This is a genomic window from Kitasatospora sp. GAS204B (genome assembly GCF_029892155.1).
Lineage (GTDB): Bacteria > Actinomycetota > Actinomycetes > Streptomycetales > Streptomycetaceae > Kitasatospora.
The window spans coordinates 1-91,782 of record NZ_JARZAG010000030.1 but is presented as its reverse complement, the minus strand read 5'-3'; the positions used below and the strand labels follow the sequence as shown (position 1 = coordinate 91,782).

General features: G+C 71.9%; 81 protein-coding genes and 1 pseudogene. 46 read left to right on the top strand and 36 right to left on the bottom strand.

The annotated features are described in order from the left end of the window. Positions 1 to 92: 92 nt before the first annotated feature. From P3T41_RS31105 to P3T41_RS31095, 3 genes are all read right to left on the bottom strand, one after another. Positions 93 to 560 (bottom strand): hypothetical protein, encoded by a 468-nt coding sequence (locus P3T41_RS31105; protein ID WP_280693920.1) that lies wholly within the window; start codon positions 558 to 560, stop codon positions 93 to 95. Between the two features lie 246 nt (positions 561 to 806). Beyond that, positions 807 to 3,770, bottom strand: coding sequence for a CBM35 domain-containing protein (locus P3T41_RS31100; RefSeq protein ID WP_280693919.1), 2,964 nt, complete (start codon positions 3,768 to 3,770; stop codon positions 807 to 809). Positions 3,771 to 4,038: 268 nt separating this feature from the next. Next, a complete protein-coding gene (locus P3T41_RS31095; RefSeq protein WP_280693918.1) occupies positions 4,039 to 5,052 on the bottom strand; it encodes a LacI family DNA-binding transcriptional regulator in 1,014 nt (337 codons plus the stop codon). 292 nt (positions 5,053 to 5,344) lie between these two features. Here P3T41_RS31095 and P3T41_RS31090 point away from each other — a divergent pair, with 292 nt between their 5' ends. From P3T41_RS31090 to P3T41_RS31065, 6 genes are read left to right on the top strand one after another with little or no spacing between them, the layout of a single operon-like run. Continuing rightward, positions 5,345 to 6,727, top strand: a complete 1,383-nt coding sequence (locus P3T41_RS31090; protein ID WP_280693917.1) for an extracellular solute-binding protein — start codon at positions 5,345 to 5,347, stop codon at positions 6,725 to 6,727. A gap of 15 nt (positions 6,728 to 6,742) precedes the next feature. Continuing rightward, complete coding sequence (locus P3T41_RS31085; protein ID WP_280693916.1) at positions 6,743 to 7,693, top strand: sugar ABC transporter permease; 951 nt, start codon at positions 6,743 to 6,745, stop codon at positions 7,691 to 7,693. 5 nt (positions 7,694 to 7,698) lie between these two features. After that, a complete protein-coding gene (locus P3T41_RS31080; protein ID WP_280693915.1) occupies positions 7,699 to 8,592 on the top strand; it encodes a carbohydrate ABC transporter permease in 894 nt (297 codons plus the stop codon). A 21-nt stretch (positions 8,593 to 8,613) separates the two neighbouring features. Further along, positions 8,614 to 10,266, top strand: a complete 1,653-nt coding sequence (locus tag P3T41_RS31075; protein WP_280693914.1) for a glycoside hydrolase family 13 protein — start codon at positions 8,614 to 8,616, stop codon at positions 10,264 to 10,266. A gap of 29 nt (positions 10,267 to 10,295) precedes the next feature. Next, on the top strand, positions 10,296 to 12,950 hold the full coding sequence (locus tag P3T41_RS31070; RefSeq protein ID WP_280693913.1) for a discoidin domain-containing protein: 2,655 nt from the start codon (positions 10,296 to 10,298) through the stop codon (positions 12,948 to 12,950). A gap of 32 nt (positions 12,951 to 12,982) precedes the next feature. Further along, positions 12,983 to 14,599, top strand: a complete 1,617-nt coding sequence (locus P3T41_RS31065; protein ID WP_280693912.1) for a glycoside hydrolase family 13 protein — start codon at positions 12,983 to 12,985, stop codon at positions 14,597 to 14,599. A 79-nt stretch (positions 14,600 to 14,678) separates the two neighbouring features. Here P3T41_RS31065 and P3T41_RS31060 read toward each other — a convergent pair whose 3' ends face one another. Next, on the bottom strand, positions 14,679 to 15,092 hold the full coding sequence (locus tag P3T41_RS31060) for an organic hydroperoxide resistance protein (protein ID WP_280693911.1): 414 nt from the start codon (positions 15,090 to 15,092) through the stop codon (positions 14,679 to 14,681). Positions 15,093 to 15,218: 126 nt separating this feature from the next. Between P3T41_RS31060 and P3T41_RS31055 the strand changes: the two genes are divergently transcribed. Further along, entirely contained in the window at positions 15,219 to 15,722 is a 504-nt protein-coding gene (locus P3T41_RS31055) for a MarR family transcriptional regulator (protein WP_280693910.1), read from the top strand. Positions 15,723 to 15,751: 29 nt separating this feature from the next. On the opposite strand, the gene P3T41_RS31050 is transcribed toward P3T41_RS31055, so the two are convergent. The 3 genes from P3T41_RS31050 to P3T41_RS31040 all read right to left on the bottom strand — a co-directional run bounded on the left by P3T41_RS31050 (position 15,752) and on the right by P3T41_RS31040 (position 17,905). Next, complete coding sequence (locus P3T41_RS31050; protein WP_280693909.1) at positions 15,752 to 16,027, bottom strand: SHOCT domain-containing protein; 276 nt, start codon at positions 16,025 to 16,027, stop codon at positions 15,752 to 15,754. A 77-nt stretch (positions 16,028 to 16,104) separates the two neighbouring features. Continuing rightward, the gene (locus P3T41_RS31045) at positions 16,105 to 16,548 is read right to left on the bottom strand and encodes a DUF6325 family protein (protein WP_280693908.1); all 444 of its coding nucleotides are present in this window, start codon (positions 16,546 to 16,548) and stop codon (positions 16,105 to 16,107) included. Positions 16,549 to 16,654: 106 nt separating this feature from the next. After that, entirely contained in the window at positions 16,655 to 17,905 is a 1,251-nt protein-coding gene (locus P3T41_RS31040) for an aromatic acid exporter family protein (protein ID WP_280693907.1), read from the bottom strand. Positions 17,906 to 18,086: 181 nt separating this feature from the next. Here P3T41_RS31040 and P3T41_RS31035 point away from each other — a divergent pair, with 181 nt between their 5' ends. The 6 genes from P3T41_RS31035 to P3T41_RS31010 all read left to right on the top strand — a co-directional run bounded on the left by P3T41_RS31035 (position 18,087) and on the right by P3T41_RS31010 (position 23,463). Next, positions 18,087 to 18,386 carry a DUF4193 domain-containing protein gene (locus P3T41_RS31035; protein ID WP_280693906.1) on the top strand — a complete coding sequence of 100 codons (300 nt, stop codon included), beginning with the start codon at positions 18,087 to 18,089 and terminating at the stop codon, positions 18,384 to 18,386. Positions 18,387 to 18,451: 65 nt separating this feature from the next. Continuing rightward, on the top strand, positions 18,452 to 19,324 hold the full coding sequence (locus P3T41_RS31030) for a hypothetical protein (protein ID WP_280693905.1): 873 nt from the start codon (positions 18,452 to 18,454) through the stop codon (positions 19,322 to 19,324). After that, positions 19,303 to 20,712 (top strand): FAD-dependent oxidoreductase, encoded by a 1,410-nt coding sequence (locus P3T41_RS31025; protein WP_280693904.1) that lies wholly within the window; start codon positions 19,303 to 19,305, stop codon positions 20,710 to 20,712. Before P3T41_RS31030 ends, P3T41_RS31025 begins: the two co-directional genes overlap by 22 nt. Positions 20,713 to 20,767: 55 nt before the next feature. Beyond that, positions 20,768 to 21,268: a helix-turn-helix domain-containing protein gene (locus tag P3T41_RS31020; protein ID WP_280693903.1), complete on the top strand. Its 501-nt coding sequence runs from the start codon at positions 20,768 to 20,770 to the stop codon at positions 21,266 to 21,268. 11 nt (positions 21,269 to 21,279) lie between these two features. Beyond that, on the top strand, positions 21,280 to 22,539 hold the full coding sequence (locus tag P3T41_RS31015) for an MFS transporter (RefSeq protein ID WP_280693902.1): 1,260 nt from the start codon (positions 21,280 to 21,282) through the stop codon (positions 22,537 to 22,539). Between the two features lie 69 nt (positions 22,540 to 22,608). Next, entirely contained in the window at positions 22,609 to 23,463 is an 855-nt protein-coding gene (locus tag P3T41_RS31010; protein WP_280693901.1) for a formyltransferase family protein, read from the top strand. On the opposite strand, the gene P3T41_RS31005 is transcribed toward P3T41_RS31010, so the two are convergent. The 3 genes from P3T41_RS31005 to P3T41_RS30995 all read right to left on the bottom strand — a co-directional run bounded on the left by P3T41_RS31005 (position 23,460) and on the right by P3T41_RS30995 (position 26,756). Beyond that, a complete protein-coding gene (locus P3T41_RS31005; protein ID WP_280693900.1) occupies positions 23,460 to 25,733 on the bottom strand; it encodes a tetratricopeptide repeat protein in 2,274 nt (757 codons plus the stop codon). The two genes, P3T41_RS31010 and P3T41_RS31005, sit on opposite strands and share 4 nt — an antisense overlap. 146 nt (positions 25,734 to 25,879) lie before the next feature. After that, positions 25,880 to 26,494: a DUF6879 family protein gene (locus tag P3T41_RS31000; RefSeq protein WP_280693899.1), complete on the bottom strand. Its 615-nt coding sequence runs from the start codon at positions 26,492 to 26,494 to the stop codon at positions 25,880 to 25,882. Then, positions 26,487 to 26,756, bottom strand: coding sequence for a hypothetical protein (locus P3T41_RS30995; protein WP_280693898.1), 270 nt, complete (start codon positions 26,754 to 26,756; stop codon positions 26,487 to 26,489). Before P3T41_RS30995 ends, P3T41_RS31000 begins: the two co-directional genes overlap by 8 nt. Positions 26,757 to 27,019: 263 nt before the next feature. On the opposite strand from P3T41_RS30995, the gene P3T41_RS30990 reads away from it, so the two are divergent. The 3 genes from P3T41_RS30990 (at position 27,020) to P3T41_RS30980 (ending at position 29,933) form a co-directional block, all read left to right on the top strand. After that, positions 27,020 to 27,298, top strand: coding sequence for a hypothetical protein (locus P3T41_RS30990; protein WP_280693897.1), 279 nt, complete (start codon positions 27,020 to 27,022; stop codon positions 27,296 to 27,298). After that, complete coding sequence (locus P3T41_RS30985) at positions 27,295 to 27,765, top strand: hypothetical protein (RefSeq protein ID WP_280693896.1); 471 nt, start codon at positions 27,295 to 27,297, stop codon at positions 27,763 to 27,765. The genes P3T41_RS30990 and P3T41_RS30985 overlap by 4 nt, the downstream gene beginning before the upstream one ends. Before the next feature lie 524 nt (positions 27,766 to 28,289). Beyond that, the gene (locus tag P3T41_RS30980) at positions 28,290 to 29,933 is read left to right on the top strand and encodes an APC family permease (protein ID WP_280693895.1); all 1,644 of its coding nucleotides are present in this window, start codon (positions 28,290 to 28,292) and stop codon (positions 29,931 to 29,933) included. A 79-nt stretch (positions 29,934 to 30,012) separates the two neighbouring features. Here P3T41_RS30980 and P3T41_RS30975 read toward each other — a convergent pair whose 3' ends face one another. Further along, positions 30,013 to 31,173, bottom strand: coding sequence for a TIGR03364 family FAD-dependent oxidoreductase (locus P3T41_RS30975; RefSeq protein WP_280693894.1), 1,161 nt, complete (start codon positions 31,171 to 31,173; stop codon positions 30,013 to 30,015). A 266-nt stretch (positions 31,174 to 31,439) separates the two neighbouring features. Between P3T41_RS30975 and P3T41_RS30970 the strand changes: the two genes are divergently transcribed. Then, positions 31,440 to 32,198, top strand: coding sequence for an AIM24 family protein (locus P3T41_RS30970; protein WP_280693893.1), 759 nt, complete (start codon positions 31,440 to 31,442; stop codon positions 32,196 to 32,198). A gap of 108 nt (positions 32,199 to 32,306) precedes the next feature. On the opposite strand, the gene P3T41_RS30965 is transcribed toward P3T41_RS30970, so the two are convergent. From P3T41_RS30965 to P3T41_RS30930, 8 genes are all read right to left on the bottom strand, one after another. Beyond that, complete coding sequence (locus P3T41_RS30965) at positions 32,307 to 32,537, bottom strand: hypothetical protein (protein WP_280693892.1); 231 nt, start codon at positions 32,535 to 32,537, stop codon at positions 32,307 to 32,309. Positions 32,538 to 32,717: 180 nt separating this feature from the next. Next, a complete protein-coding gene (locus P3T41_RS30960; protein WP_280693891.1) occupies positions 32,718 to 33,989 on the bottom strand; it encodes an MBL fold metallo-hydrolase in 1,272 nt (423 codons plus the stop codon). 9 nt (positions 33,990 to 33,998) lie between these two features. Beyond that, positions 33,999 to 34,718, bottom strand: coding sequence for an HAD family hydrolase (locus tag P3T41_RS30955; RefSeq protein ID WP_280693890.1), 720 nt, complete (start codon positions 34,716 to 34,718; stop codon positions 33,999 to 34,001). Beyond that, on the bottom strand, positions 34,711 to 35,553 hold the full coding sequence (locus P3T41_RS30950; RefSeq protein ID WP_280693889.1) for a carbohydrate ABC transporter permease: 843 nt from the start codon (positions 35,551 to 35,553) through the stop codon (positions 34,711 to 34,713). The genes P3T41_RS30955 and P3T41_RS30950 overlap by 8 nt, the downstream gene beginning before the upstream one ends. Beyond that, positions 35,550 to 36,863 (bottom strand): extracellular solute-binding protein, encoded by a 1,314-nt coding sequence (locus tag P3T41_RS30945; RefSeq protein ID WP_280693888.1) that lies wholly within the window; start codon positions 36,861 to 36,863, stop codon positions 35,550 to 35,552. The genes P3T41_RS30950 and P3T41_RS30945 overlap by 4 nt, the downstream gene beginning before the upstream one ends. A gap of 86 nt (positions 36,864 to 36,949) precedes the next feature. Continuing rightward, positions 36,950 to 37,882: a sugar ABC transporter permease gene (locus P3T41_RS30940; RefSeq protein WP_280693887.1), complete on the bottom strand. Its 933-nt coding sequence runs from the start codon at positions 37,880 to 37,882 to the stop codon at positions 36,950 to 36,952. Positions 37,883 to 38,026: 144 nt separating this feature from the next. Next, entirely contained in the window at positions 38,027 to 39,358 is a 1,332-nt protein-coding gene (locus P3T41_RS30935) for an ABC transporter substrate-binding protein (protein WP_280693886.1), read from the bottom strand. A gap of 20 nt (positions 39,359 to 39,378) precedes the next feature. Beyond that, entirely contained in the window at positions 39,379 to 39,744 is a 366-nt protein-coding gene (locus P3T41_RS30930) for a hypothetical protein (RefSeq protein ID WP_280693885.1), read from the bottom strand. On the opposite strand from P3T41_RS30930, the gene P3T41_RS30925 reads away from it, so the two are divergent. The 6 genes from P3T41_RS30925 (at position 39,731) to P3T41_RS30905 (ending at position 46,356) form a co-directional block, all read left to right on the top strand. Next, positions 39,731 to 39,985 carry a hypothetical protein gene (locus tag P3T41_RS30925; protein ID WP_280693884.1) on the top strand — a complete coding sequence of 85 codons (255 nt, stop codon included), beginning with the start codon at positions 39,731 to 39,733 and terminating at the stop codon, positions 39,983 to 39,985. The two genes, P3T41_RS30930 and P3T41_RS30925, sit on opposite strands and share 14 nt — an antisense overlap. A 218-nt stretch (positions 39,986 to 40,203) precedes the next feature. Continuing rightward, positions 40,204 to 40,731: a hypothetical protein gene (locus tag P3T41_RS30920; protein ID WP_280693883.1), complete on the top strand. Its 528-nt coding sequence runs from the start codon at positions 40,204 to 40,206 to the stop codon at positions 40,729 to 40,731. Further along, on the top strand, positions 40,731 to 42,596 hold the full coding sequence (locus P3T41_RS30915; RefSeq protein ID WP_348533710.1) for an ABC transporter permease: 1,866 nt from the start codon (positions 40,731 to 40,733) through the stop codon (positions 42,594 to 42,596). The genes P3T41_RS30920 and P3T41_RS30915 overlap by 1 nt, the downstream gene beginning before the upstream one ends. After that, complete coding sequence (locus P3T41_RS36985; RefSeq protein ID WP_348533709.1) at positions 42,593 to 43,360, top strand: ATP-binding cassette domain-containing protein; 768 nt, start codon at positions 42,593 to 42,595, stop codon at positions 43,358 to 43,360. Before P3T41_RS30915 ends, P3T41_RS36985 begins: the two co-directional genes overlap by 4 nt. Continuing rightward, a complete protein-coding gene (locus P3T41_RS30910) occupies positions 43,357 to 44,022 on the top strand; it encodes an ATP-binding cassette domain-containing protein (protein WP_280693882.1) in 666 nt (221 codons plus the stop codon). The genes P3T41_RS36985 and P3T41_RS30910 overlap by 4 nt, the downstream gene beginning before the upstream one ends. Positions 44,023 to 44,130: 108 nt before the next feature. Next, positions 44,131 to 46,356 carry a HEAT repeat domain-containing protein gene (locus tag P3T41_RS30905; RefSeq protein WP_280693881.1) on the top strand — a complete coding sequence of 742 codons (2,226 nt, stop codon included), beginning with the start codon at positions 44,131 to 44,133 and terminating at the stop codon, positions 46,354 to 46,356. A gap of 139 nt (positions 46,357 to 46,495) precedes the next feature. Here P3T41_RS30905 and P3T41_RS30900 read toward each other — a convergent pair whose 3' ends face one another. Further along, complete coding sequence (locus P3T41_RS30900) at positions 46,496 to 46,771, bottom strand: helix-turn-helix transcriptional regulator (protein ID WP_280693880.1); 276 nt, start codon at positions 46,769 to 46,771, stop codon at positions 46,496 to 46,498. Between the two features lie 87 nt (positions 46,772 to 46,858). On the opposite strand from P3T41_RS30900, the gene map reads away from it, so the two are divergent. Then, positions 46,859 to 47,629: a type I methionyl aminopeptidase gene (map, locus tag P3T41_RS30895; RefSeq protein ID WP_280693879.1), complete on the top strand. Its 771-nt coding sequence runs from the start codon at positions 46,859 to 46,861 to the stop codon at positions 47,627 to 47,629. Here the strand turns inward: map and P3T41_RS30890 are convergent. Further along, a complete protein-coding gene (locus P3T41_RS30890) occupies positions 47,613 to 48,152 on the bottom strand; it encodes a DUF1990 domain-containing protein (protein ID WP_280693878.1) in 540 nt (179 codons plus the stop codon). The two genes, map and P3T41_RS30890, sit on opposite strands and share 17 nt — an antisense overlap. Before the next feature lie 122 nt (positions 48,153 to 48,274). On the opposite strand from P3T41_RS30890, the gene P3T41_RS30885 reads away from it, so the two are divergent. Then, positions 48,275 to 49,063, top strand: coding sequence for a methyltransferase domain-containing protein (locus tag P3T41_RS30885; protein ID WP_280693877.1), 789 nt, complete (start codon positions 48,275 to 48,277; stop codon positions 49,061 to 49,063). 15 nt (positions 49,064 to 49,078) lie between these two features. Here P3T41_RS30885 and ddaH read toward each other — a convergent pair whose 3' ends face one another. From ddaH to P3T41_RS30850, 7 genes and pseudogenes are all read right to left on the bottom strand, one after another. Continuing rightward, complete coding sequence (gene ddaH, locus P3T41_RS30880) at positions 49,079 to 49,897, bottom strand: dimethylargininase (protein ID WP_280693876.1); 819 nt, start codon at positions 49,895 to 49,897, stop codon at positions 49,079 to 49,081. An 83-nt stretch (positions 49,898 to 49,980) separates the two neighbouring features. Beyond that, complete coding sequence (locus P3T41_RS30875; protein WP_280693875.1) at positions 49,981 to 51,093, bottom strand: ParB/RepB/Spo0J family partition protein; 1,113 nt, start codon at positions 51,091 to 51,093, stop codon at positions 49,981 to 49,983. 237 nt (positions 51,094 to 51,330) lie between these two features. After that, complete coding sequence (locus tag P3T41_RS30870) at positions 51,331 to 52,653, bottom strand: MFS transporter (protein ID WP_280693874.1); 1,323 nt, start codon at positions 52,651 to 52,653, stop codon at positions 51,331 to 51,333. A gap of 47 nt (positions 52,654 to 52,700) precedes the next feature. After that, positions 52,701 to 53,954 carry an ATP-grasp domain-containing protein gene (locus tag P3T41_RS30865; RefSeq protein WP_280693873.1) on the bottom strand — a complete coding sequence of 418 codons (1,254 nt, stop codon included), beginning with the start codon at positions 53,952 to 53,954 and terminating at the stop codon, positions 52,701 to 52,703. Between the two features lie 426 nt (positions 53,955 to 54,380). Then, positions 54,381 to 55,637 carry an MFS transporter gene (locus P3T41_RS30860; protein ID WP_280693872.1) on the bottom strand — a complete coding sequence of 419 codons (1,257 nt, stop codon included), beginning with the start codon at positions 55,635 to 55,637 and terminating at the stop codon, positions 54,381 to 54,383. Between the two features lie 169 nt (positions 55,638 to 55,806). Next, a pseudogene (locus P3T41_RS30855) lies at positions 55,807 to 55,941 on the bottom strand (PLP-dependent aminotransferase family protein); the annotation flags it as partial. Between the two features lie 85 nt (positions 55,942 to 56,026). Next, positions 56,027 to 57,073: an NAD(P)-dependent alcohol dehydrogenase gene (locus P3T41_RS30850; RefSeq protein ID WP_280693871.1), complete on the bottom strand. Its 1,047-nt coding sequence runs from the start codon at positions 57,071 to 57,073 to the stop codon at positions 56,027 to 56,029. A gap of 120 nt (positions 57,074 to 57,193) precedes the next feature. Between P3T41_RS30850 and P3T41_RS30845 the strand changes: the two genes are divergently transcribed. Next, on the top strand, positions 57,194 to 58,060 hold the full coding sequence (locus P3T41_RS30845) for a helix-turn-helix transcriptional regulator (RefSeq protein ID WP_280693870.1): 867 nt from the start codon (positions 57,194 to 57,196) through the stop codon (positions 58,058 to 58,060). A 20-nt stretch (positions 58,061 to 58,080) separates the two neighbouring features. On the opposite strand, the gene P3T41_RS30840 is transcribed toward P3T41_RS30845, so the two are convergent. Next, positions 58,081 to 58,344, bottom strand: a complete 264-nt coding sequence (locus P3T41_RS30840) for a dsRBD fold-containing protein (protein WP_280693869.1) — start codon at positions 58,342 to 58,344, stop codon at positions 58,081 to 58,083. A gap of 176 nt (positions 58,345 to 58,520) precedes the next feature. Here P3T41_RS30840 and P3T41_RS30835 point away from each other — a divergent pair, with 176 nt between their 5' ends. Then, entirely contained in the window at positions 58,521 to 58,736 is a 216-nt protein-coding gene (locus P3T41_RS30835) for a hypothetical protein (protein WP_280693868.1), read from the top strand. Positions 58,737 to 58,760: 24 nt separating this feature from the next. On the opposite strand, the gene P3T41_RS30830 is transcribed toward P3T41_RS30835, so the two are convergent. From P3T41_RS30830 to P3T41_RS30815, 4 genes are all read right to left on the bottom strand, one after another. Next, positions 58,761 to 59,312, bottom strand: coding sequence for a DinB family protein (locus P3T41_RS30830; protein ID WP_280693867.1), 552 nt, complete (start codon positions 59,310 to 59,312; stop codon positions 58,761 to 58,763). A 21-nt stretch (positions 59,313 to 59,333) separates the two neighbouring features. Further along, the gene (locus P3T41_RS30825) at positions 59,334 to 60,632 is read right to left on the bottom strand and encodes an MAB_1171c family putative transporter (RefSeq protein ID WP_280693866.1); all 1,299 of its coding nucleotides are present in this window, start codon (positions 60,630 to 60,632) and stop codon (positions 59,334 to 59,336) included. Beyond that, a complete protein-coding gene (locus P3T41_RS30820; protein WP_280693865.1) occupies positions 60,632 to 61,093 on the bottom strand; it encodes a ParH-like protein in 462 nt (153 codons plus the stop codon). Before P3T41_RS30820 ends, P3T41_RS30825 begins: the two co-directional genes overlap by 1 nt. Positions 61,094 to 61,193: 100 nt before the next feature. Further along, complete coding sequence (locus P3T41_RS30815) at positions 61,194 to 61,745, bottom strand: helix-turn-helix domain-containing protein (protein WP_280693864.1); 552 nt, start codon at positions 61,743 to 61,745, stop codon at positions 61,194 to 61,196. Positions 61,746 to 62,010: 265 nt separating this feature from the next. Here P3T41_RS30815 and P3T41_RS30810 point away from each other — a divergent pair, with 265 nt between their 5' ends. Next, the gene (locus tag P3T41_RS30810; protein WP_280693863.1) at positions 62,011 to 62,265 is read left to right on the top strand and encodes a hypothetical protein; all 255 of its coding nucleotides are present in this window, start codon (positions 62,011 to 62,013) and stop codon (positions 62,263 to 62,265) included. 44 nt (positions 62,266 to 62,309) lie between these two features. Here the strand turns inward: P3T41_RS30810 and P3T41_RS30805 are convergent, their stop codons facing one another. Beyond that, a complete protein-coding gene (locus P3T41_RS30805; protein WP_280693862.1) occupies positions 62,310 to 63,383 on the bottom strand; it encodes a hypothetical protein in 1,074 nt (357 codons plus the stop codon). A 143-nt stretch (positions 63,384 to 63,526) separates the two neighbouring features. Here P3T41_RS30805 and P3T41_RS30800 point away from each other — a divergent pair, with 143 nt between their 5' ends. From P3T41_RS30800 to P3T41_RS30740, 13 genes are all read left to right on the top strand, one after another. After that, positions 63,527 to 66,598, top strand: coding sequence for a SpoIIE family protein phosphatase (locus P3T41_RS30800; RefSeq protein ID WP_280693861.1), 3,072 nt, complete (start codon positions 63,527 to 63,529; stop codon positions 66,596 to 66,598). Positions 66,599 to 66,928: 330 nt separating this feature from the next. Beyond that, positions 66,929 to 70,429, top strand: a complete 3,501-nt coding sequence (locus tag P3T41_RS30795) for a S8 family serine peptidase (RefSeq protein WP_280693860.1) — start codon at positions 66,929 to 66,931, stop codon at positions 70,427 to 70,429. A gap of 99 nt (positions 70,430 to 70,528) precedes the next feature. Further along, entirely contained in the window at positions 70,529 to 71,440 is a 912-nt protein-coding gene (locus P3T41_RS30790; protein ID WP_280693859.1) for a deoxyribonuclease IV, read from the top strand. Between the two features lie 107 nt (positions 71,441 to 71,547). Further along, positions 71,548 to 72,270, top strand: a complete 723-nt coding sequence (locus P3T41_RS30785) for a WXG100 family type VII secretion target (protein ID WP_280693858.1) — start codon at positions 71,548 to 71,550, stop codon at positions 72,268 to 72,270. Further along, complete coding sequence (locus tag P3T41_RS30780) at positions 72,267 to 73,172, top strand: nucleic acid/nucleotide deaminase domain-containing protein (protein ID WP_280693857.1); 906 nt, start codon at positions 72,267 to 72,269, stop codon at positions 73,170 to 73,172. The genes P3T41_RS30785 and P3T41_RS30780 overlap by 4 nt, the downstream gene beginning before the upstream one ends. A 68-nt stretch (positions 73,173 to 73,240) precedes the next feature. Next, positions 73,241 to 73,846, top strand: coding sequence for an SUKH-4 family immunity protein (locus tag P3T41_RS30775; protein ID WP_280693856.1), 606 nt, complete (start codon positions 73,241 to 73,243; stop codon positions 73,844 to 73,846). Positions 73,847 to 73,881: 35 nt separating this feature from the next. Continuing rightward, positions 73,882 to 74,463 (top strand): SUKH-4 family immunity protein, encoded by a 582-nt coding sequence (locus P3T41_RS30770; RefSeq protein ID WP_280693855.1) that lies wholly within the window; start codon positions 73,882 to 73,884, stop codon positions 74,461 to 74,463. Positions 74,464 to 74,519: 56 nt separating this feature from the next. Next, entirely contained in the window at positions 74,520 to 75,392 is an 873-nt protein-coding gene (locus P3T41_RS30765) for a nucleic acid/nucleotide deaminase domain-containing protein (RefSeq protein WP_280693854.1), read from the top strand. 3 nt (positions 75,393 to 75,395) lie between these two features. Then, positions 75,396 to 77,159, top strand: coding sequence for a hypothetical protein (locus P3T41_RS30760; protein ID WP_280693853.1), 1,764 nt, complete (start codon positions 75,396 to 75,398; stop codon positions 77,157 to 77,159). A gap of 141 nt (positions 77,160 to 77,300) precedes the next feature. Next, positions 77,301 to 78,620, top strand: a complete 1,320-nt coding sequence (locus tag P3T41_RS30755) for an ATP-binding protein (protein ID WP_280693852.1) — start codon at positions 77,301 to 77,303, stop codon at positions 78,618 to 78,620. A gap of 3 nt (positions 78,621 to 78,623) precedes the next feature. Further along, positions 78,624 to 79,247 (top strand): RloB family protein, encoded by a 624-nt coding sequence (locus P3T41_RS30750; RefSeq protein WP_280693851.1) that lies wholly within the window; start codon positions 78,624 to 78,626, stop codon positions 79,245 to 79,247. Positions 79,248 to 79,465: 218 nt separating this feature from the next. After that, positions 79,466 to 79,945: a VOC family protein gene (locus P3T41_RS30745; RefSeq protein WP_280693850.1), complete on the top strand. Its 480-nt coding sequence runs from the start codon at positions 79,466 to 79,468 to the stop codon at positions 79,943 to 79,945. Positions 79,946 to 80,170: 225 nt separating this feature from the next. After that, positions 80,171 to 82,450, top strand: a complete 2,280-nt coding sequence (locus tag P3T41_RS30740; RefSeq protein WP_280693849.1) for an AAA family ATPase — start codon at positions 80,171 to 80,173, stop codon at positions 82,448 to 82,450. A gap of 80 nt (positions 82,451 to 82,530) precedes the next feature. On the opposite strand, the gene P3T41_RS30735 is transcribed toward P3T41_RS30740, so the two are convergent. Further along, the gene (locus tag P3T41_RS30735) at positions 82,531 to 83,838 is read right to left on the bottom strand and encodes a nucleobase:cation symporter-2 family protein (protein ID WP_280693921.1); all 1,308 of its coding nucleotides are present in this window, start codon (positions 83,836 to 83,838) and stop codon (positions 82,531 to 82,533) included. Between the two features lie 449 nt (positions 83,839 to 84,287). Further along, entirely contained in the window at positions 84,288 to 85,286 is a 999-nt protein-coding gene (gene trpS, locus P3T41_RS30730; protein WP_280693848.1) for a tryptophan--tRNA ligase, read from the bottom strand. Positions 85,287 to 85,581: 295 nt separating this feature from the next. On the opposite strand from trpS, the gene P3T41_RS30725 reads away from it, so the two are divergent. The 5 genes from P3T41_RS30725 to P3T41_RS30705 all read left to right on the top strand — a co-directional run bounded on the left by P3T41_RS30725 (position 85,582) and on the right by P3T41_RS30705 (position 91,702). Then, entirely contained in the window at positions 85,582 to 87,228 is a 1,647-nt protein-coding gene (locus tag P3T41_RS30725) for a metallophosphoesterase family protein (protein ID WP_280693847.1), read from the top strand. Between the two features lie 127 nt (positions 87,229 to 87,355). Then, entirely contained in the window at positions 87,356 to 88,354 is a 999-nt protein-coding gene (locus P3T41_RS30720; RefSeq protein ID WP_280693846.1) for a phosphotransferase family protein, read from the top strand. Positions 88,355 to 88,359: 5 nt separating this feature from the next. Beyond that, positions 88,360 to 89,538, top strand: a complete 1,179-nt coding sequence (locus P3T41_RS30715) for an acyl-CoA dehydrogenase family protein (protein ID WP_280693845.1) — start codon at positions 88,360 to 88,362, stop codon at positions 89,536 to 89,538. Further along, complete coding sequence (locus P3T41_RS30710; RefSeq protein ID WP_280693844.1) at positions 89,535 to 90,713, top strand: acyl-CoA dehydrogenase family protein; 1,179 nt, start codon at positions 89,535 to 89,537, stop codon at positions 90,711 to 90,713. The genes P3T41_RS30715 and P3T41_RS30710 overlap by 4 nt, the downstream gene beginning before the upstream one ends. Next, positions 90,710 to 91,702 carry an acyl-CoA dehydrogenase family protein gene (locus tag P3T41_RS30705; RefSeq protein ID WP_280693843.1) on the top strand — a complete coding sequence of 331 codons (993 nt, stop codon included), beginning with the start codon at positions 90,710 to 90,712 and terminating at the stop codon, positions 91,700 to 91,702. Before P3T41_RS30710 ends, P3T41_RS30705 begins: the two co-directional genes overlap by 4 nt. Positions 91,703 to 91,782 lie beyond the last annotated feature (80 nt).

Genomic DNA, 91,782 nt, shown 5'->3' with positions numbered 1-91,782 from the left:
TGCTCATGTTGCTCTTGCCACTCACTACCTGGACTGCTTCCTCCGGGACCCAACCGTCCCAGTATCAAGCTGTCCAGATCAACGGGGGAACTTCACTGGTGCTGTGCATGCCCGATACCCGCGTACGCGAGATCGCGGGCACCGAACTGGTTGGCCACGTAGGCGGCGAGGCGGTAGGCGTCCGCCAGGATGCCGGCCGCCGCGCCCCGCTGGTCGGGCGGTGCGGACCGCAGTGCGGCGGCAGCTTCGCGCAGCGCCGGGGCGATACGGACACCGGAGCCCACGAAGTCGCCGGCGCGGTACGTCTCCCAAGCGGCCGTGAGGACGCCGGCGAGTTCGCTCGGGGTGGGTGGCACGGTGTCGACGCCGACCCCGGCGGCGGTGTCGTGGACGGCCCGGGAAAGCTCACGCATCATCGCCCGGTCCGCTCCGCGCATCGCCCGGCGCGGCGCCTGCTGCCCGAGGATCACCGACACGTCGGTGTTCAGCGCGGCCGAGACCTTGAGCAGGGTCTGAAGGCTTCCGCCGAGGTCGCGTTCGGCCTTGCGGATCGTCGGCACGGAAAGAAGTTTGATCCGCTCGCCTGTTGTGTAGTCACTCCACTGCGTCATGCTGGTCCCTTTCCGGGCGCGTGGCCGTACTCGGAAGGTACCCCGCCTCCGTGGGCGGGTGGACACGATCCGGCTCACCTCGGTCCAGGTCGCGCTCAAGCAGCGTCAATCCAAGGGAAGCGACGGGGCCCGTAGCAGCGCGCACGGCAGCTACGGGCCCTGACTCATGACTGACGGATCGTCAACATCCCGTGCCTAGAACCCGCTGTCCCCCGGTCCGCGGTTGATGGTGTAGTTGCCCGCATTGTTGAGGCCACCCGAGCCGGTGCCGGAGACCGTGACGTCGGTGGCGGTCATGCTGCCGGTCACGTCGGAGATGTCGATGCCGTAGGTGCCGGCTCCGTTGATCGCCAGCTGATCGAGCGTCAGATTGCTGATCTGCTTGGCGTAGCTGAGCAGCACACCCTGGTAACTGGCCTTGCTGATGGTGTTGTTCAGCACGGTGACCGGCTGCGTGATGTCGTCCTGGTTGGCGTAGATCCACAGCGCGCCGAGCGAGGAGCCCCAGTTGGTGTTGTAGGAGCCCGCGCGGATCATGGCGTTGCCGCTGACGGTGGTGGGCCCGGAGAAGCCGGCGCCGAAGGCGGTGCTGATGGTGATGCCGGAGCCGAAGGCGACCGTGTCGGAGACCCGGTTGTTCTCGACCGTGTTGTTCGCGCCGCCGTAGACGCCGATGCCGTTGGCCTGGATCGGGCTGCTCACCGTGTTGTTGGCGAGCACGCAGCCGGTGACGTTGCCGTTCTGGGTGGTCAGCGCCAGCTCGTCGTCCCCGGTGTTGCGCACCACCGACTGGTCGGCGCGGGAGTTGAAGGTGCCGCCGTTGAAATGCAGGCCGTCGGCGAAGACGTCGCGGATCCGGGCCCCGACCACGTACAGGCCGTTGCCGGAGTCGGTCCAGACGCCGACCTTGGTGTGCTCGATCCACACGTCGTAGATCAGTGATCCGGCGCCGAAGTTGCCCTCGATGCCGGCCGCGCCCGCGTCGTTGTTGCGGAAGGTCTGGTCGCCGGCCATGGTCAGGTCGGCGACCTGGTTGGTGCCGCCGGTGGCCATCAGTCCGCCTGAGCCGTTGGGCGCGGTGGACTGGATCGTGGTGTACCACTCCCCCGCGCCGCGCATCGAGACGTTGTTCAGGCTCAGCTGACCGGAGATCAGGTAGGTGCCCGACGGGAACCAGAGGCCCTGGCCGGTGCCGGAGACGGCGGCGAGCGCGCTGTTGATCGCCGAGGTCTGGTCGGCGCCGCTGTTCGGGGTGACGCCGTAGTTGGTGACCGGGACGTAGCCGCTGGGCATGCCGAACGCCGGGTCGACCTGCTCGGTGTCGACCACGTCGATCGTGTAGGAGGCGGCGGTGTCGGCCGCGTCCTTCTGCAGCTTCAGCACGGTGCCGGCCGGCCAGTTGCCGATCAGCGCCCGGGTCTCGTCGAAGAAGTGGTGGGCCGGGCCGCTGCTGGGCGTGTGGGTGTCGTAGTAGCCGCCGCCGTAGAGCCAGGAGTACTGGGTGGTCAGGCTCAGGTCCTGGATCTTGCTGCCACCCGCGTAGAGCGCCAGCGGGGCGGTGGCGGTGGACCCGTCGGAGTTGTCCGGGATCGAGTAGCGCAACACGATCGAGTTGGTCGGCTGGGTGAGGGTGAACTGCACGTACTGGCCGGTGGCGGTGAGTTGGACGGCCTGCCGGCCGGTCGACTCGGCCTGCAGGCTCGGGTAGCTGATGCTGTAGGGCAGCACGGTCCCGTTGGTCTGCGCGGACGCGGCCGCGTACTCGGTGTACGGCACGGTCGCGCCCTGCGCGGCGAGCGCGCTGCCGCCGTTGACGGCGACGTTGTCGATGGCGAGGTTGCCGCTGTCCCCGGGGTCGGTCCGGTAGCCGATCAGGTTGACCCCCGAGCGCAACGTGAGGTTCTGCACGGCGGTCAGCCAGCCGCTGCCGGCCGGCAGGCTGAGCTGCCCGTTCCGGACGCCGTTCAGGTGGAGCGAGATGGTCTGGGTGGTGCCGGTGGTGTTGGCGTAGGCCAGGGTGACGGGGTAGCTGCCTGCTGACGGCACGTCGACGGTGAGGTCGACCAGCGCGCCCTGGGTGGTGAAGCCGGTCAGGTAGCCGCTGCCGGTGTAGCCGGGGATCGAGGTGGCCACGGACGGGCCGCCGGTGTAGAAGGCGGTGGCCGCCTGGTACTGCTGGCCTCCGGAGCCGCCGCCCCCGGAGGAGGAGCTGCCCGAGGAGGTGACGGTGATGTTGTCGAGGTTGACGTTGCCGCTGTCGGTGCTGTCGAACTTGTAGCCGATGGTGTTGCCGCCGGCGTTCAGGGTGAGGTTGTCGGTGACGGTGGTCCAGGTGTTCCAGTCGGCGGTGGCCGGGAGTTGGTCCTGCTGGATCTTCGCGCCGTTGACGTAGACGGAGAGCGTCATGGTCGCGGTGGTGCCGTTCGCGTAGCGCAGCGCCACCGGGGTCGGGCCGGCGTTCGCGACGGTGACGGTGAAGACGGTGTCGGCGGCACCCTTGTTCGCGTCGGTGTACCCGCCGACGAAACCGCTTCCGGTGTAGCCGGTGTGGTCGCTCGCGACCACCGCGCCGCCGGACAGCGCGGCGTTCTCGGCCTCGTACTGGCCCGGCGGGGGCGGCGGGACCGGGGCCAGGGTGAGGTTGTCGAGGTTGACGTTGCCGCTGTCGGTGGTGTCGAACTTGTAGCCGATGGTGTTGCCGCCGGCGTTCAGCTGGACGGTGGCGGGCAGCGTGGTCCAGGTGTTCCAGTCGGCCGTGGCGGGCAGCGAGAGCTGGGTGGTCTTGTTGCCGTTGACGTAGAGCGAGAGCGTCATGGTGGCGGTGGTGCCGTTGGCGTAGCGCAGCGAGGCGGTGTAGGCCCCGGCGCCGGCGGCGCTGACGGTGAAGACCGTGTCGGCGGTGCCCTTGTTCGCGTCGGTGTACCCGCCGACGAAACCGCTTCCGGTGTAGCCGGTGTGGTCGCTCGCGACCACCGCGCCGCCGGACAGCGCGGCGTTCTCGGCCTCGTAGACGGTACTGGAGGCCGAGGCCGAGGTGACCGACCAGGTGGCGAGCGCGAGCAGCAGGGCGAGCAGGGTGAGCAGGACTGCGGGGACCGGCGTGAGGCGCGATCGGCCGGCCCTCGCGGCGGGCGTGGGGGTGGCGGGGGAGGTGGACATGACGCTCCTGGGGGTGGGAGAAGCGCAGCGAAGTCACCGGAACAGTAGACCTGCCGATTAATGTCCGCAATATTCCGCGTAAAAGAAGAAAAGAAAGAACTGGCCTGGCGCCTGACGGTCCATCACCTTTCGCCGACCGCGATCGCGTGCGCTGCGGTCGCGACTTTCGTCCCGCCGACACGCCGCCGGCCTGGGCACCTGCGGTCCGCGGGCGCCCAGCGCGCGGCCCCGGCTGCCCGCCCGTCGGTTTCCCGAGCGAAAAGAGCCGCTATTCGCGGTTCGGTTCTTGCGCGATCTGAACACGCGCCGGGGCGGTGGACCCCCGGACCACGAGCTCTGGCGCGTGCAGCAGTTCCTTGGGGGTCGGAGCACCGCCCTGGACCTGGTTGACGAGCAGCGCGACGGCGGCCCTGGCCATCGCGTCGATCGGCTGGCGCAGGGTGGTCAGCGGCGGGTCGGTGTAGTTCATGAAGGCCGAGTCGTCGTAGCCGACCACCGAGATGTCACCGGGGACGTCGAGTCCGGCCCGCCGGGCCGCGCGGATCGCGCCGAGCGCCAGGATGTCGCTGCCGCAGATCAGCGCGCCGGCGCCGGCCCGGATCAACTCCCCCGCGGTGGCCTGGCCGCCCTCGAAGGAGAAGAGCGCGTGACCGATGCGTCCGGTGATGTCCAGTCCCGCACGGGCGGCCAGCGCGGTGAAAGCGGCGATCTTGCGCTGTGAGGGGATGTGCTCCTCGGAGCCGACCATCAGGGCGATCCTGCGGTGGCCGAGCGCGCGCAGATGCCCGAAGGCCTGCTCGACGGCCGAGCCGTCGTCGGTGGAGACCTGCGGGAACCCCAGGTGGTCGACGGCCGCGTTGAGCAGCACCACCGGCACGCCCCGGTCCAGCAGTTGCCGGTGCTCGTCGACGCTCAGCCCGCCGCAGAACACCACGCCGGAGACCTGCTGGTCCAGCAGCATGGTCACGTACTCGGCCTCGGTCAGCCCGCCGGCCGAGCGGGTGCAGAGCACCGGGGTGTAGCCGAGCTGGACCAGGGCCCCGCCGACCACCTCGGCCAGCGCCGGGAAGATCGGGTTCTGCAGCTCGGGCAGCACCAGGCCGACCAACCGCGCCCGCACGCCGCGCAGTTGGCTGGGCCGCTCGTACCCGAGCACGTCCAGCGCGGTCAGCACGGCCTGCCGGGTCGCGTCCGAGACACCCGGCCTGCCGTTCAGCACACGGCTCACCGTGGCCTCGCTCACTCCGACCCTGCTGGCGACTTCCGCGAGTCTACGAGTCACAGACATGACTATGTCACGAATCTGCACTGGTTTGCGTAGGTGCGTGCAGCAAGATCGCTGAACTGTCTCGTTCTTGCGTCAATGCGTCGGCCTATTGCAGCCATGTTTCCGAGGCCGTACCTTGGCAGCACGCCGGACCGACCCGCCGCCCGTACCACGGCTGCGAGGGAGCCCGGGGGTCGAAGCCGCCGGCCCCGAGGCGTCGCCGTGCGATCCGTCCTGTCGTCAGCTGACGGGCACCGCACGGCAGTTGGCGGCCACCGCAGCGAACCTCAGCACCAGGGGACCTCAGATGACCGGTAAGTCGACGGGCGGCAGAGCCCGGATCACCCTCGCCATCGCCTTCGCAGCGGGCCTTGCGCTGACCACCGGCGCGTGCAGCAGCTCGGGCAGCAGCTCCGCCGCCGGCAACGACAGCGGCAAGGTCACCATCAGCGTCGGCTGCGAGCCGCCCACCTCGCAGGCCCAGCCGCGGGCCAACTGGCTGGCCGACGTCACCGCCTTCGAGAAGCTCAACCCGAACATCACGGTCAACGGCGACGACACCAACCCGTGCGACGACCCGGCGACCTTCAACGCCAAGCTGGCCAGCGGCAAGACCGACAACGTCTTCTACACCTACTTCACCGACGGTGCCAACGTGGTGAGTTCGGGGCAGGCCGCCGACATCCAGAAGTACGCCGGCCAGATCGCCGGACTGTCCGACATCCAGTCCTCGCTCCTGAACATCTACCGCAAGGACGGCTCCGGCGACCTCTACGGCATCCCCAAGGGCAACTACAGCCTCGGTCTGGTCTACAACAAGACGCTCTTCCAGCAGGCCGGGCTCGACCCCAACTCACCGCCCACCAGCTGGGACCAGGTCGAGGCCGACGCCGTCGCGATCGCCAAGCTGGGCGGCGGCACCGTCGGCTACGCCGACTACAGCGCCGCCAACACCGGCGGCTGGCACTTCGCCGCCGAGCTCTACTCGCGCGGCGGCACCATGGTCACCCCCGACGGCAAGTCCGCCGCCTTCGACGACGCGAACGGCCTGGCCGTGCTCCAGTTCCTGCACAAGCTGCGCTTCACCGACAACGCGATGGGCACCAAGCAGGGCCTGCAGTACAACGACCTGCTGCAGATGATGGCCGGCGGCAAGCTGGGCATGTACGTCGGCGACCCGGTCACCCTGACCACCATGCACGACCAGTACGGCACCGCCTACGACGGCCTGGGGGTGGGCCCGATGCCCGGCAGGACGGCGACCCTGGTCGGCGGCGACGGCTACATGTTCAACAAGAAGGACACGCCCGCCCAGATCCAGGCCGGCATCAAGTTCCTCAACTACGAGTTCCTGACCTCGGGAACCGGCCAGTTCGACTACGCGCGCAAGGCCGGCGAGAAGGAGCCGGTCGGCCTGCCCGAGCCGGACCTGTGGAGCGGCGCCACGGCCACCGCCGACGCGGCCAACGTGGCCAAGTACGCCAACCTGCCCACCCAGAACTTCGCCACCTACGTGGCCGCGCTGCCCTCGATGAAGCTGCTGGTCGAGCCGCCGCAGGCGCAGGCCATCTACGCGCAGGGCGACAAGGCGATGAACACCGCGCTGACCGACCCGAACGCCAACCTCCAGCAGCTGCTGGACACCTTCAAGGCACAGACCAACTCGATCCTGAGCAACGCCCAGCAGTAGGGACCGGACTCCACCATGGCGACGCTCAACCTGACCCGCGCCCTGGCCGCGGACGCCGCGCGGGCCGCCCGTTCAGGGCGGCCGCGCGGCTCCCTGGGTCGCGAACTGCGCCGCAACACCACGGCCTACCTGTTCCTGGCCGGAGCGATCATCTGCTTCGCGCTCTTCTCCTGGTACCCGATGATCCGCGAAGTGATCATGAGCTTCCAGAAGAGCAACTTCGCGGGCGAGACCTCCTGGGTGGGGCTGCGCAACTACCGGCACATCCTGGCCGACCCCGACTTCTGGAGCGCCTGGCGGACCACCGGGCTGTTCACGCTCTTCGCCCTCGTCCTCGGCTATGCGGTGCCCTTCTTCACCGCGATCGTCATCAACGAACTGCGGCACGCGCGCTCCTACTTCCGGCTGCTGGTCTACCTGCCGGTGATGATGCCGCCGGTCGCGGCGGCCTTCCTCTGGCGCTGGTTCTACACCCCGGACAGCAGCGGCCTGTTCAACGCGCTGCTGCACGTGCTGCACCTGCCCGGTGTGCAGTGGCTGCAGTCCTCGCACGCCCTGGCGGTGCTCTGCCTGGTGATGTTCTCCACCTGGATCAACATGGGCGGCACGGTGCTGATCTACCTCGCCGCGCTGCAGGGCATCCCCGGCGAGCTGTACGAGGCGGCCGAGATCGACGGCGCCGGCCTGCTGCGCCGGATCTGGCACGTGACGGTGCCGCAGACCCGCCTGGTGCTGTCGCTGATGCTGCTGCTGCAGATCATCGGCACCGCGCAGGTCTTCATGGAGCCCTACGTGATCACCGGCGCCGCGAACAACACCACCTCGGTGGTCTACCTGATCTACCAGTACGCCTTCGCCTACAACAACTACGGCAGCGCCAGCGCGCTGGGCGTGCTGCTCCTGCTGGTCCTGTCCGGATTCGCCGGCGGCTACCTCTGGCTCAGCCGCCGCACGGGTGAGGAGTGAGAGCCGTGGCACGAACGCCGGACACCGTGACCCGCACCCTGGTCTCGCCCGCACAACTGGCCCGCCCGCTCGGGCGCACCGCGTACTGGAGCGTCTTCTGGATCCTGGCCGTGCTCTTCGCGCTGGTCTTCCTCTTCCCGCTCTACTGGATGATCAGCGGCGGGCTGAAGTCCCCGCAGGAGATCATCCGCACCCCACCGACGCTGGTGCCGGCGGCGCCCGCCGCGCACAACTACCTGACCGCCTGGCAGGACGGCGACCTGGGCCGGCTGATCGGCAACACGGCCCTCTACGCGCTCGGCGCCCTCGGGTTCCAGCTGGTGTTCGACGTCGCCGCGGCGTACGCCTTCTCCAAGCTGCGCCCGGTCTTCGGCAACCTGGTGCTCTTCGCGATGCTGGCGACGCTGATGATCCCCACCACCGTGATCGCGCTGCCCGAGTACCTGACCGCGAACAACCTCCCCTTCCTGCACATCAGTCTGCTCAACACCCCGTGGGCGATCTGGCTGCCGTCGGTCACCAACGCCTTCAACATCTTCCTGTTGAAGCGGTTCTTCGACTCGATCCCCACCGACCTGCTGGCCGCCGCCGCCATCGACGGCGCGGGGCCGCTGCGCACGCTCTGGTCGGTGGTGCTGCCGATCTCCCGGCCGATCCTCGGGGTGGTCTCGATCTTCGCCGTGGTCGGGGTCTGGAAGGACTTCCTGTGGCCGCTGCTGGTGCTCACCGACACCTCCGCGCAGACGGTCAACATCGGCCTGCGCCAGCTCAGTTCGGGGCTTCCGCAGAACGTGCTGATCGCCGCCCTGGCGATCGCCTCGGTCCCGACGATCGTCTTCTTCCTGATCTTCCAGCGCAACATCATGTCCGGACTGACCGCCGGCGCCACCAAGGGCTGAGCAGATTCGAGGAGATCCACGATGCACCGCACCGACTCGGCCGGCCTGCCGGCGGCCGCGCCCGCAGCGCCCGCGTGGTGGCGCGGTGCCGCGATCTACCAGGTGTACGTCCGCAGCTTCGCCGACGGCAACGGCGACGGCATCGGCGACCTGGCGGGGGTCCGCGCCCACCTGCCCTATCTCGCCGAACTGGGCGTGGACGCGCTGTGGTTCAACCCCTGGTACGCCTCGCCGATGGCCGACGGAGGTTACGACGTGGCCGACTACCGGCGGATCGACCCCGCCTTCGGCACCCTGGCGGAGGCCGAGAAGCTCATCGCCGAGGCGCTGGACCTGGGCATCCGCACCATCGTCGACATCGTGCCCAACCACGTCTCGCAGGCCCACGCCTGGTTCGTCCAGGCGCTGGCCGCCGGCCCGGGCTCGGCGGCGCGGGCCCGGTTCTGGTTCCGCGACGGCCGCGGCGAGCACGGTGAACTGCCGCCCAACGCCTGGCCGTCCCAGTTCGGCGGCGCCGCCTGGACCCGGGTGACCGAGCCGGACGGCACGCCCGGCCAGTGGTACCTGCACCGCTTCGCCCCCGAGCAGCCCGACCTGAACTGGGAGAACCCCCAGGTGCGGCAGGAGCACGAGGAGGTGCTGCGGTTCTGGTTCGACCGCGGCGCGGCCGGCGTGCGGATCGACTCGGCGGCCGAAGTGGTCAAGGACCCGGCGCTGCCCGACTTCACCCCGGACCGCGACCCGCACCCCTACCTGGACCGGGACGGGGTGCACGACATCTACCGCTCCTGGCGCCGGCTCGCCGACTCCTACCCGCAGCCGCGCGCGCTGATCGGCGAGGTCTGGCTGCCCGACCCCGCCCGCTTCGCCCGCTACCTGCGCCCGGACGAACTGCACACCGCGTTCAACTTCGGCTTCCTGGCCTGCCCGTGGGACGCCGAGCGACTGCGGGAGGCGATCGGCACCACGCTGGCGGCGCACGCCCCGGTCGGCGCGCCGGCCACCTGGGTGCTGGCCAACCACGACATCACCCGCACCGTCACCCGCTACGGTCGCGCCGACACCGCCTTCGACTTCGCGACCAAGCGCTTCGGGATCGCCACCGACCTGGCGCTCGGCACCCGCCGCGCCCGCGCCGCCGCGCTGCTGACCCTCGCCCTGCCCGGATCCGTCTACCTCTACCAGGGCGAGGAGTTGGGGCTTCCCGAGGTCGAGGACATCCCGGCCGACCGGATCGAGGATCCGATGCACCACCGCACCGGCGGCCGCGACCCCGGGCGCGACGGCTGCCGGGTGCCGCTGCCGTGGCACGGCAGCACCGCCCCGTACGGCTTCAGCCCCACCGAGATCGAACCCTGGCTGCCCCAACCCGCCGACTGGGCACAGTACTCCGTCGCCACCCAGGACCAGGCCCCCGACTCGATGCTCACCCTCTACCGCACCGCCCTACACCTGCGCCGCACCCAACCGGCCCTCGGCGACGGGCCGATGAACTGGCTGAAGAGCGACCCCCAGGTGCTGGCCTTCACCCGCGGCACCGAATTCAGCTGCCTCGTCAACCTCTCGGACACGCCCGCACCACTGCCCGCCGACAGCGCCGTACTACTCACCAGCGCACCCCTCGACGAGGACCTGCTGCCGCCGGACACAGCGGTCTGGCTCCGGACCGTCTGACCCCTCGAACCTCCCCAAGGAGCCGCCTCGTGCCTCTCCCCGCCTCTCCACGCGGGCGCCGCAGACGGGTTCGCGCGGTCGCCGCCGTGGCGGCGTTCCTGCTGCCCGCCGCGCTCGCCCTGGCCCTCCCGTCCGGCGCGTCCGCCGCCTCGGCCTCGCCCGCGCCCTCGGCCGCCCTCGCCGCCGAGGGCCTGGCCGGCGCGCCCGTGCCGTTCACCGAGCAGAATGCGGCGACCAGCCCGTCCGCGCACACCAACGGCACGGTGCTCGGCCCCGACTACCACTACGGCAGCCTCGCCGCCGAGGCCACCGGGCGGCAGGCCGTCCAACTCGCCGGCCAGGGACAGTACGTCTCCTTCCGGCTGACCCGGGCCGCCAACGCCGTCGACTTCCACTACGCGCTGCCCGACTCGCTGCACGGCGGCGGCATCGCCGCCCCGCTCAGCCTCTACGTCGACGACCGGCCCACCGCCGCCCTCTCGCTGACCTCGCAGTTCAGCTGGCTCTACGGCCAGTACCCGTTCCGCAACACCCCGATGGTCGGCCAGCCCAACGGCGAGGTGCCGCACGACTTCTACAACGACGTCAGATACCACTTCGCGAGCACGCTGCCGGCCGGCACCGTGGTCAAACTCCAGGTCGACGCGGGCGACGACGCGCCCTGGTACGTCATCAACACCGCCGACTTCGAGCAGGTGGCCGCCCCGAAGGCCGCGCCGGCCGGCTACGCCGACGTCACCCAGGCGCCGTACCACGTCGACAACACCGGAGCGAGCGACGTCACCGCCGCCCTGCAGGGCGCCATCGACACCGCCTCGGCGGCCGGGCAAGGGCTGTACCTGCCGCCCGGCACCTACACCGTCAGCAGCCCGCTGAACGTCGACCACATCGCCATCGCCGGCGCCGGCCAGTGGCACACCGTGCTGACCGGCAAGAACGTCGAGTTCAACGGCAAGCAGAACCCGGCCAGCAGTCATGTCGAGATCTCCGATCTCGCGCTGTACGGCAACGTCGACGTCCGCGACGACAGCAACAGCGAGGACACCGGCTTCAACGGCGGGTTCAGCGACTCCACCATCGCCGACGTGTGGATCCAGAACGAGAAGGTCGGCGCCTGGATCGTCGGCCCCAGCAGCAATCTGACGATCCGTCAGCTACGGATCCAGGACACCACCGCCGACGGCATCAACCTGGACGCCGCCGACGGTCCGGTCACCGGCGCCCGGATCACCGGCAACTTCCTGCGCAACAGCCAGGACGACGGCCTGGCCCTCTGGTCGCAGAACTACGGTGACACCGGCGACACCCTGACCCACAACACCGTCGACTCGCCCGGACTCGCCAACAACATCGGCGTCTACGGCGCCGGGGCGGGCGACGTGATCAGCGGCAACCTGCTGCAGGACACCGTCACCCGGGGCGGCGGCATCGGCCTCGGGCAGCGGTTCGGCTCGGTCCCGATGTCCGGCCCGCTCGACATCAGCGGCAACCTGCTGGTGCGCACCGGCCAGTGGGACCCGGGCTGGGACTACGGCGTCGGCGCGATCTGGTTCGACCCGCAGCAGGGCGACATGACCGCACCGGTGCGGATCACCGGCAACGCGATCCTGGACAGCCCCTACGAGGCGTTCATGTTCCAGAACTCGAACGCCTACGTCGGCTCGGCCGTGACCACCCCGCCCAGCGCCGGCTACCGGGTGACGAACGTGGCGATCCGCGACAACCTGGTGGCCGGCGTGGGAAGTTACGTCTTCCAGGACCAGGCACCGGGCGCCGTCAGCGTCGCCGGGACCATCGCCACCGGCGTCGGCGGGGTCGGCGTGTTCAGCTGCGGCTCCGGCTTCAGCATCAACCGCGGCCCCGGCGACTTCGGTTGGGACAGCACCGGCTGTGGCATGCCGGCCGGCAGCCCGCTCTGGGCCTACCCGTCCACCACCACCTTCGAGGCCGCCGCCGTCGGCCAGGCCACCCCGGTGCAGCGGGTCGCGATCATGAACACCGGCACCGCCCCGACCGCCCTCGGCCCGATCACCGCCAGCGGCGGCTTCACCGTCGCCCCCGACCCGACCCACCCTTGTCCCGGCAGCCTGACCGCCACCTCACCGACCGACAACGCCAACTGGTGCCTGGTCGACGTCTCCTACACCGCGGCGGCCACCGGCATCGCCCAGGCCACCCTGACCATCCCCGGCGGTCAGGGCCGCACCCCCACCACCGTGCGGCTGGTCGGGGACACCGACGGCATCGGCGGCAGCGGCGGGGTCGCGCCCACCAACCTGGCGCTGGGCGCGACCATGACGGCAAGCAGCGCGCTGCCCGGCTTCCCGGCCGCCAACGCCAACGACGACAACAGCGGCTCCTACTGGGAGAGCCAGGACGGCCAGGGCTTCCCGCAGACCCTCACCGCCGACCTCGGCACGGCGCAGCCGGAGAGCAGCGTCGTGCTGACCCTGCCGTCGAACTGGGGCTCCCGGGTGCAGACCCTCTCGGTGCTCGGCTCCCCGGACGGGACGGCCTTCACCACCCTGGTCCCGCCGGCCGCCTACACCTTCGACCCGGCGACCCAGAACACCGTGACGATCCCGCTCCCGGCCGGGACCAGCGAGCGGGCGCTGCGGCTGGTCGTCACCGGCAACACCGGCTGGCCGGCCGCGCAGCTCTCCGAGTTCGAGATCTTCGACTAGCCCGCCCCAGCCCAGCAGAAGGAGTTCTCCGCATGGCCGCTCCGTGGTGGCGCGACGCCGTCATCTACCAGGTCTACGTACGGTCGTTCGCCGACGCGAACGGGGACGGGATCGGCGACCTGGCCGGCGTCCGCGCCAAGCTGCCGTACCTGGCCGAACTCGGCGTCGACGCGCTGTGGTTCACCCCCTGGTACGCCTCGCCGCTGGCCGACGGCGGGTACGACGTGGCGGACTACCGCCGGATCGACCCCGCCTTCGGCACCCTCGCGGAGGCCGAGGCGCTGATCGCCGAGGCACATCGGACAGGCCTGCGGATCATCGTCGACATCGTCCCCAACCACGTCTCCGACCAGCACGTCTGGTTCCAGGAGGCGCTCGCCGCCGCGCCCGGTTCGGAGGCCCGCAACCTCTTCTGGTTCCGCCCCGGGCGCGGCAGTGGCGGCGAACTGCCGCCCAACGACTGGACATCCGAGTTCGGCGGCCCCGCCTGGACCCGGGTTCCCGACCCCGACGGCAAGCCCGGCGAGTGGTACCTGCACCTCTTCGCCGCCGAGCAGCCCGACCTGAACTGGAACAACCCCAAGGTCGCCGAGGAGCACGAGTCGGTGCTCCGCTTCTGGTTCGACCGGGGCGTGGACGGCGTGCGGATCGACTCCGCCACCATGCCGGCCAAGGACCCCCGGCTGCCCGACTTCGACCGCCGCCACCCGCCGACGCCGCACCCGTACGTGGACCGCGACGCCGTCCACGCCATCTACCGCGGCTGGCGGGCGGTGGCCGACGGCTACCCCGAGCCGCGCGCCCTGATCGGCGAGGTCTGGCTGGACCGGCCCGACCGGCTGGCCGCCTACCTGCGGCCCGACGAGATGCACACCGCGTTCAACTTCGACTACCTGAACTGCCCGTGGGACGCGGCGCGGCTGCGCGCCGTCATCGACGGGACCCTGGAGAGCCACCGCCCGGTCGGCGCGGCCGCCACCTGGGTGCTGTCCAACCACGACGTCACCCGGCACGCCACCCGCTACGGCCGGGCCGACACCGCCATGGGCCGCAGTCCCGCCCAGCACGGCGCACCGGTCGACCTGGCGCTCGGCACCCGCCGGGCCCGGGCCGCGATCCTGCTCAGCCTGGCGCTGCCCGGCTCGACCTACCTCTACCAGGGCGAGGAACTCGGCCTGCCGGAGGTCCGGGACATCCCCGACGCGTTCCGCCAGGACCCCTACTTCTTCCGGACCCACGGCGCCGACATCGGCCGCGACGGGTGCCGGGTGCCGCTGCCGTGGCACGGCAGCACCGCCCCGTACGGCTTCAGCCCCACCGAGATCGAACCCTGGCTGCCCCAACCCGCCGACTGGGCACAGTACTCCGTCGCCACCCAGGACCAGGCCCCCGACTCGATGCTCACCCTCTACCGCACCGCCCTGCACCTGCGCCGCACCCAACCGGCCCTCGGCGACGGGCCGATGAACTGGCTGAAGAGCGACCCTCAGGTGCTGGCCTTCACCCGCGGCACCGAGTTCAGCTGCCTCGTCAACCTCTCGGACACGCCCGCACCACTGCCCGCCGACCGCGCCGTGCTCCTCACCAGCGCACCCCTCGACGAGGACCTGCTGCCGCCGGACACAGCGGTCTGGCTGCACGGCACCTGACGTCGGGCACGTCGAACGCCCCGCTCCGCCGCCCGAGGGGGACGGCGGAACGGGGCGTCGCCCGTTGCCATGAGCGGTGTTACTCGATGACGAGCTCGACCGGGATGTTGCCGCGGGTGGCCTTGGAGTACGGGCAGACCTGGTGGGCCTGCTCGACCAGCTTGCGGCCGGTCTCGGCGTCCAGGCCGTCCGGCAGCTCGATCCGCAGCACCACGGAGAGGCCGAAGCTGGTCTCGTCCTTGCCGATGCTCACCTCGCCGGTGACGGCCACCTCGCTGGTGTCGACCTTGGCGGCGCGGCCAACCAGGCCCAGCGCGCTGGCGAAGCAGGCCGCGTAGCCGGCCGCGAAGAGCTGCTCGGGGTTGGTGCCCTGGCCGTTGCCGCCCATGACCTGCGGCATGGCCAGCTGGAGGTCGAGCTGGCCGTCGGTGCTGATGGCCCGGCCCTCGCGGCCGTGGGTGGCAGTGGCGACGGCGGTGTACAGCGCGTCCATGGGAGTAGCCCCTCTGTGTCGATCCGATGCGGGTCAGGCGACCGAGCGGCACCGTACCGAGCCGCTCCGACAGGACAATGGAATCACACAATTAGATTGCGCACAACTAGATGTTACGCTGGCTACATGAGCGCCCGCCTTCCCGAGGACGAGTTCCTTCGCCTGGACAACCAGATCTGCTTCGCGCTGAACGCGACTTCGCGCGCTTTCAACGGCCTCTACCGGGAGGTCCTCAAGGACCTGGGGCTGACCTACCCGCAGTACCTGGTCATGCTCGTGCTCTGGGAGTTCGGCGAGCTGCCGGTCAAGCGGATCGGCGAGCGGCTGCGGCTCGACTCCGGCACCCTCTCCCCCCTGCTGAAGCGGCTCGAAGCCCAGGGCCTGGTGCAGCGCGAGCGCAGCGCCGAGGACGAGCGCTCGGTCACCGTCCGCCCCACCGCGGCCGGGGAGGCGCTGCGTGTCCAGGCCCGACTGGTCCCCCGACGGATCGCCGCCGCCACCGGCCTGGCGACCGAGGAGGTCATCGACCTGCGCCGGCGCCTGCACGAACTCACCCTCACCATCGACGCCGCCCTCCTCGACGGCGGCCTCGACGATGGCCTGGACAGCGGATCGCCCAACTGCGCCTGACGCTCGGTCAGGCGCAGCTGGGCACCCGTTCACGAGTTGAGGATCTGGCTCTTCTGTGCCTCGAACTCGGCATCGGTGAGCAGGCCCTGTGCCTTCAGGTCACCGAGCTGCTTGATCTGGGCGATCTTGTCGTCCATCGTGTCCGCGAGCGGAGCGGTCGCGGCCGGCGGCGCTGCCGCGGGCTGCGCCGTGGCGTCCTGCTCCGCCCAGCGGCCCGCCTGTCGCCGTGACACGCGGTTGGAGACGGTGGTCGCCGTCCCGGCGATGACAGCGGTGCGGGCGACCCCGCGAAGAAGGCCTGGCATCTGCTTCTCCTTTCAGCCCCCCAGCCCCCGACTGCTGCTCCCTTCGACCCCCGACCCCCGACGTCGGGCCCCCTACGTCACCCGCGCAACTCGGCCGCGTCCAGCGCCGCGACGACATCGGTGTACGGGATCCGCCCGCTGGCCACCAGCCGGGCGCCGCCCCGGCGCAGCGCCGCGGCGAGGGGTGCGGCCCAGAGGTTCTCGTAGACCACGATGCCCGCGGAGTTCCCCGGTTCCAGTGCCTTGCTCGCCTCGTTGATGTCGCCCTCGTCGAGCAGGCCCGAGGAGGAGCCCTCGAAGACTGCGAGATCGAGCGCGCCGTCCCCGTCGAAATCGGCGACCTCCAGACCGATGACAGTGCCATCCAGGTCCTTCCTCACGAACGTGAGGTCCAGGATGCGGATCACCCCCCGGTCCACCAGGTCGATGAGCAGCGGCATGCCCTCACCGGTCATCCGATTGCCGGGAAACTCGACGATGAGGTAGTCGATGGGGCCCAACTCGTCGTATTCCTCGCTCACGGCCACTCCTCTCCTCCTCTCCGGTTTACCACCGTTGCCATGCCGGTGCCCGAGTTGGCCGGCACGCCCGAGGAGGTGCCGGCAGGCCGCACCAGCTGACAGCTCATCAGGCCGATGCTCCCCGACGGCGCCGGCGGCGGCCCGCGCTCTCGCCGCGGACGAAGCGGCGGAACCGGCCGAAGCGGGAGAAGCGGTCGCGGTCGGCGGCGGAGGCGCGGTCCAGCTCCTCCATCAGGCGGCGGGAGCGGTGGTCCAGGTCCAGCTCGTCCAGGATCCGGTCGATCTCGGCCAGCAGGGAGCCGTGCAGCTGCCACGCCTTGGGGTGCTCCTGGACGCGGCGCAGCAACAGGTGGGCGACCTTGTCCCGGCTGGCCCAGGCCGCGCCGAGCTCCGAGGCCAGCCGGCTCTCGGCCTCCGCGGCGTTGCTGCTGACCTGGGTGCTCACCAGGACGGCGAAGCTCACCAGCGCGCCCCCGACGTGCCCCAGCAGCTCCTCCAGCTCCAGCGCCACGTCCGGCGGGAAGAGCGGTTCGTCCGTCTCCCGCCGCTTGGCCAGGTCGGTCAGCGAACGGGCCAGCACCCGCACCACGACCACGCAGATCTCCAGGGTGTCCAGCCCGGTCCGCAGCACCAGCCGGGAGAGCAGCCCCTCGCTGATCCGCGGGTTCAGCCGCAGGCTGTCCTCGGCCTGGCGGAGCGCGGCGTCCACGTCCGCGATCGCCTGGTCGAGGCGGCGGGCCTCGTGCAGCCGCTCGGCGGCGCGTTCCACCCGGGTCGGCACGCCCAGCTCCTCCCCGATCCGCAGCAGCAGGTGGCGAGCCCGCCGGGCCAGGTCCTCGATCGACTCGCCGGCCGTGTCCAGCCAGACCGGCGGGGCGAACACCAGGTTGAAGAGCAGCCCGACCAGCGCCCCGACCAGCGTCTCCAGCACCCGGTCCCAGGCCTGCGAGGCCAGCCGGGTCACCCCGAGCACCAGCATCGCGCTGATCGCGACCTCGTTGACGAACTCGTCGACCCGCACGAAGCGCCCGATCGTCAGCGCGGCCAGGATGATCAGTCCCAGGCTCCACCAGCTCAGCCCCATCACCGAGCTGAAGCCGATCGCGATCACCACCCCGACGACGACCGAGTTCACCCGGCGGATGCCGGTGGTGAGCGTGGAGTACAGGGTGACCTGGACGACGAGCAGCGCGGTGAGCGGTGCGGTCAGCGGCGCCGGCTGGTTGCTCACCTGCAGCGCCACGACGTAGGCGAGGGTCGCCGCGACGGTCGCGCGCACCGTCTGCACGACGGCCGGATCGCGCAGCCCGCGCCGCACGACGTCCATCACTGGCTCGGTCACCCGCACATCTGGCATCCCCTCCTTCTTCCCGCGCTGCCGCAGTGGCGACACCAGGGACGTCGAATCAGCCACACTTGCACCTGAACGCCATCCTGGTGGCTGATCCACGACGCCGGGAACCCGTGTTCCGGGGGCAGACATGGCGGCGACCGGGCAAGCTGACTGCGATCCGCCATCCGACGAGAAGGTAACTGCCTTGGCAACCGACTACGACGCACCGCGCAACACCAACGACGAATCGAGCGACGACAGTATCGAGGAACTGAAGGGCCGCCGCGACGACAAGGCCGGGTCGACGATCGACGTCGACACCGAGGCCGTCGAAGGCATCGAACTCCCCGGCGCCGACCTGTCGGGCGAGGAACTCACCGTCCGGGTGGTGCCGATCCAGCAGGACGAGTTCACCTGCATGACCTGCTTCCTGGTGCACCACCGCACCCAGCTCGCCGGTGAGGACAAGAACGGCCAGCCGATCTGCGTCGACTGCGCCTCCTGACCTCACCCGCTGCCGCCTGCCGGACACCCGCGTGTCCGGCAGGCGGCAGCGGGTAGGGGCACTCCATGGCACTCATTCGTGGACGTCGCGGTGGCACCGGCCGCCGAGCCGCCGACCGGGACGACGTGGAGACCGCCGACGATCTCAGCTCGCTCGCCGCCGGCATGGAGCACTGGGACCTGGGCCCGCCCGCTGAGGAAGCCGCCCGCGAGGTCCGCGGCCGCCGCCGGATGACGGCGCTGGTCACCGACCTGGCGCGCGGCACCGGCCACCGATCCACCGAACTCGGCGCGGCGGGACGCCGCACGGCCCGCCGCGCCGGAGTCGGCGTCCGAGGGCTCACCGATCGACTGCTGGCCCTCGCGCCGCGCATCCCGGTCCGCGACCTCGCGACGCTGCGCGCCCAGCATCCGCACGCCACCGGCCGCGAGGAGCTGGCCGACCGGCTGGTGACCGGCGCCGCCCGGGCCTCCAGCGCGGTCGGCGCGGGCGTGGGCGCGGCGGCCATGGCACCCACACCGCCAGCCATGACCGTGGAACTCGCCGCCGAGACGCTCGCCGTCGCCGCCGTGGAGATCAAGCTGATCGCCGAACTCCACGAGGTCTACGGGCAGCGCCCGCCGGGCAGCGGCGCGCAGCGCGCCACCGCCTACCTGGCCTCCTGGGCCAATCGGCGCGGCATCGACCGGGTCAGCCTGACCACGCCGGGCGGCCTGCTCGCGCTCAGCGCCGGCCCCCGGGTCCGCCGCCAGGTCACCAAGCGGCTCGCCCGCAGCTCGCTGCGCAAGCTGCCGACGCTGACCCCCTTCCTGCTCGGCGCGGTGGCCGGCGCCCGGCTCAACCGGCACGACACCCGCCACCTCGCCGCCCGGATCCGCGCCGACCTGCGGCGCACGGTCCCGGCGGAGCCCGACCGGTGGACCCCGCAGCCGCGATGAACCCGCTGCGGGTCGCCGTGGTCGGCGCGGGACCGGCGGGCCTCTACACGGCCGAGGCGGTGCTGAAGCAGACGGCGGCGGCGGGCGCGGACACGGACGTCGAGGTGGACATCCTGGAGCGGCTGCCCACCCCGTACGGCCTGGTGCGTTACGGCGTGGCACCCGACCACCCGTCGATCAGGTCGATCGCCGACTACCTGCGCCGGGTGCTGGAACACCCGCGGGTCCGCTTCCTCGGCGGCCTCTGCTTCGGCACCGACGTGAGCCGCGAACTGCTGCTCCAGTGCTACGACGCCGTGGTCTACGCGACCGGCGCGACCCGGGACCGGCTGCTGCGGGTGCCCGGCGAGGAGTTGCCGGGCAGCGCGGCCGCCGCCGAGTTCGTCCGCTGGTACTGCGGGCACCCGGACGTGCACCCCGCTCGCTTCGACCTCCAGGCCGACTCGGTGGCGGTGATCGGCGCCAGCAACGTCGCGGTCGACGTGACCCGCATCCTCGCCAGACCGGCCGCCGACTTCCCCGCCACCGACGTGCCGGAACCGGTCCTCGCCGCCCTGGCCGCCAGCCGGGTCAGGCAGATCCACCTGATCAGCCGCCGCGGCCCCGCGCAGGCGAAGTTCACCACCCGGGAGCTGCGCGCCCTCGGCGAGCTGCCGGGCAGCGACATCGCGGTGGACCCGGCCGAGCTCGAGCTCGGCGCCGCCGTCGCCCCCGACGTACTCGACAGCGAGCCACCCCGGTCCGATCGTCGGATCCGCGACAACCTGGCGGTCCTGACGGAGTGGGCGCACCGTCCGCCGCAGGACCGTCCCAGGCGGGTCTCGCTCAGGTTCTGGCTGCGACCGGTGGAACTCACCGGCCCCGGCCGGGTCACCGCCCTGCGGGTGGAGCGGACCGCACTCGACGGGTCGGGCCGGCTCACCGGCACCGGCCGGTACGCGACCCTCCCGGTGCAACTGGTGCTCCGTTCGGTCGGCTACCGCTCGGTCCCGCTGCCCGGCGTGCCGTTCGACGAGCAGCACGCCGTCGTCCCCAACGCCGAGGGCCGGGTCCTGGCGGCCGACGGCACCCCGCGCCCGGGCGAGTACGTCGCCGGCTGGCTGAAGCGCGGCCCCACCGGCGTGATCGGCACCAACAAGTCCGACGCGGCCCAGACCGTCCGAGCCCTGCTCGCCGACCACGCGGCCACCACCGCCCCGACCCACCGCCCCCGGCTGACCGACCTGCTGGCCGCCCGCGGCGTGCGCCCGGTGAGCTACGCCGCCTGGCTCGGCATCGACCGCCGCGAGCGCGAACTCGCCGCCGAACTGGGCCGCGCCACCCGGGTGAAGCTCTCCGGCTGGGACGAGCTGAACCGAGCCACGGGGCCGCGCCCGACCGAGGGTTGACGCGAGGTCAGGATATTTCCAACAGCCCTTATATAAGTGCTGTTACGATGTGCCCATGGCCGAGAACAGTGCACCCGATCCGACCGAACAGAGCCGCTGGCGTCCACTACGACTGCTCCAGGCGGCCATGGACGCCGACATCGCGCGGATCTACGCGGAGGCGGAGATCGACGGAGTTCGGCCGAGCTTCGTCATGGAGCTGATCCGGCTGCACGCCCGAGGGCCGATGACCATCACCGAACTGGCCGAGTCCGTGCAGCGCACGCACTCGGCGCTCAGCCAGAAGGTCGCCGCGATGCGCGCGGCCGGCCTGGTGCGGACAGTGCCCGGCGCTGACGCCCGCAGCAAGAAGGTCGCCCTGACGCCCAAGGCCCGCCGCATCGTGATCCGGCTGACCGCGGAGTGGCGGGCCACCGAGGCCGCGATCGCCGAGATCGAGGCGGAGATCCCCTACCCCCTCAGCCAAGTGGTCGGCGACATCGAGCAGGCCCTGCAGCGCAAGAGCTTTCACGACCGGATCGCCGAGAAGCTCGCGGAGGACCCGGAGTGGACCTGAGACATGTGCTGATGGACACCTCGCCCCTGCGGACGTCGCCGGCGTTCCGGCGGCTGTGGATCGGCCGGACCTGCTCGGGCCTCGGCAGCCAGCTGACCGTCGTCGCCGTGATGTTCCAGGTCTGGCAGACCACCGGTAGCACCGTCTGGACCGGCGCGGTCGGCCTGGCCCAGGCCCTGCCACTGATCGGGTTCGGACTCTTCGCCGGGTCGCTCGTCGACCGGGCGGACCGGCGCAGGCTCTACCTGGTCACCACCACCGGCCAGGCCGCCTGCGCGGTCCTGCTGGCGTTACAGGGCCTGCTCGGCCACCTGCCGGTGGCCGGGGTGCTGCTGCTGGTCGCGGCGCAGTCCTGCTTCACCGCCTGCGGCGGGCCCGCGTCCCGCACGTTCATCCCGCAGTTGCTGCCGAGGAACCGACTCGCGGCCGGGCTGGCACTCCAGCGGATCTCGTTCCAGGGGGCGATGCTGCTCGGACCGGCGCTGGGCGGGCTGGTCCTCGGCCGGCTCGGCGTCGGCGGTTGCCACCTGATCGACGCGGTGACCTTCGGGGCGTCGTTCTACGGCGCGTTCGGGCTGCCCCCGATGCGACCCGAAGGGAAGCCGGCCCGACCGGGCCTGGCCGGCGTGCTGGACGGCCTCGCCTTCATGGCACGCAACCCCGCGGTGCGCGGCGCGCTGCTCACCGATCTGGCCGCCACCGTCCTGTCGATGCCGATCAGCCTCTTCCCGCTGATCAACGCCGAGCGGTTCCACGACGACCCGCGCACCCTCGGGCTCTTCCTGACCGCCATCGCGGCCGGCGGGGTCGCCGCGTCCGTTCTCTCCGGTGCGATCACCCGGCTGTCCCGCCCCGGCCTGCTGATGCTCGGCGGCTCGGCCGCGTGGGGAGCGGCGCTGGCGCTCTTCGGCCTGTCGGACAACCCGTGGGTCGGGCTGGGCTTCCTGGTGCTGGCGGGCGCGGCCGACACGGTCTCCGTCGTGTCCCGGAGCACCATCGTGCAACTGCACACCCCGAACGCCATGCTCGGCCGGGTCAGCGCCGCCGAGCAGGTCGTCGGCCAGGCCGGCCCCGACCTCGGAAACCTGCGCGCCGGCCTGGTGGCGGGCGCGACCTCGGGCGCCGCCGCGGTGGTCGGCGGCGGTCTGCTGTGCCTCGCGGCGGTCGCGGCGATCGGCGCGGCCACGCCCGGCCTGCGCTCGTTCGCCGCAGCCGGCTCCGGGCAGGAGTCGCAGGCGCCGGCCGAAGCGGCACAGCCGATGTCGGGGTAACCGGCCGGCCGGGCCGACTGAATCGATTTGACCGACAGTCAGCCCCACGCCGCTGCTAGGGTCTCACCCGTGGCGAACCCGATGCGCATCGGCATTGCGTCTTTTGGGACGCGTGAGTTTCTGGCCCTGCATTCCGTCTGCCAGCGGGAGGGACACGAACCGGTCGTCCACGTCTACTGCCGTTCGATGAAACCGAACACACCCACGGACACCTACGCCACGGCGACGGTCGGCCAGCTCCTCCAGGAAATCCCCGCCGGAATCGACCTGCTGGTTCCCGGGAGTTCCGAGGGCCTGGCGAAGTCGCTGGCCGGATACGACCTGGACCTCCTCGTGGTCTACGGGTTCTCCTGGCGACTTCCCCCGTCCGTCATGCGGATTCCCCGGTTCGGCGTGGTCAACGTCCACTGCTCGCTGCTGCCCCAGTACCGCGGCCCGGCCCCGGTCCTGTGGGCGATCCGCAATGGCGACACCCACCTCGGCGTCACGGTCCACCGCATGGACGAGAACTTCGACACCGGTCCGATCCTCGCCCGGCAAGGCGGCATCCCGATCGAGGACGACGTCACCCCTGAGCGACTCTGGTCCGGACTCGGGCCGGTCATCAGCGACCTGCTCGCCGACACTCTGCGCCTGCTGCCGAGCGGATTTCCCGGCGAGCCCCAGGACGGGAGTCGCGCCAGCTATGCGGGCCTGCTGGAACCGGAGTTCTCGATCCTCGACACGTCGAAGACCGCACGCGAAGTACACAACCAGGTGCGGACCTTCCGTTTCATCGGCCCCGGTCTCGGACCCGTCGCCGACATCGGAGGGCGTTTCCTCAAGGTCCTGCGCACCCGCTTGACTCCGGCGGACGGGATCCGCCTGGAATGCGCCGACGGTCCGATCTGGATCACCGAGTCCGCACCCGCGGATTCTCGCTAGAGATCCGCGAGCCGCAGCGCGATCCGGCGGCTCAGCGCGAGCGCCTGCGGATCGGCGAAGTCCGACAGCAGGGCCAGCGCCTCGGCCCAGTGCCCCCGCGCCTCATCGACAGCACCATCGTGCCGGAGGCACCGGGCGAGGTTGTCCAGGGCACCGGCCAACTGCCATCGGTCGCCGAACTCCCGATGCGTTTCGACGGCCTGCCGATGCAGGTCCGCCGCCTCACCGAACCTGCCGAGATCGCGGCACGCCTCCCCGGCGCGGTCCAGCGCCGTGGCCGCACGGCTTCGATCGCCGAGTCGCCGCTGGATGTCCGCAGCCAGCCGACTCGACCGCAGGGCATCCTCGGGCCGCCCCGCCGCGCGCTCGACGTTCGCCAACTCGACCAGCCAGTGCGCCTGCCACACGCTGTTGCCCGCCTCGGCGGCGATCGCCAGCGCGGCGTCGACCGACGCGCGGGCCTCGCCGGTCCGGCCCAACTCGCGCTGGGCTCGGCTGAGGAAGAACAGCGCGTTGCCCTCACCGCTTCGGTCACCGAGTTCGCGGAAGACGGCCAGCGCCTCGCACAGCGTCTCCGCCGCCTCCTGGAAGCGGCCGAGTTCGCACAGCGATTCGGCGAGGTTCCCCTGGAGGAGCGCGGTCCACCGGAGGTCACCGAGTTGGCGGAAGATCGCCGCGCTGGCCTCGAAGTGGGAACGTGCCGCGTCGAGTTCTCGCCGGCGCAGGCCGAGCAGGCCCAGGGCGTTGATCGACACGGCCTCGCCGAACCGGTCGCCGATGTCACGTCGAACGGCGAGCGCCGCGCGGTGACACTCCTCGGACTCCGCCAGCCGCCGCGACTGGAAGTACGCCTTCCCCAGACTCTCCAGGGCCTCGGCCTCACCCGCGCGTTCCCCGGCCTGGGCGGCGGAGCTGATGCCGATCCTGGCGGTCGACTCCCAGTCCTCGAAAGCGTTCTGATGCATGTAGACGGCACGCAACACCACCGCCAGACGCCAGGCGATCCGATGGAAGCCGAACTCCGCGGCAGCCCGGGTGGTGGCGACGAGGTTGTCGGCCTCTGCCGAGTACCACTGGAACGCCGGCTGGTAGCCGTCGAAGACCAGCGGCGCGGCATCCTGAGGCACCTGTTGGTCGAGCTCGTACCGGTCGAACGGTGCGATGGCCGACTGGGCGTTGCCTGCCGTGTACAGGTACCAGGCGAGAATCCGTCGTCTGCTCTCGGCCCGAACCTGCTCGGATTCGACGTCCCGGACCCGATCGGCGGCGTAGGCCCGTAGCAGGTCGTGCAACTGGTACCGGGCCGAGGCGATCTCCTCGACCAGGTGGGCCCCGACCAGCGCATCCAGATTGCGGCGCGCCTCGGCCGCAGTGGTACCCGCCAGCACGGCGGCCGCCGGCAGACCGAACTGGTCGCCCGGGTGCAGGGCGAGCAGCCTGAACTGCCGGGCCGCACCCTCGGGCAGTGCCTGGTACGACCAGGTGAACACACTGCTCATCGCGTCCGCCTCCGCCTCGCCCTCCGCCGTGAGCACGTCCCAACGCGCCGACTCGTCCCGTAGGTCGGCGATCAACTCCGCCAGCAGCATCCGTGGTCGGCCGGCCGCCCGTTCGGCCGCGATCCGCAGCGCCAGCGGCAACCTCGCACACAGGCGGGCCAGTTCCGTCAGCTCGCCGGGGTCGTCCTGCGTCCGGTAGGAGGCCGTCACCGCGCGCAGCAGCGTGACGGCGTCCGCCTCGGGGAAGCGACCCAGGTCCACCCGGTACGCACCCTCCCGGGCGACCAGGCCGGCGAGGCTGTTCCGGCTGGTCACCAGGACCAGGCAGCCGGGTGTGGCCGGTAACAACGGGCGCACCTGCGCGGCCGCCGCGGCGTTGTCCAGCATCACCAGCATCCGGCGGTCGGCCATGATCGACCGGTACAGCAACGCCCGGTCCTCGGGATGGACCGGAATCGCCACCGTCGGAACACCCAGATCCCGCAGAAAGCGATCCAGTACCTGCTCTGGTGCGACCGGAGCGGCGGAGTCATGCCCACGGAGGTTGACGTACAGGGCGCCGTCCGGGAATCGCCGGCGGATCCGGTGGGCCCAGTGCACGGCCAACGAGGTCTTGCCGACTCCCGCTGTACCGGTGATGACCGCCACAACGAGGGTCGCCGACTGATCGTCGCTTCCAGGAGCTTCGGTGGCGATGGTGTCCAGGCGGCCCATCTCACCACGACGGTTGACGAAGTGCCGACCCGCCCCCGGGAGCTGACGTGGCGTCACCGAGAAGGATGCGACCGGCTGATGGAAATGCACGCCACCATGCACATCACGTGCCTGTACAACATCGCCGGCCGTCGCCGCCCCGTCGATTCGATTGGCCTGCCAGGAGCCGCCGGCGGATGCCGCCGACCCGGTCTCGTCCTGGCTCACGGCTGACCGGCCGGCGGTGGCAACACCGCCACGCAGCGCTGGAAGTAGCTCTCCAGGGGCTCGCCCACCGCGTACAGGTCGGCGATGAACTGTCGGCAGCTGCGGATAAGTTCGCGGTCGGTGAACCGCCGGACGGATTCGAGGACGCCATCGTCGTCGTAGACGGCCTGGTACATGACCGTCGAGTCGAGCGTGTAGATCTCGGGGAGCGGACCGCTGGCCTCGAACGCCGCCACCTGGGCAGGGCCGACGATCCGGATGGGGCCGCCGCTCTGGTCGCGCACCCGCAGCGCGTGGAGTTCCCACTGGAGATAGGCGCTGATGGGCTCTTCCACGACCCGGACGCGGCGGGCGGAGAAACCGTGCTCGTGGATTCTCCGGTGGTAGTCCTCCATATCCTTTCGACCGGCCTCCAGAATGCCGAGAGACCGATCCCATTCGCCCTTGGCGAAGGCCGCCCAGCTGTCGTATCCGGGCTCCCGGAAGGTCTGCTGGCGCTCGAGTTTCCAGAAACCGAGGTCGGTGATATTCCAGAAAATGCTCTCGAAATCAGCGTAGTACGCGGCCAATTCCATGCGCTCGCTGGTCGAGCCGGCAAGCAGCTCACTCATTCGGGATGTCCGCCTTCGCAGCGATGATGGTCGCACGCGGGATGACGACCAGCCGCTCACCTGGGTCGACGCTCACGCCCGCCGGCAGCCTGCCCTCGTACGATGAGGTGAGTTCGCGTCCGATGACGGCGACGTCGCCATTGTCCAGCTCCCAGATATCCGGGCAGCTGGTGTTTCCGGACGTCTGTCCGAGCTCGTGCGAGGACTTGCCCAGGCGTCGTGCGAAGGACGCGGATGGGTCGGGCTCCCACTGAGCGGCCATACTTCCCCCTGGATATGATGAAAAATTCGGCCATAAAGCTACCGTAGGAGCAGAAGCGGAGTCAAGGACGCGGCCGATATGGCTCGATTTCAACGGCTACCATCTAATGCACTTAATCGGAATTATGTGGTCCACATCATGGACGAGCAGGCAGTGCCTTCCCGCGAGCGCGAGCCACTGGCCGAGCCGTACGCGCAGTCGCGCTGGACTCACTCCAGGGCGGCGGTACGCCCGCCGGGCATCGCCGGGTGCGAGCGAAGTCCATGGCCCTGATGCCGGCAGAGGTTCGGGACCAGATCAGGGACCATGCCGCAGCCGTCGGGCTCGACGTCTCCACTCTCCTCACCATCGCCGCGCAGGCGCAGATGGATCAGCAGGACCGGGTCGAGATGCTCTTCGAACCGTTCGAACGGGCTCGGGCCGAAGCCGAGGAGCAGGCCGGAAGCGACACCTGGACCGACGACATCACGCTGACCGCAGAGGAACAGGCCGAGATCAATGCGATCCTGGGCCGTCCATCCCGGACTGAGGGCGCAGCGTGACCGTCATCGTCTACGACACCGGGATGCTGATCGCTCTGGTCAACCAGGACCGTCGGGCAAGGACCCTGCACAAGGGCTTCGTCACCTCCGGCGGACATGCGCCGATCGTCCCGGGTCCGGCCCTCTCCCAGGCGTGGCGCACCAGCACGAAAATCGCCTATTCCTGGAAGAGACTCCTGGACGAGGTGTTCGTCCACCCTGGGGCCCGTACGGTGTACCCCGGTGCGCTTCCGCCCCGCTGTCTCCCGTGCGCGGCGGGCCTGGACACCGGAGACTGGAAAACCATCGGGGACATGATCGGCGCGGCGGTGCTACCCGCGAAGAAGCGGCCGGACCCAGTGGATGCCTTGGCGGTCTTCATTGCCATCACTCACGGAGGCGGCACTGTGCTGACCACCGACCGGGAGGACATCGAAGCGTACGCCGCCACGCTGCCCGGCTGTGGAGTCGATGCCGTCACCGTCTGATGTGCGGCATGGAACAACTTGCCTCGCGCTGTGCGGTGGTTGCAGTAGACGACAGGCAACTCGCCAGCCCGCACGGCGGCCACGAGCGCGCCAGGCATGTACCGGGTCCCCTTTCGATGTTCCACGCACATGACATCGGAGAACGCCGGATTGGGGAACGCGAAGAGTACGAAGGCCCCGAACAGTCCCGCGTGAGCGCCCCGCCCTGACCTGCGGGCCCCGCCCCCAGACCGCGAGCCGGCGCCACCCCCATTCCCACCAACAGCGCAAAGGCGTTGCTCGCGCGCCCAGCTCACGCTGCCGCACGCCGGCGCGCCCTGGTGAGCAACACCACGCTCGGCGGCGGCAGGGTAGCGCCAGTGTGGCTATTACCGGATACGGAATGACAACGATCGAACAATCTGAGGTTCACCTGAGGTTTACGTCCGCTTTTGTGGCTTAGTCTCCCCGGGTTGCCCGGCCTGGACGGCGCCCACCTCGTGTCGGCGTTTACGGGCTCGAGACGAAACGGAAGGACTCAGACGTTGAGCGCGCCCGAGCCGACAACGGCGTCCCAAAACAACTACCGCCGGTCGCTCGGCACGATCGCCCTGACGGCCGTCGGCCTCGGCTCGATCATCGGCTCCGGCTGGCTGTTCGGCGCCGAGCGGGCTGCCAAGCTGGCCGGGCCGGCCGCGATCCTGGCCTGGGTGATCGGTGCCGCGGTGGCCCTGGTGATCGCCCTCACCTACAGCGAGCTCGGCTCGATGTTCCCCAAGGCCGGCGGCATGGTCCGGTACGGGCAGTACTCGCACGGCTCGCTGGCCGGGTACCTGGCGGCGTGGGCCAACTGGATCGCCATCGTGTCGGTGATCCCGGGTGAGGCGACCGCCTCCGTGCAGTACATGAGCTCGTGGCACTTCGGCTGGGCGCACCAGCTGTTCGACGGCGAGAAGCTCACCACCAGCGGAGTGGCGCTGGCCAGCGTGCTGCTGGTCGGGTACTTCGCGCTGAACTGGTTCGCCATCACGCTGTTCGCCAAGACGAACACCGCGATCACCGTCTTCAAGGTGGTCGTCCCGGTGCTCACCGCGAGCAGCCTGCTGCTGGCGCACTTCGACAGCCACAACCTGACCGGCCACGGCGGCTTCGCCCCGAACGGTTGGAACTCGGTCTTCACCGCTGTCGCGACCTCCGGCATCGTCTGGGCCTACAACGGCTTCCAGTCGCCGCTGAACCTGGCCGGCGAGGCCCGCAACCCGGGCAAGTCGCTGCCGAAGGCGGTGATCGGCTCGATCGTGATCGCGCTGGTGATCTACATCGCGCTGCAGGTCGCCTTCATCGGCGCGCTGCCGCACTCGGTGGTGGAGCACGGCTGGTCGACCATCGGGTACAAGTCCCCGCTGGCGGACCTGTCGCTCGCCTGGGGCCTGAACTGGCTAGCGCTGCTGCTCTACTCGGACGCCTTCATCTCCCCCAGCGGCACCGGCATGATCTACGCGGCGACCACCTCGCGGATGATCCACGGCGTGCAGGAGAACGGCCAGCTGCCCTCGATCTTCGGCCGGGTCGACCCCAAGACCGGCGTGCCGCGCCCGGCGCTGCTGCTGAACCTCTTCATCGCCTTCCTCTTCCTGGCCGTCTTCCGTGGCTGGGGGTCGCTGGCCTCGATCGTCTCGGTCGCCACGGTGATCTCGTACATCACCGGCCCGGTCGCCGTGATGGCACTGCGCCGGCTGGCTCCCGACCTGGCGCGCCCGGTGCGGCTGCGCGCGATGCCGGTGATCGCCCCGGTCGCGATGGTCTTCGGCTCGCTGGTCCTCTACTGGGCCCGCTGGCCGCTGACCGGCAAGGTGATCGTGCTGATGGCCGCCGGCCTGCCGATCTGGGCCTGGTACGAGCTGCGCAAGCCGTGGGACGTGCTGAAGCCGCACCTGAAGGCGGGCGTCTGGATGATCGCCTACCTGGTCGTGATGGCCGGCGTCTCCTGGGCCGGCAGCACCCAGTACGGCGGGCAGGGTTACATCCCCGAGGGCGTGGACCTGGCGCTGGTCGCCGTGCTCGCGCTGGCCTTCTACTACTGGGGCGTCCGCAGCGCCTGGGCCAACCCTTCGCTGGCGCAGGTCCGCGAGGAGCTGGCGGCAGCCGCCGTCGAGCAGCCTGAGACCGCGGAGGCGGTCAACGCCTGAAGCGGCGAGAAGTACTGACGGGTGGGGCCCGCCGCGAGTGCGGCGGGCCCCACCCGTCGGTACGTCACCCGCAGAGGGGTCACCCGCAGAGAGCCGCCAGTTCGGCCGGCTGCTGCACCGTGCCGCCGAGCAGGCCGTCCAGCACGGCCGGTGCCAGGCCGAGCGCGGTGGTCATGCCGATGCCCGAGGTCACCGAGACCGCCCGGACGCCCTCGGCGGGGGCGGCGACCAGGTACGGGCGCACGCCGGAGGCGTAGACGCCGCGCCAGCGCTCACGGACCGTCAGCCGCTGCACGCCGAGCAGTTGGGCGGTCTCGCGCAGCACGGCGGCGTCCAGCTCCTCCGGGTCGAAGGGGGCGGGGCTGACGTCGTAGGTGTGGGTGTCACCGATGGTCAGGGTGCCGTCGGGGCGCTGGGTGAACATCAGGTTGAGGCCGATCCCGATCAGCTCGGGGTACTCGCGGGTGAGTCGCTCGCGCACCTCCGACAGGCTCGGGCAGGCGGCGAAGCCGTCGTAGCGCAGCAGCGAGAAGCCGGTCTGCACGGCGGGCTCGATGGGCCGCGGGTGCGGGTTGTCCACCCGCAGCATCCGCAGTACGCAGCGCCGCACGCCGGACTCGGCCGCCAGCTCGGGGTAGTGCCGGTCGAGGTCGTGCCCGGCGGCCAGCACGATCGCACCGGCGCGCAGCTCACCGCGGCTGGTGCGGACCAGGCCCGGCTCGATCGCGTGGGCGGTGGTGGCCCAGTGGAACCGGACGCCGCGCTCGGCGAGGTGGCGGGCGATCGCCGGCACGCACTCGCGCGGGTCGACCCGCACGTCGTCCGGCAGCCAGGCCCCGCCGACCACGCCCGGGCCGACCGGCACCCGCTCGGCCACCTGCGCCGCGCCGAGCAGTCGTACCTCGTCGTCGCCGCGCAGCTGCTGGAACTCGGTCAGCACGGCGAGCTCGTCCTCGGCCCGGGCGACCATCACGGTGCCGCTGCGGCGCAGCCAGAAACCGGCCTGCTCGGCCAGCTTGATCCAGCGCGCGCGGGCCTCAAGACCGTAGCCCAGCGCGACGCCGTCCTGCGCGGTGGCGCAGGCGTGGCCGAAGTTGCGCACCGAGGCGCCGGTGGCCCGCTCGTCACGCTCCACGATCGCCACCGACAGCCCGCGCTCCAGCGCCTCGTACGCGTGGGCCAGACCGACGATCCCGGCTCCGACGACCACCACATCCGCCGAGCCCAGCGTGTCGTTCACGGTTCTCCATTCCGATGCGCCCGTGCGGTGGGCGCATCCACAGCAGTGCCAAGTTGTATGAACAACTTCCTTCGTGCTGAAACCTACGGTCACCCCCACACCACGCCGGGGGACTGCGGGTGAATCCCCGGTGAATACCCGGCCATCAAACGCCCCCCGTGCCACCGGCGATGCGGCCGCCCGCCCTGGTCGGCAGCACGGTCGGGCGATACCGTGCGCGATGGGTGGGCGGCACGGGGCTGCTACCGGTCGGGGAGGGAATCCGGATGCAGGACGTGATCAAGGGCAGCACGATGCCGGTGCTGGAGATGCAGTTGGGGGCCGGCGAGTCGATCATCTCGATGCACGGCGAGCTGTCCTGGATGTCGGCGAACATCCAGATGTCGCAGACCACCAACTCCGGTGGCCCGGGCGGCGGCGGGCTGCTGGGCACGCTCAAGCGGGCGGTCAGCGGTGGCGGGATATTCCTGACCAGGTACCAGGCGCACGGCGCCCCGGGGCTGGTGGCCTTCGCCTCGAAGGTGCCGGGGCACATCGTGCCGGTGGACATCGCCCAGGGCCGCGGCGTGCTGGTGCACCGGCACGGCTGGCTCTGCGGGACGCCGGGGATCACCCCGAGCATCGCCCTGCAGCAGTCCTTCCGCGGCGGGCTGTGGGGCGGCGAGGGCTTCGTGCTGCAGCGGCTGCACGGGCAGGGCCGGGCCTGGATCGAACTGTCCGGCGAGCTCTGCCAGTACACCCTGGCGCCCGGTCAGACCATGCTGGTGCACCCCGGGCACGTGGGGATGTTCGACGAGACGGTGCAGTTCAGCATCACCCGGGTACCGGGCATCGCCAACAAGATCTTCGGCGGCGACGGCTACCACCTGGTGGCGCTGACCGGGCCCGGCCAGATCTGGCTGCAGAGCATGCCGCTCTCCAGCCTGGCGCACGCCCTGGAGCCGTACCTGGCCCGGGACGGCGCGGTGGCCGGGGCCGAGGGCGCGGGGCTGGGCGGGATCGTCGGCGGGATGCTGCGCAGCTGACCGCCCCCGAGAGCGCGCACCTGCCGCTCGACGCGCACGTAACGGTCGACGGGCGAGTGCTGGTTGAGGCCTACGCCGCAACCAGCACTCGGACCGACCGACCGGACTCTAGAAGAAGTCCCGGTCGATGATCTCCTCACGCTCGACGATCTCCTCACGGCCACCGCCGAAGAGGCCGTCGAACAGACCCGGCCGCTCGATGATCTCCTCGCGCTCGATGATCCGCTCACGACCGAAGCGGTCGCGCTCGACGATCTGCTCGCGCTCGATGATCTCCTCACCGCCGAAGAAGCCGCGGTCGCGCTCGATGAACTCCTCGCGCTCGTAGAACTCGCGCACGATGTCTCCCCTGTTCAGGCCAGTCCTGCTGGTGCTTGCTGACGTTCCGACAGGCGTGACGATAACGCACCTCTCCGGACCCGATCGCAACGCCCGGGTAACACCCGCGTGCGGATGCCGTCACAGCGGCGGAACGGGCTCCCGCACCGCACCTGAGCCCGAACCAGGGCCGACCTAGCGTCAGATCGCGTCGCCACCGAAGGTGTAGCGGGCACCGTAGGCGGCCAGCACCCGCCGCATGCCCTGCGGCGGGTGCAGCCGGGTGGGCGAGGTGGTGTGGATCGGGAAGACGGTGGCGGGGCGCAGCCGCTCCAGCATGTGGTGCAGGTCGTCCTGCGAGGCATGGCCCGAACAGCCGATCTGGCGCAGCGGGATGCCCAGCGCGGCCAGCCAGTCGGTGAACGGCGCCCAGCGCGGCTCGAAGGGGCCGAGCGGCTCGCCGTTGGCGTGCACCAGGGTGGCGCCGGGGTAGCCGTCGCCGACCGGCAGGTCGAGCAGCGAGGGCAGGTCGTCCGGGTCCGGCATCACCACGTACCGGTCCGGCTCGGCGCGCAGTTCGGCGGCCGGCAGCTCGGCCGCCGAGAGCGCCTGCTCGACGCCGACCAGGCGCAGGAAGGCCGCCACCTGCTCGGTCCAGACGATCCGCCGCCCGGCCGCCCCGGCGATCTCCAGGAACGCCCGCACCCGGTCCACGTCGCGCGGGTAGAGCGAGAGCAGCAGCAGGCCCGGGGTCTCCTCCAGCGCGCGGGCGAAGTCGCGGGCCACGTCGCTCTCGTCGCGCCGGCGCCCGCTCGGGTTCTCCCAGCCGAGCGTGGTGCCCTCGGTGACCAGGACGGCGCTGCCCGCCGCCCGGTCGACGAAGTCCCAGGACCGCTGCGGGTGGTGGCCGTGGAAGCGGTAGTCACCGGTGAAGGCCAGGGTGCCGTCGGGCGTGTGCACCAGGTAGCCGCTGGCGCCCGGCACATCGTGGTCGACCGGGACGCACTCCACCTCCAGCGGGCCCACCACTACGCGCTGATGGTCCGTCAGACGCCGCCAGTCGGGCTCGCCGTGGGTCAGTCCCTGGCCGGTGGCGGCGAGCGCGGTCAGCACGTCGACCGCCTCGGTGTGCGCGTGCACGGCCACCTCGGGGCGGACGAAACCGGCCAGGCCCACGTGGTCGATGTGCGGGTGGCTGACGAAGACGGCGGTCTCGCCCACCTGTTCGGCCAGCGGCGAGCCGGGCTCCAACGCCTCGGGGGCGAACAGCCCCGGCAGCGCGGGCGCGGCGCCCAGGCGCAGCCGGTCGGCCAGTTCCCGGCCCGGGCGCGGGCGCACCGGCAGCCGGAACAGGTCGCCGCCGGACGGGATGTCGATGCCGATGTCCAGCAGCACCCGGTAACCGTCCTGCTGGACCAGGATCTTGCTGCCGCCGATGACGCCGACTCCGCCCCAGAATTCGATGGTGGCCATAGCGGGTGATCAGTTCCTTTCGGTCGGCGCCTGGGCCGTGGCCCAGGTCCGGATGGAGTCGAGCAGCCCCTCCACGGTCGGGGCGATCGCGTCGGCGGGACCGTCGGCCCGGCCGAACCGGTCGATGTAGGCGCTGTGCGCGCCGATCTCGCGACCGGGCTCGATGTCGTTGCGCCAGTGGTCGCCGATCACGCAGAGCCGCCGCCTGCCGCCGGCCGGGTTCTCCGCGCGCAGCAGGTGCCGCAGGCCGTCCGGCTTTCCGGTGCCGGCGACCACCGAGTCCAGCAGCGGCGGCAGTTCGAGCCGCCGCAGCAGCCCGTCCAGGCCGGCCGCCGGGCTGTTGGTGGCCAGCACCACCCGCACGCCTTCGCCGCGCAGTTCGGCGAGCAGTTCGGCGTAGCCGGCCGGGACCTCCAGCGGGCAGCGGGCGGCGTCCAGCATCAGCTCGCGGGTCGCCGCGAACGCCCGGTTCAGCTCGGCGGTGTCCAGGCCGACCGCGCGGCCGAGCACCGCGACGGCCTCCCAGCCGTCGATCGCCTCGCCCAGCGGCGGCCCGGCGGCGGCGCCGAGCGCCAGGAACCGCTCGACACCGTCCAGCAGTTCGGCTCGCGCGGCGGTGGGCAGCGCGGCGGCGGCGTGCTCGGCGTAGCGCCGGATCGGCGCGTCACCGCGGTAGAGGGTGCCGTCGAAATCGGTGATCAGGACCGGAGATGACGTCGTGTCAGCCACGGACACCGCCCGCGGTGGACATCGCGCCGGTGACGAAGTGCCGCTGCAGAACCAGGAAGAAGGCAAGCACCGGCACGGTGGTGAAGACCACGGCGGCGGCGAGCCCCGGGTAGTCGGTGCCGTCCGCCCCGGCGAAGGCCGCCAGTCCCACCTCGACCGGCTGCACGTTCGGGTCCTGGGTCATGATGAACGGCCAGAGGAAGGAGTTCCAGCTGGCCAGGAAGATCTGCAGGGCGATGATCAGCATCGCCGGACGGACCAGCGGCATGCCGATCGACCAGAGCATCCGGAACCGTCCGGCGCCGTCCAGCTCGGCGGCGTCGAAGAGTTCGGCCGGCAGGCCCAGGAAGAACTGCCGGACCAGGAAGATGCCGAAGACGCTGGCACCCCACGGCACGATCTGGATCCAGTAGGTGTCCAGCCAGTGGATGTCGGTGGCGATGATGTAGTCGGGGATGATCAGCACCGTCCCCGGCACCATCATCACCGCCATCACCAGCGCGAACAGCAGGCCCCGGCCGCGGAACCTCATCACCCCGAAGGCGAATCCGGCCAGCAGCGAGGTGGCCAGCGCGAGCACCACCGTGCAGGCGCCGATCAGCACCGTGTTGAGGAAGAGCCGGGGCCAGGGCGCGGCCGCCCAGGCGCGGGCGTAGTTCTCCCAGTGCCAGTGCGGAAGCAGCAGATCGGCGAGGGTGCTGGACTGCGAGGCCGAGTTCAGCGAGGTGACCAGCACGTAGTAGAACGGGAAGAGGAAGGCCAGCGCGATCAGCACGGCCACGGTGCGGCGCAGCGCGCCGCGCGGCCGACGAGCAGTTGGTCCGGCGAGGGTCACTGGCCCGCCTTCTGGTCCGCCTGGGCGGCCTGCTGGGCGGCGTTCAGCGCGCCGGCCGGGTCGGCGCCCTGCTCCAGCACCTTCTGCAGCGCGACGACCTCCTCGCCCTGGGCCTTGGCGACCCACGGGAAGGCGGGCTGCGCCACGGCGTAGTCGAGGGCCGCGGCGGCGGTCTTCATGTACGGGTTCTTGGCCAGGAACTCGCTCATCTGGTCGAGCGCCTTCGCGGTGACCGGCAGGTACCCGGTGGTGCTGGACCACTGGGCCTGGCTCTGGGCGGAGGCCAGGAACTGCATGTACTTCCAGGCCGCCGCCTGCTGGGCCTTGCTCGCCGACGCGAACATCGCGATGTTGGTGCCGGAGAGCACGTTGGTCGGCCGGCCGCTCGCGCCCGTCGGCAGCACCTCGGTGCCCAGGGCGAACTTGCCGCCCACCGCCTGGTTCTCGAAGTAGTAGCCCGCGGCGCTCGACATGTCGAAGGCGCCCTTCTTGGCCCCGAGCGCCGTCTCGCCCGGGAAGTTGGAGCCGACCGCCAGCGCGCCGGCCTTCTTCAGGTCGGCCAGGTAGCTCAGCGCCTGGACCGCGGCCGGGCTGTTGAGCTGCGGGGTGCCGTCGGCGGCGATGTCCGGGGTGCCGTCGGCGGCGCAGAGCGCGTCGAAGAGCACGGTGCCGCCGGCCGGCGAGGCGGTGGTGCCCGGGTCGATGCTGATCGCGGTGACGCCGTCCCCGGAGACCGCCTTGGCCGCGGTCGCGAACTGGTCCCAACTGGTCGGCGCGCTCTGCCCCTTGGCCTGGAGCAGGTCCTGGTTGTAGAAGAGCACCTGGACGCTCTTGTTGAACGGCCACATCCACAGCTTGCCGTCGGGCAGCCGCAGGTCCTTCTGCACGCCCTGGTAGAAGTCCGATAGCCCGGCCGGGCTGTCGCTGCCCGCGTACTGGCCGACCGGCAGGATCACCTGGCTCTTGGCGTAGTCGGCGGCCCAACTCTCGTAGACCTGACCGATGGTGGGCGGGTTGTGGGCCGCGACCCCGGCGGTCTCCTTGGCGTGCAGGGTGCCGTAGTCCGGCTGGTACTCCAGGTTGACCTTGATGTTCGGGTTCGCCTGCTGGAAGGCGTCGGTCAGCGCGACCAGGGTGCTCTTCTGGGTGCCGCTGATCATGATCTGCATGAACGAGATCGTGGTGGTGCCGCCCGAACCCGCGTCGGCGCTGGACTTGCTCGACGAGGAACAGGCGCTCAGCGCACCGAGCACGGTGGCCGCGGCCAGCACGGTGGCGGCGGTACGACGCAGCGTGGGGTTGGAGGACATCGGGGTTCCTTTTCGCGTGTGGGGATACCGGCAGGGGCAGGCGAACAGTGCGGAACGGCGTTGGTAAGGACGGGCGTTGCTGCGGGTCAGAGGTCGGCGGCGATCCGGTCGCCGAGGCGCCGCTGGAGCAGCGTGAAGGCGGCGGTGACCACGAAGAGCACCACGGCCAGCGCGGCGCCGTACCCGGTGTCGAAGAGGACGAACGCCTCCTGGTAGAGCAGGTAGCTCAGGGTGGTGGTCGCGTAGGCCGGGCCGCCCCGGCTCATCTCGTAGAACTGGGTGAAGGCCTGCAGCGAGGTGATGCTGGTGATCACCACCGCGAAGAGCGTCACCGGACGCAGCTGCGGCCAGGTGATGTGCCAGAACTCCTGCCAGGGGCTCGCCCCGTCGACCCGGGCCGCTTCGCTGAGTTCGCCGGAGGTGACGGCCAGGCCGCCGAGGAAGAGCACCACGGTGAAGCCGACCTCGTGCCAGAGGCTGTAGACGATCACCGAGGGCATCGCCCAGCTGCTGGAGAAGAGGAACTGCGGGGTGGGCAGGTGCAGGTGCTTCAACACCAGGTCGATCAGCCCGAACTGCGGGTTGAAGAGCCAGACCCAGGCGAGCGAGGTGGCCACGATCGGGGTCGCGTGCGGCGCGAAGATCGCCACCCGGCCGGCGCTCAGCAGTCGCCCGCCACGCTGCAGCAGCAGCGCCAGGGCGAGCGAGAGCGCGGTGCCGCCGATCACCATCGCCGCGCAGTAGTAGAGCGAATTCCCGGCACTGGTCAGGAAGTCGGGCGTGGTGGACTGGAACAGCTGGCGGTAGTTGTCGGTTCCGATGAAGCTGGACATCGACGGATTGAGCGTGTTCCAGTGGAAGGTGCTGATGTAGAGCGTGTAGGCGGTCGGTCCGATGATGAAGACCGAGAAGATCAACAGCGCCGGCGCCGTGTACAGCCACCCGGCCCATCCCTCACGCGGCCGACTTCGCCGCCGGACCCGCTCGCTCAACTGCACCACGGCACCGCCTCTTCGCACTCGCGCTTCCTCGACGGCTCAGAGTGAAACGCGCGTAGATAGCGTACCGATGGCCACCCGATGAACAGTTGGACAATCAGTATCGGATGATCAGCCACCTGTGAAATCCTGAAAGGCTGGTCACTTTCTGCCTCGGAGCTGGCCTCAGGGCTGGTACGGCAGCTGCGGCACGTCGAAGCAGTTGGTGTCCATGTCGGGCACCTGGGTCACCCAACCAGGCCCGCCCGCTGGGGTGTTGTCCTGCCAGCGGGCCACGTCCAGGCAGGCGCGGGTGAGACCGCTGGGGCGCGGCAGGCGGACGAAGTCGGCGGGGATCAGCAGCCCGTGCGCGTCATAGGGCTGGGCTCGGTTCAGGAACCGCTCCACGCAGGCCCGGGTCAGCGCCGCCCCGCACGAGTCCATCGCGTCGGTCAGCCACTGCGCGCCCGCCCAGCCCTCCAACTCCCAGGCCGACAGCAGCGGTTCGCGATCCGAGTAGTAGCGGCTCACGGCGCTGCGGAACTGCTGGACGGCGGGGTACCGGGTGTCCGCGTAGTTGCGGCTGGACGAGGTGGCCCACAGGACGCCGCGGCAACCGGGCGCGGCCGCGTAGTCGCGGCCCACCGTCTGCGCCCAGTTCTGCACGTTGGTCACCTTGGCGACGAGTTTCACCCCCGCCGCGTCCAGCGCCTGGCAGAGCCCGGTGTTGCCCCGGGTGTCCATCGCGTCGAAGACGATCTGGGTGCCGTCGGAGGCCATCGCGGTGGCCACCGCGGGGAACGCGGGCAGCGCCAGGTCCACCGTCTTCATCAGCACGTGGTAGCCCTCGGCCGTCAGGCCCTGCTCGATCTGGTGCGCGTAACTCAGCGACTCGGCCTGGTTGTAGGCGACCACCGCGGCCCGCCGCACGCCGAGGCGCTGCTGGAAGTACCGGTAGACCTCGGTGCTCAGGAAGAGCGTCCCGTCCCAGCCGACCGAGCGGCCGTCGCGCGGGGCGTTGCTGCCGTAGATGCCGTACAGATGCGGATACCGGTCGTACGCGGTGCCCAGCGGCTGGCTGCCCACGTCCGGCACCGCCTTGCCGTTGACGTACGGGGCTCCCGCGTAGTCGAGCACGCTGCCCGCGGCGAAGGCGAAGACCTGGTCCTGGTCGATCAGCTTGTGCACGCACTCCTGGTTGCCGAAGCCGCTGCCGGAGTCATCGCAGGTCACCACCTGCACGGTCCGCCCGTGCAGGCCACCGGCCGCGTTCAGCGCCTGGAAGAACGCCAGCGCGCCGTACCGGGGCCCGGAGAGCACCTCGGTGCCGAGCGGGCTGGTCAGCGAGGTGACGATGCCGATCCTGATCTGCCCCGACGTCACACCGGTGTCGCTGGCCGGGTTGCCCCCGGCGGCCGTCGGACCCGGCGCGGCGAAGTCGCTCTCCGGCAGCCGGGTGCCGCAGCCGGCCAGCGAGCCGGACAACACCAGCAGGGTGGCCGCCAGCGCGGCGGCCACCCTGCTAGGGCGTGTCTCAATCAGCTGCTGCACCCGGGCACCACGCCGGCCGCGGTGTTGCCGCTCTGCGCGACCAGCCCGCAGAGCGTGGCCTGTGAGACCTTCCAGGTGCCGTTCTCCAGCACCGCCTGCCCGGCCGCGTTCGGCTGCACCACCTGGCCCTGCAGCAGCAGGTTGTAGGTGACGGTCGCGGTGCTGGCGGAGCTGAACTGGACGTTCGTCACCTGCGCGCTGATCTGCGAGATCCGCGGGTCGGCGGCGAAGGCCTGGAGCAGCGGCTGGAGTTGGTCGCCGTTCTGCAGCAGCCCGGCCTTGGCGCTGATCGGCGTGGCCGGGGAGAAGAAGCTCTGCCAGTTCTGGGTGACCTGCGCCGTGGCGGCGGCCACGTCGGCCGGCGCGGTTCCGGTCGGGGTCGGCGAGGCCGCGCCGGTGGCGGACGGCGAGGCCGCGGCGGAGGAGACGGACGCGGACGCGGACGGCGCCGCCGACCCGCTGCTCGCCGCCGGGGTCGGGGTCGGGGTGGCACTGGAACTGCTCTTCGTGCTGCTCGAGCAGGAGGCCACCAGCAGCAGGGCCCCGAGCACGGCGGCCGCCGTCCGAAGGACCGTCAGGCGGCCGGACGGGTGAGATCGCGGCTCTGCGGACGGGCGACGCGCCGGGTCGGCCGGCCGGTCGTTGGGCATGGTGCGCATGGGTTTCTCCGCCTGGTGTCGCGCTGCGACCGAGTGTGACGCAGGTGACACTATGTAGGCCGATCGACCGCCCACCCGCAACACGGCGGCGGGCGAGCCGGCCGGCGCGGCTGACGGGTCGCCGGCCCCTGGCGGGCGGCGGAAAGGATCGCGATGGACAGCTCCGGGCGCCCGGTCCTCACCCGTCTCCTCGCCGGCGCACCCTTCGGCTGGCTGCTGGCCCTGCTGGGTGGGGCGATGTGCGTGCTCGGCTGGTACGCCGTCTCGGGCGAGCGGCTGACCGCCCGCCAGCTCCCCTACCTCGCCTCCGCCACCGCGCCGGGCGCCGCGCTGATCGTGGCGGGCGTGGTCTGGGCAGCGCTGCGCACCCCGGGCGCGGGCACTGCCGCCCTGGGCACCCCGACGGGCACCCAGGGCACGGCCACCCCGACCGCCGCCGCTCCCCCGGTCGAGCCGGCCGCCGCCGACTGGCAGCTGCCCGAGACCGGCGGCGAGCCGGCGGCGCCGGGCGGCAGCCTGGTGGCGGTGCCCGGCGGCACCCTCTGCCACCGCCCCGACTGCCCGCTGGTGGCGGGCAAGCCGCAGGCCGTCCCGGTCGACGGCGCGGCGGTCCGGGCCCGCGGGCTGGCGCCGTGCCCGGTCTGCGAGCCGGACGTGCTGCCCGCGGACGGCCCGGTCTGATGGCCGACCCCGGGCTGGCGATCGACTTCGCGCTGGCGGGCGTGGCCGTCGGCAGCGCGGCCGCGCTCAGCGGAGTCGGGCTGGTGGTCTGCTACCGGCTGACCGGGGTGCTCAACCTGGCGCAGGGCGGCATCGCGGTCTTCATCGCCTATCTGCTGCGCGAGCTGGTGGTGGTGCGCGGCTGGCCGGTGGGCTGGGGCGCGGTGCTCTGCCTGCTGGTGGTGGCGCCCGGGCTCGGCGTGCTGCTCCAGCTGGCCGTCTTCGGACCGCTCCAGCGGCGCCAGGCGGCGATCGGTGAGGTGGTGGTCGCCTGCGTCGGCGTCCTGGTGCTGCTGATCGGCGCGGTCGCGGCGATCTGGGGCACCACGCCGCTGACGGACGTGCCGTCGCTGGTCCCGGCGCGGACCGTCACGCTGCCCGGTGGCCACCTGCTGCGGGTGGACGCGGTGGCCCAGCTCGGCACCGTGCTGGTGATCGCGGTGGCGCTCTGGGCGATCGGGCGGTGGACCGGCTTCGGGGTGCGGGCCAGAGCGGTCTCCGCCGACCCGACCCTGGCCGAGCTGGCCGGGGTGAACGCCGGGCGGGTGGCGGCGGCCGGCTGGGCGTTCGGCTCCTTCACGGCCGGGCTGGTGGGCGTGCTGCTGGCGCCGTTGGTGCTGCTCGACCCGTACGGGCTGCCGCTGCTGGTGATGGAGACCCTGGCGGTCGCGGTGGCGGCCCGGCTGCAGAGCCTGCCGATCGCGGTGGCCGTCGGGCTCGCGTTGGGCATCGGCCAGTCCGAGCTGACCTGGCTGCACCCGGGCGGCACGCTGGGGCCGCTGCTGGACGCCGTGCAGTCCAACCTCTTCGCGGTGGCGCTGCTGGTGGCCGCCCTGGTGCCGTGGGGCTTCGTCGAAGGCTTCACCGAGCAGGGGCTGCTGGGCGGCGGCGGCGTGCCGCAGCTCGGGCGGCGGCGCGGCGGTGACGCCGGCTGGGGCTCGAGCTGGGGCTGGGGCTGGGCGACCGCCGTCTGCGCGCTCGCGCTGCTCACCCCGCTGGCGCTGCGGGCGGGCGGCGTGCGGGCCGTGCTCACGGTGCCCGCACTGGCGCTGATCCTGCTCTCGGTGGTGCTGGTGACCGGCGGCGGCGGGCTGGTCTCGCTGGGCCAGGGCGCGTTCGCGGGCCTGGGCGCGCTGGCCGCCGCGCTGCTCGCCTCCGGCCGGGTGCCGGTGGGCGCGGCGCTGGTGGTCACCGTGCTCGGGCTGGCGACGGCCGGGCTGCTGATCGGCCGCCCGGTGGTGCACCGGCGCGGCCTGGTGCTGGCCCTGGTGACCTTCGCGCTGGCGGTCGGGCTGAGCCGCTTCGTCTTCGAGCAGCCCTACGCGACAGCCGGCCTGACGGTGCTGCGGCCCGTCTTCCTCCGTGGCGACCACGCCTTCTACGCTGCCGAGTTGGCCGTGCTCGCGGTGGGCGCGCTGCTGGTGGCGGCGGTGCGGCGGGGGCGGCTGGGCCGGGCACTGGTGGCGATGCGCGACCACGAGGCGGGCGCCTGGGCGGCGGGGGTGGCGGTGCCCCGGGTCAAGTTGCTGGTCTTCGGGCTGGGCGCGGGCCTGGCGGGCGCGGGCGGAGTGCTGCTCGCGCTGGGCGGCGAGGCCTTCGACGCCTCGGTCTTCGACCCGGTGCAGGGGCTGCTCTGGTTCGCGGCCGTGGTGGTGGCCGGGGTGGACAGCGCGGTCGGCGCGGTGCTGGCCGCGTTCGCGCTGGTGGGGCTGGACGCGGCGACCGTGCCGGGGATGTCGGCCGTAGTGGTGGGCGCCCTCGCGGCGGGGGCGGGCCGGCTGCCCGGCGGGCTCGCGGGCCGGGTCCGGCGGGCGGTGCCGGGGTGAGCGGCGAGCGGACCGGCGCCGGGCTGCTGGCCGGACGCGGGGTGCTGCGGCGGCTCGGCGGCGTGCCGGTGGTGGACCGGGTGGACCTGGCCGTGCGCCCCGGGCGGGTCACCGCGCTGGTCGGCCCGAACGGCGCGGGCAAGAGCGTGCTGCTCGACTGCCTCAGCGGACTGGCCCGGCCCGACGGCGGGCGGATCCTGCTCGACGACCGCGACATCACCCGGGCGCCCTGCCACCGGCGGGCCCGGCTCGGCGTGGCGCGGACCTTCCAGCAGGTGGCCGTCTTCCCCGAGTTGACGGTCGCGGAGAACGTCCAGGTCGGCGCCGAGCAGCAGCGGCCGAGCAGGCCCGGCGGCGCCGCTCTCCGGGCGCGCCTCACGGCCCCGCCGGCGGTGGCGGTCCGGCAGCGGGTGGCCGGCGCGCTGCGACTGCTGGGTCTGACCCCGCTCGCCGACCGCCCGGCGGGCGACCTGCCGCTCGGGGTGCTCCGGCTGGTCGAGTTGGCCCGAGCGCTGGCCGGAGCGCCGCGGGTGCTGCTGGTGGACGAGGTCTCGGTCGGCCTCGACGCGGGCCAAGTCGCCTGGGTCGCCCGGGTGCTGGCCCTGGTGGCCCGCGAGGGGGCGGGCGTGCTGCTGGTCGAGCACGACCTCGGGTTGGTCTCCCGGCTCGCCGAAACCGCCTACGTGCTTGACGGCGGCCGGGTGGTGGCCACCGGTCCGATCGAGCGGGTGCTCGCCGACCAGCGGGTCCGGCGGCTCTGGTGAGCCCCTCGACGGGCGGCCTGGCCGCCGAACTGCACGGCGTCCGGGTCCGCTACGGACGGGTCGAGCGGCTGCACGGGGTGGACGTGCGCTGCCCGAACGGGCGGGTCGGCTTCCTGGTCGGCCGCAACGGTTCCGGGCGCTCCACCGTGCTGGCGACGCTGGCCGGCCTGGCCCACCCGTACCAGGGCCGGGTCACCGTGGCCGGACGGGACGTCACCACGCTGGCCGCCCACCGCCGGGCCGCGCTCGGCGTGGTGCTGGTCCCGGACCGCCGGGCGGTCTTCTCGACCCTGACCGTGGCCGAGACGCTCGGCCTGTCCGGCCCGCCCGAGCGCGCGGCGGCCCGATTCCCGGAACTGACCGCGCTGTTCGGCCGGCTGTGCACCGATCTCTCCGGCGGCCAGCAGCAGTTGGTCGCCCTCGCCCGGGCGCTGCTGGCCGAGCCCGCGTTGCTGCTGCTCGACGAACCCGAACGCGGTCTGGCCCCCGCCGTGGTGGCCCGGCTGCGCCGGCTGCTCACCGACCGGGCGCTGGCAGGGCGCGCGGTGCTGCTGACCGCCCGCACCGTGCCGCGCTGGGCACCGGACGACGCCCTGGTGCACGTGCTGGAGCGCGGCCGGCTGGTCTGGCTCGGCGAGGCGGGCGAACTGCGCCAAGGGTGATCTGCGGCAGGGGTGAACTGTGGCAGGGGTGAGCCCCCGTCGTCCGACTGTCGGCGCGCTGCGCGAGACTGACGCGACAACACCTCGCGCACGACAGGGAGTCGCCGCATGCCCGACCCGCTGCACGGACTGGACGCCGTTGACTGGGCCTCGCTCACCCACGCCTACGGCGACGCGGGCGATGTGCCCGTTCTCCTGCGCGCACTGGCCGGCGATGACCCCCGCGAACGCGCGAACGCGCTGGACGCCCTCTACGGCGGCGTCCATCACCAGGGTGATGTCTACAACTCGACACTGGCCTGCCTGCCGTTCCTCCTCTCCCTGGCCGGCGACCCCGCGGTGGCCGACCGGGCGAGTGTGCTGTACCTGCTGGCCAGCATCGGCGAGTCTGCCGACGCCGCGATCGAGCACGCCTGGGACGGCATGCCGGACCCGCACACGGTGATCGCCGCGCATGACGGCGAGGACGACTGGTGGGAGGAGCTCGCGGTGGCCTACGGCCTGCTCGCGGGCGACGTCCTGCGCGAGCGAGTACCGCTACTGGCCCGGCTGTTCGACGACCCGGACCCGGCCGTCCGGGCGGCGGCGATCGGGCTGCTGGCCCGGCGGCACCCGCAGCCGCCGGCCGTCCTGGACCCGCTGATCGCCCGCGCCGCCGTCGAGCAGGACGGCGCGGTCCGGCACGCGCTGGCCGGCGCGTTCGGTGAACTGCTGGGCCGGTCACCCGAGTCCGGCCGAGCCACCGAGGGCCTGCTGCGACTGGCCGCGCCCGGTGGCGACCCCGGCACGGTGCTCACGGCGCTCGCCGAACTGGCCCGCCACACGCCGGAGCAGCTGCCCGCCGGCCTCGTCGAGCGGGCCACGGCCGCGCTGGACGACGCACAGCAGCGGGGCAGCTCCCCCGCCGCTCCGCCGCTCCCCGACGACGGCACGCTCAGCTCCCACCTGCGGCGGCTGCGCGCCACCGAGTTCGAGGACGCCACCGACGAGCGCGCGGCCGAGGCCCTCGCCGACCTGCACCTGGCCCTCGGCGACCGGGTGACGGCCCGTCACCGCCTGGTCCTGCACGCCCTGCGGCACGGCGACCCGCAGAGCCGGGCGGACGCCGTGGAGCGGGCCGGCGACCTGCACAGCGGCTGGCGGGTGCCCGGCGCCGAGGCGACCGCCGAGCTGCTGGCCGCCCTGGTCACCGCCACCGACCCGGCGGTCAGCGCCGCCGAGACCGCTACCGCCGCCGCTCGCGAACTGCGCCTCTGCGCCCTGCCGTTGACCCCCGCACTGCTGGACGCCGCGGCCGCCGTGGCCGAGGCCGGGGAGTACCGCACGAGCTGGGGCTGGGAGCGGGGGCTGCCCGGGCAGTGCCTCCAACTCCTGGTGGCGGCAGGCGATCGGCGCTCCGCCACGCTGCTCGCCCGGCTGCTGCCGGGTCGCGAGGGCCCCGAGGAGCTGCCCGCGTGGTGCGCCCGGCTCGCCGCGCACGCGGCCGACCTGATACCCACCCTGGTCCCCCATCTGAGCTGGACGAACGCGAAGTCCGACACCACACCGGGGGTGTTCGACCACGCCGGGGTGACGGCCTCCTGCCGCGTCCTGGCCGCCCTGCAAGCCTGCCTCCCGGGGTCCGGGGCCCTGATCGCCCCGGTACTCGAGGAGTTCCGCAAGGAGCTGCCGAAGACCGGCGGCACCCTGCACCCGGCGGCCCTGCTGCTGCTCGCCCACCCGGACGATCTGGGGCGCGAGGCGGAGGAAGCAGAGGAAGCAGCTGAGGTGGTGCCGGTGCTGCGCCGACTGCTCCCCGATCCGAAGCCGGCGACCCGGGCGGTGATCGCCCGCGCGCTCTGGCACGCCGGCCTGGACCCGGCGGAGTTGTGGCCGGTGCTGGCCGAGCTGCTGGCGGACCAGCAGGCCTGGTACGCCCGGCAGTTGGCGCTGGACCTGCTGGCCGCCATGGGCCCGGCCGCCGCGCCGCTGGCCGAGCCGCTGCGCGCCTGCCTGACCGACGACTCGGACCAGATCACCGCCCGGGCCGCCCTCGCGCTGCGCGCGGCCGGCCTGGCGGACGAGCCGCAGTCCGCTCAGCTGCTCGACCGGACGCTCGCCACGGCGTGGACCGACACCAGGGCCGTGCGACCCGTGATCGCCGCCGGCCTGCGTCGGGCGGCCGCGGCCGGGCAGCCGCTGCCCGACGGGCTGCGCGAGCTGCTCGCGATGGAGGCGGCCGAGGTCCGCCGGTTGGGCAACGACGGCGCCCCCAGGCCCGGGATGCGGTACGACTGCGCGGCGGACGAGGCACTGCGAGCCGACTGCGCGGAGCTGCTCGCGCTGCTGGGGTAAGGCGGTGCTCGCGCTCGGCGCCGTCGCCTACGGTGTCCGAGCGCGGGCCCGCACCTGACGGCCCGTCGGCGCGGCGTTCATCGCGCCCCCGACCTGATCCGCAGCGGCCGGCCGGGCGATCCCGCCCCGCCGACCTCCGTCACGCCGAGAGCAGCTCGGTGTCCCCCGGCGCGACCGGCGCGCAGAGCTCCGCGATCTCGTCCAGCGACAGGCCCAGCGCCCCGGCGAGCGCGACCACCGTGAAGAAGGCCGGGGTCGGCGCCCGACCGGTCTCGATCTTGCGCAGCGTCTCGGCCGACAGGCCGGCCTGCGCCGCGACCTCGACCATGCTGCGCCCGCCCCGGGCCTGCCGGAGGAGCGTGCCGAGCTGTTCGCCGCGTTGGCGTTCCAGCGCTGTGAGAGGAGTGCGCACCATGCCGTGATTCTAGCTCCCGCACCCACCGCGACCGTGATACAAATACCGGTATAAGAATTGGAGCAGGGCTCAGGGAGGCTGTCGGCCATGGTGGAGATCAAGACGGACGCGGCGCTGGACGCCATGCGAGAGGCCGGGCGCGTCGTCGGCGACGCGCTCGACGCCGTCCGGCGGGCGGCGGCGGTGGGGGTCTCGCTCAGGGAGCTGGACGAGGTGGCGCGTGGCGTGCTGCGGGCCGCGGGAGCCGACTCGCCGTTCCTCGGCTACCGTCCCAGCTTCGCCGACACACCGTTCCCCGGGGTGATCTGCAGCTCGGTCAACGAGGCCGTGGTGCACGGCATCCCGACCGACTACCGGCTGCGCGACGGCGACCTGGTCGGCATCGACTGCGGGGCCAAGGTGGGCGGCTGGACCGGCGACGCGGCGATCAGCTTCACCGTCGGCACACCGCGCCCGGCCGACCTCGCGCTGATCGAGACCACCGAGCGCGCGCTGGCGGCGGGCATCGCCGCCGCCGTGGTGGGCGCCCGGATCGGCGACATCTCGCACGCGGTCGGCAGCGTGGGCCGCGCCGCGGGCTACGGCATCCTCGCCGGCTACGGCGGCCACGGCGTGGGCCGCAGCATGCACGAGGACCCCCACGTGGCGAACGACGGCCGCCCCGGGCGCGGGATGCGACTGCGGCACGGCATGGTGCTGGCCATCGAGCCGATGTTCCTGGCGGGCGGCCGGGACACCTACCTGACCGCCCCGGACGGCTGGTCCCTGCTCACCGACGACGGCAGCCGCGGCGCCCACGCCGAACACACGGTCGCCATCACCGAGGACGGCCCGCGCATCCTCACCCTGCCGTCCTGAGACCCGCCCCATCCACCGCCCGGACCGCGCCGATCCGCAGCACCCGGGCGCAGCGGCGGGCGTAGAGCTCCTGGAACAGCACCGCGAACGGGTAGCCGAGGCGGGTGTACCAGGCGGCCGGGCGGCTGAAGGCGGTGACGCTGAACCAGACCTGCTGATCCGCCGTCAGCTCGACCAGGAACGCCTCCTCCCCGCACTCCGGATGCCCGGGCAGCGAGCCGTAGGCGAAGCCGCGGCGGGTCGGCCCGTCCGCCACCCAGACGACCTCGCACGGCGCGGCCACCCCCAGCCGCCCGCGCCCGACCAGCACCCGCACCCGGGCACCGGGTGCGGCCCGCGCCGCGGTGGCCGTCACCCGCACCCCGACATCCCGATGCATCCGCCAGCTCAACACCCGCTCGCCGGCCGCCGCGAACAGCTCGCGACCCTGCCCCAGCCGGGCGCGGTAGCGCAGGTGCCGGTAGCCGGCGGGCAGCGGTCCCGGGCGGCCGGTCGCCCCGACCTCGGGGTAGCTGAACGTCATGCGCCCATGATGCCGCGCCGCGCCGGGCGCGCCCAGGAGCCGAGTTCTCTTGACATCAAGATATATCGGCGGCAAGCTCTCTCCAGAAGGTATCTTGATATCGAGATAACTGGGAGCATGCCATGACCAGCCCCGTCTGGGACCCAGCACAGTACCTGCGTTTCGCCGACGAGCGCACCCGCCCATTGCGCGAACTGCTCGCCCGGGTACCCGAGTTGCCCGCCGCGCCCACCGTGCTCGACATCGGCTGCGGACCGGGCAACTCGACCGCCGAGCTCCGCCGCCGCTGGCCCGACGCGGCGATCACCGGGATCGACAGCTCCGCCGAGATGCTCGCCATCGCGCGCGGCGAGCAGGGCGAGCCGACCGCGGACTACCTGCTGGCCGACGCCGCGAGCTACGACCCGGCACCGGCCGCGCCCGACCTGATCGCCTCCAACGCGACGCTGCAGTGGGTCGACGGGCACCTGGGGCTGCTGCCGCGCTGGGCGGCGGCGCTGCGGCCGGGCGGCGTGATCGCCTTCCAGGTGCCGGGCAACTTCGAGGCGCCCAGCCACCTGCTGCTCGGCGAGCTGCGCCGCAGCGCCCGCTGGCGCGAGCGGCTCGGCGAGGACACGGCCCGGGCCGGCGTGCACCGGCCCGAGGTGTACCTGGACGCGCTGCTCGCCGCCGGCTGCACGGCGGACGTCTGGGAGACCACCTACAGCACGCTGCTCACCGGCCCCGACCCGGTCCTCGAATGGACCAAGGGGACGGCGCTGCGCCCGGTGCTCACCCGGCTCGGCGACGACGCCGAGCGCGCGGCGTTCACGGCCGAGTACGCCGCGCTACTGCGCGAGGCCTACCCGGCCGGGCCGCACGGCACGGTGTTCCCGTTCCGCCGGATCTTCGCGGTCGGCGTGCGGCTCTAGCACCGTTTCAGCTTCTCAGGGCCTCAGCTCCAGGGTGCAGCACTTCACGCCGCCGCCGGCCTTGAGCAGTTCCGACAGATCGACCCCGATCGGCTCGAAGCCGCGCTCCTCGAGCTGGGCGATCAGCCCCCGGGCGGCCTGCGGCAACAGGACGTTGCGGCCGTCGGAGAACGCGTTCAACCCGAAGGCGGCCGCGTCCGAGGCGGTCGCCAGGATCGCGTCGGGGTAGAGCTCGCGCAGCACGCCCTGGGTGCCGGGGGTGAACGCCTCGGGCCAGTACATGATCTCGGTGTCGGAGAGCACCGCGAGGGCGGTGTCCAGGTGGTAGTGGTTCGGGTTGACCAGGGTCAGCGAGGTGACCGGCAGGCCGAAGTACTCCTGGGCCTCGGCGTGTGCCCGCAGGTCGGTGCGGAAGCCGGTGCCCGCCAGGATCCGCCGTCCGACGCAGAGCAGGTCGCCCTCCCCCTCGTTGATGAACTCCGGCCACCGCACCTGCTGGTAGCCGTTGCGGACGAACCAGGAGAGGTACGCGGGCCCCTCGGCGGTCCGCTCGGCGTGGCGGAAGCGCGCGCCCAGCACCTTGCCGTCCAGCACGGTGGCACCGTTGGCGGCGAACACCATGTCGGGCAGGCCGGGCAGCGGCTCCAGCACCTCCACGGCGTGCCCGAGCGAGACATAGCGCTCCCGCAGCCGCTCCCACTGGAGTTGGGCCAGGTTGCGGTCCGCCGGCTTCTCGGGGTGCATCCAGGGATTGATCGAGTAGCAGACGTCGAAGTGCCGCGGTCGGCACATCAGCAGGCGGCGCGGCCGGGCGGTGCGCTCGGTCTCAGGCATCGTCGAGTCCTCGGTGGGTGCGGGTGGACTGGAGCACGTCGAAGCAGCCATGGCCGATCAGCGAGCGGACCGGCGCCACCGGGTCAGCCGATCTGGCGGGCACGGTACTGCAGTTCGATCGACAGCTCGCGCCAGCTGTCCGAGCACTCCCGCGCCAGATCGGCCACCACCGGCAGCAAGTGCGTGGGGATGTTGCGCAGTTCGGTCTCCGCCTCGCCGACCACCACCAGCCGTCGGTGCAGCCAGATCAGCAGCGCGCGGCCTTGGTCGGTGAAGCGCAGCGAGGGGTCGCGGCGCAGCGTCTCCAGGCCGGCGAACGGCTCGGGCCGCTCGGGCCGCGCCGAGCGCTCGGAGCGCTCCGAGCGGCCCCGCGGGTCGGCCCGGTCCGGTCGCTCGGCCGCCTCCCCCCGGCCGCCCTGGCGGGGCACCCCGATCGGGCGCATCGCCGCCAGGACGGCCGCCACCGGCGCCAGTTCGGCCACTACGTCCGGCACGGGCGCCATGTCCGCCTCACCCGTCACCCCGTCCGCCGCCGTGCTCGCCGTCAACTCCCGGGCGCCGCGCGCCGACTCGCGCCGCATCGGGTCCTCGCCCCGGTCCAGCCGGGCCTTGATGTCGTGCGCCGTCCCCAGCGACACCCCGGCCGCCTGGGCGATCTCGCGCAGTGAGGCGTCCGGGTACTCGCGGATCACCTCCACCGCTCGCCGCCGGCCCTCGTCGGCGTTGACCGGGCGCAGCCGCCCGTCCCGCCCCACTCGACTGCCGCGCTGGGCCGCCTCGGCCCCCGCGAGCTTGCGGATCGTGCCGACCGTGCCGGCCGCCAGCCCGGTCAGCTGGGCCACCGCCCGATCGGCCAACTCCGGTTGCAGTCCGACGATCCGGCGGGCCGCCTCCTTGCGCTCGGCCAGCGAGAGCGGCAGTCCGTGCGCCACGTTGGCCTGCACGCCCAGGATGTAGGCGGCGGCCTCGGTGCCGTCGAAGTACTCGACGACGATGGTCGGTTCACCCTTGAGCCGGGCCGCCCCCAGCCGGTGCATGCCGTCGATCACCCGCATGGTGCTGCGGTGCACCAGGATGGGCGGTAATTCGGCGTCGGTCTGCGCCAGCCGCCGGATGTGCTCCTCGTCCTCCGCGCCGAAGCGCGGCGACTCCCCGGGCCGGATCGACTCGACGGGAATCCGATCCCTCGTTCTCATAGCGCCCCCAGGCACGTGTGTCGCCAGAACCAGTTCGGCTCCATGTGGCGGAGCCGCGATGTGTGCGGTACGCGTTGGCGCGGACCCGCCGGCAGCCGCCCGGCGCGGGGTCACCGCCGGCTGTGCTGCCAAGGGTCGCGAAATGCTCGACTGCTCACGGTCGGTGGACCGCCTACTCGCCGTCGGTGAACCGCCGGCGCCTCGGACACCCTCGTTGACTCGGACACCCTCGTTGACTCATACGCCCTCACTGACCGGCTCGGGGTCCGGCTGCCGGCTCGCCGTGGGTGGCTGGACCGACCGGACGCCGACCACCCCGAAGACGGTCGACACGATCCCGAAGACCGCGACCACCGGCCAGACGCCGTGGCCCAGTTGCTGGAACAGCAGGCCGCCGATCACCGGCCCGATCGCGGTGCCTGCGGTGAACATCAGCTGGAAGCTGCCGATGTAACGGGCCTTGAGCCGTGGTGGGGCGGCCAGACCAGGGTAGGCGAAGAAGGCCGGTCCGCCGATGACCTCGCCGAGCGTCCAGACCAGCGTGCCGATCATGATCACCGCGGCGCCCAGCGGCAGGCCGTAACCCGCCTCACCGAGGCCGATCAGGGCGAAGCCGGCGCCCACCGTGAGCTTGACCGGCAGGCGCTGGGTGAACCTGGTCAACGGCAGCTCGACGACGATCACCACGATGCTGTTGATCGAGACCGCCAGGCTGTACCAGAAGACGTCGACATGGGCACGGGTGATGTCCAGTGGCAGCGTCGACAGGTACTGCGCGTAGATGATGCCGTTCGCCAGCGCGCCCACCAGGAAGAGGGTGAACCTGGTGTCCCGCAGGACGGTCAGGTAGCTCTCCTTCGGCGCGGGTGGCCCCGTGCCGGCCTCGACCGGCTCGGCCGACGGCGCGTCCTCGGCCATCGGCACGTCCTCGGCCGGGGGGATGCCCTCGGCCGCCGCCTTGCCCGGCAGGGTGAGGAAGGCCAGCACCGCGTACCCGACCGCGACCGCCGCCTCGCCCCAGAAGAGCATGCCGTACCCGTGGCCGCCCAGCCGGTACAGCCCGAAACCGAGCTGCGGGCAGAGCGTGGTGCCGATGTTCAGCCCCAGTCGCCAGATCCCGAAGATCATCACCTGCCGGTCGTCCGAGGTCAGTTCGGAGAGCAGCGCGGCCGAGGCGGGCCGGTAGATGGTCTGGAACAGGCCGACCAGCACGACCGAGCCGATGATCAGCGGGTAGCTGTGCACGTAGTAGACCAGCACCAGCAGGAACGCCGAGCCGGTCATGCTCAGCACGGTGGCGTTGCGCGCGCCCAGCCGGTTGGCCAACGCGCCGCCGACCACCACCCCGGCCACCCCGCCGAAGCCGTAGGCGCCGAGCGCGAACGCGGCGTGGCCGGCCGAGTAGCCCCGGGCGGTCAGGTAGAGCACCAGGAAGATGCCGAGGAAGGCACCGAGACGGTTGATCACCACGCCGGCCAGGATCGCCTTCACCGCGAGCGGCGACTCGACGAAGGTGGCCCACGGGCCCGGGCCACCCTGCTGTTCCGCCCTAGCGCTCATCTACCGTGCTCCGTACGGAAGCTGACGGATCATCACCAGCACGGCGGTCACCGGGGGACGACGACGAGCGCCGCCTCGGCCGCGTCCAGCACCAGGCCGCAGGCCGCCCGGGAGTCGGCGACCGCGGTGGCGTAGGCGATCCGGCCCCAGACCGTGCCCTTGGGCGGCGGCGAGACCACCGCGCCCGGCTGCGCCACGGCCACCGCGCGGTCGACCTCGACCGGCAACCGCTCCTGGTCGAAGCCGACCGAGTCGATCGTGGTGTCCTCCGCGGCCACGTAGAAGAACCGCACGCCGGCGGTCCGGCCCGCCGTCGCGGTGAGGTGCGGCGGCAGGCCGCAGGCCACCCGGGCGGCGGCCAGGCCGGGGTCGATCCCGGTGGCGAGCCGCCCGAGGTAGGGGATCAGGTCGCCGCCCAGCCGTCCGTTGACCTCGATCAGCCGGGGCCCGTCGGCGGTGAGCATGAACTCGCTGTGCGTCCAGCCGTCGGTGAACCCGAGCGCCGCATGGGTCTCGGCGAGCACCCGGGCGAACCCGGGGTCGGTGAGCAAGGGATCGTCGGCCGAGACGAAGTGGCCGATCTCCTCGGCGTAGGGCGGGTAGCCGACCAGCTTGCGGCCGACGAAGAGCGCGGTCACCACGCCGCCGTGGACCACCGAGTCGACGCTGATCTCCTCGCCCGTCACGCACTCCTCCACCAGGTACGGCTCGGCGGAGTCGAAGACGACCGGGTCGGGCAGCGTGGTGGTGCGGGTGAAGGTGAACCCGTTGCGCAACTCCTCGCGTCCGGCCACCTTGATCACGCCGATGCTCGCGCCGTAGCCACGCGGCTTGACGATCACCGGATAGCCGATCCGCTCGGCCGCGGCCAGCGCCTCCTGCTCGGTGCCCACCGGGATCGACACCGGCTGCGGCACCTCGGCCGCCGCCAGCGCCCGCCGGGTCTGCGCCTTGTCGCGCAGCCGCCAGATCACCGCCGGATCACCGTTCGGCAGCTTGAGCGCCTCGGCGATGTGCGAGGCCGCGTGGATCCGGCCCTCGTCCCAGCACAGCACGCCGTCGAACGGTTCGACGCGGTGCAGTTCGGCGGCGGTGGCGGCCAGCGCCGGGCCGTCGTAGGTGTCGGGCACCACCGTCCAGCCGGTCAAGTACTCGCGCTCCCAGGTCGGTTCGACCGTGTGGAAGAGGTGCACGCTGAACTCGGTGCTGATCGGGCCGAGCAGGTACTCGCGGTAGGACCGCATGCCCGTCGCGACCAGGAGTAGACGTGGCCGCGCTGCCACTTCACTGCCGGTGATCATCCTCTGACGTCCTTCCCGGGCTCCCGCTCCCGTCCGGCCGGTCAATGGATCGGGTCGCCACCCTGGAGCCGTGCCGAATCGGAACCACAACGTACAAGCGGTTCTGACAGGCTGTCGACAGATTCGACACGAGTTCGTTGACGCCGTATCCAGCCTGACAGGGACTCGACAGATTCAATCTGACCGAGCGTCATTAAATGGTGACGGAAGCGAGGCCGTTCAACCGGCAAGGCCGAACGGTTGAACGGCAGTTGCCGAGTCGGGTTCGATAGGCTGGACGGCGGCCAATCACGTCTGGCATTCTCCGTGCCGTCGAAATCCGGCGAATTCCGCAATTCGACATGGCGGGCATATGCCCACGAATTCCCGGGGCAGTTCGGCCGGCCGAGCGGTCCTGGATCCGGGCCCCGATAGCAGCGGAGCGGGTCACCCCACCGAGCCGCGCACCACCGCGGCCCCCGCCCCCGGCCTGGTCCGCTCCGCCCAGGCGGCCAGCGGCGGCCCGAGCAACCCGAGCCCCGCGAAGAAGGCGCCGAGCAGCAGCCACCCGAGCTGCCCCAGCCCCAGGCAGAGCGTGGTCAGCACGGCCGGCGCCACCGCCTGCCCGGTGTCGAAGCCGAGCCCGAGCAGCCCCTGGTACTGCCCCTGGGCGTGCTCGGGCGCCAACCCGAAGCCGAGCGCGAAGCTGCCCGAGGACTGCCACACCTCCCCCAGGCTGTGCGCGGCCATCGCCGGCAGCACCAGCAACACCGCGGCCCAGGACGGCAGGTCGGCGGTCAGCGCCATCAGCGGGCAGCTGACCAGGAAGAGCAGCCCGGCCCAGCGCAGCGCCCGCCCGCCCTCGCCCGGGGTCTCCACCCGCGAGCCGATCGGGATCTGGAAGAGCACGCAGCAGAGCGAGTTGAGCGCGCAGACGGCCGGGACCGTCCAGCGCGGGGCGTGCGTGTGCTGGGCCAGCCAGAGCGGCAGCAGCAGCGAGGCCACCGGGTACTGCAGGCCCATCGCCCCGTCGACGGCCGCGAGCAGCGCGAACGGCCGGTCCCGCAGCACCGCCCAGCGACCGGCCCGGGCCGGCCTGGCGACGGCGGGGTAGGCCGGCACCCGGAGCAGCAGCAGGCCGCAGCCCAGGTAGCTGGCGGCGTTCAGCAGGATCAGCGCGGTGTACGCGGCCCGGGTGTCGATCTGCACGGCGGCGGCCGCGCCCAGCGTGCCGAGCACCACGCCGAGGTTGACGAAGGTGCGCAGCCTGGCCCGGAACTCCGCCGGGCGCTCGCCGCCGATCCGGGCGACCAGCGCCCCGCGCGCGGCGTTGCTCGCCGAGAGCGCGAGCAGGTCCAGGGTGGCGATCGCGGTGAAGGCGGCCCAGCCGTGGACGAAGAGGAAGGCCGCCATGGTCGCGGTCTGCACGGCCAGGGTCAGCAGCAGCACGGCGCGCGGCCCGCGCCGGTCGGCCAACTCCCCTGCCGGCACCCCGGCGAGCAGGCCGATCAGCCCGGCGATGGTCAGCCCGAGCCCGAGCCGCCCGGGCGACAGGTGCACGACCCGGGTGAAGTAGAGCACCGAGGCGGTGTTGAACAACCCGTTGCCGACCCGGTTGACGAAGCTGGAGAGAATCATCGCGCGCTGCGGACCGCGCTCCGGCGGCACCGGGGCACGCTGCGGAGCGGAGGTCTGTTCGAGCATGACGGTCAGCGTACTGACCACCGGTCGGCGCCCAACCGGCGGGGCGAGCAGTCCCGGCCAGTGGTCGGCCGACGCCCCGTCAGGCGGGCAGCACCTTGGCGAGCCGCCGCAGCCCCTCCGCGATCTCCGCCGGCGGATGGTTGGTGAACGACATCCGCAGCGCGGCCCGGTCGGGAGCCGGCAGGCCGCCGGCGAAGGAGATCACCTCAGGGCGGGCGGTCAGCGCGAGGAGGTCACGCACCGGTGAGGCGCCGACGCTGGTGGCACGTGCGGCCATCGCGGGGGGAGCTGCGCGGAGGCTCATGGGTGATCAGCGTAGAGAAACCGATCAACAGACGATACCCCCGTCCACTGCTCGAACGGGGGTATCAAGTCACGTTGCCGGACCGTCAGATCGTCGCGACGTCGATCACGAAGCGGTAGCGCACGTCGCTCTTCAGCACCCGGGCGTAGGCCTCGTTGATCGCGGTCGCCTCGATCACCTCGATGTCGGCACCGATGCCGTGCTCGGCGCAGAAGTCCAGCATCTCCTGGGTCTCCCGGATGCCGCCGATCATCGAGCCGGCCAGCGACTTGCGCTGCCCGATCAGCGCGAACGGCGAGACCGGCATCGGCTGCTCGGGAGCGCCGACCTGCACCAGGGTGCCGTCGGTGCGCAGCAGACCCAGGTAGGCGTTCAGGTCGAGGTCGGCCGAGACCGTGTTGACGATCAGGTCGAAGGTGCCGGCCAGCTGCTCGAAGGTGGCCGGGTCGCTGGTCGCGAAGTAGTGGTCCGCGCCCAGCCGCAGGCCGTCCTCGCGCTTGTTCAGCGTCTGGCTCAGCACGGTGACCTCGGCGCCGAGCGCGTGCGCGATCTTGACGCCCATGTGACCGAGCCCGCCGAGGCCGACGATGGCCACCTTCTTGCCCGGGCCCACCTGCCAGTGCGCGAGCGGGGAGTAGGTGGTGATGCCCGCGCAGAGCAGCGGCGCGGCGACGTCCAGGCCCAGGCCCTCGGGGATCCGCAGTGCGTAGTTCTCGTCCACCACGATGTGGGTGGAGTAGCCGCCGTAGGTCGGCCGGCCGTCCTTGCCCTGGCTGTTGTAGGTGCCGATCATGCCACTGGTGCAGTACTGCTCCTGGCCCGCGCGGCAGTTGTCGCACTCGCGGCAGGAGTCGACGAAGCAGCCGACACCGACCCGGTCACCGACCGCGTACTTGGTGACCCCCGTGCCGACCTCGGCGACCACGCCCGCGATCTCGTGGCCCGGGACCATCGGGTAGGTGCCGACGCCCCAGTCGGCGTTGACCTGGTGGATGTCGGAGTGGCAGATGCCGGCGAACTTGATGTCGATCAGGATGTCGTGCTCGCCCAGCGCGCGACGGGGGATGGTGGTCCGCTCCAGCGGGGCGCTCGGGGCGGGGGAGGCGTAAGCGGCGACAGTGGTCTGCGTCATGAGACCAGCTTGCCGCCTGCCACTACCTGGTACCAGCGCGAACTCTGCGTAGGACCACGGTTCGTACCACTGGCAGTGACACCCTGCGAAGGCGGCCGCCACCACGGGCATACTGGACGGATGGACCAGCGCACCGAACTGAGCGAGTTCCTCCGGTCCCGCCGGGCCCGGCTGCAGCCGCAGGAGGTGGGCCTGATCTACTACGGCGGCCGCCGACGGGTCCCCGGGCTGCGCCGCGAGGAGCTGGCCCAGCTGGCCGGTGTCAGCGTCGCCTACTACACCCGGCTCGAACAGGGCCACGCCGAGAACGTCTCCAGCACCGTCCTGGAGGCGATCGCTGCCGCGCTGCGGCTCAGCCCGGCCGAGCGTGAGCACCTGTCCCGCCTGGTGCGCCCCGTGCACCGCCGCTCGCGGGCGGCCGTCCGCCCGCAGCGGGTCCGACCCGAACTGCAGCAGTTGCTGGACGTGATGCACTCGGTCCCGGCCTGCGTGCTGGGCCGGCGGATGGACGTGCTGAGCTGGAATCCGCTGTACTGCGCGCTGTTCGGCGACTACGCGGCGCTGCCGGCCGAGCAGCGCAACCTGGCCTGGCAGATCTTCCGCGACCCGGCGGCCCGCGAACTCTTCGTCGACTGGCAGGGCAAGGCCACCGATGTGGTCGCCATACTGCGGCTGGAGGCCGGCCGCGACCCCGATGACCCGCGCCTGTGCGCGCTGGTCGGCGAACTCTCGGTGCAGAGCGAGGACTTCCGGCGACTGTGGGCGACCCACAACGTGGCCGACAAGGGGTACGGCACGAAGAACCTGCACCACCCGGTGGTCGGCCCCCTGGCGCTGCGCTACGAGACCTTCGCGCTGCCCGCCGACCCGGACCAGACGCTGCTCACCTACCACGCCGAGCCCGCGTCGAACTCGGCCGAGTCCCTGCGACTGCTGGCCAGCTGGTGGGCCAGCCGCGAACAGCACGAGGACTCGACCGCCCGCTGAGACCCTCGTCGCCCGGCCGGTCAGTAGATCAGGTACGCGGGCCGGTGCCCCTCGTCGTCGATCTCGCCGGCCGCTTGCGCCCGGAGTTTGTGCGCCAGGTCGTCCAGCGCCCGCCAGGCGGCCACCTCCTCGCCGATCCTGGCCAGTGGGCGGTCGTCCATGCTGCGCAGCGCCTCGCCGTGGCCGGCCAGCCCCGGGGCCCGGGCACCCAGCAGCCGGGCGTCACAGAACGTGTGCACGCCGTCTTCCTCGAAACTCAGCTCGACATCCCAGTGATTTCGCATGGCCTGCCTCCTGCTCCCCTCCAGCGTGAACCCGGCGGCGGGGGGTCGGCAAACGCCCGGCTCGGTCCCGGCGGCCGTGATCGATTTCGGCCACGCCCCTTGTCGGCGCCCGAGCGACCTGAGGATGATCTGACGGTACGTCCGCCATGGATGCCGCACTCTCCGCTGGAGTCGCCATGCCGATCCTCCCCGAGCCGCCCGAGCTCCCCGAACCGCCCGAGCTGCCGCAGCCGCCGGACCTGCCCGAGCTCGGGGAGCTGCCCGACATCCCGCATCTGCCGTTCAGTCACCTGCCCGAGCCCGCTCGGCTGCCCGAGCCGCCCGAGCTTCCCGAGCCGCCCGAGTTGCCGCAGCCGCCAAACCTGCCCGAGGCGCCGGAGCTGCCGGAGTAGCCCGCCTGACGGGACGTCATCCGCTCACAGTCCGACGGCCCCGTCGATCCGCTCCCGGAGCAGGTCGGCGTGCCCGCCGTGCCGGGCGTACTCCCGGATCACGTGCAGCAGCACCCAGCGCAGCGACACCGTCCCGCGCCACACGTCCTCGCCGACCACGTCGAAGTCGGGCGCGGCGGCGATGAAGTCGTCGGCGAACGCCCGCTCGGCGTCCCAGGCCTGCCAGGCCTCGGCGATCACCGCCGGATCGGGCACCGCGCCGTCGAAGTCCTGGTCGGGCCGGGCGGCCGAGACGAAGAGCGGCGGCGCCTGCTGGCCGGCCAGCACGCGGCGGAACCAGCGCCGTTCCACCTCCGCGAGATGGCGGATCAGGCCCAGCAGCGAGAGCGTCGACGGTTCCACCGAGCGAAGCGCCAACTCGGCTGCCAGGCCCGCACACTTGAGCCGCACGGTGGCCCGCCCGGCCACCAGGAAGTCGACCAGCATGGCCCGCTCGTCCCCGGTGGCGGGTCCGGTGTAGGTCCGGTCCTGCGCGGGGTCGATGAAGAACTCAGCACGTCTGCGTGGGCTGCTCATGCCCGCCATGATGCTCCATCGCTACCCGCCCGCCCCCGCCCCGCTCCCCTCCAGGGCCGCCAACGCCTCAACAGCCCGGCGGCGGACCGCCGCGACCGCCGCGCACGCGTCGAAGGCCGCCGCGACCCGGATCAGCCACTGCGCCTCGGCGTCCACCGTGCCCGGGCCGGGGACCGGCTGCGGCACCCCGGTCACCGTCGCGTCGCGGCAGCGCTGCCCGGCCCGGGCGGCCTCCAGGGCGGCGGCCAGCGTCGCCGCCTCCACCGCCGCGCCGTCCACCGCACCGTCCGGGCCGCGCAGGCCGCCCGCCCGCTGCTCCTCGGCGACCCAGACCGCCACCTGCTCCCCGACGTAGGGGCGCAGCGCCAACTGCCCGTCCCGGATCTCGATGACCCGCCGGTACAGCGCGAACTCCGCGTCCCGCAGGGCGAGTCGCCGCCCCTCGCCACCCTCTCCCAGCGCGATCTCCGGCATCGCGCGGTGCAGCGCCTCCCACAGCGGCCCGAGCACCGCGTAGCTACGCCGGGCCCGCCACCAGCGCACGGGGGCGGTGATCCGCGCACCCCACCGGGTGCCGCCCCACACCGTCGCCGTCGCCCCGCTGACCGTCAGGCCCGCGCAGACCACCCCGACCAGGTTGGAGACGGTGTCCTCGCCGCCCTTCTGCTGCGCGTGCAGCAGCACATCGCGCACGTCGTCCAGCGTCCAGGCGCACCACAGCACGCCCACGCCCGCCGCCAGCGTCATCAGCCGCAGGCCGGTGCGCAGCAGGTTCCCGGTCGCCAGCCGGGTCTGCCGGGCCAGCACCGAGCCCAGCACCACCAGGCAGGCGGCTCCGTAGCCGCCGAACAGCAGGTCGTAGCCGGCCAGCGGCCAGCGCCGCCAGCCGTGCACCATGAACTCCTGCCCCCGGTCGGTGATGTGGGCGCTGCGGTAGAGCAGCACCAGGGCGAGCGGCACCACCAGCAGGGCCACCAGCCACCGGCGCAGCCGGGCCCGGGCGGCCGCCGGATCGTCCCGCGGGCCCTGCAGCAGCAGGGCGATCAGCGCCAGCAGGCCGACCGCGCCGGTCTTCAGCAGGTCCCCGAAGAGCAGCGTCAGTTCGCGGTTCGAGCCGATGCTCACCGCCGCCAGCGTGCTGGGGGCCAGCGCCACCAGGCCGCCGGCCATGCAGAGCGCGAAACCGCCCGCGTACAGGCTCACCCGGTCACCGCGGTTGCCGCGATGACCACGCAGCGCGGCGAGCCGCTGGACGGCGAAGGCCAGGAAGAGCGTGGCGGACCCGTAGGCCGCCAGGTCAGCCGGTCCGGGCGCGACCACTACGCACCCCCCGGACTCCCGAACACCGACTCCGTCCACGACGCCCCGCCGCTGCCGCCACCCCCGCGCCCGCCGCCGTCCAGCACCGCGCGGTGCAGGATCATCGAGGCGACCAGCTCCGCCTCGCGCTCCTGCGGCTCGGTGTACACGGTGCGCCCGAGCACCCGCTGCACCAGCTCCGAACCCAGGTGCGGCAGCAGCACCTTGGCGGCCGGCGCGGTCTCGTCGTGCCGGCAGATCAGGTGCGCGGCCTCGTGCAGCAGGATGTGCTGCTGGTGCAGCGGGGTGGTGTCGGCGGAGTAGAGGATGCAGTCGGCCTGGTCGGTGGTGACCAGCAGGCCGCACGGGAGGTTGGGGCGCCCGCTGACCGGGATCAGCTCGATCGGCCGACCGCGCCGCTCGGCCAGCCCGGCGACGAACCGCACGGCGTCGAACGGGTCAGGTAACTCCAGTGCCGCCACGGTCTGTTGACACCGTTGCCAGGTCCGCCCACGCCGCGCCCGCCGCCCGAACACCCGTGCATCCCTCCCCTTGACGAGGCCGACGGGCCCACCCGCCCGCTCAGCCCTTCGCGCTGCCGCCCTCGCGCCGCGCGATCACGTCGATCAGGTCGCTGATCGTCCCCACGCCCTCCGGCGAGAGGTTGACCGCGCGCAGTGCGACGCTGCGCACCCCAGCGTCCCGTAGGGCGCCGAGCAGTTCCAGCTCCTGGGCGATCACCGCGCCCTGCTCGTCATCGAAGAAGTACGCCACCGGGACCTGGAAGAACTGGGCCAACGCCTCCAGGTGCCGCTTGGTCGGATTGTCGCGCCGGCCGGTGCGCAGCTGCCAGAGGTAGGTCGCGGAGAAGGTCTCGCCGGTCGCCCCCCGGCAGGCCTTGGCGACCTCCTCGTGGCTGTACTGCTCGCGGTTGGGCCGCCGGACGACCCGGAACAGACCGTCGATCTTCTCGGCCAGCGTGCTGGCGGCGCCCGTCCTGCCGGCGCTCGCCGTCGACTCCCGCACGGTCGGCTCCCCCGCCGTCTCCGGGCCAGTTCTCGGCAGTTCGGTCGTCGAAGCCCCGGTCCCGGCGTCGGCCGCCGTTCCCCGTACCGCGTCCTCGGCTTCCGTCATCGCACACCTCCCGGCCCGCCTGGCATGCACGGGTCCGCCAATTGGATGGCGTTCATCCTAGTTCACGCCGTGACCCGCTGTCAGCGCAGTCGTTCCGGTACTGCCGAACGGCTCCGGCCACGGGCGCGGCCCCGCCGCGAGGAGCGGCAACCGACCTCCGACACCCCCTTGCCAGCGGCCCGCGAACGGAGTTGGATTGACCGTTACGGGAGGGAATGCGCCGATTGGCCCGACCGGCGCCCGCTCCACACCGAGGAGTGTCGCCATGATCACCGAACTGGCTGTGGAACACGTCGAGTTCACCTGCGGGCAGTGCTGGCACCGGTGGACCGCGAACTACGACGTCCAGCACTACCGTGACGAGGACGGGGCCGACTGGGAGGCCTTCTCGCACTCCGGCTTCCCGACCCCGTCCCCGTACTCGACGGACGGCGCCCCCGCCTGCCCCCGGTGCCACCGCCACTGGGTCGGCCACCTGACCGAACGCCATCTGCTCCCGCTGCCGACCGCCACCCGGTAGGCAGCCACTGACAGTTCGGCCACCGAGCCACCGGCCCCGCCGGTTCAGGCCCCGACCGCCGCCTGCTCCTCTTCCTCTTCCACCTCGACCCGCACCGCCTCCGGCAGCGCCACCGTCCCAGGAGCCGCCACCGCGGGCTGCCGCCGCTCGTACCAGGCCGCGCCCAGCAGCGTCAGCAGCCCGGCCACCAGCCAGAGCGCCAGCGCGAGCACCCGGCCGCCCAGCCCCGCGCCGCCGCCGAAGTAGAGGAGATCCCGCGCGCCCTCCACGAAGCCGGCGCCGTTCCAGAAGTGGTGCAGCGCGCCGAAGAAGCCGGGCTGCAGGTCGGGGCGGAAGACGCCGCCGGAGCTGGTGAAGTTGAGCATCACGAAGAGCACCATCAAGGTCAGCGTGGTCCACCGCTTGAGGAAGCTGTGCAGCCCGATGCCGATCAGCACGATGCCTGCCGAGTAGAGCCAGGACAGCGCCCACACCGCGGCGTAGTCGTGGTCCACCACGTGGAAGACCGGGCCCGCCGTCACCAGGCCGATCACGCTGACCACCAGCGCGGTGGCCACGCCCACCACCGCCCGCAGCCGCAGGCTCAGCGCGGCGCCCGCCGTCCCGATCACCGCGACGCTGCCGTAGGAGCCGATGCTGAGCGCCACCAGCAGGAAGAACAGGCCCTGCCCGGTCGGGTCGCCGGGCGCGGTCGGCGCCAGGTCGGTGACCTGCAGCGGCGTCCCCTGCACCGCCGTGACCTGCCGGAACACCTGCTCGGCCGCGGTGGCCGAGGTGCCCGAGTTCGCCGAGGCGACCAGCAGCTGCGGACTCCCGGCGTCCGGCAGGAAGGCGCCCACCAGCTCGCGGTCCCGCAGCTGCTGCTCGGCCGCCGCCCGACTGGGCAGCGTGCCGACGTCCAGCGCCTGGCCCGCCTTGGCCTGGATGCCCTGGGCCAGCCCGAGCGCCTGCGGCGACTGGCCGACCACCGCGACCTTCAGGTGGTGCGGGGTGGGCTGGTGGAACGCGCCCTGGTAGGCGAGCGCCATGCCCAGGCACATCAGCAGCGGCGTCAGCAGGTGGGTGAGCAGGTGGCGCAGCGTGTGCCGCAGGTCCGGCGAGGCGGTGGTCGGGTTCACAGCGGGTCAGCCTCCTGGAAAGTAGATGGCAAATGCAACCAGCTAGGTGCACTTTACAACTAAGTGGTCCGGGCGCCTATTCCGACCCCTCAGTGGGAAAATGACCAAGCGGGGGCGGGGCCTGGCGAACGGAGGGCCCAGGCATGGGCGAAGTCCAGCAGGACAGGCAGGGGAGCGGCGCCGCAAGCCGCCCCGAGGGGCTGCTCATGGTCCCGATCGCCACCGCCCTGATCCAGCACAACGGCCGCATCCTGCACTGGAGCGGGGACGCCGAGGCACTGCTCGGCTACACCGCGGAACAGGCCGTCGGCGCCCCCGCCGCCCAGCTGCTGGCCGGCCCCGAGCACCGCGCCGAGGTGCTCGAGCTGTTCGAGCGGATCCTGGCCGGCAACCCCTGGTCAGGGGTTTTTCCGGTGCGCCACCGCGAAGGCCACTACGTCAACCTGGAGTTCCGCACCCACCCGGTCACCGGCCCGGACGGCCTACCGCTGGTGCTCGCGGTCGCCTCGGACGTCACCGCGCTGCGCCGGATCCAGGCCGACCTCGCGGTCCTGGACGGCTTTTTCACCCAGGCCCCGGTCGGCATGGCCGTCTACGACGACCAGCTGCGCTTCGTGCGGCTCAACGAGGCGCTGGCCAGGATCAACGGCGTGTCGGTGGCCGGGCACCTCGGCCACCGGCTCACCGAGCTGCTGCCCGGGATCAACGCCGCCGAGATCGAGCAGGTGATGCGCGACGTGCTGGCCACCGGGCAGCCGGTGCTGGACGCCCGCTCGCACGGGCGCACCCCGGGCGATCCGGGGCAGGACCACGCCTGGTCGGCCTCCTACTTCCGGCTGGAGGACCCGCCGGGACACGTCCTCGGGGTCAGCTCGACCATCGTGGACGTGACCGGGCGCTACCAGGCCGAGTCGCGGGCCGCGCGGGCCCAGGAGCGGCTGGCGCTGCTGGTCGACGCGACCGCCTCGATCGGCACCACCCTCGACCTGCGCCGCACCGCGCGGGAGCTGGCGGACGCGATGGTCCCCCGGGTGGCCGACCTGAGCGGGGTCTTCGCGCTGGAGCGGCTGGTCACCGGCGACGACGAGGAGGACACCAGCGTCACCCGGGTCCGCCGGCTGGCGCTGGCCAGCACCGACCCCAGCTACCCCACCGGCTCCCTGCCGGTGGACGAGGTCTACGACATCGACCCCGACTCCCCCTACGCGCGAGCCATGAGCAGCGGACGCACGGTGGTGGTGCCGTCCTGGGACCTGCCGCCGCTGACCGACGACATGCGGGCCGAGTCGCTGAAGGCCTACTGGGGTGGGCGCTCGCGCTCGGTGCGGATCACTCCGCTGCTCGCCCGCGGCTCGGTGCTGGGCATGGTGGTCTACTCCCGGCGCGGTGAGCGGGAGTCCTTCGCCGCGGCCGACATCACCCTCGGCGACGAGCTGGCCTCCCGGGCGGCGGTGGCGATCGACAACGCCCGGCTCTACACCCGCGAGCGCGAGGCGGCCGAGGACCGGCGCCGGGCGCTGGACGAGGTCCAGACGGCCACCCAGCGGCTGGCCCTGCTGAACGAGGCGAGTTCGCGGATCGGCACCACGCTGGACCTGCACCGCACCGCCGAGGAACTGGTCGAGGTGGTGATACCGCGGTTCGCCGACTTCGTCACGGTGGACCTGCTGGATTCGGTGCTCCAGGGCGACGAGGTGCCGGTGGTGCCGGCCTCGGGCTCGGCGACGATGCGGGCGGTGGCGGTCGGCGAGCTCAGCGAGGACGGCAGGTTGACGGGCGCGGCCGATCCGGTCGGCGGCACCTCGCAGTCGGCCAAGCTGTACGCGCAGAGCCTGCGCAGCGGCCGCTCGATCCTGGTGGCCGAGGTGGACCGGGAGGCGCTGGTCCGGATCGTGGCCTCCCCCGACCGGGTCCAGCCCGCGCTCGACTCCGGCATGCACTCCTATCTGATGGTGCCGCTGGTGGCCCGCGGCCGGGTGCTCGGCGGAGCGGAGTTCATGCGGCTGGGCAATCCGGAGCCGTTCACCGCGGCGGATGTCGCGCTGGCCGAGGAGCTGGCGGCGCGAGCGGCGGTCTGCATCGACAACGCGCGGCTCTACCGGCGCGAGCGGGACACCGCGCTGACCCTGCAACGCAGCCTGCTGCCGCAGAAGGTGCACAACCCGCCGGGTCTGGAGATCGCCCACCGCTACCTGCCGGCCAGCGCGCTCAGCGAGGTGGGCGGCGACTGGTTCGACGTCGTGCCGCTCTCCTGCGGGCGGGTCGCCCTGGTGGTCGGCGACGTGACCGGGCACGGGCTGCGGGCCGCCGCGATGATGGGCCAACTGCGCACCGTGGCGCGCACGTTGATCACCCTGGACATGGATCCGGCCCGGGTGATGCGGCGGCTGGACGAGGCGGCGGCCTTCGCCGGGGAGGGCGCGGGCGAGGGGCAGTACGCGACCTGCGTCTGCGTGGTGCTCGACCCCGTGGACCGGGCCTGCACGGCGGCCTGCGCGGGGCACGTGCCGCCGGTGGTGTCGCTGCCCGACGGATCGGTACAGGTGCTCGACCTGCCGCCGGGCGCGCCGCTGGGCGTGGGCGGAGTGCCCTTCGAGAGCGTGGAGTTCACGCTTCCGATGGGCGGGCTGCTGGTGCTCTGCACCGACGGGCTGATCGAGCGGCGGGACCGTGATCTGGACGAGGGGCTCGAACTGCTGCGCCGCACGGTGGCGGAGGAGAGCGACACCAGCCTGGAGCGGACCTGCGACGCGGTGCTGGCCACGCTGGTCACCGGCACCCGGGAGGACGACATCGCGGTGATCATGGCCCGTACCCGCCCGATCGGCCCGGACCGGATCGCCACCCTCTCGCTCACCGGCGACCGCGCGATGGTCGGCCACGCCCGGCGCTTCACCCGCCGCACGCTGACCGCCTGGGGCCTGGCCGGCCTGATCGACCAGACCGAGCTGCTGACCAGCGAGCTGATCACCAACGCGCTGGTGCACGCCGGCGCCCCCACCCAGCTGCGGCTCTTCCGCAACCAGGTGCTCACCGTGGAGGTCGCCGACGTGGACAGCCGCGCGCCCAGGCTGCGCCGCGCGCTGGAGGACGACGAGGGCGGGCGCGGGATGCACCTGGTGAACGAGCTGGCGCACCGCTGGGGCAGCCGGGCCACCCGGCTCGGCAAGGTGGTCTGGTTCGAGCTGGAGCTCCCGCTGAGCACGGCGAGCTGATACAGCGCCAGTCCTGCCGGGCCGCCTCGTAGCCTGGGATTCCGTCAGCGTATACCCCTCCGCCGCCATGACTATGTTGCGATCTTCATAAAAAGATCACGGCGCGTCGGGCAACGACACTGCCTCTGATCTGCGATTGTCCGTCTATCGGACGGTCAGATCCGCTCTACCTATTCCCGTGTGCCCGTCAACCCCTTGTCGTGGCGGGCATCGACACGATGGAATACGCGAGCTTGTCGGGACGGGCGTTCCAGAAGCACGCGTGCGTCCGACCCCGGTACGCGCGATCTGGCTGCGCCCCCTGACGTCTTATCAGACGAAGGGATGTTCATGATCGGCTGGCGCAAATCGCAGCTCGCAGCCGTCACGCTCACCGCCTCCGCCGTCGTGCTGGCCTTCGGGACCAGTGCGAGCGGCGCGCCCACCACCTCGACCCCGAACGCCCAGGCGGCTTCGGAGAGCGGTGCGCCGGCCCCGGTGATCGTGATTCTGAAGGACCAGCTCTCCAGTACCCCGGCGGACGCCGGCCACCTGGACGCGCGCAAGAAGCAGGCAGGCCAGGCCCAGGCCCCGCTGCTGGCCAAGGTCAAGGCCAACGGCGGCACCGACGTCAAGAGCTTCGTCGTCGGCAACGCCTTCTCGGCCACGGTCAGCCCCGCGCTGCGGGCGCAGCTCACCGCCGACCCCTCCGTCGCCTCGGTCATCGACGACCAGACGATCACGGTCACCCCGCCGGCCCCGACCAAGCCGGGCACGGACAACGGCACCAACGCCGGCACCGCGCCGATCACCGGTGCCAAGTCCACCGCCAAGGCCGCGGCCGCGCCCGACACCAAGGGCAGCGCCTACGACCCGAACGCGGTCTGCCCGACCGACCCCAGCCAGCCGCTGCTGGAGCCCGAGGCGCTCTACTCCACCCACACGGAGAGCACCCCCGGCCAGCCGGGTGCGCACGAGATCGCCGACGGCAAGGGCGTCAAGGTCGCCTACATCGCGGACGGCCTGGACCCCAACAACCCGGACTTCATCCGCGCCGACGGCTCGCACGCCGTGGTGGACTACAAGGACTTCTCCGGTGACGGCTTCTTCGCCCCCTCGGGTGCGGCGGAGGCCTTCGGCGACGCCTCGGCGATGATCGCCCAGGGCCGCCAGAGCTACGACCTGTCGAAGTTCGTCAACCCGAGCCACCCGCTGCCGGCCGGCTGCAACATCCGGGTCGAGGGCATCTCGCCGGGCGCCTCGCTGGTCGCGCTCAAGGCCGGTGGCAACCTGTTCCCGAACTCCGCGATCCTGCAGTCGATCGACTACGCGGTCACGGTCGCCCACGTCGACGTGCTGAACGAGTCCTTCGGCAGCAACGTCACTCCGGACAGCGGCGCGCACGACACCATCTCGCTCTTCAACGACATGGCGGCCGCGGCCGGCGTCACGGTCACCGTCTCCTCCGGTGACGCGGGCGTCAACGGCACCATCGGCACCCCGTCCACCGACCCCAACGTGATCAGCGCCGGGGCCTCCACGGACAACCAGAACTACGCCCAGACCGGCTACGGGGCCTTCCAGTTCTCCAACGGGACCTGGGCCAACGACCGGATCTCGGCGCTCTCCTCCGGCGGCGTCACCCAGGCCGGCCGGACCGTCGACCTGGTCGCCCCCGGTGAGTCGGACTGGGCGCTCTGCTCGCCCGACATCACCATCTACACCGAGTGCACCAACTTCAACGGCCAGGGCACCGGCATCCAGCCCTTCGGCGGCACCAGCCAGGCCGCCCCGATGACCGCCGGCGCCGCCGCCGACGTCATCCAGGCCTACCGGGACAGCCACAACGGCGCCTCCCCCTCGCCCGCCCTGGTGAAGAAGTTCATCACCGGCACCGCGGCCGACCTCGGCCTGCCGGCCCAGGAGCAGGGCGCCGGTCTGCTGAACGTGCGCGCCGCCGTCGAGGCCGCCCGCGGCTACCAGAGCCCGGCCGGTGCCAAGGACAGCAACACCGTCGCGGTGACCACCGGTCAGATCGACCTGACCGGCCAGGCCGGCTCGAACCACACCACCGACGTCACCGTGGTGAACACGAGCTCCAAGCCGCAGACGGTCAGCGCCTCGACCCGCGTCTTCGCCCCGCTGGGCGACGCGCAGCAGACGGTGCAGCTGAACTCCTCGACCGACCCGCAGTTCCCCTACGCCACCAACGGCGCTCCGTGGGTCTCGCACAAGGTCACCTTCAACGTCCCGGCCGGCGCCGACCGGCTCGCCGCGTCAATAGCGTGGCAGGGCGCGCCGCAGGCCTCCGGCAGCAACACCGTGACCCCGGTGGTGCGGCTCACGCTGCTCGACCCGTCCGGCCGTTACGAGACCAACACCCGTCCGCAGGGCGGCGCCACCTCGCCGAACTTCGGCCTGGTGGACGTCCCGCACCCGACCGCGGGCACCTGGACCGGCATCCTCTACACCCCGGCCGGCACCGCGGGCTTCACCGGCCCGGTGCTGCTGGACACCGCCACCCAGCGCGCGGTCCCGGCCGGCGCGGTCAGCCCGCAGGTCACCGACCTGAAGCCGGGTCAGACCAAGACCCTGCACGTGCAGGTGACCACCCCGGCCGCCGGCGGTGACGCCACCGAGTCGGTCGTGGTGGCCAGTTCCAACGGCACCACCACCAGCGTCCCGGTCGTACTGCGCAGCCTGGTCCCGCTGAACGGCGACACCGGCACCTTCACCGGCACCGTCACCGGCGGCAACGGCCGCGCCTCCTCCCCGGCGCAGTCCTTCGCCTGGGCCTTCGACGTGCCGAAGGGCAAGAAGGACCTGCGGGTCGGCGTGACCGTCGCGCAGGACCCGAAGCTGGTCATGCAGGGCGTGCTGATCAGCCCCAACGGCACCCCGATCGACGCCGAGAGCAACGCGACCACCGACGCCTCCGGCACCATCGTGTCCACCGGCGCGGGCGTCTCGGCAACCACCGTCGCCCCGGCCGCGGGCCGCTGGCGCTTCGTGCTCAACGTGCTCAACCCGGTCAGCGGCGCCGAGCTCGGCCAGTCCTTCAACGGCGTGATCGGTCTCGACCAGGACCAGGCCACCGCGCCCGGCCTGCCGAACAGCACCGGCACCAAGCTCGCGGCCGGCAAGCCGGTCACGGTCGACGTGCAGTACACCAACAACACCGCTGCCGCCCAGCAGCTCCAGGCCGACGGCCGGCTCACCAGCAAGGTGAACCTGCCGCTGGTCCCGATCGGCGCCTCCGCGACGGTCAGCCTGCCGCTGAGCACCAGCACCCCGGTGCCGAGCTTCCTGGTGCCCCCGGGCACCGACGCGCTGACCGGTGTGGCGGCCTCCACCACCCCGGGCCAGTTCGAGCTGAGCAGCGCCACCGGCTCGCCCGACGTCTTCGGCGACCTCAAGAAGGCGCAGGACGGCTCGACCATCTCCACGGTGACCGACAACGGCAGCTCCGCGCAGCCGATCGTGCCGGGCTTCTGGGGCACCTACCTCCAGCAGATCGGCCCGTTCCCGGCCACCGGCGCCCCGAAGGGCAGCGCCACGCTGACCGCCTCGGCGCACACCCTGGCGTTCGACCCGGCGCTGGCCTCCAGCACCGGTGACCCGTTCGCCGCCGCGTACAACGCCACCGCGCCGGCCGTCACCCCGGTGACCGTCGCGCCCGGTGCCACCGGCACCCTGCAGGTCACCCTGACGCCCAAGGGCGCCAAGGGCAGCGTGGTGCACGGCGTGCTCTACCTGGTCTCCGGCCCGGGTGGCGGCGTGCTCTCGAACAACCAGTACTCCACCACCGGGTCCGTCCTGGCGCAGATCCCGTACAGCTACACCGTGAACTGACGCGTCTGTCGGTGCCACGCTCGACGCCGAGGCCGTCCCCGCTGCTGCGGGGGCGGCCTCGGCCGTTGTGCCCGCTTGCGCCTGTGGCACCCTCGTGGGGTGAATCCCGCAGCTCAGAGGCTCCGCAACCCGATCGGCGCGCACGTCCCCGTGGCCGGGCGCGGCCTGGTCGGCACCGGGCTCGCCTACAACGAGAAGATCGGCGGCGAGGCGGTCCAGGTCTTCGTGGCCAACCCGCGCGGCTGGGCCGCCCCGACCGGCGACCGGGCCCAGGACGAGGCCTTCCGGGCCGCCTGTGCCGAGGCCTCGATCCCGGCCTACGTGCACGCCCCGTACCTGATCAACTTCGGCTCCGACAGCCCCGCCACCCGCGAGCGCTCCACCGCCTCGCTGCGCCACTCCCTGGTCCGCGGCCACGCGATCGGCGCGCTGGGCGTCGTGGTGCACACCGGTTCCGCGGTCGGCACCGGGCGCCGGGCCCAGGCGATGGCCCAGGTGCGCGCCGACGTGCGCCCGCTGCTCGCCGAACTGGACGACCTCGGCGAGGACGCGCCCTGGCTGCTGCTGGAACCCACCGCCGGCCAGGGACAGTCGCTCTGCTCCCGCCTGGAACAACTGGCCGAGTACGCCGAGGCCTTGGACCACCACCCGCGGCTCGGCGTCTGCCTGGACACCTGCCACGCCTTCGCCGCCGGCCACGACCTGGCCGCGCCGGGCGGCGTGGCGGCCGCCCTGGATGTCCTCGAAGCGGCGATCGGCCCCGGCCGGCTGCGCCTGATCCACGCCAACGACTCCAAGGACATCGCCGGTGCCCGCAAGGACCGCCACGCCAACATCGGCGACGGCCACATCGGCGCCGACGCCTTCGGCGAACTCCTCGCCCACCCGGCCACCGCCGGCGTGCCGCTGATCCTGGAGACCCCCGATCGCAGCGCCGCCCCGGGGTTCGGGCACGCGGCGGACGTGGCGATGCTGAAGGCGCTGCGGTCCCGGGCGGTCGGGGCCGGCTGACCCGGGCGGCCCACTTCCCCCTACTGGTGGAACGTTTCGGACGATGTGAGATGTCGTCAGGTCGTACTACTATCGTCTCGCATTCGACGGCTGGGTAAGGGGGAATCATGGCCATCGAGCTTCCGAGTGAGGTCGCGTCCTTCCTGCAGTTCATCGGGATCAACTGGCCGCAGGTCAACGAGGACAAGGTCCGCGAGTTCGGCGCGCACATCAAGGAGTTCGCCGACAATCTGGACCAGACCCACCAGAACGCGACCTCGACGGTCCAGCAACTCGGCGAGGCCTACCAGGGGGCGGGATACGAAGCCCTGCTCGGCAGGTGGGGCGAGATGTCGAGCAGCCACATGCACGAACTCATCGACGCCTGCCACGCGGTGGCCACGGCACTGGACGCGGCGGCCGACGCCATCGTCGGGATGAAGCTCGAGGCGATCGGTGAACTGGTCGGCCTGGCGGCCACCTTCGTCGCTGACCAGGCGGCCGCGGTGGCGACCTTCGGTCTGGCCGAGGCCGGGCTGGTGCTGATCGATGAGGCGGCCGAGAAGCTGGTCGACTTCCTGGCCCAGCAGTTGGAGCAGTACATCATCGGCCAGGTGATCGAGGCCGCCGTCAGCCCGCTGATCGAGGTGGTCGGCCGCGCCGTCGGCGGGCTCGTGTACCAGGCGGCGGAATCGGCCCTGGGCGGCGGCGGCAAGTCGGCCGGCAACAGCTTCGAGATACACCCCGACGTGGTGGCCCTCCACGCGCAGACCATGCGCGACCACGCGGACGCCGTGACAGGGCACGCGCAGGCTCTCAGGTCCAAGATCGCAGGGGTGAGCTTCGAATGAAATCAGGAGTCACCAAAGCGCTGGAGGACTCGGCGGAGAAGCTGGACAAGACCCTGGTCGACGACGCCGGGAAGGCGGTGTCCGGGCTCTACGGCAAGACCCATGAGGGTCTGACGACGACCCTGGAGAACCACGCCAAGAACGAGGCCGAGCGCGAGGCCGAGCTCAAGGCGATCAAGGACGCCGCCAAGACCAAGGAGGCACTGCGCGAGGACCTGGGGCCGACGCCGGTCTACCGCATCCGCGACGACGGCACGGTCGAGAAGCTCACCAAGACCGGCCCGAAGAAGCTCGAACAGGAGGACCTCGACCGGCTACCGCTGAAGCTGGACTCGGAGCACAAGGTCCTCCCCGCCGAGATTCAGCCGGACCAGTCGAAGGCTTACCCCCTGCCCGAGAAGGCCAAGGGAGAGGCCCGGCCCAAGGTCCCCTCGCAGCAAGTCCCGTTCGGCCAGGACGAACTGGCCAGGGCGACCCAGCTCGCCCGCCACGAGGACAAGAGCTACGGCGGGTACCTGAAGAACAAGAAGACCGGCGAGACCGAGTTCGGCAGCAATAACTACGCGGCGGTGCGGCACGGCGAGCAGGGTGACGAGAACGGATTCATTCTGGTCGCCCGCAGCCGGTTCCGCGGCCCGCACTCCGAGCCGGCACTTGGCATTCCCCTGTTGGAAGGCGAATCGGCCCACGGCATCACCGCGCTCTACACCGAGCGAGAACCGTGCTCGACCGGTGTGAACTGCAGTGCCTGGATGCACCATTACCTACCGGACCATGTCAAGGTCAGCCATACCGTCGAATACGGCGAGACCCCGGAGTCGCGAGCGGCCGGGAACCGGCTGATGGAGCACTACCTCAATGCGTTGCGCGTGCCGAAGCCGTTCAACAAGTACAAGCCGTAGTGGCCCGCTGATATCGCGCCACGCCCGTTGTGGCCGACGGTAGACTGGCGCGCACCCCGACACCGCGGATGCGGCTCGACTGGCAGGAGATGATCATGGCTCACCGGGTTGATCGGACCATGCTGGAGTCGGTGTTCCCACCCGGCGACCTGGCCACCCTCACCGGCACCGCACTCGACGCCATCCTGCACCAGCCGACCCGCGAGTTCATGCGCGATGTGGGCCTACCGGACAGGAGCTGGCTCGAGGTGAGCAAAGCATTGCTCGGGGGCGAACCGACGATCGGCTTCCAGTTGGTGGCGGAGAAGTTCCCGGAGCTGGACTTCGGCTTCCAGCACTGGATGTTCATGGGCCATATCCTGAATGACACGATTGCCGTGGACATCACGACCGGACAGGTCTTCGTGCGACCGAACGGCGAGGAACCGCACCTACTGAACAGCAGCATCGACGAATTCGTATACGCTCTTTACCTGTTGGAGATCGAGCGGCCCAACTACGATTTCGAGGAAATCATCGAGGAGGACCCCGAGGGCGATGAGTCCGAGGGTTATGACCCCGGCGCCGAGGACCGGGTGCGAGAGCAGATGATGGCGGCCGACCCGGTCGCCTTCGCGACGCCGCACTCCACCTGGGACACGGTGCTCGAGCAGGTGGCCGAGAAGTTCTTCTGACCGGGCTCGCGCAAGACCCGACCAAGGAGACGCACATGGCCCACCGGGTTGATCGGACCATGCTGGAGTCGGTGTTCCCGCCCGGTGACCTGGTCACCCTCACGGGCGCCGCACTCGATGCCGTCCCGCATCAGCCGACCCGTGAGTTCCTGCGCGACGTCGGCCTGCCCGACAAGAGCTGGCTCAAGGTCAGTCGCCCGTTCCGCAGGGGCGAGCCGCAGATCGGATTCCAGCAGACCGCCGCGGACTACCCGGGGCTGAACTTCGCCTTCGAGCGCTGGCTCTCCCTCGGCCACATCCTCGCTGACACGATCGGCGTCGACGTGGCAAGCGGAAAGATCTATGTGCGGCCCGTTGACAAAGAGCCGCATCTACTCAATAGCAGCATCGACACTTTTGTATACGCCCTCTACCTACTGGAGGTGGAACGTCCCAACTACGATTTCGAGAAGTTCGGTCACGACGAGGACGACCCCGAGGCCGAGGAGGACGCGGGCTACGACCCCGATGCAGCTGACCGGCTGCGGGAGCAACTGCTGGAGGCTGACCCGGTGGCCTTCCAAACTCCCGACTCCACCTGGGACATGGTCCTGCACCGTGTGACCGACGACTACTAGCAGCTCCGCCGGCCGGGCCTGAGTCCAATTCCACGTCTTGATCCGAGGAGAGACCCGTGACGTCCCCCCACGACCCGTTCACCGCGAGGTTCGGAGCCGACGGCCTCCGGCGCTTCGCCGCCGCCTCGTCCGACGCCGGCCTTCCGGACGTCAACGCGCCGGCCCGGGTCGATGGGTTGGTGCTTCCGCACCAGGTCGGACCGTACTTCCACACGCTCGACGACGAGCCCGCCACGCTGAGCGCCTATGCCGACTCCATCGGCGCGGAGCTGTCCACGGCTGAGCAGCGGTCCTGGGCCCGCCTGGGTTCGGACCGGGCCTACGACCTGGTGGCGGACCCGAACGGACAGGTCCACGCACTGCTGATCCGCTACGCCGACGAGCCGCTGCGGTACGTCAGTTCCTCCCCCGAGGCGTTCGCCGAGAGCCTGCTCCGGCTCGACGAACTGCTCGACGTGCTCGGGTCGACGGACGATCCCGACCAGGCCGCCGCCGCCTTCGGGCGCTGCGAGGAACGCCTGAAGTCCCTGGACCCGCAAGCGTTCGCGGACGTCGAGAGCTGGTGGCCGCTGGTCCTGGAGGACGTCCGTACCACCGCCAGTGTCGAGAGCCGCGCCGCCTTCGAGATCGTCGACGACAGCGGCGAGAAGAAGATCTTCACCTCCGCGGGCGCGATCTGCCTGCACCCCGAGGAGCGGCTCTGGCGCAGCCTGGCGGGGGCCGGAATCCAGCCGGAGCAGGTGATCAGGGTCTACACCGAGTTGGAGGCCTGCGCCATGCCCGGCCACTACTGCTCGATGTGGCTCGCACTGTCCTTCCCCAACGCCGCCGTCACGCACAGTTTCCCGTACGGGGAGACGGCGGCCTCCCGCGCGGACGGCATCCGGCAGTGGCGTGTCGCGACCGCCGACCGCGCCCAGGGGGAGTGAACCGTGGCGTCTCCGGCTCCGGCCGTTCCCACTCTCGCCGGCTGGCCGCCGCTGGTCGGGCCGGCTGCCGCCCTGGTGCCCGCGCTGCTCGACTGGGCTGCCCGTCAGGACGGTGCCGCACCTCGGTTGTGCCTGATCACCGGTGGTCCCGGGGCCGGCAAGAGCCATCTGCTGGCCTGGCTGCTGGCCGGCTCGGACAGCGATCCGCGCACCACCGTTCACGCGACCGTCCCGGCCGGCGGGCAGATCGCGCAGACCGTCGCCTGGGAACTCGGCCACCAGCTCGGCTACGGCCCGCTGTCCCCCGAGGACTTGATCGCTCGGGTCGCCGCCGACCCTCGTCCGCTGCGCCTGCTGCTGCCGGACCTGCACCACGCGGGCCGTGGCCCGGCGGATCTGCCGACGGCTCGACCGCAGGATGTCGTCGAGCGGCTCGTCGCCCCGTTGCTCGCGCTGCCGCACGTGCGGGCGGCGGTGGAGGTCGGGCAGCTCGACCTGTTGCCGGCGCAGGGCGCGCTGACCCTCGATCTCGGCCCAACGGCCCACGATCCCACGGCACCTGATGGTCCGGGAGCGCCCGGCACGGCGGATCCGTTCGGCACCCGGACGGACAACACACCGCTGGCCGACTGGCGGACCGCGCCTGCCGCGCTCCGGGAACGGGCACTCGACCGCGCCCTGGCCGCCGGAACCGCCGTGACTCTCCTCAAGGATCCGGGATTCCTGGTGCACGGGTCGCTGGCGGCGATCACCGCGACCCTCGGCGACGAGCGGCTGCCCCTGCCGGCCCGGCTGCGGACGGTATGGGAGTGCGCGGCACCCGCGCTGTCCACCCCGGCGGTGACCGATCCGGAGCGGGCGGCGATCCTGCACGCCGCGGCGCTCGGTGCGGACCCGAGGCTCGCCGAGTTCCTCCGTCCGCTGGCCGGCTCCCACCGCTGGAACGCGAGTTGGGCACAGCCGACCTTCCGAGCGTCCTCGGCGGCACTGCTGCCCGCGGCGACGCCGGCGGCGGAGCGCCTGGTGACGGTGGATCCGCTGGGGCGAGTGCGCCTCCACCGGGCCGACGACGGGGCACTCATCCGCCGGGTCACCGTCGACCCGAAGCTGCGGCCGACGGTCGTGGCGGCGGCCGCAGCGGACCGGCTGCTCGCCCTCGATGCCGACGGCATCCTGCACCCGCTGATGGTGGGAGAGGCCGGGTCCGGCGGCGCCGACACCCACTACCTGGCGCTGCACCACAACGCGATCACGGTCGAGTCGGCGTCGAACCGTCCGACCGCGATCGCGAGCAGCGCCGGGCGGTTCGTCGTCGGCGATGACGACGGCTGCGTACACCTGTGGTCGCTGACGACCCTTCAGTCCGGCCCGCGCACCAACCGGCTGCACCGGACCGCGATCACGGCAGTGGACTGCGCGGTCCTGCCCGACACCGGCGTCACCCTGCTGGTGTCGGCCGGCCTCGACGGCACTGTCCGCCTCTGGGACTCGGCCAGCGGTGCCGCGATGCCGGAACCGGTGGAACGCCGGACCACGGCAGTCCCGACCGCGCTCGCGCTGGCCGAAACCGCCGCCGGACCGGTCCTCGCCGTCGCCTGGTCCGATCAGCGGCTGCATCTCTGGCAGTTGTTCGAAGGCCGGCTGACACCGCTGCCGCTGCTCCACCCGGCCACCGCGCTCGCCCTGCGCGGTGACGCCACGCTGATCGTCGCGGGCGAGCGGGGGGCGACCGCGCTGCGGCTCGATCTCGACACGCTCTGGAGCTGATGTGGCCCGGTACGGGACCTCGGCGCGGCCCGGTAGGCCCGTGGTGCTGCCGAGGAGTACGCGTGGAGAGTACAGTTTCAGTCCTGTGCAAGGCTGGTTTCGTCCCACAGGGTTGTGAAACTGCTACCAAGATGAGGACCCATGCTGCTGAGGTTCCGAGTCACCAACCATCGTTCGATCCGCGACACGGCCGAGCTCTCCATGACGTCCAGCGGGTTCTCCGCAACCCGGCCCGCCGACGGCGACTGGGGCGTGGTGACCAACCGGGTGGCTGGCATCTTTGGTTCGAACGCGTCAGGCAAGACCACTGTCCTGGATGCCTTGGAATTCGCACGAACGGCCGTTCGGGATTCAGCGCACTGGACCGACCGGGAATTCTTTCCGCACGAGCCGTTCCTGCTCGACAACTCGTCGCGCGGTGAGACGTCCGCCTATGAGATCGATTTCACGGCGCAGCATGTCAGGTACACCTACGGATTCGAGTCGGACCGCTCCGGGGTTCAGTCGGAGTGGCTGCACAGCTTTCCGTCCGGCCGGAAGCGGGTGCTCTTCGAGCGGGAGCCGTCCGGGGACATGGAGTTCGGCCGGAGCCTGAAGGGCGAGAATCAGCGCATCGCCCGCCTGATGGGGCCGCACAACCTCTTCCTCTCCGTCGCATCCCAGGCGAATCACCAGGAACTGCGAGCGGTTCGCCACTGTCTGGTCCGGGACTTCAGCTACATTCCGTTCTCCGACGACAAACGGAGCAGCCGCATCCGATCGATCCGGAAGTGGATCGAGGACGACAAGGCGCGGCGCAGCGCGGAGAGCCTGCTGCGTTTCGCCGATCTCGGCATTCTGCGGATCACGGCGGAACACCGGAAGCTTCCGGAGGGGACGGTCAGCACCATGCGCGGGATTGTCGAAGCCGCCTTCGGCTCCGATGAGGCGAAGCCCTCCTTCCTCACCGACGACGGTGAGTGGCGCGACCTGCTCGAGGAGCAGCAGAAGGAGATCGGGTTCTGGCACTCGGCCGATGACGGCGGGGAGTTCCGCTTGGACATCGCGCAGGAGAGCTCCGGCACCGTCTCCTGGCTCTCGGTCGCCGTCCCGGCCCTGCAAGCCATCGAGTCCGGCGGTGTGTTCGCGGTGGACGAGCTGGATGCGAGCCTGCATCCGCACCTGGTCGCCGCCCTGATCGAGCTCTTCAAATCCCCCGACTTCAATCGCTCGGGTGCCCAACTCCTCTTTGCCTCCCACGACACGTCGCTCCTGGGACACCTGGCCGGCGGTGCGCTCGACCGGGAGGATGTGTGGTTCACCGAGAAGGACAGGCAAGGGGTGACCGCGCTCTATCCGCTGACCGACTTCCCGGTGAAGCGCGACCACAACATCGAGCGCCGCTACCTCAGCGGGCGTTACGGCTCAGTGCCGCAGATCTCCTGGAGTGATCTGCGCACCGCGCTCGAAGTAGGGAGCTAAGGAGTGGCGGGGCGTTCCATCCGTGGCGGCCAGGATCTGCGCAAGGCTCGGAACAAGCGTGCGGTCGGCCGAAAGATTCTCATTGTGACCGAGGGACTGAAAACCGAGCCGCAATACTTCGAGGGGTTATCCAAGCTCCTCAACGCGCGGGCGGTGCAAGTCATCTCCGTCAGGCCGGTCGGGCTGGGCAAGGATCCACTGTCGGTCGTGCGCGAGGCGGTCGCTCGTCGAGCCCGCGAACAGCGTGGCGGCGATCCGTACGACGAAACCTGGTGCGCGGTGGACGTCGACAGCCATCAGTCCCTCGAGGCGGCCTGCAACCTGGCACGGCAGGAAGGGATTTCGCTGGCGATCAGCAGTCCGTGCTTCGAGATCTGGCTCCTGTGGCACTATGCGAATCACGCAGCGTGGATCTCCGGCAGCGAGGCGCTGGAGTTGCTCAAGTCACGGCACGGCTTCGCCGGGAAGAACCTTCCGGCGGACTTCCCATTCCCACAGTACGAGGCAGCCGCGCTACGGGCCGCGGCGTGCCCGCCGAACCCGGTGGCACATCGGCCGCCGAACCCCCACAGCTCAGTGGCGCTGCTGGTGGGGGTTCTGCGAGCGGCCAGCATGCGGATCGAGTGATCCACGGGGATCGGCGCGACGGCTCCCTCACCCTGTCGTTCGGCCTGCCGGACGGTCCGCACCTGCTGCGCGTCCGGTGGGCCCACGTCGAGGTGTCCCCGTGGTGATCCCCGCCGCCCAGGCGAGCCGGCTCGGCTGGCTCCAGCGTGTCGGACGGGCCCGCGCAGTGCCCCGGCGCCAACCTGGAGGAAACGGACGGCGTGATGCGAGGAGGCGCGATGACCAGCAAGGGCTTCACCACCTGCCTGTGGTTCGACGGGCAGGCCGAGCAGGCGGCGAACCACTACCTGTCGATCTTCAAGGACTCGAAGCTCGGCCGGATCACCCGCTACACCGAGGCCGGCCCCGGTCCGGCCGGTGGCGTGCTGGTGGTCGAGTTCGAGCTCAACGGCCAGAAGTTCATCGGGCTCAACGGCGGCCCGCAGTACAAGTTCAACCCGGCGATCTCGTTCCAGATCATGTGCGCCGACCAGGCCGAGGTGGACCACTACTGGGACCGGCTGCTCGACGGCGGCGAGCCGATGGCCTGCGGCTGGGTGACCGACCGCTACGGGGTGTCCTGGCAGGTGGTGCCGGAGGTGCTGCCCGGCCTGATCAGCGACCCGGATCCGGAGAAGGCGACGCGCACGACCGCCGCGATGATGTCGATGGTCAAGCTCGACATCGCCGCACTGCTGCGGGCACACGCGGGCGACTGACCCGCGGGAAGGCACGTGGAGCGGCTCGCACCATCGCCCCGGGAGCCGGTGCGAGCCGCTCCGCGCAGTGCGCCGCCGACGGAAACAGCGCCGACGGAAACAGAAAAGCGCCGGAACCCCTGGTACGGAGTTCGGCGCTTCGTTTAACATTGCTCTTTCGGGCTGCCTTTTGGCGAATCATCAAAAGTAGCTCCCGAAAGTCACTATAGCGTCCAGGGGGTCGAATTGTCAATCAGCGAAATCAGCATCGAACAGACCGGCGTCGACCGGCTCTACGCCCGCCTCGACGACCTGCGGGTCCAGCTCGGCGACCGGCTCGGCCAGGCGTTGTCGCAGCTCAGCAGCGGTCACCAGGCATTGGTCGAGCGCGACACGGCGGCAGCCGAGTACGGCGAACAGCTGGCACGGCTCGACGCGGTGGAACACGGCCTCTGTTTCGGACGGCTCGACCTGACGGACGGCCGGATCCACCGAATCGGACGGCTCGGACTGCGGGCGGAGAATTCCGACGAGCCCCTGCTGATCGACTGGCGGGCGCCGGCCGCGCGGCCGTTCTACGTGGCCACCGGAATCGTGCCGGAGGGCGTACGGCGGCGCCGGCACCTGCGCACGGACGGACGGCGGGTGGTCGACCTGCAGGACGAGCTGCTGGACCGGGCGAGCCGGACCGACGACGAGGAGCTGAGCGGCGAGGAGCTGAGCGGCGAGGCCGCGCTCTTCGCGGCGCTCGACGCGAGCCGGACCGGGCGGATGAGCGACATCGTGGCGACCATCCAGGGCGAGCAGGACCGGATCATCCGCGCCGACCACCGCGGCGCCCTGGTGGTGCAGGGCGGCCCGGGCACCGGCAAGACCGCCGTGGCGCTGCACCGGGCCGCCTACCTGCTCTACACCCGGCGCGAGCAGCTGGCCAAGCGGGCGGTGCTGATCGTCGGCCCGAACGTCGCCTTCCTGCGGTACATCGGCCAGGTGCTGCCCTCGCTCGGCGAGACCGGCGTGCGGCTGGCGACGATCGGTGAACTGTTCCCCGGGGTCTGCGCCGAGCGGGCGGAGCCGGCGGCGGCCACCGAGGCCAAGGGCCGGGCGGCGATGGCGGAGGTGATCGCCGCCGCCGTCCGCGACCGGCAGTGGGTGCCGGGCTGGGAGCCCGAGGAGGCGATCGAGGTCGAGTACGAGCGCGAGGTGCTGCGGCTGACCCGGCCGGTCTGCGCGGGCGCGCGGGAGGCGGCCCGGGCCAGCGGCCTGACGCATCATCAGGCCCGGCCGATCGTCGAGCGGCGGATCGTGGCCGCGCTGGCCGAGCAGTACGCCGAGCGGATCGGGACCGACCCGCTCGGCGGCGAGAACCTGCTGGACCCGGGCAGCCTGGCGGCGATCCGGCGGGAGCTGCACGCGAGCCCCGAGGTGGACGCGGCGCTCGAACGGCTCTGGCCGCGACTCACCCCGCAGCGGCTGCTGACCGAGCTGTTCGCCTCCCCCGACCGCCTGGCCGCCGCGGCGCCGCAGCTGTCGGCCGTCGAGCGGCAGGCCCTGCTGCGCGCGCCCGGCGGGGGCTGGAGCCCGGCGGACGTCCCGCTGCTCGACGAGGCCGCCGAGTTGCTCGGGCCCGACGAGGAGCTGCGGCAGGCACGGCGGGCGGGCGCCGAGCGTGAGCACCGGCGGCGGCTGGCGTACGCGCAGGAGGTGCTCGATGTGGCCTACGGCTCGCGCTCGGTGGACCTGGAGGACGGCGAGGAGGGCGAACTGCTCGCCGCCTACGACCTGGTGGACGCCGACCGGCTGGCCGAACGGCACCAGGAGCGGGACCGGCGCACGGCCGCCGAGCGGGCGGCGGCCGACCGCAGCTGGGTGTACGGCCACCTGATCGTGGACGAGGCGCAGGAACTGTCCGCGATGGACTGGCGGATGCTGATGCGCCGCTGCCCGAGCCGCTCGATGACGCTGGTCGGGGATGTCGCGCAGACCGGCGCACCGGGTGGCACCGGCTCCTGGGCGCAGGCGCTCGACCCGTACCTGGCGGGCCGCTGGCGGCTGGCCCGGCTGGACGTCAACTACCGCACTCCCGGCGAGATCGCGGCCGTGGCAGCGGATGTGCTGGCGGCCCTCGGCCCCGGGGTCGCGGCGCCCCGCGCGGTGCGGGAGACCGGGGTGCGGCCGTGGCTGGCCCCCGAGGAGGCGTTGCCCGAGTTGCTCGCGCGGGAGGCGGCGGCGGTCGGCGACGGCCTGCTGGCCGTCATCGCGCCGACGGCGGACGCCGCCGCCCTGGCGCAGCTCGGGCTGCCGGCGCTCACCGTCCAGCAGGCCAAGGGGCTGGAGTTCGACTCGGTGATCGTGCTCGACCCGGCCGGCATCCTCACCGAGTCGCCGCGCGGGCTGAACGATCTCTACGTCGCGCTGACCCGGGCCACCCAGCGCCTCGGGGTGGTGCACACAGGCGAGTTGCCCGCGCCGCTGCGGGCGGAGCGGTTCGATCCGGTCCTGCCGGTGGCGGCGGGCGGGCGGTAGCGGGCGGCGCCACGAGCGCCACCCGGCGCTGCCGCGCGCCGGGTTGGCGCTCCGCCGGCGGGTGTTCCGCTGCCGGCCGGCTACTCGCCGGCCGCCGGCACCGCCACCGCGTCGGCCACAGCTCCCCGACGCCCCCACCCGAGGTGGTTGAAGAGCAGGTTGAGCGTGATCGCCGCCAGGCAGCCCGCCGCGATGCCCGAGCTCAGGATGGTCGCGAGCTGCTGCGGGAGGGCGTGGTAGAAGCCCGGGTAGGCGATCGGGAAGATGCCGAAGGCCAGGCTCACCGCCACGATCAGCGCGTTCGAGCCCACCGACAGGTCGGCCTTGCTCAGCGTCCGCACGCCGGCCACCGCGACCGAGCCGAAGAGCACCACCCCGGCCCCGCCCAGCACCGGCTGCGGCACCAGCGAGGCCAGGCCGCCGACCACCGGCAGCAGGCCCATCAGGATCAGGAAACCGCCGCCCATCGCCACCACGAAGCGGCTGCGGATCTTCGTCAGCGCGACCAGGCCGATGTTCTGCGCGAAGGCGGAGCAGAAGAAGCCGTTGAACACCCCGCCGAACGCGCTGGCCAGGCCGTCCGCACGCAGCCCGGCGGCGATGGTGCGCTCGTCGACCGGCCGCTCGACCACCTCGCCGAGCGCGATCATGTCGGCGGTGGACTCGGTCATCGAGACCACCATCACCACCAGCATCGAGATGATCGACGCCAGCTCGAAGCGCGGCGCACCGAAGGCGAACGGGTGCGGCAGCTCGAAGACCGGCAGCGAGGTGAGCGCGTGCAGGTCGACCTTGCCGAACGGGATCGCCGCCAGGGTGCCCGCCAGCAGCCCGAAGAGGATCGCGATCCGCTGCGCGAAACCGCGCAGGAAGCGGTTGAAGAGCAGCACCGCGAGCAGCGTGAACGCCGCCAGCCCCAGGTTGCTCACCGAGCCGTAGCCGTGTGCCTGCGCGTTGCCGCCCTGCGCCCAGTTGCCCGCCACCGGCAGCAGCGAGACGCCGATCAGGGTGATCACCGTCCCGCTGACCACCGGCGGGAAGAATCTGACCAGGCGACAGAAGAGCGGCGCCGCCAGGAAGCAGACCAGGCCCGCCACGATGGTGGAGCCGAAGATCAGCGGCAGCGTGGCGCCCTTCTTCGCCGCCACCACGGCCAGCACCGGCGAGACGGTGGCGAACGAGACCCCGTTGACGAACGGCAGCCGGGAGCCGATCCGCCAGACGCCAAGGGTCTGCAACAAGGTGGCGATGCCGGCGATGAAGAGGGCGGCCGCCAGCAGCGTGGTCAGCTGCGCGGCGTTCAGGCCGACCGCACCGCCGATGATCAGCGGCGGGGCGGCGACCCCGGCGTACATGCTGGCCACGTGCTGCAGCGCGACCGCCGACATCCGGCCCAGCGGCAGCACCTCGTCCACCGGGTGGACGGCAGCGGGGTCAGCGCGATCGGCGTCAGGGCTGTCGGGGTCAGCGAGATCGGCCTCGGGGCGATCGGAGTCCGGTTGAAGCGCAAGGTCCTGACTGGCCACGGCTGTTGTCCCTCCACATCTGACGGTGGCTTCGGGCCCGGGAACGACGACCGGAGTGCGGGACGGAGCACGGTGACGCTGGGACGACCCTGGCGGACGGCGCTGCCGTCGCCCACCGCCGGCTCCTGCGGCGAACAGGAGACCGACCCAAGTGAACAGAACATCCACGATGCGGAAACTGACTTCCGCGTTGGAGTGAATCTAGGAAGCCCGCCATCGCCCGTCAATAGCTCCTGTCGGATCACCGGCCACACCCGCCGACTCTTGGACGAATCTCCAAGGATCAACAAGGTGTCAGTGTCGATATGGCATCAATACCGCATCCCCATGACCTCCAACACCTCCGCCAGCGTCCGGCGCGCCACCTCGTCGGCTCGCGCGTTCCCCCGGGCCAGCACCTCCCGCAGGTGGCCGGGATCCTGCGCCAACTCGGCCCGGCGCTCGCGGATCGGCCGCAGGTGCTCGTTCACCGCCTCGGTGACCAGCGTCTTGAGCGCGCTGGCCCCGCCGTCGCCGAGTTCCTCGGCCACCGAGTGCGGGTCCCGGCCCAGACAGAGCGCGGCCAGGGTGAGCAGGCTCGACACCTCGGGCCGGCGTTCGGGGTCGTAGCCGATCCGGCGCTCGACGTCGGTCCTGGCACTGCGGATCAGCCGGGCCGTCTCGTCCTCGCTCGCGCCCAGCGCGATCGCGTTGCCCCGGCTCTTGCTCATCTTGCCGCCGTCGGTGCCCAGCAGCTGCGGCATCGCCGACAGCAGCGCCTCCGGTTCCGGGAAGAACGGCGAAGTCCCTGACGCATAGCGGGCGTTGAAGCGTCTGGCGATGGTCCGGGTGGCCTCCAGGTGCGGCAGCTGGTCCTGGCCGACCGGCACCAGGTGCGCCTTGCAGAACAGGATGTCGGCGGCCTGGTGCACCGGGTAGGTCAGCATCAGACCGCTGACCTGGGCCTGCCGGGAGTGCGCGATCTCGTCCTTCACCGTGGGGTTGCGCTGCAGTTCGGCGGTGCTGACCAGGGAGAGGAACGGCAGCAGCAGCTGGTTGAGGGCCGGCACCGCGCTGTGCGTGAAGATCACCGAGCGCGCCGGATCGATCCCGACCGCGAGATAGTCCAGCACCAACTCCCGGACGTGGTCGCCGAGTCGGTCGGCCACATCGCGGTCGGTGAGCACCTGGTAGTCGGCGATCACCACGAACAGCTCGGCGCCCTCGGCCTGCAGGCGTACCCGGTTCTGCAAGGAGCCGAAGTAGTGGCCGAGATGGAGCGGGCCGGTCGGGCGGTCGCCGGTCAGCACGCGGGGACGGAAGGCGGTCATCCTGCTTCTCCTCTGCACGGGGCGGGTGTCGGTGCCGTCCGGCGGGGCCCGTGCGGGGAGCAAGCGAAAGGGCCGTCCGTCCGGACGGCCCAGGGCATGTCGAATGCGCGGCCGTCCTAGGACGGCCACCAGCTCAACGGAAGCAGTGGTGCGCGCATGGCATCACTGTAGCCCGTCCGAGCATTCAGTGGGGCCGCCCAAGGGTTCAGAGGGGAGCCGGTTCCCGTTCACCCGGCCCCGGGTACGCCGCCGCTAGCGTGGACGCCCTTCAACGACCTTCAGGCGAGGAGTTCCTGTGGACCAGCCCTTCGACGCCCCCGAGCCGAGCAGCGACGGCGAGACCGGCGGCACCGTCAGTCGCCGCACCGCACTGCGGCTCAGCGCCACCGTGGGCGGTGCCGCACTGGCCGCGGGCCCGCTGCTCGCCGCCACCCCCGCTGCGGCTGACAGCGGTTCAGCTGACGCCCCGTCGGCCCAGAGCTCTCCGCTGCTGCTCACCCGGCCCGAGTCGCTCGGCGCCCCGGCGGTCGAGGGACTGCACCTGACCTTCGGCGCCGACCCGAGCCGGCAGATGACCGCCTCCTGGACCACCGACGGCCCGGTCCGCAATCCGCGGGTCCAGCTCGGCACCCTGGAGGGCGGCTTCGGCCGCACCGTGCAGGCCGACACCCGTACCTACACCGACGGCGTGAGCAACCGGGTGGTCCACACCCACCACGCCCGGATGGAGAACCTGCGGCCGGGCACCTACTACACCTACGCCGCGCTGCACGACGGCGGCCGCCCCGACGCCGGCAGCTTCCGCACCGCCCAGCGCGGCCGGCAGGCCTTCACCTTCACCAGCTTCGGCGACCAGGCGGTGCCCAGCACCACCTGGCAGCCGGACGGCAAGGGCGGCTACACGGTGGTCCCCAGCGGCATCGCCTCCCCCGCCTCGGCGGACATCGTGGCCGGCATCGAGCAGGTCGACCCGCTCTTCCACCTGCTCAACGGCGACCTCTGCTACGCCAACATCTCGCCGGACCGGCTGCGCACCTGGCAGGGCTTCTTCGCCAACAACACCCGCTCGGCCCGGTTCCGCCCGTGGATGCCGGCGGCCGGCAACCACGAGAACGAGAAGGCCAACGGTCCGATCGGCTTCACCTCCTTCCAGACCCGCTTCGACCTGCCGGACAACGGTGGCGACGCCGAGACCAAGGGTCTCTGGTACTCCTTCTCGGTCGGCTCGGTGCACGTGGTGGTGCTGCAGAACGACGACGTGGCCTACCAGGACGCCGGCGACGCCTACGTGCACGGCTACAGCGGCGGCGCCCAGCGCGCCTGGCTGGAGCAGGACCTGGCCAAGGCGCGCGCGGACCGCTCGATCGACTGGGTGGTGGTCTGCATGCACCAGGTGGTGATCAGCTCCTCCGACGCCAACGGCGCCGACCGGGGTGTCCGCGAGCAGTGGGGCCCGCTCTTCGACCGCTACCAGGTGGACCTGGTGGTCTGCGGGCACGAGCACGACTACGAGCGCTCGCTGCCGGTGCGCGGCACGGTCTCCGGCTCGGAGACGCTGACCCCGAACCCGGTCTCCACCGCGACCGACGTGATGGACACCTCGCAGGGCACCGTGCACATGGTGCTCGGCGGTGGCGGCACCTCCTCGCCGACCAACAGCGCGTTCTTCAAGCCCGCCAAGGCGAAGGTGATCACCGGCGTCGGCGCGGTGGGCGCGAACGGCAAGCGCACGCCGGTCTACGTCCACGAGGACGCGCCGTGGGTGGGCGTGCGGGACCTGGACCACTCGTACGGCTTCGCCGCGTTCACCGTGGACCCGGGCCACCAGCCGGGCGGCACCACCAGCATCCACGTCACCTACTACCGGGTGGCCCAGCCGGACGGGGCGATCAGCCCGATGGAGAGCTTCGTGCTGCACCGCAAGCGCTCCGACCACCACTGACCCTCCGCGCAACGGCCGCGTCCACCACCGGTGGGCGCGGCCGTTCCGTTTCCTCCACCGTTGACATCCCCGGCGTCGGGCGAGAGGCTAAGCAAGCGCTTAGTCAGTCTCACTCCCGAAGGATGCCATGACCGACAATCCCCCCGGACTCGACCTCGCCGCGCTCCAGGAGCACCTGGGCACCGGACCGCTGAGCGCGGAGCTGATCGAGGGCGGCCGCTCCAACCTGACCTACCGGCTGACCGACGGCGAGCACCGCTGGGTGCTGCGCCGCCCTCCGCTGGGGCACGTGCTGGCCACCGCGCACGACATGGCCCGCGAGTACCGGGTGATCGGCGCGCTGCACGACTCGCCGGTCCCGGTGCCGCGCACCGTGCGGCTGACCGAGGACCCGGCGGTGATCGGCGCGCCGTTCTACCTGATGGAGTTCGTGGACGGCACCGCTCACCGGGACAGCGCGGCGCTGGCCGCGCTGGGGCCCGAGCGGGTGCGGGCGCTGGCGGACCACCTGGTCGACACCCTGGTCGCGCTGCACGCGATCGACCCGCAGGAAGTCGGGCTGGCCGACTTCGGGCGCCCCGAGGGCTTCCTGACCCGCCAGGTGCAGCGCTGGGGCAAGCAGTTGGCCGCCTCCCGCAGCCGCGAGGTGGCCGGGATCGACACGCTGGCCGAGCGGCTCGCCGGCTACCTGCCGCACTCCCCCGCGCCCACGCTGGTGCACGGCGACTACCGGCTGGACAACGTGCTGGTCGGCCCGGACGACCGGATCACCGCCGTCCTCGACTGGGAGATGTCCACCCTCGGCGACCCGCTGACCGACCTCGGCCTGCTGGTGATGTACACCGAACTGGCCGCGCAGTTCGCCGGGGTGATCCCGGGCGTCGCGTTGGCGCCCGGGTTCCCGAGCGGGGGCGAGCTGATCGAGCGCTACGCGGCCGAGTCGGGCCGGGACGTCGGCCGGGTCGACTGGTACGTCGCCTTCGCCTCGTTCAAGCTCGCCGTGGTGCTGGAGGGCATCCACTTCCGCTACAGCCAGGGACGCACCGTCGGGGCCGGCTTCGACCGGGTCGGCGCGCTGGTCCCGCTCTTCGTCGAACACGGCCTGACCGCACTCAAGGAGCGCTGAGCAGTATGGACTTCGCCTTCGACGCCCGCACCGAGGAGCTGCGCGAGCAGCTCACCGCCTTCCTGGAGGAGTGCGTCTACCCGGCCGAGCGGCGGCTGGTCACCAGCGAGGACTGGTCGACCCCGGCCGTGATCCGCGAGCTGCAGGTCGAGGCCAGGGCGCGCGGCCTGTGGAACCTCTTCTGCGAGCTGCCCAACCTGCAGTACGCCCCGCTCGCCGAACTCACCGGGCGCAGCATCCTGTTGGCCCCGGCCGCGGTCAACTGCGCGGCCCCCGACACCGGGAACATGGAACTGCTCGCCCAGTTCGGCGACGAGGCACAGCGCAAGCAGTGGCTGGAGCCGCTGCTGAACGCCGAGATCCGCTCGGCCTTCGCGATGACCGAACCGGAGGTGGCCTCCTCCGACGCGAGCAACATCGAGACCCGGATCGAGCGGGACGGCGAGGACTACGTCGTCAACGGCCGCAAGTGGTACATCACCGGGGCGATGAACCCCGACTGCAAGATCTTCATCGTGATGGGCAAGACCGATCCGACGGCCGACGTGCGCCGCCAGCAGTCGATGATCCTGGTGCCGCGCGACACCCCGGGCGTCACGGTGAAGCGCGCGATGACGGTCTTCGGCTACGAGGACCGCGACCACGGCGGCCACGCCGAGGTGCTCTTCGAGAACGTCCGGGTCCCGGCCGCCAACCTGATCGGCGAGCCCGGCTCCGGCTTCGCGATCGCCCAGGCCCGGCTCGGCCCCGGACGGATCCACCACTGCATGCGGGCCATCGGAATCGCCGAGCGGGCGCTGGAGTTGATGTGCCGTCGGGTCACCGAGCGGGTGGCCTTCGGCAAGCCGCTGGCGGCCCAGGGCGTGGTGCAGGACTGGATCGCGGAGTCCCGGGTGCGGATCGAGCAGGCCAGGCTGCTGGTGCTGAAGACCGCCTGGCTGATGGACACCGTGGGCAACAAGGGCGCGCACACCGAGATCCAGGCGATCAAGATCGTGGTCCCGCAGACCGTCGAGTGGATCCTGGACAAGGCGGTGCAGGCGCACGGCGCGGCGGGCGTCAGCCAGGACACCCCGCTGGCCCAACTCTGGGCCGGCAACCGCACCCTGCGGCTGGCCGACGGTCCGGACGAGGTGCACCGGCGCTCGCTGGCGCGCCGCGAGCTGAAGAGGTACCAGGCATGAGCTCAGAGATCCGGGAGCGAGTGAGGGAGTTCCTGGCGGCCCACCCGCCCGCGGAAGTCGACCGGCTCGACTTCCTGCGCGCCCAGTTCGACGCCGGCCTGGCCTGGGTGCACTTCCCGGTCGGACTCGGCGGCCTGGGCGCCCCGCGTGCCCTGCAAGCCGTGGTGGACGCCGAGTTGGCCGCCGCCGGGGCGCCGGACAACGATCCGCGCCGGATCGGCATCGGCCTGGGGATGGCCGCGCCGACCATCCTGCGCTACGGCACCGCCGAGCAGCAGCACCGCTGGCTGCGCCCGCTGTGGACCGGCGAGGAGGTCTGGTGCCAGCTGTTCAGCGAGCCCGGCGCCGGCTCCGACCTGGCCGCGCTGGCCACCCGCGCGGTGCTCGACGAGGACGGCGTCTGGACGGTGGACGGCCAGAAGGTGTGGACCTCCAGCGCCCACACCGCCCGCTGGGCGATCCTGATCGCCCGCACCGACCCGAGCGTGCCCAAGCACCAGGGCATCAGCTACTTCGTCTGCGACATGACCGACCCCGGGGTGGAGGTCCGCCCGCTGCGGCAGATCACCGGCGAGGCCGAGTTCAACGAGGTCTTCCTGACCGGCGTGCGGATCCCCGACACCGACCGGCTCGGCGCCGTCGGCGAAGGCTGGCGGGTCGCCCAGACCACGCTGAACAACGAGCGGGTGGCGATCGGCGGCCAAGCCACGCCCCGCGAGGGCGGGTTGATCGGCATCGTCGCCGAAACCTGGCGCGCCCGACCCGAGTTGCGCACCGCCGAGCTGCACCAGCGGCTGCTCCAGCACTGGGTGGACGCCGAGGTCCTGCGGCTGACCGGCGAGCGGCTGCGCCAGCAGCTGGCGGCCGGCCAGCCGGGCCCCGAGGGAGCCGGCGGAAAGCTCGGATTCGCCCGGCTGGCCCAGCAGTTGACCGGCTTCGAGGTCGAGCTGCTGGCCGAGGAGGGGCTGGGCTACGACGACTGGACGCTGCGCCGCCCCGAGCTGGTCGACTTCAACGGCCGTGAGGCCGGCTACCGCTACCTGCGGGCCAAGGGCAACTCGATCGAGGGCGGCACCAGCGAGATCCTGCGCAACATCATCGCCGAACGGGTGCTGGGACTGCCGCCCGAGCCGCGCACGGACAAGGACGTCCCGTGGAAGGAGCTGTCCCGATGAACCTGCTGTACTCCGAGATCGAGGAGGAGTTGCGGGCCAGCGTGCGCGACCTGCTGCACGACCGCAGCCCGCTGGACGCGGTGCTGGCCCGGATCTCGGCCGGCCAGGGCTACGACCCGGCGCTGTGGCGGGCGTTGACCCAGATCGGGGTCACCGAGCTGACGCAGGCCGGCGGCACGCTGCGTGAAGTAGCGGTGGTGATGGAAGAGTTGGGCTACTCGCTGGCGCCGACACCGTTCCTGGGCAGTGTGCTGCTGGCCGGCACGGGTGAGCGGATCGGGACGCTGGCGGTGCCGTTCTCCTTCTCCGGTGGCGCGGCGACCGTGCAGGAGACGGGCGGGCGGCTGACCGGCACCGTCACCTCGGTCGCCGACGCGCTGAGCGCCGAGCTGCTCGTGGTGCCGGTGGACGGCGGCGCGCTGTGGCAGGTGGAGAGCGGCTTCACGGTCACGCCGCGCACCTCGCTGGACCTGACCCGGCCGCTGGCCGACGTCGTGCTGCACGATGCGCCCGGGCGGCTGGTCACCGAGGACCCGGCGGCGCTGGCACACATCCTGCTGACCGGTGCCGGGCTGCTCGCCTCCGAGCAACTCGGCGTCGCACAGTGGTGCCTGGATACCACGGTCGCCTACTTGAAGGAGCGCCGGCAGTTCAACCGTCCGGTGGGCTCCTTCCAGGCGCTCAAGCACCGGCTGGCCGACCTGTGGCTGGAGGTGGTCGGCGCCCGCGCCGCCGCCCGCGCGGCCGCCGACGCCCTGGCGAGCGAGGCGGCGGACGCCGAGCTGCTGGTCGCGGTGGCCGCCTCGCACTGCGGCACGGTCGCGGTGCGGGCGGCCGAGGAGTGCGTGCAGCTGCACGGCGGCATCGGCATGACCTGGGAGCACCCGGCCCACCTCTTCCTCAAGCGCGCCAAGGCGGACCAGCTGGCCCTCGGCACCCCGGGCCGCCACCGGGCCCGGCTGGCGCAGCTGGTGGACCTGCCGGCCTGACACAGTGGTGGGGGGGGGGGGGGCGGTGGGGGGGGGGGCGGGGGCGACGGGGCGGCGGCGGGGGCACCCCACCGGCGGCG

Bases quoted from the DNA above. Each gene is read 5' to 3' on its own strand.
- P3T41_RS31100 (WP_280693919.1), bottom strand. From the start codon at position 3,770: ATGTCCACCTCCCCCGCCACCCCCACGCCCGCCGCGAGGGCCGGCCGA.
- P3T41_RS31090 (WP_280693917.1), top strand. From the start codon at position 5,345: ATGACCGGTAAGTCGACGGGCGGCAGAGCCCGGATCACCCTCGCCATC.
- P3T41_RS31085 (WP_280693916.1), top strand. From the start codon at position 6,743: ATGGCGACGCTCAACCTGACCCGCGCCCTGGCCGCGGACGCCGCGCGG.
- P3T41_RS31075 (WP_280693914.1), top strand. From the start codon at position 8,614: ATGCACCGCACCGACTCGGCCGGCCTGCCGGCGGCCGCGCCCGCAGCG.
- P3T41_RS31065 (WP_280693912.1), top strand. From the start codon at position 12,983: ATGGCCGCTCCGTGGTGGCGCGACGCCGTCATCTACCAGGTCTACGTA.
- P3T41_RS31060 (WP_280693911.1), bottom strand. From the start codon at position 15,092: ATGGACGCGCTGTACACCGCCGTCGCCACTGCCACCCACGGCCGCGAG.
- P3T41_RS31055 (WP_280693910.1), top strand. From the start codon at position 15,219: ATGAGCGCCCGCCTTCCCGAGGACGAGTTCCTTCGCCTGGACAACCAG.
- P3T41_RS31050 (WP_280693909.1), bottom strand. From the start codon at position 16,027: ATGCCAGGCCTTCTTCGCGGGGTCGCCCGCACCGCTGTCATCGCCGGG.
- P3T41_RS31040 (WP_280693907.1), bottom strand. From the start codon at position 17,905: ATGCCAGATGTGCGGGTGACCGAGCCAGTGATGGACGTCGTGCGGCGC.
- P3T41_RS31030 (WP_280693905.1), top strand. From the start codon at position 18,452: ATGGCACTCATTCGTGGACGTCGCGGTGGCACCGGCCGCCGAGCCGCC.
- P3T41_RS31020 (WP_280693903.1), top strand. From the start codon at position 20,768: ATGGCCGAGAACAGTGCACCCGATCCGACCGAACAGAGCCGCTGGCGT.
- P3T41_RS31015 (WP_280693902.1), top strand. From the start codon at position 21,280: ATGGACACCTCGCCCCTGCGGACGTCGCCGGCGTTCCGGCGGCTGTGG.
- P3T41_RS31000 (WP_280693899.1), bottom strand. From the start codon at position 26,494: ATGAGTGAGCTGCTTGCCGGCTCGACCAGCGAGCGCATGGAATTGGCC.
- P3T41_RS30995 (WP_280693898.1), bottom strand. From the start codon at position 26,756: ATGGCCGCTCAGTGGGAGCCCGACCCATCCGCGTCCTTCGCACGACGC.
- P3T41_RS30990 (WP_280693897.1), top strand. From the start codon at position 27,020: ATGGCCCTGATGCCGGCAGAGGTTCGGGACCAGATCAGGGACCATGCC.
- P3T41_RS30970 (WP_280693893.1), top strand. From the start codon at position 31,440: ATGCAGGACGTGATCAAGGGCAGCACGATGCCGGTGCTGGAGATGCAG.
- P3T41_RS30960 (WP_280693891.1), bottom strand. From the start codon at position 33,989: ATGGCCACCATCGAATTCTGGGGCGGAGTCGGCGTCATCGGCGGCAGC.
- P3T41_RS30945 (WP_280693888.1), bottom strand. From the start codon at position 36,863: ATGTCCTCCAACCCCACGCTGCGTCGTACCGCCGCCACCGTGCTGGCC.
- P3T41_RS30920 (WP_280693883.1), top strand. From the start codon at position 40,204: ATGGACAGCTCCGGGCGCCCGGTCCTCACCCGTCTCCTCGCCGGCGCA.
- P3T41_RS30915 (WP_348533710.1), top strand. From the start codon at position 40,731: ATGGCCGACCCCGGGCTGGCGATCGACTTCGCGCTGGCGGGCGTGGCC.
- P3T41_RS30905 (WP_280693881.1), top strand. From the start codon at position 44,131: ATGCCCGACCCGCTGCACGGACTGGACGCCGTTGACTGGGCCTCGCTC.
- P3T41_RS30900 (WP_280693880.1), bottom strand. From the start codon at position 46,771: ATGGTGCGCACTCCTCTCACAGCGCTGGAACGCCAACGCGGCGAACAG.
- map (WP_280693879.1), top strand. From the start codon at position 46,859: ATGGTGGAGATCAAGACGGACGCGGCGCTGGACGCCATGCGAGAGGCC.
- P3T41_RS30890 (WP_280693878.1), bottom strand. From the start codon at position 48,152: ATGACGTTCAGCTACCCCGAGGTCGGGGCGACCGGCCGCCCGGGACCG.
- P3T41_RS30885 (WP_280693877.1), top strand. From the start codon at position 48,275: ATGACCAGCCCCGTCTGGGACCCAGCACAGTACCTGCGTTTCGCCGAC.
- ddaH (WP_280693876.1), bottom strand. From the start codon at position 49,897: ATGCCTGAGACCGAGCGCACCGCCCGGCCGCGCCGCCTGCTGATGTGC.
- P3T41_RS30875 (WP_280693875.1), bottom strand. From the start codon at position 51,093: ATGAGAACGAGGGATCGGATTCCCGTCGAGTCGATCCGGCCCGGGGAG.
- P3T41_RS30870 (WP_280693874.1), bottom strand. From the start codon at position 52,653: ATGAGCGCTAGGGCGGAACAGCAGGGTGGCCCGGGCCCGTGGGCCACC.
- P3T41_RS30865 (WP_280693873.1), bottom strand. From the start codon at position 53,954: ATGATCACCGGCAGTGAAGTGGCAGCGCGGCCACGTCTACTCCTGGTC.
- P3T41_RS30860 (WP_280693872.1), bottom strand. From the start codon at position 55,637: ATGCTCGAACAGACCTCCGCTCCGCAGCGTGCCCCGGTGCCGCCGGAG.
- P3T41_RS30850 (WP_280693871.1), bottom strand. From the start codon at position 57,073: ATGACGCAGACCACTGTCGCCGCTTACGCCTCCCCCGCCCCGAGCGCC.
- P3T41_RS30845 (WP_280693870.1), top strand. From the start codon at position 57,194: ATGGACCAGCGCACCGAACTGAGCGAGTTCCTCCGGTCCCGCCGGGCC.
- P3T41_RS30840 (WP_280693869.1), bottom strand. From the start codon at position 58,344: ATGCGAAATCACTGGGATGTCGAGCTGAGTTTCGAGGAAGACGGCGTG.
- P3T41_RS30835 (WP_280693868.1), top strand. From the start codon at position 58,521: ATGCCGATCCTCCCCGAGCCGCCCGAGCTCCCCGAACCGCCCGAGCTG.
- P3T41_RS30830 (WP_280693867.1), bottom strand. From the start codon at position 59,312: ATGAGCAGCCCACGCAGACGTGCTGAGTTCTTCATCGACCCCGCGCAG.
- P3T41_RS30815 (WP_280693864.1), bottom strand. From the start codon at position 61,745: ATGACGGAAGCCGAGGACGCGGTACGGGGAACGGCGGCCGACGCCGGG.
- P3T41_RS30810 (WP_280693863.1), top strand. From the start codon at position 62,011: ATGATCACCGAACTGGCTGTGGAACACGTCGAGTTCACCTGCGGGCAG.
- P3T41_RS30800 (WP_280693861.1), top strand. From the start codon at position 63,527: ATGGGCGAAGTCCAGCAGGACAGGCAGGGGAGCGGCGCCGCAAGCCGC.
- P3T41_RS30795 (WP_280693860.1), top strand. From the start codon at position 66,929: ATGATCGGCTGGCGCAAATCGCAGCTCGCAGCCGTCACGCTCACCGCC.
- P3T41_RS30785 (WP_280693858.1), top strand. From the start codon at position 71,548: ATGGCCATCGAGCTTCCGAGTGAGGTCGCGTCCTTCCTGCAGTTCATC.
- P3T41_RS30780 (WP_280693857.1), top strand. From the start codon at position 72,267: ATGAAATCAGGAGTCACCAAAGCGCTGGAGGACTCGGCGGAGAAGCTG.
- P3T41_RS30775 (WP_280693856.1), top strand. From the start codon at position 73,241: ATGCGGCTCGACTGGCAGGAGATGATCATGGCTCACCGGGTTGATCGG.
- P3T41_RS30770 (WP_280693855.1), top strand. From the start codon at position 73,882: ATGGCCCACCGGGTTGATCGGACCATGCTGGAGTCGGTGTTCCCGCCC.
- P3T41_RS30755 (WP_280693852.1), top strand. From the start codon at position 77,301: ATGCTGCTGAGGTTCCGAGTCACCAACCATCGTTCGATCCGCGACACG.
- P3T41_RS30745 (WP_280693850.1), top strand. From the start codon at position 79,466: ATGACCAGCAAGGGCTTCACCACCTGCCTGTGGTTCGACGGGCAGGCC.
- P3T41_RS30735 (WP_280693921.1), bottom strand. From the start codon at position 83,838: ATGTCGGCGGTCGCGCTGCAGCACGTGGCCAGCATGTACGCCGGGGTC.
- trpS (WP_280693848.1), bottom strand. From the start codon at position 85,286: ATGACCGCCTTCCGTCCCCGCGTGCTGACCGGCGACCGCCCGACCGGC.
- P3T41_RS30720 (WP_280693846.1), top strand. From the start codon at position 87,356: ATGACCGACAATCCCCCCGGACTCGACCTCGCCGCGCTCCAGGAGCAC.
- P3T41_RS30715 (WP_280693845.1), top strand. From the start codon at position 88,360: ATGGACTTCGCCTTCGACGCCCGCACCGAGGAGCTGCGCGAGCAGCTC.
- P3T41_RS30710 (WP_280693844.1), top strand. From the start codon at position 89,535: ATGAGCTCAGAGATCCGGGAGCGAGTGAGGGAGTTCCTGGCGGCCCAC.
- P3T41_RS30705 (WP_280693843.1), top strand. From the start codon at position 90,710: ATGAACCTGCTGTACTCCGAGATCGAGGAGGAGTTGCGGGCCAGCGTG.